Source organism: Pseudonocardia sp. DxW (assembly GCF_058448985.1).
This window is the reverse complement of sequence record NZ_JBZFLK010000015.1, coordinates 114,249-196,238: the sequence shown is the minus strand read 5'-3', so window position 1 is coordinate 196,238 and position 81,990 is coordinate 114,249. Positions and strand designations below refer to the sequence as shown.

73 protein-coding genes, 3 tRNA genes, 1 pseudogene and 1 riboswitch (1 of these 78 cut by a window edge) are annotated in these 81,990 nt (G+C 74.5%); of the genes and pseudogenes, 37 read left to right on the top strand and 40 right to left on the bottom strand.

Annotated elements, in window-relative coordinates; all coding sequences use genetic code 11:
- Nucleotides 1-237: 237 nt before the first annotated feature.
- From ACVJO7_RS23235 to ACVJO7_RS23225, 3 genes are read right to left on the bottom strand one after another with little or no spacing between them, the layout of a single operon-like run.
- Nucleotides 238-1,344, bottom strand: coding sequence for a quinone-dependent dihydroorotate dehydrogenase (locus ACVJO7_RS23235; protein WP_491674621.1), 1,107 nt, complete (start codon nucleotides 1,342-1,344; stop codon nucleotides 238-240).
- Nucleotides 1,345-1,378: 34 nt separating this feature from the next.
- A complete protein-coding gene (locus tag ACVJO7_RS23230; RefSeq protein ID WP_344023776.1) occupies nucleotides 1,379-1,753 on the bottom strand; it encodes an RNA-binding S4 domain-containing protein in 375 nt (124 codons plus the stop codon).
- 28 nt (nucleotides 1,754-1,781) lie between these two features.
- A complete protein-coding gene (locus ACVJO7_RS23225) occupies nucleotides 1,782-2,582 on the bottom strand; it encodes an SDR family NAD(P)-dependent oxidoreductase (RefSeq protein WP_491674620.1) in 801 nt (266 codons plus the stop codon).
- 54 nt (nucleotides 2,583-2,636) lie between these two features.
- On the opposite strand from ACVJO7_RS23225, the gene ACVJO7_RS23220 reads away from it, so the two are divergent.
- Complete coding sequence (locus ACVJO7_RS23220) at nucleotides 2,637-3,515, top strand: diacylglycerol/lipid kinase family protein (protein ID WP_344023780.1); 879 nt, start codon at nucleotides 2,637-2,639, stop codon at nucleotides 3,513-3,515.
- On the opposite strand, the gene ACVJO7_RS23215 is transcribed toward ACVJO7_RS23220, so the two are convergent.
- Complete coding sequence (locus ACVJO7_RS23215) at nucleotides 3,516-4,352, bottom strand: 2-keto-4-pentenoate hydratase (protein WP_491674619.1); 837 nt, start codon at nucleotides 4,350-4,352, stop codon at nucleotides 3,516-3,518.
- Between the two features lie 26 nt (nucleotides 4,353-4,378).
- Nucleotides 4,379-6,349: a 4-alpha-glucanotransferase gene (gene malQ / locus ACVJO7_RS23210; RefSeq protein WP_491674618.1), complete on the bottom strand. Its 1,971-nt coding sequence runs from the start codon at nucleotides 6,347-6,349 to the stop codon at nucleotides 4,379-4,381.
- Nucleotides 6,350-6,585: 236 nt separating this feature from the next.
- On the opposite strand from malQ, the gene ACVJO7_RS23205 reads away from it, so the two are divergent.
- From ACVJO7_RS23205 to ACVJO7_RS23185, 5 genes are all read left to right on the top strand, one after another.
- Nucleotides 6,586-9,591: a carboxypeptidase regulatory-like domain-containing protein gene (locus tag ACVJO7_RS23205; RefSeq protein ID WP_491674617.1), complete on the top strand. Its 3,006-nt coding sequence runs from the start codon at nucleotides 6,586-6,588 to the stop codon at nucleotides 9,589-9,591.
- Nucleotides 9,588-10,451, top strand: coding sequence for an alpha/beta hydrolase (locus tag ACVJO7_RS23200; protein WP_491674616.1), 864 nt, complete (start codon nucleotides 9,588-9,590; stop codon nucleotides 10,449-10,451). Before ACVJO7_RS23205 ends, ACVJO7_RS23200 begins: the two co-directional genes overlap by 4 nt.
- Nucleotides 10,452-10,527: 76 nt before the next feature.
- Nucleotides 10,528-16,080 carry a SpoIIE family protein phosphatase gene (locus ACVJO7_RS23195; protein WP_491674615.1) on the top strand — a complete coding sequence of 1,851 codons (5,553 nt, stop codon included), beginning with the start codon at nucleotides 10,528-10,530 and terminating at the stop codon, nucleotides 16,078-16,080.
- Nucleotides 16,081-16,387: 307 nt separating this feature from the next.
- The gene (locus ACVJO7_RS23190) at nucleotides 16,388-16,900 is read left to right on the top strand and encodes a cysteine dioxygenase (protein WP_491674614.1); all 513 of its coding nucleotides are present in this window, start codon (nucleotides 16,388-16,390) and stop codon (nucleotides 16,898-16,900) included.
- Complete coding sequence (locus tag ACVJO7_RS23185) at nucleotides 16,897-17,328, top strand: rhodanese-like domain-containing protein (protein ID WP_491674613.1); 432 nt, start codon at nucleotides 16,897-16,899, stop codon at nucleotides 17,326-17,328. The genes ACVJO7_RS23190 and ACVJO7_RS23185 overlap by 4 nt, the downstream gene beginning before the upstream one ends.
- Here the strand turns inward: ACVJO7_RS23185 and ACVJO7_RS23180 are convergent.
- Nucleotides 17,274-17,879, bottom strand: a complete 606-nt coding sequence (locus ACVJO7_RS23180) for a TetR/AcrR family transcriptional regulator (protein ID WP_491674612.1) — start codon at nucleotides 17,877-17,879, stop codon at nucleotides 17,274-17,276. The two genes, ACVJO7_RS23185 and ACVJO7_RS23180, sit on opposite strands and share 55 nt — an antisense overlap.
- Nucleotides 17,880-17,989: 110 nt before the next feature.
- Here ACVJO7_RS23180 and ACVJO7_RS23175 point away from each other — a divergent pair, with 110 nt between their 5' ends.
- Nucleotides 17,990-19,204 carry an oxygenase MpaB family protein gene (locus ACVJO7_RS23175; RefSeq protein ID WP_491674611.1) on the top strand — a complete coding sequence of 405 codons (1,215 nt, stop codon included), beginning with the start codon at nucleotides 17,990-17,992 and terminating at the stop codon, nucleotides 19,202-19,204.
- A gap of 547 nt (nucleotides 19,205-19,751) precedes the next feature.
- Here ACVJO7_RS23175 and ACVJO7_RS23170 read toward each other — a convergent pair.
- The 7 genes from ACVJO7_RS23170 to ACVJO7_RS23140 form a co-directional block, all read right to left on the bottom strand.
- Nucleotides 19,752-20,954 carry an acyl-CoA dehydrogenase family protein gene (locus ACVJO7_RS23170; protein ID WP_344024520.1) on the bottom strand — a complete coding sequence of 401 codons (1,203 nt, stop codon included), beginning with the start codon at nucleotides 20,952-20,954 and terminating at the stop codon, nucleotides 19,752-19,754.
- Nucleotides 20,955-21,045: 91 nt separating this feature from the next.
- Nucleotides 21,046-21,447: a VOC family protein gene (locus ACVJO7_RS23165; protein ID WP_491674610.1), complete on the bottom strand. Its 402-nt coding sequence runs from the start codon at nucleotides 21,445-21,447 to the stop codon at nucleotides 21,046-21,048.
- Between the two features lie 44 nt (nucleotides 21,448-21,491).
- The gene (hrpA, locus tag ACVJO7_RS23160; RefSeq protein WP_491674609.1) at nucleotides 21,492-25,274 is read right to left on the bottom strand and encodes an ATP-dependent RNA helicase HrpA; all 3,783 of its coding nucleotides are present in this window, start codon (nucleotides 25,272-25,274) and stop codon (nucleotides 21,492-21,494) included.
- 594 nt (nucleotides 25,275-25,868) lie between these two features.
- Nucleotides 25,869-27,479 carry a GAF domain-containing sensor histidine kinase gene (locus ACVJO7_RS23155; RefSeq protein WP_491674608.1) on the bottom strand — a complete coding sequence of 537 codons (1,611 nt, stop codon included), beginning with the start codon at nucleotides 27,477-27,479 and terminating at the stop codon, nucleotides 25,869-25,871.
- Nucleotides 27,479-28,201: a response regulator transcription factor gene (locus tag ACVJO7_RS23150; protein ID WP_358486907.1), complete on the bottom strand. Its 723-nt coding sequence runs from the start codon at nucleotides 28,199-28,201 to the stop codon at nucleotides 27,479-27,481. The genes ACVJO7_RS23155 and ACVJO7_RS23150 overlap by 1 nt, the downstream gene beginning before the upstream one ends.
- A 63-nt stretch (nucleotides 28,202-28,264) precedes the next feature.
- A complete protein-coding gene (locus ACVJO7_RS23145; protein ID WP_491674607.1) occupies nucleotides 28,265-29,092 on the bottom strand; it encodes a serine hydrolase domain-containing protein in 828 nt (275 codons plus the stop codon).
- Between the two features lie 97 nt (nucleotides 29,093-29,189).
- Nucleotides 29,190-29,870 (bottom strand): SDR family oxidoreductase, encoded by a 681-nt coding sequence (locus ACVJO7_RS23140; RefSeq protein WP_491674606.1) that lies wholly within the window; start codon nucleotides 29,868-29,870, stop codon nucleotides 29,190-29,192.
- A gap of 194 nt (nucleotides 29,871-30,064) precedes the next feature.
- On the opposite strand from ACVJO7_RS23140, the gene ACVJO7_RS23135 reads away from it, so the two are divergent.
- The gene (locus ACVJO7_RS23135) at nucleotides 30,065-31,168 is read left to right on the top strand and encodes a DUF4190 domain-containing protein (RefSeq protein WP_491674605.1); all 1,104 of its coding nucleotides are present in this window, start codon (nucleotides 30,065-30,067) and stop codon (nucleotides 31,166-31,168) included.
- A 375-nt stretch (nucleotides 31,169-31,543) separates the two neighbouring features.
- Nucleotides 31,544-32,188, top strand: a complete 645-nt coding sequence (locus ACVJO7_RS23130; RefSeq protein WP_491674604.1) for a VC0807 family protein — start codon at nucleotides 31,544-31,546, stop codon at nucleotides 32,186-32,188.
- Between the two features lie 33 nt (nucleotides 32,189-32,221).
- Here ACVJO7_RS23130 and ACVJO7_RS23125 read toward each other — a convergent pair whose 3' ends face one another.
- The 5 genes from ACVJO7_RS23125 to ACVJO7_RS23105 all read right to left on the bottom strand — a co-directional run bounded on the left by ACVJO7_RS23125 (nucleotide 32,222) and on the right by ACVJO7_RS23105 (nucleotide 37,809).
- Complete coding sequence (locus tag ACVJO7_RS23125) at nucleotides 32,222-33,421, bottom strand: MFS transporter (protein ID WP_491674603.1); 1,200 nt, start codon at nucleotides 33,419-33,421, stop codon at nucleotides 32,222-32,224.
- Nucleotides 33,422-33,468: 47 nt separating this feature from the next.
- Nucleotides 33,469-35,103 (bottom strand): acyl--CoA ligase family protein, encoded by a 1,635-nt coding sequence (locus tag ACVJO7_RS23120; protein ID WP_491674602.1) that lies wholly within the window; start codon nucleotides 35,101-35,103, stop codon nucleotides 33,469-33,471.
- Nucleotides 35,104-35,190: 87 nt separating this feature from the next.
- The gene (locus ACVJO7_RS23115; RefSeq protein WP_344024545.1) at nucleotides 35,191-35,382 is read right to left on the bottom strand and encodes a ferredoxin; all 192 of its coding nucleotides are present in this window, start codon (nucleotides 35,380-35,382) and stop codon (nucleotides 35,191-35,193) included.
- Between the two features lie 107 nt (nucleotides 35,383-35,489).
- On the bottom strand, nucleotides 35,490-35,774 hold the full coding sequence (locus ACVJO7_RS23110) for a hypothetical protein (RefSeq protein WP_344024547.1): 285 nt from the start codon (nucleotides 35,772-35,774) through the stop codon (nucleotides 35,490-35,492).
- A 145-nt stretch (nucleotides 35,775-35,919) separates the two neighbouring features.
- Nucleotides 35,920-37,809, bottom strand: a complete 1,890-nt coding sequence (locus tag ACVJO7_RS23105) for an AMP-binding protein (protein WP_491674601.1) — start codon at nucleotides 37,807-37,809, stop codon at nucleotides 35,920-35,922.
- 274 nt (nucleotides 37,810-38,083) lie between these two features.
- On the opposite strand from ACVJO7_RS23105, the gene ACVJO7_RS23100 reads away from it, so the two are divergent.
- From ACVJO7_RS23100 to ACVJO7_RS23080, 5 genes are all read left to right on the top strand, one after another.
- Nucleotides 38,084-39,352: a GDSL-type esterase/lipase family protein gene (locus ACVJO7_RS23100; protein WP_491674600.1), complete on the top strand. Its 1,269-nt coding sequence runs from the start codon at nucleotides 38,084-38,086 to the stop codon at nucleotides 39,350-39,352.
- 205 nt (nucleotides 39,353-39,557) lie between these two features.
- A complete protein-coding gene (locus tag ACVJO7_RS23095; protein ID WP_344024553.1) occupies nucleotides 39,558-39,776 on the top strand; it encodes a hypothetical protein in 219 nt (72 codons plus the stop codon).
- Nucleotides 39,777-39,979: 203 nt separating this feature from the next.
- Nucleotides 39,980-40,052, top strand: a tRNA-Glu gene (locus ACVJO7_RS23090).
- A gap of 15 nt (nucleotides 40,053-40,067) precedes the next feature.
- A tRNA-Asp gene (locus tag ACVJO7_RS23085) sits at nucleotides 40,068-40,141 on the top strand.
- A gap of 38 nt (nucleotides 40,142-40,179) precedes the next feature.
- Nucleotides 40,180-40,253: transfer RNA gene (locus tag ACVJO7_RS23080), tRNA-Phe, on the top strand.
- A 78-nt stretch (nucleotides 40,254-40,331) separates the two neighbouring features.
- Here ACVJO7_RS23080 and ACVJO7_RS23075 read toward each other — a convergent pair.
- Together ACVJO7_RS23075 and ACVJO7_RS23070 are read right to left on the bottom strand one after the other, a co-directional pair.
- Nucleotides 40,332-40,835: a type II toxin-antitoxin system VapC family toxin gene (locus ACVJO7_RS23075; protein ID WP_491674599.1), complete on the bottom strand. Its 504-nt coding sequence runs from the start codon at nucleotides 40,833-40,835 to the stop codon at nucleotides 40,332-40,334.
- On the bottom strand, nucleotides 40,748-40,996 hold the full coding sequence (locus ACVJO7_RS23070) for a hypothetical protein (protein ID WP_491674625.1): 249 nt from the start codon (nucleotides 40,994-40,996) through the stop codon (nucleotides 40,748-40,750). The genes ACVJO7_RS23075 and ACVJO7_RS23070 overlap by 88 nt, the downstream gene beginning before the upstream one ends.
- Nucleotides 40,997-41,532: 536 nt before the next feature.
- Between ACVJO7_RS23070 and ACVJO7_RS23065 the strand changes: the two genes are divergently transcribed.
- From ACVJO7_RS23065 to ACVJO7_RS23020, 10 genes are all read left to right on the top strand, one after another.
- Entirely contained in the window at nucleotides 41,533-42,309 is a 777-nt protein-coding gene (locus ACVJO7_RS23065; protein WP_491674598.1) for an IclR family transcriptional regulator, read from the top strand.
- 118 nt (nucleotides 42,310-42,427) lie between these two features.
- Nucleotides 42,428-43,369 carry an NAD(P)-dependent oxidoreductase gene (locus ACVJO7_RS23060; RefSeq protein WP_491674597.1) on the top strand — a complete coding sequence of 314 codons (942 nt, stop codon included), beginning with the start codon at nucleotides 42,428-42,430 and terminating at the stop codon, nucleotides 43,367-43,369.
- Nucleotides 43,370-43,418: 49 nt separating this feature from the next.
- On the top strand, nucleotides 43,419-44,975 hold the full coding sequence (locus ACVJO7_RS23055; RefSeq protein ID WP_491674596.1) for an ABC transporter substrate-binding protein: 1,557 nt from the start codon (nucleotides 43,419-43,421) through the stop codon (nucleotides 44,973-44,975).
- Nucleotides 44,972-45,910, top strand: a complete 939-nt coding sequence (locus ACVJO7_RS23050) for an ABC transporter permease (RefSeq protein WP_491674595.1) — start codon at nucleotides 44,972-44,974, stop codon at nucleotides 45,908-45,910. The genes ACVJO7_RS23055 and ACVJO7_RS23050 overlap by 4 nt, the downstream gene beginning before the upstream one ends.
- Nucleotides 45,907-47,934 (top strand): dipeptide/oligopeptide/nickel ABC transporter permease/ATP-binding protein, encoded by a 2,028-nt coding sequence (locus ACVJO7_RS23045; protein ID WP_491674594.1) that lies wholly within the window; start codon nucleotides 45,907-45,909, stop codon nucleotides 47,932-47,934. Before ACVJO7_RS23050 ends, ACVJO7_RS23045 begins: the two co-directional genes overlap by 4 nt.
- The gene (locus tag ACVJO7_RS23040; protein ID WP_491674593.1) at nucleotides 47,931-48,992 is read left to right on the top strand and encodes an oligopeptide/dipeptide ABC transporter ATP-binding protein; all 1,062 of its coding nucleotides are present in this window, start codon (nucleotides 47,931-47,933) and stop codon (nucleotides 48,990-48,992) included. Before ACVJO7_RS23045 ends, ACVJO7_RS23040 begins: the two co-directional genes overlap by 4 nt.
- A gap of 41 nt (nucleotides 48,993-49,033) precedes the next feature.
- Nucleotides 49,034-49,861: an RraA family protein gene (locus ACVJO7_RS23035; RefSeq protein ID WP_491674592.1), complete on the top strand. Its 828-nt coding sequence runs from the start codon at nucleotides 49,034-49,036 to the stop codon at nucleotides 49,859-49,861.
- A 56-nt stretch (nucleotides 49,862-49,917) separates the two neighbouring features.
- Complete coding sequence (locus ACVJO7_RS23030; protein ID WP_491674591.1) at nucleotides 49,918-51,204, top strand: mandelate racemase/muconate lactonizing enzyme family protein; 1,287 nt, start codon at nucleotides 49,918-49,920, stop codon at nucleotides 51,202-51,204.
- 32 nt (nucleotides 51,205-51,236) lie between these two features.
- The gene (locus ACVJO7_RS23025; protein ID WP_491674590.1) at nucleotides 51,237-52,064 is read left to right on the top strand and encodes a hydroxypyruvate isomerase family protein; all 828 of its coding nucleotides are present in this window, start codon (nucleotides 51,237-51,239) and stop codon (nucleotides 52,062-52,064) included.
- A complete protein-coding gene (locus tag ACVJO7_RS23020) occupies nucleotides 52,061-52,951 on the top strand; it encodes a 2-hydroxy-3-oxopropionate reductase (RefSeq protein WP_491674589.1) in 891 nt (296 codons plus the stop codon). The genes ACVJO7_RS23025 and ACVJO7_RS23020 overlap by 4 nt, the downstream gene beginning before the upstream one ends.
- Nucleotides 52,952-53,067: 116 nt before the next feature.
- Here the strand turns inward: ACVJO7_RS23020 and ACVJO7_RS23015 are convergent, their stop codons facing one another.
- Entirely contained in the window at nucleotides 53,068-53,682 is a 615-nt protein-coding gene (locus ACVJO7_RS23015) for a TetR/AcrR family transcriptional regulator (RefSeq protein ID WP_491674588.1), read from the bottom strand.
- Between the two features lie 94 nt (nucleotides 53,683-53,776).
- On the opposite strand from ACVJO7_RS23015, the pseudogene ACVJO7_RS23010 reads away from it, so the two are divergent.
- Nucleotides 53,777-54,370 (top strand): annotated as a pseudogene (locus ACVJO7_RS23010) (SDR family NAD(P)-dependent oxidoreductase); the annotation flags it as partial.
- A gap of 273 nt (nucleotides 54,371-54,643) precedes the next feature.
- Here the strand turns inward: ACVJO7_RS23010 and ACVJO7_RS23005 are convergent.
- The 3 genes from ACVJO7_RS23005 to ACVJO7_RS22995 all read right to left on the bottom strand — a co-directional run bounded on the left by ACVJO7_RS23005 (nucleotide 54,644) and on the right by ACVJO7_RS22995 (nucleotide 55,940).
- Entirely contained in the window at nucleotides 54,644-55,018 is a 375-nt protein-coding gene (locus tag ACVJO7_RS23005; protein WP_491674623.1) for a fluoride efflux transporter FluC, read from the bottom strand.
- Nucleotides 55,006-55,422 (bottom strand): fluoride efflux transporter CrcB, encoded by a 417-nt coding sequence (crcB, locus tag ACVJO7_RS23000; protein ID WP_491674587.1) that lies wholly within the window; start codon nucleotides 55,420-55,422, stop codon nucleotides 55,006-55,008. Before crcB ends, ACVJO7_RS23005 begins: the two co-directional genes overlap by 13 nt.
- Before the next feature lie 11 nt (nucleotides 55,423-55,433).
- Nucleotides 55,434-55,496: riboswitch (Fluoride riboswitch) on the bottom strand.
- Between the two features lie 24 nt (nucleotides 55,497-55,520).
- Nucleotides 55,521-55,940, bottom strand: coding sequence for a hypothetical protein (locus ACVJO7_RS22995; RefSeq protein WP_491674586.1), 420 nt, complete (start codon nucleotides 55,938-55,940; stop codon nucleotides 55,521-55,523).
- A 73-nt stretch (nucleotides 55,941-56,013) separates the two neighbouring features.
- Between ACVJO7_RS22995 and ACVJO7_RS22990 the strand changes: the two genes are divergently transcribed.
- Nucleotides 56,014-56,499, top strand: a complete 486-nt coding sequence (locus ACVJO7_RS22990) for a MarR family winged helix-turn-helix transcriptional regulator (RefSeq protein WP_491674585.1) — start codon at nucleotides 56,014-56,016, stop codon at nucleotides 56,497-56,499.
- On the opposite strand, the gene ACVJO7_RS22985 is transcribed toward ACVJO7_RS22990, so the two are convergent.
- The 4 genes from ACVJO7_RS22985 to ACVJO7_RS22970 all read right to left on the bottom strand — a co-directional run bounded on the left by ACVJO7_RS22985 (nucleotide 56,471) and on the right by ACVJO7_RS22970 (nucleotide 59,853).
- Nucleotides 56,471-57,427 carry a hypothetical protein gene (locus ACVJO7_RS22985; protein ID WP_491674584.1) on the bottom strand — a complete coding sequence of 319 codons (957 nt, stop codon included), beginning with the start codon at nucleotides 57,425-57,427 and terminating at the stop codon, nucleotides 56,471-56,473. The two genes, ACVJO7_RS22990 and ACVJO7_RS22985, sit on opposite strands and share 29 nt — an antisense overlap.
- Before the next feature lie 57 nt (nucleotides 57,428-57,484).
- Nucleotides 57,485-58,117, bottom strand: a complete 633-nt coding sequence (locus ACVJO7_RS22980) for a MerR family transcriptional regulator (RefSeq protein ID WP_344024594.1) — start codon at nucleotides 58,115-58,117, stop codon at nucleotides 57,485-57,487.
- A gap of 10 nt (nucleotides 58,118-58,127) precedes the next feature.
- Nucleotides 58,128-58,679, bottom strand: a complete 552-nt coding sequence (locus tag ACVJO7_RS22975; RefSeq protein WP_491674583.1) for an ATP-dependent Clp protease proteolytic subunit — start codon at nucleotides 58,677-58,679, stop codon at nucleotides 58,128-58,130.
- 82 nt (nucleotides 58,680-58,761) lie between these two features.
- Nucleotides 58,762-59,853 carry a sigma-70 family RNA polymerase sigma factor gene (locus ACVJO7_RS22970; RefSeq protein ID WP_491674582.1) on the bottom strand — a complete coding sequence of 364 codons (1,092 nt, stop codon included), beginning with the start codon at nucleotides 59,851-59,853 and terminating at the stop codon, nucleotides 58,762-58,764.
- Nucleotides 59,854-60,060: 207 nt separating this feature from the next.
- On the opposite strand from ACVJO7_RS22970, the gene mftR reads away from it, so the two are divergent.
- Complete coding sequence (mftR, locus tag ACVJO7_RS22965; RefSeq protein ID WP_491674581.1) at nucleotides 60,061-60,699, top strand: mycofactocin system transcriptional regulator MftR; 639 nt, start codon at nucleotides 60,061-60,063, stop codon at nucleotides 60,697-60,699.
- 73 nt (nucleotides 60,700-60,772) lie between these two features.
- Here mftR and ACVJO7_RS22960 read toward each other — a convergent pair whose 3' ends face one another.
- Entirely contained in the window at nucleotides 60,773-61,600 is an 828-nt protein-coding gene (locus tag ACVJO7_RS22960; RefSeq protein WP_491674580.1) for a hypothetical protein, read from the bottom strand.
- 657 nt (nucleotides 61,601-62,257) lie between these two features.
- On the opposite strand from ACVJO7_RS22960, the gene ACVJO7_RS22955 reads away from it, so the two are divergent.
- The 7 genes from ACVJO7_RS22955 to lon all read left to right on the top strand — a co-directional run bounded on the left by ACVJO7_RS22955 (nucleotide 62,258) and on the right by lon (nucleotide 69,295).
- Entirely contained in the window at nucleotides 62,258-62,461 is a 204-nt protein-coding gene (locus tag ACVJO7_RS22955; protein WP_068796724.1) for a cold-shock protein, read from the top strand.
- A 351-nt stretch (nucleotides 62,462-62,812) separates the two neighbouring features.
- Nucleotides 62,813-63,322 (top strand): bifunctional DNA primase/polymerase, encoded by a 510-nt coding sequence (locus ACVJO7_RS22950; RefSeq protein WP_491674579.1) that lies wholly within the window; start codon nucleotides 62,813-62,815, stop codon nucleotides 63,320-63,322.
- A 328-nt stretch (nucleotides 63,323-63,650) separates the two neighbouring features.
- Nucleotides 63,651-64,997, top strand: a complete 1,347-nt coding sequence (locus ACVJO7_RS22945; protein ID WP_491674578.1) for a DUF445 domain-containing protein — start codon at nucleotides 63,651-63,653, stop codon at nucleotides 64,995-64,997.
- 155 nt (nucleotides 64,998-65,152) lie between these two features.
- Nucleotides 65,153-65,689 carry a helix-turn-helix domain-containing protein gene (locus ACVJO7_RS22940; RefSeq protein ID WP_491674577.1) on the top strand — a complete coding sequence of 179 codons (537 nt, stop codon included), beginning with the start codon at nucleotides 65,153-65,155 and terminating at the stop codon, nucleotides 65,687-65,689.
- Between the two features lie 5 nt (nucleotides 65,690-65,694).
- The gene (locus ACVJO7_RS22935) at nucleotides 65,695-66,423 is read left to right on the top strand and encodes a hypothetical protein (protein ID WP_344024611.1); all 729 of its coding nucleotides are present in this window, start codon (nucleotides 65,695-65,697) and stop codon (nucleotides 66,421-66,423) included.
- Nucleotides 66,424-66,588: 165 nt separating this feature from the next.
- Nucleotides 66,589-66,897, top strand: a complete 309-nt coding sequence (locus tag ACVJO7_RS22930; protein WP_344024613.1) for a DUF2516 family protein — start codon at nucleotides 66,589-66,591, stop codon at nucleotides 66,895-66,897.
- 67 nt (nucleotides 66,898-66,964) lie between these two features.
- Nucleotides 66,965-69,295 carry an endopeptidase La gene (gene lon, locus ACVJO7_RS22925; RefSeq protein ID WP_491674576.1) on the top strand — a complete coding sequence of 777 codons (2,331 nt, stop codon included), beginning with the start codon at nucleotides 66,965-66,967 and terminating at the stop codon, nucleotides 69,293-69,295.
- Between the two features lie 333 nt (nucleotides 69,296-69,628).
- On the opposite strand, the gene purU is transcribed toward lon, so the two are convergent.
- Together purU and ACVJO7_RS22915 are read right to left on the bottom strand one after the other, a co-directional pair.
- Complete coding sequence (gene purU / locus ACVJO7_RS22920) at nucleotides 69,629-70,507, bottom strand: formyltetrahydrofolate deformylase (RefSeq protein ID WP_491674575.1); 879 nt, start codon at nucleotides 70,505-70,507, stop codon at nucleotides 69,629-69,631.
- Nucleotides 70,507-71,004 (bottom strand): DUF2505 domain-containing protein, encoded by a 498-nt coding sequence (locus ACVJO7_RS22915; protein WP_344018364.1) that lies wholly within the window; start codon nucleotides 71,002-71,004, stop codon nucleotides 70,507-70,509. Before ACVJO7_RS22915 ends, purU begins: the two co-directional genes overlap by 1 nt.
- A gap of 22 nt (nucleotides 71,005-71,026) precedes the next feature.
- On the opposite strand from ACVJO7_RS22915, the gene ACVJO7_RS22910 reads away from it, so the two are divergent.
- Nucleotides 71,027-72,076, top strand: coding sequence for a UDP-N-acetylmuramate dehydrogenase (locus ACVJO7_RS22910; RefSeq protein WP_491674574.1), 1,050 nt, complete (start codon nucleotides 71,027-71,029; stop codon nucleotides 72,074-72,076).
- A 60-nt stretch (nucleotides 72,077-72,136) separates the two neighbouring features.
- Complete coding sequence (locus tag ACVJO7_RS22905) at nucleotides 72,137-72,346, top strand: hypothetical protein (RefSeq protein ID WP_344018359.1); 210 nt, start codon at nucleotides 72,137-72,139, stop codon at nucleotides 72,344-72,346.
- A gap of 4 nt (nucleotides 72,347-72,350) precedes the next feature.
- On the opposite strand, the gene ACVJO7_RS22900 is transcribed toward ACVJO7_RS22905, so the two are convergent.
- A complete protein-coding gene (locus ACVJO7_RS22900; RefSeq protein WP_358486970.1) occupies nucleotides 72,351-73,091 on the bottom strand; it encodes an SDR family NAD(P)-dependent oxidoreductase in 741 nt (246 codons plus the stop codon).
- Nucleotides 73,092-73,114: 23 nt separating this feature from the next.
- Nucleotides 73,115-73,396, bottom strand: a complete 282-nt coding sequence (locus tag ACVJO7_RS22895) for a DUF2530 domain-containing protein (protein ID WP_344018355.1) — start codon at nucleotides 73,394-73,396, stop codon at nucleotides 73,115-73,117.
- A gap of 65 nt (nucleotides 73,397-73,461) precedes the next feature.
- Here ACVJO7_RS22895 and ACVJO7_RS22890 point away from each other — a divergent pair, with 65 nt between their 5' ends.
- Complete coding sequence (locus tag ACVJO7_RS22890) at nucleotides 73,462-74,895, top strand: NCS2 family permease (RefSeq protein ID WP_491674573.1); 1,434 nt, start codon at nucleotides 73,462-73,464, stop codon at nucleotides 74,893-74,895.
- Between the two features lie 173 nt (nucleotides 74,896-75,068).
- Here the strand turns inward: ACVJO7_RS22890 and ACVJO7_RS22885 are convergent, their stop codons facing one another.
- From ACVJO7_RS22885 to ACVJO7_RS22855, 7 genes are all read right to left on the bottom strand, one after another.
- Nucleotides 75,069-75,998: a glycoside hydrolase family 16 protein gene (locus ACVJO7_RS22885; protein ID WP_344018350.1), complete on the bottom strand. Its 930-nt coding sequence runs from the start codon at nucleotides 75,996-75,998 to the stop codon at nucleotides 75,069-75,071.
- Nucleotides 75,999-76,075: 77 nt separating this feature from the next.
- Nucleotides 76,076-76,990, bottom strand: a complete 915-nt coding sequence (locus ACVJO7_RS22880) for a glycoside hydrolase family 16 protein (RefSeq protein WP_491674572.1) — start codon at nucleotides 76,988-76,990, stop codon at nucleotides 76,076-76,078.
- Between the two features lie 15 nt (nucleotides 76,991-77,005).
- The gene (locus ACVJO7_RS22875) at nucleotides 77,006-77,548 is read right to left on the bottom strand and encodes a hypothetical protein (RefSeq protein ID WP_491674571.1); all 543 of its coding nucleotides are present in this window, start codon (nucleotides 77,546-77,548) and stop codon (nucleotides 77,006-77,008) included.
- A complete protein-coding gene (locus ACVJO7_RS22870) occupies nucleotides 77,545-78,651 on the bottom strand; it encodes a VldE C-terminal domain-containing protein (protein ID WP_491674570.1) in 1,107 nt (368 codons plus the stop codon). The genes ACVJO7_RS22875 and ACVJO7_RS22870 overlap by 4 nt, the downstream gene beginning before the upstream one ends.
- On the bottom strand, nucleotides 78,639-79,265 hold the full coding sequence (locus ACVJO7_RS22865) for a hypothetical protein (RefSeq protein ID WP_491674569.1): 627 nt from the start codon (nucleotides 79,263-79,265) through the stop codon (nucleotides 78,639-78,641). Before ACVJO7_RS22865 ends, ACVJO7_RS22870 begins: the two co-directional genes overlap by 13 nt.
- Nucleotides 79,262-80,383, bottom strand: a complete 1,122-nt coding sequence (locus tag ACVJO7_RS22860; protein ID WP_491674568.1) for a hypothetical protein — start codon at nucleotides 80,381-80,383, stop codon at nucleotides 79,262-79,264. Before ACVJO7_RS22860 ends, ACVJO7_RS22865 begins: the two co-directional genes overlap by 4 nt.
- A 191-nt stretch (nucleotides 80,384-80,574) precedes the next feature.
- On the bottom strand, nucleotides 80,575-81,990 hold the 3' portion of the coding sequence (locus tag ACVJO7_RS22855; protein WP_491674567.1) for a glutamate-cysteine ligase family protein. 72 nt of this gene lie beyond the right edge of the window; 1,416 of the gene's 1,488 nt are visible here — the last part of the coding sequence; the start codon falls outside the window, past its right edge — the gene reads right to left on this strand; its stop codon occupies nucleotides 80,575-80,577.

Here is an 81,990-nt window from a genome sequence, read left to right as displayed (position 1 = left end):
GACAGGGTGTGGGAGAGTAGGTCGCTGCCGACATTCAACCTTTTTTGTGGGGATGCCCCGGACTTCGGTCCGGGGCATTTCTGCGTTTCGGGGCGCGCGCGAGATGTCGTCCAGTGTCGTTGCCGGGGCGGGATGGGCGCGCTGAGGCGCATCTCGGCGGTGGCGCACCGCCGGCCGCGGTGCGGGCCGGGGAGCGCGGGAACCGCGGCGGGGCCCGTTGCGCTCCTCGGACCCGGGTCAGGGAGCGTCGACGCCGACCGCCTGAGCGACGTCGGTGAAGCCGTCCGCACGCAGCAGCGCCGCGAGCTCCCGGTGCAGCCGCGAGGGCCACAGCAGCCCGCCGTAGACGAACCCGGTGTAGGCCTGCACCAGCGCCGCACCGGCCCGGATCCGCCGGTAGGCGCCCTCGGCGTCCTCGATCCCGCCGACCGAGATGATGGTCTGGCCCTCCTCGAGCCGGGCCCGCAGCCGTCCGACCACCGCCTGCGCGCGCTCCGCCAGCGGGCGCCCGGAGAGCCCACCGGCACCGAGCGCGGCGACCGCGTCGGCCGGGGTGCGCAGCCCGTCCCGGGAGACGGTGGTGTTCGTGGCGACCACCCCGTCCAACCCCAGGCGGACGGCGAGCGCCGCGACCGCATCCACGTCGTCGTCGCTGAGGTCGACGGTGATCTTCACCAGCAGCGGCACCCGGCGGTCACCGGTGACCCGGTCGAGCTCCTCGCGGACCGCGGTCAACAGCGGCTCCAGCGCCTCGACCTGCTGGAGGTCACGCAAGCCCGGTGTGTTCGGCGAGCTGACGTTGACCACGACGTAGTCGGCGTAGCCGCCCAGCGCGGCCGCGCTCGCCCGGTAGTCGGCGGCGGCGTCGTCGGCGGGGACCGCCTTGCTCTTGCCGATGTTCACCCCGAGTACCGGCATCCCGGAGGCCGGGCGGGCCCGGAGCGCGGCCAGCCGGGGTGCGACGTCGGCGGCACCGGCGTTGTTGAAGCCCAGGCGGTTCACCAGGGCCCGGTCCTCGACGAGCCGGTACAGGCGCGGCTTCGGGTTGCCCGGCTGCGGGCGTCCGGTCACGGTGCCGATCTCGACCGCGCCGAAACCGAGCCGGCCCAGCGCCAGCACGCCCCGCGCGTCCTTGTCGAAGCCCGCGGCCAGACCGAGCGGGCCGGCGAAGTCGAGCCCGAGCGCGCGGGTGCGCAGCACCGGATCGGCGGGCGCGAGCCGCCCGGCGACCCGCGGCCCGACCGCAGGTGCCCCGCCGACGGCCCGGACGAGGGCGAACCCGGCACGGTGGGCGGGTTCGGACGGGACGTGCCGCAGGACGGTGCGCATCAGGGCGTCGTACATGGCCCCATCCTCACAGGACGGGTGCGGTGCGCCGCTACGGAGTCCGCCGTGCCACACCGAGCTGGTCGAGCATCCGGCGGTCCCGCTTCGTCGGCCGCCCCGCCCCGCGGTCGCGGCGCGCGAACACCGGGATCCCCGGGCCGGTCGGCTCAACCGGGGTGTGGTCGACGTAGCACTCCTGGGCGATCGGCGCGCCGACCCGCTTCTCGATCACCCGGGTGACCTCGACGATCCGGTTGCGGTCGTGCACGCGGGCCCGGACCCGGTCACCGACCCGCACCGGGGCGGCCGGTTTCGCCGGCCGATCGTTGATCCGCACGTGCCCGCCGCGGCAGGCCGTCGCGGCGTCGGCGCGGGTCTTCGCCAGGCGCACCGACCACAGCCAGCGGTCCACGCGGGTCGCGTCCATCCACCCATCGTGCCATCGCGCGCGCAGTTCAGTAGTGGGTGACGCCCGGGGTGCCGCCGCCCGCGGCGACCGCGTCGCCGTTGATCGCGACCGAACGCGGGGAGCACAGGAAGGTGATGACGTCGGCGACCTCGGCGGCGGTGGTGATGCGGCCGATGGTGGTCGTCGCGTCCAGGCCGGCGCGGGCGGTCGCCGGATCGGTGCCGAGAGCGGCCGCCCGGGCGTCGACCAGTGCCGGGGTCCGCTCGGTCTCGGTGAAGCCGGGATGCACCACGGTCACGTTCACCCCGTGCGGGCCGAGCTCCGCGGCGAGCGCCGCCGTCATCGAGGCGACGGCCACGTTGCGCACCGAGCCGATGAGCGAGCTCGACTTCCGGGCGTTCAGCCCGCTCACGTTCACGATCCGGCCCCAGCCCTGCGCCGTCATCAGCGGCGCCACGGCGCGGGCGAAACGCAGGTAGCCGAGCAGCTTCGTCTCCAGCTCGGCGCGCACCGCGTCGTCGGTGAGTGATCCCAGGTCCGGCGGGGGAGCCGAGCCCGCCGGCCGGGCGGCGGCGTTCACCAGCACGTCGATCCCGCCGAACCGGTCCACGACGGTGCCGACGGCGGCGCGGACCGCGGCGTCGTCGTCGCTGTCGGCGGACACGGTGATGATCTCGGGGGCGGCGGCGTCGCGCAGTGATGCGGCCGCCGCGGTGAGCCGGTCCGGGTCGCGGGCCACCAGCGCCACCCGCGCACCCTCGGCGGCCAGCGCCCGAGCCGTCGCCAGCCCGATGCCGCGGCTCCCGCCGGTCACGATCGCCCGCCGCCCGGCCAGTTGCAGATCCATACCGGCGAGCGTGCCGCAGCCGTCGCGGCGTTGCACCTGGCTACGGTGTGCGGTGTGGCCGAGCCCATCGATTCCGTCCTGCTCGTGTTCAACCCGGGCAGTACCGGCGACGCCGACGTGCTCGCCGAAGCCCTCCGCGACGAGCTCGCCGAGGCCCGGCCGGAGCTGCCCGTCCGGCTGCGCCCGACCGAGTACGCCGGGCACGCCCGGGAGATCGCCCGGGAGGCCGCGTCCGGGCCGGGGCGGCCGCTGATCGTGTCCGCCAGCGGCGACGGCGGCTACAACGAGGTCGTCAACGGGATCATGGACGTGCCGGGGACCGGGGCGGCCGCGGCCGTGCTGGCCGCCGGGAACGCCAACGACCACGACCGCGTCACCAGCCGCCGCCCGCTGGCCGAGGCCGTGCTGGACGGCCGCACCGAGCCGATGGACCTGCTGGAGCTGCACCGCGGCGACGATCCGCCGCACTACGCGCACTCCTACATCGGGTTCGGGCTGACGCCGGTGGTCGCGCTGCAGATCGAGAAGGGCGGCAAGGGCACGCTGCGGGAGATCGTCACGACGGTGCGCTCGTTCTGGGCGTTCACCCCGTTCGAGGTCGAGTTCGCCGCCGGTGACCGGCGGCGGATCGACAACCTGGTGTTCGCGAACATCGGCGAGATGGCGAAGGTCGCCGAGCTCAGCGAGACCAGCAGGCCCGACGACGGCCGGTTCGAGGTGATCCTGCTCGAGCACCGTCCGAAGTGGCGGCAGCTGGCGATCGCGGTGCGCGCGGCGGTGCGCGGCCTCGGCCGCCAGCCCGCCACCCGCGAGTTCGGCTTCACCACGTGCGGGCCGATGCCGGTGCAGATCGACGGCGAGCTGTCCGACGTCGCGGCGGGCACCGCGGTGCGGGTGCGCTGCGCGGCGGGCGCGCTGCACGTCGTGCGCTGATCAGGCCGGCTGTCCGGCCAGGGTGAACTCGACGGTTCCGAGCGCGCCCCCGGCGCCGAACGCGGCCCGGATCCGCGCCCCGGGCCTGGTGCGGACCGGCGTGGTCGTGGTGCCGGTGGTCACCAGGGCCCCGGCCGCCAGCCCCGGGCCGTACTGCGGGAGCGCGTCGGCGAGCCAGCCCAGCGCCGTCCACGGGTCGCCCAGTACGGCCGCGCCGGAGCCGGTGGCGATCTCGTCGTCCACCTGCAGCGAGGTCGGCGTCGCGGCCAGGTCGAGATCGAGCGCGCCGTCGATCTCCGGGCCGAGCACGAACCGGCCGGCACAGGCGGCGTCGGCCAGCAGCGACGGCGCGCCGGCGGCGACGAAGTCGTCGAACCGGGACTCCGGCAGCTCCACCGCGCAGTGCACGGCGGCGACCGCGGCCCGCAGCTGCGCCCGGGACGCGCCGGCGTCGACGTCGGCGCCCAGCCGGAACGCGAACTCGGCCTCGGCGACGGCCATGTGCAGGTCGTCCGACGGGACGACGTCGCCGGGGGCGTGCCGGAACCGTTCGAACAGGATGCCGGGCAGCGGCGCGTCGACCCCGATGTGGGCCTGACCGGCCGTCGCCGTGGCGGCCAGCTTCCAGCCGTACGACGGCCCGGCCCGCTCGGAGAGCCGGCGCTGCGCGGCGAACCCCTCGGCGAGGGTGCGCGGCCGCAGCAGCTCGGGCAGCGCCGCGAGCCGCTCGCCGGTGGTCCAGGCCTGCCACAGCGCACCGGCGGTACCGTCGGCGCGGACGAGATCGACGGCCGACGGCTCGACGTCGCCGCGGTCCGTGGGACTGTGTGCGGTCATCGGGGCGGCATCCTGCCAGGCCCGGCTCACCGCCCGCGGAGGACCTCGGCGACCCGGCGGACGCGGTCGTCGGCCAGCGCCTCCTCGAGCGTCACCGGCAGCGGGATCCGCCAGTTCGGGTACTCGTCGAGGGTGCCGGGCAGGTTCGGCTGCCGTGGCTCGCCGAGGACGTCGTAGAACGACGCCAGCACCAGCCTCGACGGGGCCGCGGCGAGCAGGCCGTGCAGCGCGACGACGATCTCGTCCTCGTCGGTCACGTCCGGCGACGGCAGCAACCCCTCCGCGGCGAGCAGGGCGAGCAGCTCGTCGCGTTCGGCGCCGGCCTTCGCCTCCTCGGCGCGCGGGTCGTCGAGCAGGTCCAGCTCCGCGCGCACCCGCACGTGCTCACCGCGCAGGAAACCGGGTGCGGTCGGCAGGTCGTGCGTGGAGATCGTTGCGACCGAGCGCTCCGGCCAGCGCGACGGGCGGCGCAGCGGGCCGTCGTCGCCGCCGGTCACCGGATCGGGATCGCGGGAGAACCACAGCACCGTCGAGCCGAGCAGGTTGCGCTCGGCCATGTCGTCGCGGATCCGCGGGATCACCGTGCCGAGGTCCTCGCCGACCACCAGCGCACCGGCCCGGTGCGCCTCCAGCAGCAGCACCGCCAGCATCGCGTCGGCGTCGTAGTGCACGTAGGTGCCGCGGTCGGCGGTCTCGCCCGCCGGTACCCACCACAGCCGCCACAGGCCCATCACGTGGTCGATCCGCAGCCCGTCGGCGTGCTGCAGCAGCGCCCGCACCATGTCGCCGAACGCGGCGAAACCGGTGTCGGACAGCCGGTCCGGCCGCCACGGGGGGAGACCCCAGCTCTGCCCGCGCTGGTTGAACGCGTCCGGCGGGGCGCCGACCGAGGCGTTCAGGGCCAGCACGTCCTGCCACATCCAGGCGTCGGCGCCCTCCGGGTCGCAGCCGACGGCCAGGTCGTGGATGACGCCGACCGGCATCCCGGCGTCCCGGGCCGCGGCGCGGACCGCGGAGAGCTGGGCCTGCGCCTGCCGCTGCACCCAGGTGTGGAACGCGATCCGCGGCGCCAGCGTGCGCTGCGCGGCGGCGATCCCGGGGGCGTCCGGGCGGCGCAGGTCCGCGGGCCAGCGGGACCAGCGGCCGCCGTGGCGTTCGGCCAGCGCACAGAAGGTGGCGAAGCTCGTGAGGTCCGGATCGGGTCCGCCGTCGGGATGCCCCGCGCCGCGCCACAGCGCCTCCAGCGCAGAACGCTTCGCCATCCACACCCGGTCGTGCTCGATCCGGTCGCCGGTGGTCTCCGGGCGCAGCGCGTCGACCTCGGCGCGGATGGCCGGATCGGCGGCCGCGTAGGCGGGCAGGTCGGTGATCCGCAACGTCAACGGGGTGGTGTAGCGGCGCGACGACGGCATGTACGGCGAGGGCTGCACCGGCGGCACCGGGGTGATCGCGTGCAGCGGGTTGAGCAGCACCGCCCCGGCGCCGTGCCCGCCGCGCACCAGGTCGGTCAGGTCGCCGAGGTCGCCGATGCCCCAGGAGTGCCGCGAGTGCAGGGCGTAGAGCTGCAGCATCCAGCCCCACGTCCGGGTCGGGTCGGGCAGCGACGGCGGTGCGACGACGACCGTCGACCGTCCGGCGTCGGTCTCCAGCAGGTAGCGGCCCGGCTCCAGCCCGGCCGGCAGCTCGCCGTCCACATCGGAGGTCCGCCCCGCCGCGTCACCGTCGACGGCGGTCAGCCCGCCCCGGCCGGGCAGCGGCCGGGACCGGTCGGTGCGGTGCCCGATCGTCGCCGGCAGCGGCGCCCGCTCGCGGGCCGCGGCCAGCGCGACCCGCTGCGCGTCCGGCCCGGAGACGTCCACCTCCAGCAGGCCCAGCACGTCCCGCACGACGGCCGCGTCGATCGGCCGCTCGGTGCGGGTGCCGTCGAGATACGAGGTCGCGACGCCGTGCGCGTCGGCGATCTCGGCGAGCTCGGGGTCCACCGGGTCGCGGGTCATGGGGAAGATCCTGACCGATGCAGCCGGTCCCGGCGCGGGCGGTGGTCCCACCAGCGCCGACACCGACACGCGGGCGGGGTTCAGCCGCACCGGACGTGCGGCCGACGGTGCTACGGTGCGTCGCCGGACATGCCGACCGGGTCACCGGAGCCGCAGGTACCCGACGCGGCGCCGGGCCTCCCCGGTTCGACCGTGTCGTGGGACCGGTGCATGGTGTCCGGCAGGAGGATCTCCAGATGTCGACGTGGGCCCTGCTGGGGCTGTTGGTGGTGGTGCTGGTGGCCGTCGGGATCGCAGCGTTCCTGCGGTGGGGGCGGGGCCGGGACGACGACCCGACGTCGCACGACGACGGGGCGCGGCCGCGCACCGTCGCGGACCTGGTCGATCGCCGGGCCCGCGGGCTCGACGACACCGTCGCTCCCGAGCCGGAGCCGGCCCCCGGGCCGGCGGTGGAGCCCGTGCCGTCGGAGCCGATCGCGGCCGACCCGGTCGCGGCCGATCCGGTCGCGGCCGATCCGGCCGCCGGGGATCCGCTGCCCGGCGACGACGGGCCGGTCGAACCGGAGCCGGTCCGCCGCGCGGCGCCGCGGCCCGCGCTCGGGCCGCTCGGGGTCACCGTGTCGTCCGCGCCGGACATCACCGACGCCGCGGGCGACCCGGCGGAGGACGCGGAGGACGCGGCCACCGACCGGATCCCCGAGGTCCGCGCCGCCGAGCCGCGGATCACCCCGGACGTGAGCGCCGGGCCGGTCGGCCCGCCGTGGTCCCGCGGGTTCAAGGACGGCAAGCCGGTGGAGCCGGTCGATCCGCCGACCGCGCCGACCCGGCGGGTGCCGGCCCCGACGCCGATCGTCCGCAGGCGCCCGGTGGAGCGGCCCCGGACCGGGACCGACGGGCCGGGACCGGACAGCTCGGCGCCGGACATCAGCATTCCGGGCAGCACTCCGGACAGCGCCCCGGACGGCACCTCTGTGGCTCCGACGCCGACCGCCGGGGGACTCGCTTCGATCGCGGCGTTCCGTGCGGCCCGCGGCGACCGGCCCGGGCCCGAGGACCTCGACCCGGCAGGCTCCGGGGAGGCCTGGGACCACGCCGTGGGGCAGGACCCGAACGCGTCGGTGCCGGAGGTGGAGGTCGACGCGGTCACCGCGAGGCGGGCGCCGGTCGACGACGACGGCGCGGAGCCGATCGACTTCGGGCGTGGGGTGGCGGGGCGGCATGCCGTCGCGGCTACGGATTCCCGCGCCGCTGCCGAGCCGGACACTGCTGCTGGGTCGGACGCTGCTGGTGTGTCGGGCGCTGCTGGTGCGTCGGGTGACGCTGCTGCGGTGGACGCCGGTGCTGCGCCGGATGACGCGGCCGGCTCGGGTGGTGCGGCTCCGGAGAGTGCTGCTGCGCCCGCGGACGAGGACGCCCCGGCCGAGGGCGCCGGCTCGGGTGACGGTGCCGGTCGTGGGGCCGCGTTCGCCGGTGGGGCGGTGGCTGCGGCCGCGGCCACCGCGGCGGTGACGGCGGCAGGTCCGGGGAACCGGACCGGGTCGTCCGGCAGGTCCGACGGGTCGGACGAGGCCGCTGCGTCCGCCGGGGTCGTCGGGTCCACTGGGTCCGCTGGGGCCGCCGAGTCCACTGAGTCCACTGAGTTCGCAGAGTCAACCGGGGGCTCCGGGTCCGGCGCGACCGGCGGGACCTCCGTCGGTGCAGCCGCGACCGGCGGGGCTGTCGAGGCCGCTACCGCCGACGGGAACGAGGTGGGCGCCGGTGCCGGAGAGATCGAGCAGGCCGAGCTGACCGGCCAGGCGGAGCAGACCGGCGGGGCTGCCGCGGCCGAGGCAGCCGATTCAGCCGAGCAGGTCGACCGGGCTGAGCGGGCCGACGGTGCTGAGCAGGCACTCGGGGTCGAGCAGTCCGACGCGGCCGAGGCGACCGAGCCGACCGATTCAGCCGAGCGGGCCGAGCCGGCCGAGCCGGCCGACACAGCCGAGCCGGCCGACCGGGGCGAGCCTGCCGACGACGCCGAGGCGGCCGAGCACTCCGACCGGGCCGAGCAGTCCGACCGGGCCGACCGGGCGGAGCAGGCCGAGCAGGCCGAGCGGGCCGGGCAGTCCGACCGCGCCGAGCTGGCCGGGGAGCCCGAGCGGCCCGCGAGCCCCGAGCGGTCCCTGCAGGCCGGCCCCACACCGACCGGCGCACCCGCCCCGATCCGCTCCGACCAGCGCTCCCCGGTGGATCCGGACCTGGTCAAGCGGGTCACCGCGGTGCCTGCGGAGCGCCCGGTCCTGCGCGGCGCGGCGAGCCCGGACACCGAGCGCGAGTTCCGCGAGGCCCGGGACCGGATCACCGGCCAGCCGAGCTGGAGCAGCCGGGTGCCCGAGCAGGCGGGCGCCGCCGAGCGGGCGCAGGTCTCCGAGGCCCGGATCGCCAGCATCGGGCTGGCCGCCACCGGCCACCGGGAGTCCGGCGACAATCCCGAACCGCCGCCCCGGCCGGCCCCGCGGCTGCTGCGCTCCACCCGCCCGGTCACCGACCGTCCGGAGCCGCCGCCCGCGGCCGATCCCGCGCCGCGGCCCGCGACGCCGGCACCCGAACCGGAGGTCTCCCCGACCGTGAGCACCGTCAGCGCCGTGAGCACGGCAGCCCCGTCGACTCCCTCGGCGCCGGTCGCCGACCGCACCGAGGAGCGGACCGAGGACGTGGCGCTCACCGTGCGCCGGCCCGGCCCCGCGCCGGAGGTGGTCGTCCCCGGGACCGCACCGCAGGACGTCGAGATCCGGGTCCTCGGACCGGACGACGCCGCACTCGCCGGTGCCGCCGTCGAACTCCGGGACCGGGCGGGTACCCCGGCCGGATCCGCCGCCACCGGCTCCGACGGCATCGCCCGGGTCCCGGCGCCGGGGGCGGGCGAGTTCGCCGTCGTCGCACGCCTGGACGGGCACCGCCCCGGCGTCGCCGCCGTCTCGGTGGCCGACACCGCCGTCGCGGTCACGGTGCGGCTGCGCCGCTCGGCCACCGTGCGCGGCACGGTGCTGACGGCCGGCGGACCGGCCGCCGGCGTCCCGGTCGTCCTGGAGCAGGACGGCGACCCGGTCGCCGAGGCCCGCACCGGCCCGGACGGCACCTTCCGGCTCACCGACCTGGACCCCGGCCGGTACCGGCTCGTCGCGGGCACCGGCGACGCCGTCTCCGGGACCGATGTCGAGGTCCCTGCGGGCGGTGACGTCGAGCAGGACGTGACGGCGTCGTGACCGGCGAGCCGGACGTGCAGGGCCGGTTGCCCGGCGTCGGCGGGATCGAGCTGTTCTGGCAGGGCTGGCTGCCCGACGGCGACCCGTCCGGCGTGCTGCTGATCAGCCACGGCATCGGCGAGCACTCCGGCCGCTACGGCACCGTCGTCGACACGCTGCTCCCGGACGGCTGGGCGGTGTACGGGCTCGACCACCGCGGGCACGGCCGCTCCGGCGGGACCCGGGTGCACGTCCGTCGCTACGACGACCTGCTGCAGGACTTCGAGACGTTCCGGCGGGAGATCGTCGCCCGGCACCCCGGGCTCCCGGTGTTCCTGCTGGGGCACAGCCTGGGCGGGCAGATCGCGCTGGCCTACGCGCTGCGGCACCAGAACCGGCTGGCCGGCCTCGCGCTCTCGGCGCCCGCGCTGGCCTCGGACGCCGTCCCGGCGGTGCTCGTCCCGGTGCTGTCCCTGGTGTCCCGGGTGCTGCCCACGGTGCGCCCGGTCGGGATCGACACCGTGGCGATCAGCTCCGATCCGGCGGTGGTCGCCGACTACCACGCCGATCCGCTGGTCCACCACGGCAAGCCGACACTGGCACTGGGTGCCGCCGTCTACGCGACGATGGACACCCTCCCGTCCCGGGCGGCCGAGCTGCGGCTGCCGCTGCTGGTGCAGCACGGCACCGCCGACCGGCTCACCGACCCGGCGGGCACCCGCACGCTCGACGAGTCGAGCGGCTCGCCGGACACCACGGTGCGCTGGTACGAGGACTTCTGGCACGAGATCTACCACGAGCCCGGCCGGGACCGGCCGCTGTCGGATCTGCGGCGGTGGCTGGGCGAGCACCGCGACGCGCACCGCGGCTCGCGGGCCTGACCGCTCCCGGGGGCGCCGCGGGCCGCCGGATGGTGGAATCGTGGGCGCAGCAACGGCGAACGAGGTGGCGCGCACGGTGACCAGGTCCGACGATCAGGCGGTCGACGCCGCCGTCCCGGTGCGCACCCTGCTGGAGACCACCGACTGGTCGGCGACCCCGCTCGGCCCGCGATCGGGCTGGGACCGCGAGCTGGAGGACTCGGTCCGGTTCATGCTGGAGAGCCGGCAGGCGCTCGTCGTGTGGTGGGGCCCGGAGCTGGTGCTGCTCTACAACGACGTGTTCATCGAGCACTCCGGGCTGCGGCATCCCTACGCCTTCGGCCGCCCGCTGCGGGAGGGTTGGCCGGAGATCACCGAGCATCTCGCCGGTGAGCTGTCGGAGCTGCTGGCCGGCGGCCGGGAGGGCATCTACCGGGCCGACGACAGGATCGTCCTGAACCGGTGGGGCCGTCCGGAGGCCACCTGGTGGAACTACTCGGCGACGCCGGTGCGCGGGCCCGACGGCGACGTCCGCGGGCTGATCACGCTGACCACCGAGGCCACCGGGAGCGTCGTGGCGTCGCGCCGGATGGCGGTGCTCGCCGCGCTCGGCGAGGTCGCCCGCGACTCCCCGACGATGGACCTCGCCGTCGAAAGGCTGCAGGCGGCGCTCGGCGACGCCGCCGAGGACGTGGCCTGCGCGGTCGTCGCCGTCCCCGGCCCGGAGCCGCGGACGCTCACCACGGTCCGGGTGGCCGCACCGCCGGACGACTGGCTGCCCGCCGACCGGGGCCCGGATGCCGGTCCGGCCGTCGAGTTCGTCACCGGCGCGCCGGTGTCCGCGGCCGACGGGACGGTGACCGAGCTCGCCCGCGCCGTCATGCACACCCCGGACGGGGCCACCGGGATCGCCGTGGTGGTCGGCGTCCCGCCGCTGCTGCCGCTCGACGAGCCGCAGCGCGCGTTCCTGCGGCTCGTCGTCGGGCACATCGGCACCGTCCTCACCGCGGCCCTCGCCCGGGACCGCGAACGCGACCGGCGCGAGGACATCAGCACCGAGCAGCACACCCGCGCCGACTACTACGCGGGCCTCGGCGACGAGTTCCGGGACCCGCTGACCCTGGTCCTCGGACCGCTGGAACGGCTGCGCGGCCATCCCGACCACGCCGTCCGCGCCCAGGTCGACATCGCCCAGCGCAACGCCCAGCGGATGCTCAAGCTCGTCGACGGCCTGCTGGACGCCTCGGCGCTGCACTCCGGCAGGCAGGAGGGCACCTTTGCGCCGACCGACCTCGGCTCGACCACGGCGGAGCTCGTCGCGGCGTTCGCCCCGGTCCTCGAGCGGGCCGGCCTGGAGCTGACCGTGGACTGCCCGCCCGCCGGCCGGCCGGTCTGGGTGGACCGGGACGCCTGGGAGAAGATCGTCCTCAACCTGCTCAGCAACGCCGTCAAGTACACCGTCGCGGGCGGGGTGCGGGTCGAGCTCGGCCAGGACGGCGAGCAGGTCGTGCTGCAGGTCGCCGACACCGGCGCCGGGATCCCGCCCGACGAGATCGAGACCGTGTTCGAGCGCCGCCGCCGCCCCGGCCGGGCCCGCGGGCGGACCAGCGAGGGCAGCGGGCTCGGGCTGCCGCTGATTCGGCAGCTGGTCCGGCTGCACGGCGGCAGCATCGGCGTCGACAGCTCGTCCGGTGCCGGCAGCACGTTCACCGTCCGGCTCCCGCTCGGGTTCGCGCACCTGGCCCAGGACCGGCTGGTCCGGTCCCGGACCGGTTCCCGCGCCACCCCGCGGCTGGCCGGCCCGTACGTGGCGGAGGCGCTGCGCTGGCTGCCCGATCCGCCGGACGGCGCCGACCCGGCGGACGGCCTCGCCCCGGCCCGCGGCCGGTCCGTGGACGGGACCGTCGTCGACGGGCTGGACCTGGAGCGCCGCGACCGGGTGCTGGTCGTCGACGACGACCGGGAGATGCGCGGCTACCTGCGGGACCTGCTCGCCGAACGATGGACCGTGCAGGTCGTCGCGGACGGCGCGGCCGCGCTGGACGCGGCCCGCACCGACCCGCCCGACCTGGTCGTCGCCGACGCGGCGCTGCCCGCGAGCGGCGGCATCGAACTGCTGCGGGCGCTGCGGTCCGATCCGCGGACGGTCGGCGTGCCGGTGGTGCTGCTGTCCTCGCGGGCCGGCGAGGAGGCCGCCGTCGAGGGCTTCGCGGCGGGCGCCGACGACTACCTCGTGCGGCCGTTCTCGGCCCGCGAGCTGCTGGCCCGGGTCACCAACCACCTGCAGCTCGGCCGGGTCCGCCGGGCCGCCGAGCTGCAGTTCCGCGCGATGGCCGACTCCACGCCCGCGCTGATCTGGGTCGACGACCCGGGCGGGCACCGGCTGTTCGTGAACCGCGGATGGCTCGACTTCACCGGCGTCGACGACCCGTCCAACGAGCTGGGGCTGGACTGGCGGCGCCGCATCCACCCGGACGACCGCGACCGGTACCGCTCGGTCACCGAGGCCGCCGCCCGCGCGCACGCCCCGTTCGAGGTCGAGTACCGGCTGCTGGACCGGACCGAGCGGTACCGCTGGGTGCTCGACCGCGGCGCCCCGGTCCGGGACGGCGAACGGTCGGCCGGGTACGTCGGCGGCTGCCTGGACATCGACGTCCAGCACCGGGAGCAGCGCAGGCACCGGATCTACTCCGAGGTCGCCGAGTCGCTGGAGCGGGAGATCACCCGGACCGGGCGCACCGACCAGCTGGTCCGCGCCGTCGTCGACGACCGGCTGGCCGAGGTCGCGCTGGTGCACGACGCCGAGGCCGCCGAGGACGGCCTGACGCTCGCGGTCGCCGCCGACCGGGCCGCGCTGGAACCGTCGCTGCGCCGGCTGGGCCCGCTGCTGCCGACCGGTCGTCCGGAGATCATCACCGCGGACCGGCTCGACGAGGTCCTGGCCGGGCTGCCCACCGCGCAGCGCCGCGCCTGGGGCAGGCTGCGGGTCCGCTCCGCGATGGTCGTCCCGCTGCCCGCGCGCGGCCGGACCAGCGCGGTGCTCACCGCGGTCCGTACCGAGCCCGACGCCGCCCCCTACACCGCCGACGACCTGGACCTGCTGTCCGAGATCGGGCGCCGGGCCGGGCTCGCGATCGACAACGCACGGCTGCTGGAGCAGGAACGGTCCTCGGCGCAGCGGCTCGGCCTGCTGCACCGGGCGACCGCGAAGATGTCCGCGGCGGCCACCGCCGGGGAGGTCGCGGCCATCGCCGCCGACCACATCGTCGACCTGCTCGACGCCGACTACGCCGGCCTGTGGGAGGTCCGCGGCGAGTGGCTGCAGGCGCTCACCGGGCACGGCTGGGACCGCGAGATGTGGCGCCGGGCCGGCCGGATCCGGGTGGACGCGCCGATGGCGTTCGCCGACGTGCTCGCCGACCGCGAACCGCTCTGGTTCTCCGCCGCCCGGGAGTGGGCGGCCCGCTATCCGGCGCAGATCGGCGTCGCCCCGGACAACTCGCAGACCCTCGGCTACCTGCCGCTGGTCGCCGGCGGCCGGACCCTCGGCGTCCTCGCCGTGTCGATGCTCGCCGAGCGCACCCTGTCCGAGGGGGACCGGGAGGCCGCCCTCGCGGTCGCCGAGCTGACCGCGCAGGCGCTCGACCGCGCGTCCATGCTGGACGCCGAGACCGAGGCCCGGCGGCTCGCCGAGCGGCTCGGTGCGGTCGCGACCGGCCTGGCCAGGGCGACCGATCTGGACTCGGTCGCGGCGGTCGTCGTCGAGCACGGGCGGAGCTCGATCGGCGCGGAGTCCGTCGCGCTGCTGGTGATCGACGACAACGGGGTGCTCGCGCTGCTCGGCGAGGCGGGCTGGCCGGACGACGGGCCGCCGATGCGCACCCCGGCGCGCAACCACCCGCTCAGCCGGGCGGTCAGCGGCGGCGAGCCGATCTGGAACGCCCAGGACATGTCCGAGGTGCGGCGCTACCCGGTGCACACGGCGGTGCCGCTGATGGTGGCGGCGCGGCCGATCGGCGTGCTCGGCATGCGGTTCGGGCAGGAGCCGACGTTCACGCCGGAGATGCAGAGCTTCGTGCGCACGATGGCGAACCAGTGCGCGCAGGCGATCGTGCGGGCCCAGCTGCACCAGGCCGAGCACGAGGTCGCGGTGACCCTGCAGCGCAGCCTGCTGCCGCAGAAGCTGCCCGACATCGACCGGCTGTCGCTGGCCACCCGTTACCGGCCCGGGACCCAGGGGACCGAGGCCGGCGGCGACTGGTTCGACGTGCTGGACCTCGACGACGGCATCGTCGCGCTGGTGGTCGGCGACGTCGTCGGCCGGGGACCGTCCGCGGCCGCCGTGATGGGGCAGCTGCGCAGCGCTGTCGCTGCGAACCTGGTCAACGGCCAGCCGCCGGCCGGTGCCCTCGAACAGCTCGACCAGTTCGCGCTGCGGGTGCGCGGGGCGACCGCCAGCACGGTGGCCGTCGCGCTCGTCGACATCGGCACCGGGGAGCTGCGCTACGCCAGCGCCGGGCATCCGCCGCCGCTGGTCGCCGGGCCGGGCGGGGTGCGCACGCTGTCCGAGGGACGCGGCGTGCCGCTGGGCATCTCGGGCCGGCCGCCGTTCGCCGAGGCGACCGACCGGATCGAGCCGGGGGAGACCATCCTGCTGTGCTCGGACGGGCTGTTCGAGCGCCGCGACGAGGTGATCGACGACGGGCTGGCCAGGCTGACCGAGGCGTTCGGCGAGCTCGCCGACGCGCAGCCCCGGGACATGGCCGATCCGCTGCTGAACCGGATGTCGGAGGGCTCGTCGGTGCCCGACGACACCGTCGTCGTGGTCGCCCGCCTGATGCCGGCACCGCTGCGCACGGTGATCGAGGCCGACCCGAAGCGGCTCGCCGCGCTGCGCCGCACGGTCGGCGGCTGGGCCGCGACCTGCGGGATGGGGCCGGACGCGGTCAGCGACCTGCAGCTGACCGTCGGCGAGGCCGTCACCAACGCGATCGAGCACGCCTACCTGCCCGACGACGTCGACGCCGCCGCCGGGGTCGACCTGGAGCTCGCCGTCGCCTCGGACGGCTCGGTCGCCGTCCGGGTCGCCGACGGCGGCCGGTGGCGCCCGGCGCCGGCCGATCCCGGCTACCGGGGCCGCGGGATCGCGCTGATCCGGGAGCTGGCCGAGGACGTCGTCATCGAGCCGTCCGACACCGGCACCACGGTGCGGTTCCGGTTGCCCGCCACCCCGGTCGACGTCGGGACGCCCGGTGCGGGGCCGCCGGTGGAGTTCGTGGCGGGTGAGCCCGAGCCGGACCGGGACGCCGGCACCGCCGACGACGGCCGCGCCGAACGGACCCGGCTGCGCGTCGCACCGGATGCGCACGGGGTGCGGCTCACCGTGATCGGCGATCTCGACCCGAGCGGGGTCGCCGCGATCCGCGGCCCGCTCGCCGAACACCTCGACCGCGGGCTGCCGGTGACCCTGAACCTGGCGTCGGACTCGTTCGTCAGCAGTGCGGGCATCGCGCTGCTGTCCGAGGTCGCCCGGCGGATGCGGACCGACGGGGTGCCGCTGACGCTGGTCGCGCCGGCCGGGAGCCAGGCGCGCCGGTCGCTGGTGCTCTCCGGGCTGGACACCGTCATCGGGATGTCCGACGAGAGCTGAGCCACCGCTTCTGTGACGGCGAACACGCAGGTCACGGGCATGGTGTCCGGACAGGGTGCGGTCGCGTCCCGCCCGCCGGACGGCTCCTTGAAGCGGATGTTGCGGTGTGGTGACATCGGTGTCGTGAGCCAGGCAGCGACCCTCGGACCCCTCTGGGGCACCCGTCGCGCCGACCACTTCGATCAGGGCTGTCGCCCGAGCTGAGGATCCGTTCCCCGCTCGTCCGATCCCCTGGAGCCCTGCCGTGTCCGCGTCCGTCCGTGCGTCCCGCCCTGCCCGTGTCCGACCCGCCTCCCGGCCCGCGCCGGTGCACGCGCGGCCGGTCACCGCGCCCACCCCGTACGACCTCGACGACCTGCTCGACCTGACCCGCCTGATCGCCACGGAGGTGCGGGCCGGGCAGCACGAGGTCGTCGTCGATCCGGACCGCCGCTGGTACCGGCTGCTGCGCAGCGACGGGTTCTGCGACGTCTGGCTGATCTCCTGGGCGACCGAGCAGATCGCCGAGCTGCACGACCACGCGGGATCGCTCGGTGCGCTGACCGTCGTGTCCGGGTCGCTGACCGAGCGCCGGTGGAGCGGCCCGTCCGGGTTGCGCACCCGCACCCTGCGGCACGGCCGCGGCGCCGGCTTCCCGCTCGGCCACGTGCACGACGTCGCGAACACCGCCGAGGAGCCCGCGATGAGCGTGCACGCCTACTCGCCGCCGCTGTCGGCGATGTCGTACTACGACGTCGAGGACGTCCCCGCCACGGCGGGACACCAGCGGCTGCGCCGCACCAGGACCGAGCTGGTCCGTCCCGGCCAGGGCGTCGGATGACGTCGGTCGGGGACCTCCTCGCGGCGGCCAGGGCCCGGCTGGCCCGGCCCGGCCCGCACCGGGCCGCGGAGCTCGCGCGGGACGGGGCGCTGCTCGTCGACACCCGGCCGGGCTGGCAGCGGGTCGAGGAGGGCGCGGTCCCGGGTGCGCTGGTGATCGAGCGCAACCATCTGGAGTGGCGGCTCGATCCGACGTCCGACGCGCGCATCCCGGAGGCCGTCGACCACGACGTCACCTGGGTGCTGTTCTGCTCCGAGGGGTACAGCTCCAGCCTGGCCGCGGCGTCGCTGCAGGATCTCGGCCTGCACCGGGCCACCGACATCGACGGCGGCTTCCGGGCGTGGGCCGCCGCCGGGCTGCCCACCGAGCCCGGTCAGGACGGCCCGTCGGACGCGACCCGGCCGCCGCTCCACCGCGCGTCCAGGTAGCCGGAGACGAGCGCGGTCAGCTCGTCGAGCAGGACGTCACGGTCGAGATCGGGGGACTCCAGCACGTAGCTGGTCGTCAGGTGCTCGACCGTGCGGACCACGGTCCAGGCGGCCGCCCGCACCGTGCCGGTGTCGGTGCCGCCGCGGCTGAGCAGGGCGGTGGCGACCAGGTCGTCGATCCGCCTGGCGAACGCGGCCCGCCGGCCGCCGGGGGCCCGGGGCAGCTGCTCGGCGATCACCCGGACCAGGTCGGGCTGCTCGGCGAACGCGTCGAGCAGCGCCTCCAGGGTGGCCCGGACGGCCGGTGCGGTGCCCGCCTCCGGTGCGTGCAACCCGCCCAGGGCGTCGAGGAACGCGCGCGAGACGCGAGCCTCCATCGCGTCGAGGTAGCGGTCGAGCACCTCGGCCAGCACGGCGTCCTTGCCCGGGAAGTACTGGTAGAGCGAGCCCGGCGAGATGCCGGCGGCGGCCGCGATCCGGTTGGTCGACGCGCCGTCGTACCCGCGGGTGACCAGCACCTCCCGGCCGGCCTCGACGATCCGTTCCACCATCCGCCGCGACCGCTCCTGGCGGGGCTCCCGCCGCCGCCCGCCGCGACCGGTCACGCCGGGCCCCGGTACGCGCGTTGAACGCGAGCACTTGCTCGTGTCAGCATGCGTCCATGGTGGCAGAGGCGTCGATCAGCCCGGTGTACCCCCGCCGTTTCCGCAGCTCACCGGAACGCAACGCGCGGATCGCCCGGCCGCTCGCGCTGGTCGCCGGGGTCCGCGAGCCCGATCCCGCGCTGCTCGACGAGCTCGGCCGCCGGATGCTGCTCCGCGACGAGACCGGCGCCGCGCTGGCCCGCGCGATGGGGCGGGACCGCGCCGATCCCGAGCGGGTGACCATGCGCGCGTTCCACCGGGCGCTGGAAGCCGGTGGACCGGACGACGACGCGCCGCCGGCGTTGCGGGAGTTCTTCGCCGCCGTCACCCCCGAGCCGGACTGGGTCGATCCCGACCTGGTCGAACGCGGCGGGCGCGCCTACCGGCGGCTCGGCCGCAGCCGGGACGACGTGCTGCTCGGGCTGTCGCTGATCGGCGGCTACCGCTACGGCGGCCCCACCGAGCTGCTCGTCCGCACCGGCGGCCTGACCGGCGCCGGAGCGATGCGCCGGCTCGGCGAGACCCAGGCGTGGGGATTCGCGGTGAGCCGGCCCGGCGGGATGGCCCGCGGCGGCGAGGGCTGGCGGGCGACACTGCACGTCCGGGCCATGCACGCGCTCGTGGCGGACCGCTTCGAGCGGGGCGACCGCTGGGACAGCGCCGAGCACGGGCTGCCGATCAACCGGTCCGACCTGGCGGCCACCCTCGGGCTGTTCAACAGCACCGCGATCCTCGGCTGCCGGCTGCTCGGCAGGCACGTCCCCCGGGCCGACGCCGCCGCGATCATGCACCTCTGGCGCTACATCGGGTGGCTGATGGGTGTCGACGACGACTGGTTGTTCGCCACCGAGCGGGACCAGAACGCGTTCAACCACCACGTGCTGCTGGCCCAGGGTGACGTGACGCCGAACGGCGCCCGGCTGACCGGTGCGCTGGTCGAGGGCCTCCGTGACGAGCGGCCCGGCCTGCGCGGACGCTGGGAGCGGCGCCGGTTGCTGTCCCTGCTGCGACTGTTCCTGGGCGCCGAGGGGATGCGGGACCTCGGGCTGCCGGTGTCGCTGCCCTGGATCGTGCCGGCGCAGGTGCTGCGCAACCTCGTCGAGTCGGTGGTCGTCACGCGGACCGGGCGTGGGCGGCGGTGGTTGGCGGAGCGGTCGGACCGGCGGGTCCGGGCGGACCTCGCGCTGCGTTTCGGGGGTGAGCGCCCGGGGCCGCGGGAGCTGCCGGGCTGAGCGCGGGGCGGTTCGGGCCGGTCGGGTCGCTGCGCTGCGCCGGGGCCGGGCCGCGTCTGGTCGGGCCGCACGAGCCGAGCCGCTCCGAGCCGCACCGTGTCGCGCCGCACCGTGTCGCGCCGCACCGAGCCGCGCCGCACCCGCACCGCGCGCCGACCCGCGCCGTGTCGGGGCCGGGCCGCGCCACCCTGCCCGTGTCGCCCTGCCGCGCGTCGCGCCGCCCGATGCCGCGCACCGCCTGGCGCGGCGGCGTGTCGCGCGACGCAGTTCGGAGTCCCGCGGCGCTCCACGTCGCGCACCTTGCTTCGCCGAGATGCAGATCAGCGGGCCGGGGAGATCAACAATTCCCGCTGAGCTGCATCTCGGCGGGGCACGGGGTGCGGAAGGGGCGCGGAAAGGCCGGGGTGGGACGGGGCAGGGCAGGGCGAGGGGCGGAGGGGCGAGGTGCGGAGGGGCGGGGCGCGGAGAGGCCGGGGTGGGACAGGGCAGGGGAGGGCGAGCTGCGGAGGGGCGGGGTGCGGAGGAGCGGGGCGGGGCGGGGCGGGCGTCAGGCGAAGGCGCCGATGCCGGTGATGTCCCGCCCGACGATCAGTGTCTGGATCGTCTCGGTGCCCTCGAAGGTGTGGATCGCCTCGATGTCCGCCCAGTGCCGGACGACGTGGTGCTCCAGCAGGATCCCGTTGCCGCCGAGCAGGTCGCGGGCCTCGGCGAGGATGGTGCGGGCGGTGCGGGTGTTGTGCATCTTGGCCAGCCCGGCGACGGTCGGGGAGAGTTTCCCGGCCTCGGCGAGCCGGGCCGTCTGCATGCAGTACAGCTGCATCCCGGTGAGGTCGGCGAGCATCCGGACGAGGCGCTGCTGCACGATCTGGAACCCGGCGAGCGGCTTGCCGAACTGCTCGCGTTCCTTCGCGTAGCGCAGCGCGGCGTCGTAGCCGGCGGTGGCGTGCCCGAGCGCCATCCAGGCGCAGGTGCTGCGGGTGGTGGCGAGCACGGCGGCGCAGTCGGCGAAGGTGCGGGCCCCGGCCAGCCGGTTCTCGTCGGGCACCCGGACGCCGTCGAGGGTGATGTCGGCCTGCCACAGCGCGCGCAGCGACACCTTGCCGGGGATGACGGTCGCCGAGTAGCCCTCGGCCGGGGTCTCGACGACGAAGCCGAGCACGTTGCCGGAGTCGGTGTCCCGGGCCCAGACGATCACCAGGTCGGCGACGGTGCCGTTGCCGATCCAGCGCTTGGTGCCGCGCAGCACCCAGCCGTCGCCGTCCCGGGTGGCGGTGGTCGCCAGGGCGACCGAGTCCGATCCGTGCTCCGGTTCGGTCAGCGCGAACGCGCCGAGCTTGTCCATCGTCGACATCGACGGCAGCCAGCGCTGTTGCTGCTCCTCGGAGCCGCACATCGCGATCGCCTTCATCGCCAGCCCGGCGTGCACGCCGAGGAAGGTGCCCAGTGAGCCGTCGCCGCGGTGCAGCTCCATGTGCACCAGGCCGAGCGCGAGCGGGCTCATCCCGGCGGCGCCGTAGCCGGTGATGTCCTCGCCGACGATCCCCAGCTCGGGCAGCCTGCGGAACAGGTGCCAGGGCAGCTCGGCGCGCTCCCAGTAGTCGTTGATGTCGTGCAGCACCTCGGTGTCGACGAACCTGCGGGTGTCGGCGAACCGCTGCCACTGCTCGTCGGTGAACTGGTCGCGCACCGAGAAGAAGTCGGTCCCCAGTGCCTCGCCGAGCTCGGTGTACGGGGTGGTCGGTGCGGACATGGTGCGCGGCCCCCTCGCCGTCGGAGTCGGCATCGATCCTCACACCGCCGCCGCGGGCCCGCTCGGTGACGCGCCGGGCCGCCCGCCCCGATCAGGCCTTCACGAGGCAGAACGGATGGCCGATCGGATCGAGGAAGACCCGGAAGCTGTCCGGTGCGGGCTGGACCTCGTGCCGGCGCGCCCCGATCGCGAGCACGGCCGCCTCGCCCGCGTCGAGATCGGGAACGTCGAAGTCGGCATGACCGCGCTGCGGGCGCTCCTGGCCCGGCCACTCCGGCGGGCTGAACCCGCCCTCGGCGATCTGCTGGAACGCCAGGGTGGGTCCGGCGCCGCCGGAGTCGAGCTCGATCCAGTCGGCGTCGGTCTGCTCGGCGATCGGCCAGCCCGTCAGTCGTGAGTAGAACTTGGCCAGCTCGAGCGGATCGGGGCAGTCGAGGGCGAACAGTGCGAACCTGGCGATCGGCGGGCCGGTGCCCGCGGGACTGGTGCTCATACCGGGCAGTGTGCCGCCGACCCCCGACAGAATCCGCCGGATTCTCAGGCCGGCGGGGGCAGCTCGTCGATCGCGCGCTCGACCCGCTGCACGGAGACCGGGTAGCGGGTCCGCATCGGGTGCGCGTACAGCGACACCCGCAGCTCCTCGATCATCCAGCCGATCTCGCGCAGCCGCGGCGAGGGCTCGGTGCCCGCGGGCAGGGCGGCGAGCAGACCCCGGTACTCGGCCTCGACCGGCGCCAGCTCCGCGGTCCACCGGGCGTCCCGGCCGGGATCGGCGCGCAGCTTCTCCAGCCGCAGCTCCAGGGCCTGCAGGTACCGCTTGACGTCACCGAGCCGGACGGCCCCGGCGTCGGTGACGAAGCCGGGCCGGACCAGCCGGTCCATGATCGCGGTCGCGTCGGCGACCCCGTCCCGGGTGGCCGGGCCGCGCAGGTCGGTGAGCGCCGCACCCACCCGGTGCCAGACCTCCAGGACGCCGCGGACGGCGTCGAGCACCTGCAGGGTCGTCGCGGGCAGCCGCATCCGCAGCAGCTCGGTGAGCCGGAGGTACTGCGCCTCGTCGAACGGGTCGCCGCCGCCCCGGCCGATCAGGTGATCGGCGGCGGCCGTGGTGCAGTCGTCGAGCAGCGCGTCGAGCGAGCCGTGCGGGTTGCGGGACAGCGCGAGCCGCGCCCGGTTGTCCAGCCCGCGCTGCACCTGGCGACCCGGGTTCGGGGTGGCGAGCAGCAGCAGCCGGCGCACCCCGCGGTGGTGCGCGGGATCGCGTTCGGCGGCGCTGGCGTAGACCCGGACCTCGGCGGTGGTGCCGCGGTCGCGCAGCCCCGGATAGCCGGTGACGACGTGCGCGCCGCGCCGGATCGGCAGCTCCCGGGGCAGCTCGCCGATCGTCCAGGAGGTCAGCCCGGTCGCCTCGATCCCGGTGCCCGCCGCCGCCAGCTCCGCGCGTACTTTCGGCGCCAGCTCGCGCCGCAGCCGGTCCAGGTCGGTGCCGCGGGCCAGCTCGACGTCGTTCTCGTCAAGAATCCGGAAAGTGACGGTGAGGTGGTCCGGGAGCCGTTCCAGCTCCCAGTCGTCCCGCCGGATCTCGACGTTGCGCATCCGGCCCAGCTCGCGCTCCAGGCCGTCGAGCAGCGGTTCGTCGGTGTGTCCGCGCAGCCGGCCGAGCACGGCGCGGGCATGGTCGGGTGCCGGGGAGAAGTTGCGGCGCAGGTTCCGCGGCAGGGTCCGGATGAGCGCGGTGACCAGCTCCTCCCGCAGCCCGGGGACCTGCCAGGTGAACGGCGTCGGGTCGACCTGGTGCAGCGCCGCCACCGGGACGTCGACGGTCACGCCGTCGGTGTGGTGACCCGGCTCGAACGCGTACGACAGCGGCAGCGACAGCCCGCCCGCGGTCACGTGGTCGGGGTACTGCCCGCGATCGACCTCGCGCGCGGCCTCGGTGGCGAGCAGGTCCTCGGAGTAGTCGAGCAGGCCGGGGCTGCGCTGCGACTCCTCGGACCACCAGCGGTCGAAGTGCTTGCCGGACACCACCGAGGCGGGCACTCGCTCGTCGTAGAACGCGAACAGGGTGTCCTCGTCGACCACCAGGTCGCGGCGGCGGGCGCGGTGCTCGAGCTCCTCGGCGTCGTCGAGCAGCTCGCGGTTGGCGTGGAAGAAGCCGTGCCGGGTCTCCCAGTCGCCCTCGACGAGGGCGTGCCGGAGGAACAGGTCGCGGCTCACCTCGGGATCCACCCGCCCGTAGGCGACGGTCCGGTCGGCGACCAGCGGCAGCCCGTGCAGCGTGACCCGCTCGGTCGCCACGGCGCTGCCCCGCTTGCGTGACCAGCGCGGTTCCGAATATGTCTTCTTGACGAGATGTCCGGCGAGCGGCTCGACCCACTCCGGCTTCACCGGTGCGACGGTGCGCGCCCACAGCCGGGTCGTCTCGACGAGCTCGGCGGCCATCACCCAGCGCGGCGGCTTCTTCGCGAGTCCGGAGCCGGGCCAGATCGCGAACTTCGTGCCGCGCGCGCCGAGGTAGTCCTTCGGGCCCTTGCGGTCCTTCTTGGCGGCGGCCCTGCCGGTCCCGGACTTCTCGGCGAGCGGGTCCTGCATGCCGACCTGGGACAGCAGCCCGGCCAGCAGCGACTGGTGGATGACGTCGGCGCGTCCGGTCCAGTCGGGATCGGAGTCGGCGCGGTCCATCCCGGCGCTGCGGGCGGCCCGGCGGAGCTGGTCGTGCAGGTCCCACCACTCGCGCACCCGCAGGTAGTGCAGGAAGTCCTCGCGCAGCTCGCGGCGGAACCGGCTGCCCGACAGCGCGTCGCGTCGTTCCCCGAGGTGGTCCCAGAGCCGCAGGAAGGCGAGGAAGTCCGAGCCGTCGACGGCGAACCGGCGGTGCTTGTCGTCGGCGGCCTGCCGCTGCTCGGTGGGCCGCTCCCGCGGGTCCTGCACGGACAGCGCCGCGGCGATGACGAGCACCTCGCGCAGGCAGCCGTTGCGGTGCGCCTCGACCAGCATCCGGCCCAGCCGCGGATCGACCGGCAGCCGGGTCAGCGAGTGTCCGACCGCGGTCAGCGAGCGCCGGTCGGGCCGCAGCGCGCCGAGCTCGTGCAGTAGGTCCAGGCCGTCGGCGACGGCGCGCCGGTCCGGCGGCTCGACGAACGGGAACTCGGAGATCTCGCCCAGGTCCAGCGCGATCATCTGCAGCACGACCGACGCCAGGTTGGTGCGCAGGATCTCCGGCTCGGTGAACTCGGGGCGGGCGTCGAAGTCGTCGGAGGAGTACAGCCGGATCGCGATGCCGTCGCTGGTCCGGCCGCAGCGGCCGGACCGCTGGTTCGCCGACGCCTGGGAGATCTTCTCGATCGGCAGCCGCTGCACCTTGAGCCGGCGCGAGTAGCGGGAGATGCGCGCGGTCCCGGTGTCGACGACGTAGCGGACACCCGGGACGGTCAGCGACGTCTCGGCGACGTTGGTGGCGAGCACCACCCGGTTGCCGGTGTGCGGCTGCCAGACCCGCTGCTGCTCGGCCGTCGACAGCCGGGCATAGAGCGGCAGGATCTCGGTGCCCGGCAGGTTGCGCCGTTCCAGGGCCTCGGCCGCATCGCGGATCTCGCGCTCACCGGAGAGGAAGACCAGCACGTCGCCCGGGCCCTCACGCTGCAGCTCGACGACCGCGTCGCCGATCGCGTCGTCCAGCTGCCGGTCGGGATCGGCGTCCGGGTCGTCCGGGTCGACGACGGGGCGGTAGCGCACCTCGACCGGGTAGGTGCGGCCGGAGACCTCGACGATCGGCGCGGGCTCCTGCTCACCGCCGAAGTGCCGGGCGAACCGCTCCGGGTCGATCGTCGCCGAGGTGATGATCACCTTGAGGTCCGGCCTGCGGGGCAGCAGCCGGGTCAGGTAACCGAGGATGAAGTCGATGTTGAGGCTGCGCTCGTGCGCCTCGTCGATGATCAGCGTGTCGTACCGGCGGAGGTCCTTGTCGCCGGCCAGCTCGGCCAGCAGGATGCCGTCGGTCATCAGCTTGACCATGGTGTCGTCGCCGACCTGGTCGGTGAACCGGACCTTCCAGCCGACCGTGCTGCCGAGCTCGACGCCCAGCTCCTCGGCGATCCGGGCGGCCACCGTGCGCGCGGCGAGCCGGCGCGGCTGGGTGTGGCCGATCATGCCGTGCACCCCGCGGCCGAGCTCCAGGCAGATCTTCGGGAGCTGTGTCGTCTTCCCGGAGCCGGTCTCGCCGGCCACGATCACGACCTGGTTGTCCCGGATGGCCTCGGCGATGTCCGCGCGCCGCGCGGACACCGGCAGCGTCGCGGGATAGCTGACGGGCGGCGCCACACGTGGGTGGTCGCCGCGGTCGGGACCGCCGCGACCACCCACGTGGGTGGGGCCGGGCGCCGTGACGGCAGCGCTCCGGCCCCGTGGCCCGCGGCGGCGCGGTCGGCGCTGCTGCTCACGGGCCGGACGGCCGCGCGCGGCGCCCTCCGTCCCGGGGGCGGCCTGCGCTGCGGCCTCGTCATCGATCGTCAGGTTGCTGATGTCGGTCTTCCGGTCCGCGGAGTCCCGGCGGGGACGGCGCGGACGCGGGGGCCTTCCGCTCCCGCGTGCGGGACGGTCGTCGGCGGACGGGGCGGGTTCGCTGGACATCGTTCACTCAGTGTGCCTGCTCGCCCGGGACCGGGCGGACGCCGACCATGGTGATCGGGCTCGCAGCGGGGAGCAATCGGATTTCGGAGGGATGGATGAGGTGTCCGAACCGGACGCCGGTCGCCTCGCGGCGAGTGGCGCACCGCGGCTCCTGCCGGACGGTATTCCGCGGCGGCTGTTATCCATTGCGGCCCGGGGACTCGTGTCGCCCGGCTCGGACGATCGTTCCAACGGGCGGGGCCGCCGGTTCATTCCCGGGGGTGCCGGCACTCCGGGCGGCAGCGCTCAGGGCCGATCGGCGGTCGGCCGCGCCGGGGCGGGCAGTGTGACCATCGCGGTCGTCCCGGTGCCGACCACCGAGTCGAGGGTGAGCGAGCCGCCCATCGCCTCGACCAGGCCGCGGGCCAGCGGCAGGCCGAGCCCGACCCCCTCGTCGCCGGGCTCGTCGCGGTCCAGCCGGTCGAACGCGACGAACAGCCGGTCGGCGGTGCCGTCCGGGATGCCGCGACCGGAGTCCGCGACGACGAGCCGGACCGTCGTCCCGGACGTCACCGTGACCGACACCTGGCCACCGGGCCGGTTGTAGCGGATGCCGTTCCCGACGAGGTTGATCAGCACCTGGCGCAGCCGCCGGGGATCGGCCCGGGCCGTCACCGGGCCGCGGCCGTCGTGCTGCAGGGTCACGCCGCGCTCGGCGGCCATCGGCCGCAGCAGGTCCAGCACCTCGTCGGCGAGCGGCCGCAGATCGAGATCGACCGGATGGGTGGGCAGCGCGCCCGCCTCGATCCGCGCGACGTCGAGGACGTCGTCGACCAGCGACAGGATGTGCGTGGTCGCCCCGGAGATGTGTTCGAGCGCCGCGGCGCGGCGCTCCACCGGCAGATCGAGGGTGCCGAGCAGCTCGGCGAACCCGGAGATCGCCTGCAGCGGGGTGCGCAGCTCGTGGCCGAGGGCGGCGACGAACCGGGACTTGGCGTGGCTCGCCGCCTCGGCGGCGGCGCGGGCCACCTCGGCCTCGTGCCGGGCCTGCCGCTCGCGCAGCGCCGCGCGCCGCTGGGTCAGGTCGAGCACGGCGACCGACAGCTGCACCGGCCGGCCGTCCGGGCCGCGGATCTCCGACGCCGTGACCGCCAGCTCCAGCTCCGTGCCGTCCGGCCGGTGCGCCCTGGCCTCACCGCCGGGTACCGGGACCAGGACGTCGTCGACGGTCTCGCCGCGCACGTCGCGGCCCAGCAGCTCGGTCAGCGCCCGGTTGGCCTCGGTGACGGTGCCGTCGGGTGCGGCCAGGGCCATCCCGGTGGCGTTGTCGGCGAACGCCCGCCGGAACCGCTCCTCGCTCTCGGTGAGCGCGCCGTACAGCCCGGCGTGCTCGATCGCGACCGACGCGAGATGGGTGAGCCGCCCGACCAGGCGTTCCTCGCGGGCGGACGGCCGGTGCGTCCGGTCGCGGTAGACGGCGAACGTGCCGAGCACCCCGCCCCGTCCGGTGATCGGGGACGACCAGCAGGACCGCAGGCCGTACGGGACGGCGAGCTCGCGGTACCCGCGCCAGCGCGGGTCGGTGCCGATGTCCTCGGCGACGACCGGGCTGCCCAGGTAGGCGGCGGCCCCGCAGGAGCCCGCGTCGGCGCCGATCGCCATCCCGTCGATCCGCGAGGAGTACTCGGGGGGCAGCGAGGGGGCGGCGCCGTGCCGCAGCCGGGTGCGGGCCTCGTCGAGCAGCAGCACCGAGCACCGGGCGCCGGGGACGAGCGATTCCAGCGCGGTCGTGATGCCGCCGAGCACCTCGGGCAGCGCGGTGCCCGCCGCGATCTGCTCCAGCAGCTCGGTCTGCCGCTGCAGCAGCGCGACCGTGTCGGCGTGGTCGAGATCGAAGGCGGCGTCGGTGACGGTCATCAGCTCTCCAGCCGGTAACCGACGCCGCGGACCGTACGCAGGATCCGGTCCCCGCCGGGGAGCTTGTGCCGCAACCGGTGCACGTGCTCGGTCACGGTGGCCTCGCTGCGCCAGTCGGGCGCCGCGTCCCACACCTGCTCCAGCAGCTGGGCACGGCTGAACACCTGCCGCGGGTGCCGGGCGAGGAACGCCAGGAGATCGAACTCGCGGGCGGTCAGCTCCACCGGGTCGCCGTCGACGGTGACCTCGCGGGTCGGCTCGTCGACCCGCAGCCCGCCCGCCCGGGCCGCCGCGCCGCCGGGCCGCACCGGCGCGGAGCGGCGCAGCACCGAGCGCACCCGCGCCGCGAGCTCGCCGGGGGAGAACGGCTTGACCAGGTAGTCGTCGGCGCCGAGATCGAGGCCGACGATCCGGTCGGTCTCGCCGCTGCGCCCGGACAGCACGATCACCGGGAGCGCGGCGCCGCCGGTGGTGGCGTCGTCGCGGCGGACCCGGCGCAGCACGTCCAGACCGCCGACGCCGGGCAGCGACAGGTCCAGGACGACGAGATCCGGCCGGGCGGAGGCGATCCGGTCGAGCGCGGCGGCGCCGTCCGGCGCGGTGACGACGGCGAACCCGTCCGCCTCCAGCTGCCAGCTGACCAGGGTGCGGACCCGCTCGTCGTCGTCGACGACGAGCACGGTCGACGAGGCCACCGCCGCACCCGCCGACCACGCCGTCATCCGGCGATCGTCCCGCGCGGGCTGTGACCTGCGCAACCGGCCCGGACGGCCGGTTGCGTGCGGTCAGGACCGGTGCGCGGCGAGGACGCCGTCGGTCCAGACCGGCCAGGCGTCCACGGCCCACTCGCCGAAGTCGCGATCGGTGAGGGCGACGGCGGCGAGGCCGGCGTCCGGGTCCACCCACAGGAAGGCGCCGGACTGTCCGAAGTGGCCGAACGTGCGGGGCGAGGACGTGGTGCCGGTCCAGTGCGGGGACTTCCCGTCCCGGATCTCGAAGCCGTGCCCCCAGTCGTTCGGCTTCTGCCTGCCGTAGCCGGGCAGCAGCCCGTCCAGACCCGGATACGCGACGGTCGTCGCCTCGGCGACGGTGCGCGGGTCCAGCAGCCGGGGCGCCTGCAGCTCCGCGGCGAACCGGGACAGGTCGCGCGCGGTGGAGACGGCCCCGGCCCCGGCCGCGCCCTCCAGCCGGGTCCCGCTCAGCTCGAGCGGCTCGCAGACGGCCTGGTGCAGGTAGTCGGCGAACCCGATGCCGGTCGCCCCGGCCACGGCGTCCGCGAGCACGGCGAACCCGGTGTTCGAGTAGATCCGGCGCTCGCCGGGGGCGGCCTGCACCCGGTCGGTGTCGAAGGCCAGTCCGGAGGTGTGCGCGATCAGGTGCCGGACGGTGGAGCCCTCGGGGCCCGCCGGGTCGTCCCAGTCGAGGGCGCCCTCCTCGACGGCGACCAGCACGGCGTAGGCGGACAGCGGCTTGGTCACCGAGGCGAGCGCGAACTCGCGGTCGGTGTCGCCCGCGTCGGCGAGCACGCTGCCGTCCGCGGCGACGACGGAGGCGGCGGCGTGGTCGACCGGCCAGTCGAGGATCCGGCGCACCGCCGGGCCGAGTCCGGTCACGACGGGGGGAGCGGTCGGGTGGCCATGCGCCCATCCTCGCAGCCGGATCCGGCGCGTGCCGTCGTGCCCGCCGGACACCGGCCGGTGCCGTGCCGGATCAGGAGTCGCCGTGGACCGGGATCAGGGCGCCGGAGACCGGGGCGGCGTCCGGGCCGGCGAGGAACGCGATCACCCGGGCGATCGCGGCCGGGGTGGCCGCGCGGGCGACCGCGTCGTCGCTCATCCACTGCCGGTTGGCCGGGGTGTCGATCACCGACGGCAGTACCGCGTTGACCCGGATCCGCTGCGACCGCAGCTCGTCGGCGAGCAGCTCGGTGAGCCGGTGCACGGCGGCCTTGCTGGTCCCGTGCACCAGCTGGGCCGGTCCGGTGGCGCCGGCCTTCGCGCCGACGGTGACGATCGCGCCGCCGCCCGCGTCGGCGATCCGCGGGGCCGCGGCCTGCGCCGCCCAGACCACCGAGGCGTAGTTGGTGTCGAACAGCCCGTGCAGGGTGTCCGGGTCGGCGTCGGCGAGGCCGCCCGCGGCGTAGCCGCCGGCCACCGCGACCAGCGTGCCGATGGTGCCGGGGAACTCGTCGATCCGGGCGAACGCCTCGCCGACGGCGCCGCGGTCGGTGAGATCGACGCCGATCGGATGGATGCCGTCGGCGGCGATCCGGTCCAGGGCGGCCCCCGGACGGCCCAGCGCGGCGACTCGGTGCCCGCGGGACCGGAACTCCTCGACGACGGCGCGGCCCAGTGCCCCGGCGGCGCCGGTGACGACAACGGTGTGGCTCATCCGGGAATCGTGGCACCCGGTGGCCGGACGGGCACGGTCCGGCGGCGATGCGACCGTCCGGCGTCCGTTGCACGCTGCCACCCAGCAGCGTGTGGTCGCCCGATCGGGTGATCAGAGCCCGAACTGGTCGTCAACTTTGTTGAGACGGACGGGTTCGGTGACACGGCCGCCGGAAGTCGCTCGACAGGCATGGCGTGACCACCTCGCAGAACCCCTCCGGCGCCCCGGGCCAGTCCGGCCCGCCGCAGCAGGACCCCCGCCACGCCGCCCAGGGCCGGTACCCGCAGCAGCAGTACGGTCCGGACCCGCGACAGACCGGACCGCAGCAGTGGGCCGGACACCAGCAGGGCCCGCAGTACGGCCCGCCCGGACAGCCCGGACAGCCCGGACAGCCCGGACAGCCCGGCCAGTACTACGACGGCCACCCGCAGGTCCCGTTCGGCGGCCCGCCGTTCGGCAGCACCCGCCCCGGCGCCCCGATCCCGCCGGCCGGGACCGAGGCGTGGCCGACGGCCGCCCAGCGCTCCGCCGTCCCCCAGCAGCGGGGCGGACCCGCCCCGCGGGTCCCGGTCGAGCCGCCGCGCAACGGCTTCGGCACCACCGCGCTGGTGCTCGGCATCCTCGGGCTGCTGTTCTCGCTGATCCCGTTCGTCGGGGTGATCGCCTGGCCGCTGGTGATCCTGGGCCTGGTCTTCGGCGTGCTGGGGATCGTGCGGGTGAGCCGCGGGAAGGCGAACAACCGGGGCGTCGCGATCAGCGGGACCGTGCTGTCGGCGCTGGGGCTGCTGGTGTGCATCCTCTACGCCTCGGCCTTCGCGTCGGTAGCGTCGGACATCTCGACGGCCGCCCCGGCCGCACCGGTGCCCGCGTCCGGCGAGCCGGCCACGGACAGCTCCGGGGCGTTCCCCGGCGCGACGGCGAACGACGTCGTCGGCAATGCCGGCGACACCCTGACGGTCGGTGACCTGCAGATCTCGGCGAGCGCGCTGCAGCCGGGTGATTCGACGCTCGGGCAGACGCTCTGCACGGACGTCACCTACACCAACGCCGGGACGACGCCCGGCAGCTTCAACGGCGGCTTCGACTGGAAGCTGCAGGACCCGAACGGCGCGGCCCTGATGACGTCGCTGCTGGGAGCCGACCGGGTGCTGTCCGCCGGTGACCTCGCCCCGGGCGGCACGACCAGCGGAACGGTCTGCTTCGACCACGCCAACGGGGACGCGGGACAGTTCGTGCTGCTCTTCGACCCGATGAACTTCTCCTCCGAGCGCGGCGCCTGGCTGAACCAGGTCGGCTGACCGCCCCCACGCGCGCCGATCCGCGCGCAGCGGTGCCGCCCGACCGGCGGCACCCGGTGGTCACGCACGAGCGCGGCCCGGTGCACGACGAGGCCCTCCCCGGACGTCCGGGGAGGGCCTCGGTCGTCCTCGACCGGCCCGGGGCAGCGCTGGACGGATGGGCACACGTGCGGGAGCGACACCCCACGATCAGACCTATCGAAAGTGACATGTCAATATTGACAGGTCATACGCGACAGGTGATGCTCGTCCGCATGGTGACCACCGACCGTCCGGCCGACCTTCGGGCCACCTCGCCCCGGACCTCGACGACATGACCGCCCACGATCAGTCGGTCACCGGAGCGGTGCCGCCCGACACGGGTGGACCGACGTGGTGAACGTCGCGGACGACCCGCCCACCACCGACCGCGCAGGCACGCCCGGGTCGCTGGTCATGCTGCGCGGGTTGCTGCTCGACGTCGGGCTCCCGGTGGCCGGCTACTACGTGCTGCACCTGCTCGGTGCCGGCGACTGGATCGCGCTGCTCGTCGCGTCCGGGCTCGCGGCCACGAGGGTGGCCTGGTCCGCGATGCGCAGTCGCACCCTCAACGCGTTCGCCCTGATCATGCTGCTGGTGTGCGGCGTCGGCTTCGTGCTGGCGCTGTCCACCGGGGACCCACGCACGCTGCTGCTGCGCACGTCGTTCATCACCGCCGTGGTGGGCCTGGTGTTCCTGGTGACCGCGGCCCGCGGGCGCCGCCCACTCACCCTGGCTGCGATGCAGAGCTTCGCCCCCGCACATGCCGCGCAGGCCGCCCACGAGTACGCGACCAGCCCGGCGGCCCGCCGCGGCCACCGGGTCCTGTCCACGGTCTGGGGCGTCGGCCTGCTGATCGAGGCACTCGCCCGGATACCGCTGGTCTATCTGCTCCCGATCCCGGTCGCGGTCGGGCTCACCGAGGCGCTCACCGTGACCGTGGTGGTGGGGATAGCGGGATGGAACGCCTGGTACGGCCGCCGCCTGTGCAGCGACGGGTGACCGCGGCCCGGGGGCGGCACACGAGGTCGGGGCTCACGCCCGGCCGGCGGCGCGGCGGGCGTGCGACAGCAGCATCTGCCGTCCGACGAGCATCAGCACTGCCGACACCAGCATCACGCCGGCGTTGACCGACCAGGCGACCGGGAAGCCCTCGTGGGTGGCGAGCCAGCCGAACAGGATCGGGCCGGCGAAGCCGCCGGCGTACACGCCGAGCTGCACGATCGACGTCGCGGCAGCGGGCGCGGAGGGGTTCAGCCGGACCACCGCGAACTGCAGCAGCCCCGGCCAGGCCCAGCCGAGCCCGAAGGCCAGCACGACCCCGACGACCAGTGCCGGGGTGCCGGGCACGGCCAGCAGCACGAACCCGATCGCGCCCGCGGCGAGGCTGCCCGCGACGACGGCGACGTGCCCGCCGGCGCGCCGGTCGGCCAGCCAGCCGTGCAGCATCCGGACGGTGAGCCCGACGATGCTGCCCATCGTCAGCATCAGGCCGGCCAGGCCGGGATCGATGCCCCGGTCCACGGCGGAGGCGACCAGGAAGATGCCCAGCGCGGTCGCGGTCCCGGCGGCCAGGCCGGCCGCCACGCCGATCACGGCGAGCGCCCCGGTCGCCCGGTCGCCCTTCACCGGGCGGGCGGCGGGGGTGGCGTCGACGCGGGGGCAGGCGGCGAGCGCGGCCAGCGCGAGCACCGCGCCGATCGCGTACGCCCAGCGCCAGCCGATGGTGAGCGCGACGACGGGCACGGCGAGGCCGGCGAGCAGCGTCGCGGCCGGGATCGCCGCCTGCTTGACGCCGAACGACAGGCCCATCCGGTGCGCGGGCACCGTCCGGGCCAGCGTCAGGTTCGACGACAGCTGGCCCATCACGTTGCACCACGCGCCGCACAGCAGCAGTGCGACCAGCGACCAGTACGAGCGGGCGCCGACCGCCATCGCGGCCATCAGCACCGCAGCGCCGGCCACCGCGATCCGGCTGGTCACCCGGGAGCCGACCCGCTCGACGACCATCCCGACCGGCAGCGAGAACAGCGCGCTCACGCCGAAGTAGAGCGCGACCACCAGGCCGAGGCCGGCCGGGTCGAACCCGAGATCGGCGGAGAGCTGGACGGCCAGCGCGCCTGTGAGGAACACCGGCAGCACCGACACGGTCGTCACGGTGACCGCCCCGGCGGCCACCCGGAACGCGGACGGCCCGGCGGGGGCGGCCACCGGCGGCCTGCTCGCGACACTCACTTGAGCAATGCTAACCGATTGACCGTTCCGCCTCGAACGAACGTGACCTAACCCTGGATGCGGGAGGCATCGCCGCGCGCGGCCCACTCCTTCTCACGCAGCTCGAACTTCTGCACCTTGCCGGTCGAGGTCTTGGGCAGCTCGTCGACGATGTCGACGAGCTTGGGGGCCTTGTACCGGGCGATCCGCGACTTCACGTGCTCGATCAGCTCGGCGGGCTCGGCGGTCCGGCCCGGCTTGAGCACCGCGAACGCCTTGCAGACCTCGCCCCACTTCTCGTCCGGGATGCCGACCACCGCCGCCTCCAGCACCGCGTCGTGCGAGACGATCGCCTGCTCCACCTCGACGGTGGAGATGTTCTCGCCGCCGGAGATCACCACGTCCTTGGCGCGGTCGCGCAGCTCCACGTAGCCGTCCGGGTGCACCACACCCAGGTCCCCGGAGTGGAACCAGCCGCCCGCGAACGCTTCGGCCGTCTTCTCCGGGTCCAGGTAGTAGCCCTTCATGACGTTGTTGCCGCGCATCACGATCTCGCCCATCGTGGCGCCGTCGCGCGGGACGTCGTTCATCTGCTCGTCGACCACCCGGACCCGGTCCGCACAGACCATCCCGACCCCCTGCCGGGCCTGCAGCCGGGCGCGCTCCTCGCCGTCGAGCGCGTCCCACTCCCGCTGGTACTGGTTCACCGTGTAGGGCCCGTAGGTCTCGGTGAGGCCGTAGACGTGCACGATCCGGAAGCCCATCCGCTCCATCTGCAGGATCGTCGTCGGCGACGGCGGCGCACCCGCCGTCGTCACCACCAGCTGGTAGTCGAGGGTGACCGCCTCCGGCGAGTTCATGATCGTCGTGACGACCGTGGGCGCCCCGTTGAGGTGGGTCACGCCGTGCTCGGTGATCAGCCGCCAGATTGTGTCGCCGCGGACCTCGCGCAGGCAGATATGGGTGCCGCCGATCGCCGTCACCGCCCACGGCGTGCACCAGCCGTTGCAGTGGAACATAGGCAGCGTCCACAGGTACACGGTGTCCGCGGAGTGCGACGAGTGCACGATCTCGCCGAACGAGTTCAGGTACGCGCCGCGGTGGTGGTACTCGACGCCCTTGGGGTTGCCGGTCGTCCCGGACGTGTAGTTGATCGTGATGGTCGACCGCTCGTCGTCGACCGCCCACGGCAGCGGATCGTCCGAGCCGCGCGCGAGCAGGTCGGCGTAGGACAGGCCGGACCCGACGCCGTCGCCCGGCGCCGCCGGATCGGTCACCGTGACGATCTCGCGGACCGTCCGCAGCTCGCCGGCGACCGGGCGCACCGTCTCGTACAGCACGTTGTCGACGACCAGCACCGTCGCGCCCGAGTGGTCGAGGATGTAGCGGACCTCCTCGGTGGAGAGCCGCGTGTTGATCGCGACCAGGATCGCGCCGGCCAGCGGCACCGCGAAGTGCGCGACCAGCATCTCCGGCACGTTCGGCAGCAGGTACGCCACCCGGTCGCCCGGTCCGACGCCGGACGCGCGCAGCCCCTGCGCCACCCGCGTCGCCTCCGCCGCGAACTCGGCGTAGCTGTGCCTGCGATCGCCGTAGACGATCGCCGTCCGGTCGGCGAACACGTCCGCCGACCGGGCGAGGAAGGCGAGCGGGGTCAGCGGCGTCGTCCAGACGTCGGCGGTGGCGTTCTCCGGGTGCGTCACGGGCGGCTCCTTCGCAGGCGGTGCTCTGCTGCGATCCTCGCCGCCGAGCCCGGGCGCGGCAACTGCCGGACGGCCGGGATGCGGCCGTCAGCCCTCGACGGTGATGGCCGCCTTCGGGCAGCTGCGCGCCGCCTCCTCGACCTGCGGCCGCAGGGCCTCGGCCGGGTTCTCGTCGAGAATGTAGAGGTAGTCGTCGTCCCGCACCTCGAACACCTCCGGGGCGACACCCATGCACACCGCGTTGCTCTCGCAGCGGTCGAAATCCACGATGACCTTCATGCCGCCCATGGTGCCCCCGGACGGCGTCGCGTGCACGACTGAGGATGCCCTGACCTGCGGTTATGCTGTCCTGACCTGAGCCGGCGGGACCGTGCCGCAGCGGTCGCTCAGTGCCCGGCGGCGGTGTGCGCCGGCACAGGCGCCGGGGCCGGCGCGGGGTTCGCCCGCGCCTCGCGCGCCGGTTCCGACGTCCGGGTGGCGGGCGGGAGGCCGAGCATCGCCGGCGCGCTCGCGGCGGTCGCCGCGGTCGTCGCGGGCAGGGTCCCGACCGGCTCCGGGGTGCCGGCGGGCGGCCGGTCCGCGGGGGACTCCAGCAGCGCGGCGACCCCGAGGACGAGGCCGACGGTGAGCGGGCCGGCCAGCGCGGCGAGCCGCATGCGGGTGCCGTCCATGACGAACCTCCACGTCGATCGACGACCGCGTGGGGGGCGGGGGAGCGGGTGCGGCCGTCGTCAGGTGATCGGCCTACGTGGCCGGGCCGTTACCGGCCCGGTCCGGTGAGGTCAAGGACGGCCCGCGTGGACCACCTGAACGGGGTCACTCCCGCCGGAGGATCGGGCGGAGCGTGTCCAGCACCGACGCGTCGTCGATGGTGGACGGGACCGCCTCGTCGGCGCCGTCGGCGATGCCGCGCATCGTCTTGCGGAGGATCTTCCCGGACCGGGTCTTGGGCAGGGCCGGGACGATCGCCACGTCCTTCAGCGAGGCCACCGCGCCGATCTGGTCGCGGACCAGCTGCACCAGCTCGGCGCGCAGCCGCTCCTCGTAGCCGTCGGCCGCGGCGTCGACACCGGATTTGAGCACCACGAACCCGCGCGGGATCTGGCCCTTCATGGTGTCCGCGACGCCGATCACCGCGCACTCGGCGACGTCGGCGTGCGAGGCGAGGACCTCCTCCATCCCGCCGGTGGACAGCCGGTGCCCGGCGACGTTGATCACGTCGTCGGTACGGCCCATCACGAAGATGTAGCCGTCGGCGTCGATGTGCCCGCCGTCGCCGGTGAGGTAGTAGCCGTCGAACGCCTTCATGTAGGAGTTCACGTAGCGCTCGTCGTCGTTCCACAGGGTCGGGAACGCGCCCGGCGGCAGCGGCAGCCGGGCCACGATCGCGCCGTCGGCGCCGGGCTCGGCCGGCGCGCCCTTCTCGTCGAGCACCCGGATGTCCCAGCCCGGCATCGGCCGGGTCGGCGAGCCGGGCTTGATCTCCAGCAGCTCGACGCCCGCCGGGTTCGCCGCGATCGGCCAGCCGGTCTCGGTCTGCCACCAGTGGTCGATCACCGGGATGCCGAGCAGCTCCGAGGCCCAGCGGTAGGTCTCCGGGTCGAGCCGCTCACCGGCCAGGAACAGGTACTTCAACGACGAGATGTCGTGCCGGGTGGTGAACGCGCCCTGCGGGTCCTCCTTCTTGATCGCCCGGAACGCAGTCGGCGCGGTGAACAGCGACGTCACCCGGTTCTCGGCGACCACTCGCCAGAACTGCCCGGCGTCCGGCGTGCCGACCGGCTTGCCCTCGTAGAGCACGGTCGTCGCGCCCGCGAGCAGCGGCCCGTAGACGATGTAGGAGTGGCCGACGACCCAGCCCACGTCGGACGCGGTGAAGATCGTCTCCCCGGCGCCGACGTCGTAGATGTTGGGCATCGACCAGGCCAGCGCGGTGGCGTAGCCGCCGGAGTCGCGCACCACACCCTTGGGTTTGCCGGTGGTGCCGGAGGTGTAGAGCACGTAGAGCGGGTCGGTGCTGCGCACCGGCACCGGATCGGCCGGCGTGGCCTTCGCGGCGGCCTCGGCCCAGTCGACGTCGATCGGCCCCAGCGCCGCGGTGGCCTGCTCGCGCTGCAGGATCACGGTCGCGTCCGGCTTGCGGTCGGACAGCTCGATCGCCTTGTCCAGCAGCGGCTTGTACTCGATGACCCGCTTGCCCTCGATCCCGCAGGACGCCGACACGACGACCTTCGGGCCGGCGTCGTCGATCCGGACCGCGAGCTCCTTGGCGGCGAACCCGCCGAACACGACCGAGTGCACCGCGCCGAGCCGGGCACAGGCCAGCATCGCGATCGCCGCCTCCGGGACCATCGGCATGTAGATGACCACCCGGTCGCCGCGGGTGACGCCCAGGTCGCGCAGCACGCCCGCGAACGTCGCGACCTCGTCGCGCAGCTCCGCGTAGCTGTAGCTGCGCCGGCTGCCGGTGACCGGCGAGTCGTACACCAGCGCGGTGCGGTCGCCGTGCCCGGCCTCCACGTGCCGGTCCAGCGCGTTGTGCGCGACGTTCAGCTCGCCGTCGGGGAACCAGCGGTAGAAGGGCGGGTTCGAGTCGTCGAGCGCGGTGCCGGGGGCGACGTGCCAGTCCAGCGCCTCCGCGGCACGGAGCCAGAAGCCCGCCGGGTCCTCGACGCTGGAACGGAAGATCTCCTCGTAGCCGGCCACGCGACCCGCCCTCCCTCTGCTGCCCCGGCGACCCGCACCGGCCACCGTCCGTGGGGCACGACACTAGAAGCTGCCCCTGACAATCCGCAGCCTCGCGCATCCGGGTGCCGTGCACGCCCACCCGAACGGAGAGTCCGCTCGGCGGTCCCGTTCGGCCGGTCGTCGCAGAGTGACCGGCAACCTACGTAACGTGATCGGGTGACGGGTCGACACAGCGCGTGCGGGACCCGGCCGGCTGCACCGGCGGGATCGGAACGGACGGAGGCGGACGCGCGTGCGGCGTGACGGTCGGTGGCACCTCCCGGCGGCGTTCGCGGTGCTGGCACTGCTCGTCGCGGGCCTCACGTTCGCCGGCTGCGGCCGGGTGCTGCCCGCCGCGGCGGGCGCGGCGGGCTGCGGCCCCGGCTGGGTGGCCGGCTGGCACGCGGCGCAGCAGGCGGTGCCGGGCGACCAGCTCGCCGGGCGGACGCTGCGGATGGTCGTGCGGCCGCAGACGTCCGGGGACGGGCTGCGGCTGCGGCTGTCCAACCGGCACGGCGACGGCCCGCTGCACATCGGCGCGGTCACCGTCGGCCGGGCGGGCGACGGCGCCGGCACGACGGGCCCGCGTCCGGTGTCGACCGCCGGGCGCCCCGACGTCCGGCTGGAGCCCGGCGCGGACGTGCTGACCGATCCGCTGCCGGTCCCGGTCGTGCGGGACGTGCCGCTGACGGTGAGCCTCTACCTGGCCGAGGTCCCGGCGACGATCAGCTCGCACCCGGTCGCGATGCGCACCGCGTGGCTGTCCGGGCCGGGGGACCGGTCGGGGCAGCCGCAGCCGGACGGCTTCGGCACCACGCTGCAGTCGTGGCCGGTGCTGGCCGGGATCGACGTCCTGGTGCCGCGCCCGGCCGGCGGGGTGCTGGTGATCGGCGACTCGCTGGTGGACGGCGTGGGCAGCACGCCCGACGCCGACGACCGCTTCTCCGACCGGCTGGCCGCCCGGCTGGCGTCCGAGCGGACGGCGACGCCGGTGCTCAACGCGGGCCTGTCCCGCAACCGGCTGCTGCAGGACGATCCGCCGGCCGGCGGGGACGCGCCGGGCACCCGGTTCGACGTCGACGTGGCGCCGCTGGCCGGGATCCGGGACGTGATCCTGCTCATCGGGACCAACGACCTCGCCGCCGGAGCCGGGGCCGACGAGCTCGCGGCGGGCCTGCGGGCGTTCGCCGACCGGGGCCGGGAGGCCGGGCTGCGGGTGTTCCTCACCACGATCCCGCCGTCGACGAGCGGCGGCCGGGACGCCGCCCCGGTCGTCGCGGCCCGGGACCGGATCAACGAACGCATCCGCACCGAGGGCCCGCACTGGGCCGACGGGGTGATCGACGCGGCCGCGACGCTCGCCGATCCGGGTGATCCGACGCGGCTGCGTCCGGAGTACGACTCCGGTGACGGCCTGCACCCGTCGCCGGCCGGATACCGGGCGCTGGCGGCAGCGGTGCCGGTCGGGGCCCTGTCCGCTGGGTCGGCCGCGGACCGGTGCCCGGCCTCGGCGTCCGGCTGAACGCCGGGCCCGGATCAGCGCGGGCGGTGACCGTCCCGTCACCCGGGAAGGGGCGTGCAGGGCACCCGCACGATCGGTAACGTCTTGGTCACGGCCACAGCACGTGGCGGTACCGGCGAGACCCGGCACCGCGGCGCGACCCACGGACGGAACCCGGGGGTGTGCCAGGGACACGGGACGCCCCGACTGCCTACGGGGAGGCGTCATGAGCATCGGTGCGAAACGCAGTACCGACGACGAGACCGGATCCATCCCGGCGCCGCGGAACGCGGCCGACGCGTTCAAGGTGTCCGACGACCAGGTCCAGAAGGCCCGGCTCGTCGTGGCGAAGAACTCCGCCGACTCGGGTGACCTGCGCGAGCTGCTCGACATGCTCGGCCTGATCTCCTCGAACCCCGACCAGCCGCCGCCCGTCGCGCGGTGACGGCGGCGCCGCACACCCGTTCGCGGCGCCGCACACCCGTTGCAGCGGGTGTGCCGCGGGGCGGAGGGGTGTGCGGGCTCCTGACCGGCCAGGACGCCGCGATCAGGGGGGTGGTTGCAGGCGGGGTCGGGGCGGTGTCGTATGGTTTCACCGCTCCCAACGGACAGCCGTTGAGGGAAGGTTGAGCCTCCACGGTCATCCAAGCCCCCATCGTCTAGCGGCCTAGGACTCCGCCCTTTCAAGGCGGCAGCGCGGGTTCGAATCCCGTTGGGGGTACGGTTACATCAGCAAGGCCCAGTGGCGCAGTTGGTTAGCGCGTCGCCCTGTCACGGCGAAGGTCGCGGGTTCGAGTCCCGTCTGGGTCGCTCCACTCTCTGGATCCCCGGGTTCATCCGGGGGCCGGGGCCAGGTAGCTCAGTTGGTACGAGCGTCCGCCTGAAAAGCGGAAGGTCGGCGGTTCGACCCCGCCCCTGGCCACACTCTCTCACCAGCGGGTTCCCCGATCGGCACCGTCCCGATCTCCCCGGTTGACGGTAACCGTGAGGCAGTGGACGGTCACGGCAGCAGCGTGAACGCCTCGATGTGGGCCGGGCGTACGGCGGCGAAGTGGCGCCGGTCTGTGGTCAAGATCGTGGTGATCGAGAGCCTCTCGGCGATGGCGATCACGCTGGCGTCGGAACCTCCGAGCGGAAAGTCCGCGTAGCGCTCCACCAGATCGGCCATCCGAGCGAAGTCGGAGACGGCGAGATCGGCGACGACGAGGCTGCCGTCGCTGAAGGAACGTAGGAACGCTGCTTCCGCCTCCGCGCCGAACCTGTGGCGGGCGATCATGTAGCAGACCTCGGCCACGATGGTGCTCGGGACGAGCAGCGGACCCGGCAGCGTGGTCAGTAGTTCCGAGCAGCGGTCGTGCCACTTGTCGCTGCGATCGAAGCCGGCGATCAGCGGGCCTGCGTCGACGACGATCTCGCTCAGGACTCGCGCCCCATGCCGTCGCGGATCTCGTCCTTCGCCCGCTCGCTGAGATCGCCGTGGCCAGTTGCGACGGTGCCCAGCCACCCAAGGTGGCGGCGGGGGGTGGACGGTGCGGCTCCGCCTTCGATCACCTCGAAGCGGACTCGGTCTCCCGTGTGCAGAGGGAGGCCCAAGCGCTCGGCAACCTCCGCCAGCTCCGGTGCGACCACGAACTCGTGCTGCTCGCCTGCGGCAGGCATGCTCATCGCGGACACCTCCTTGATCCTCCCAGTGTCGCATCTGCGGCCCAGAGCGTCCCGAACATCAATCCTGACGGCAATCCTGACGGCAACGCACCCGGCGCAGCCGGTCGCAGCGGGTCCGGTCCTGGCCGACACGGTGGCCGAGTGAGTGGAGCGCAGGGCTCGGGTGCCTGAAAAGTGGAAGGTCGGCGGTTCGACCCCGCCTCTGGCCACACTCTCACCAGCGGGTTCTCCGCAGATGTCCCTCCAGTTCGTGCCGCGTGACGTTGCCGCGGGCGTCGGTTGTCCCGCATCCGAGCCGGATCCCGACCGATGGTGATGTACCCCTTACCGGGATACCGGCCCCGCTCTGGGTGGTGGCTGCAGCCCGCGGAGCCCCTCGCGTGCGCGTCCCGCATCACCCACGGGCGTGTTGCGCAGAATGAAACAGTGATGCACTGGTAGACACAGCTGTAGTGTCGTTGCGCGGTGTGGCGAGTCGAGAGCGGGAGAGGCGGGTGCGAATGGGCCCGGATTCAGCGGCGGGACCGGGAGATCTTGTGGCGCAGGAGCGGCCCGATCCACCGGCGAACGTCCTGCAGCGCGGACTGCTCGTGCTGGAGGCGGTGGCCCGCTCGGTCAACCGCAAGGGCGTCGGTGTCACGGCGATCTCGGCCGAGACCGGTCTCGACAAGTCGACGGCCTCGCGGCTGCTGGCCCAGCTGCGCGACGCGGGGTACGTGCGCCAGGACGGATACCGCCGCTACCGGCTGACCGCCAAGCTCAGCGAGCTCGGTGCCGGCTTCTCCGAGGTCGAGGACCTGCGCATCGTCGCCCGCCCGCATCTCGAGGCGATGCACGAGCGGTTCGACGAGGAGATCCACCTCGCCGTGCTCGACGGCGGCCTGATGACCTTCATCGACTACATCGGGTCGTCCCAGCTGGTGCGCTCGCACCTGACCGGCCGGCAGCGCCCGGTGCACGAGACGGCGGCCGGCCTGGCGATCCTCGCGCACCTGCCGCACGAGACGAGGGTGGCGGTGCTTCGCCAGTCGGCCGAGGGCGTCGGGCAGGTCCTGTCCGACGAGGAGGTGCAGGCCACGATCGCCGTGCTCGACGACGCGCGCGAACGCGGCTGGGCCGGTTACGACCGGTCGGACGACGTCATCCGCTTCGCCAGCCCGGTGTTCACCGCCGACGGCGAGCCGGTCGCCGCCGCGTGCATCTCGGGGCCGAGTTTCCGGCTGCAGCCCCGGGCCGACGTCGTCGCCGCCGCGGTGATCGAGGCGGCCGCCGCCACCTCGCGGGACCTCGGCGCGGAAAGACTCACTCAGTAAGGCTCACTGAGTAAGACGCTGTTGCGTTCAATGAGATGAGTTTGTAGTGTCCTGATCGGCCGCCGACGACGGTGGTGATCCGGTCGGGTGCTGCACCCGCGCCTAGTGAGGAGCGCCGATGTCGCTCGGCAGCGCACGCGAAGTGGGTGTCGCACCACCGCTCCCGGTGGCGGTCGCGCCGACCGCCCCGGAGGTGCTGGTCCGTGCCATCGAGGACGGCGGGGGCCGCTACGAGCCGGACCCGGCCCGGGCCCGGGCGCTGCAGTGGCTCGGCAAGGACGCCCCCGCGCTGCGCCGGCTCCTCGCCGGATCGCCCGGGATCGAGTGGGTGCAGCTCGGCGGAGCCGGCGTGGACACCTGGGCGGCGGAGGGCGTGTTCGCCGACGACCGGACCTGGACCTGCGCCAAGGGCGCCTACTCGGAGCCCGTCGCCGAGCACGCACTCGCCCTCACGCTCGCCCTCCTGCGTTCGCTCCCCACCAGGGTGCGCGCCACCTCCTGGGGCGAGCAGCTCGCCCGCACCCTCTACGACTCGCACGTGGTCATCGTCGGTGGGTCCGGCGGGATCGGGCGTGAGCTGATCCGGGTGCTGGTCGCGTTCCGGGCGCGCGTCACGGTCGTGCGGCGAACCCCGGCCGGCGAGGGCGAGCACCGGTTCGAGGACCTGCCCGCCGTCCTCCCGGGCGCCGATGTCGTCGTCGTCGCCTGTGCGCTGACGCCGCAGACCCGCAACCTCATCGACGAGGCGGCGCTGCGGGCGATGCCGCCGCACGCAGTACTCGTGAACGTCGCCCGCGGGCCGGTCGTCGACACCGATGCCCTGGTTCGGGCACTGGATTCCGGAACGATTGCCGGCGCCGGTCTCGACGTCACCGAACCCGAGCCGCTTCCGCCCGGTCATCCGCTGTGGGGCCGGTCCGACTGCCTCATCACCCCGCACAGCGCCGACACCCCGGAGATGATCCGCCCGCTGCTGGCCGGTCGCCTGCGGGAGAACGTCGCCCGCAAGGTCCGCGGTGACCCGCTGGTCGGCGTCGTCGACGCCGATTCCGGTTACTGAGCAACGCATCCCCAGCCCACATCCCGGCCGCAACGAAGCGGAGGTCACCGTGAACAGTCCCGAACGTCCTGCACGTCGTCGCACCGGAGTGCGTCGGACCGCAGCCACCCTGGCAGCAACCCTCGTTCTCGCCGCATGCGGCGGTGGCGGTGGTGGTGCGGCCACCGAAACCCTGTCGATCGGCTACTCCTTCGCCACCGAGACCTTCGACCCGGTCTACGCCATCGCCGGCGCCCAGGGCAGCGCGCACATCGACGCGCTCTACGGCTCGCTGCTGGAGCGTGACGCCGACCAGGAGCTCACCGGCGGCCTGGCGGAGGCCTGGGAGTGGACCGATCCGACCACCCTCGTCCTGCAGATCCGCGAGGGCGTGACGTTCACCGACGGCGAGGCCTTCGACGCCGAGGCCGTGAAGACCTACTTCGACTACTTCCGCGAGGCACCCAACGCGCCCTACGGCCGGCTGGACGCCGTCGAGGAGGTCGTCGTCGAGGCCCCGCACACCGTGCGGCTCGACCTGAGCAGGCCGGACCCGACCCTGCTGCACTCACTCGTCGGGCACGCCGGCTCGGTCCCCAGCCCCCGGGCGATCGAGGCGGGCGACCTGGGGATCAACCCGGTCGGGGCCGGTCCGTACACCCTCGACGAGAGCCGGACCACGCTCGACAGCGTCTACACCTACACACGGAACCCGGACTACTGGAACGCGGACGCCTACGACTTCGAGACCCTCGAGCTGCGGATCTACACCGACGCCAACGCCATGTACAACGCGCTGGTCTCCGGCCAGGCCGACGTCGGCTACGGCGACGTGTCCAACGTGGCGGCCGCCGAGGAGACCGACCTCGCCGTCCACTCGCAGCCGCACAACGCGAACGGCATCCAGATCTTCGACCTCGCGGGCGAGGACTTCCCACAGCTGGCCGACGTCCGGGTGCGTCGCGCGATGCAGATGGCCGTCGACCGGCAGGCGATCATCGACACGACGTTCCAGGGCCGCGGGACCCCGAGCGTGCTGACCTTCACCCCGGGCACCGGCCCGGGCTACGACGAGTCCCTGTTGGACCACTGGCCCTACGACCCCGACGAGGCGCGCCGCCTGCTCGCCGAGGCGGGACAGGCCGACGGGTTCGCGTTCGAGGCGGTCACCCTGTCCAAGGACCAGCCGATGGCCGAGGCCGTGGCGGGCTACCTCTCCGAGGTCGGGATCACCATGAACCTCCTCGTGCGCCCGCCCGGCGAGACGGCGAACACCGACATCGGCGCCTACGCCGCGGCCGCCGCCGCCCGCGGGCTCTCCGACGGATACGCGACCCCGAACCTCCTGTACCTGGGCCCGGTGAAGGCCTCCAACCAGCGCGGCTACGAGGTCCCCGAGATCCGCGAGCTCTACGAGGCGATGCTGGTCGCCGAGGGCGAGGAGCAGGACCGGCTGATGCGCGACATCGCCAGGGCCGCCGTCGAGGGCGCCTACAGCATCCAGGTCGGCTACGTGGACTCGATGACCTACTACGACCCCGAGGTGGTCGGCGGCGTGCACGTGCTGCCCGGCCACGGCGGCCCGTACCTCCTGGGCGACGGTCTGCGGCGCGCGGAGGTCACGTGATCCGGTACGCCGCGCGGCGGATCCTCTACTCCGTCCCGATGCTGTTCGGGATCGCGTCGCTGGTGTTCGTCCTGCTCAACGCGCTCCCGAACGACATCGCGGAACGCCGCGCCGGCGACGAGGCCTCACCGGAGGCGATCGCGGCGATCCGGGCCGACCTCGGACTGGACCGGCCGCTGCTCGAGCGGTACCTCGAGTGGGTCGGCGGGGTCCTCACCGGCGATCTGGGCGTGTCGTGGCACAACGGCCAGTCGGTCCTCACCGGGATCGTCCAGACCGCGCCGATCACCCTGTCCATGGTGGTGCTGTCGCTGGTCGTCGCACTGGCGCTCGGCGTCCCGATCGGCGTGCTGGCCGCGACCCGTGGCGGGCTCCTGGACCGGGGCCTGGTCGGGCTCACGGTCGTGGCCATGGCGGTCCCCAACTTCTGGCTGGGGTTGCTGCTGGTCCTGCTCTTCGGGCTGTCGCTGGGCTGGTTCCCGGCGACCGGCTACGTCGACCTGGCCGCGTCGCCGGGGCAGTGGCTGAGCCACCTCGTGCTGCCGGTGGTAGCGGTCGCCACCGTGTCGATCTCGGTGATCGCCCGGCAGACCCGCTCGGCGATGCTGGAGAACCTGGACCGGGACTACGTCCGGACGCTGCGCGCTGCCGGGGTCGGCGAGCGGTCGGTGGTCTACCGGCACGCCCTGAAGAACGCGGCCACCCCGGTGCTGACGACGTTCGGCATCCAGTTCGTGGCGCTGTCCGGCGGCTCGATCATCGTCGAGCAGGTCTTCGCGGTGCCGGGCCTGGGACAGCACACGCTGACCGCGCTGGCCCGCGGCGACGTGCCGGTGGTGCTCGGGATCCTCGTCCTGACCGCCGCGGCCGTCGTCGTGATCAACCTGGCGGTCGATCTGATGAACGCCGCGGTGAACCCGAAGGTGAGGCTATGAGCACCGACGTCACCGCCGCCGCGCCCTCCGGTGGGGGGCCCGGCGGGGAACCAGCCGGTCGCCGGACCGGCCGCATCGCCTGGCTGTTGCGCCGCCCCGGGATCCTCGCCTGCCTGGCCTGGATCGGCCTGGTCTTCGTGGCCAGCAGCCTCGCCCGGCTCTTCTCGCTCGGCGACCCGCTGGCGCAGGACCTGGCGGACTCGCTGGCCGGTCCCAGCGCCGAACATCCACTGGGCACCGACCAGCTCGGCCGTGACGTGCTGGACCGCCTGCTGTTCGGCGGCTGGGAGACCCTGCTGAGCGCCTGGCTGGCGGTCGTGATCGCGGTCGCCGTCGGCACCGCGCTCGGCCTGCTCGCCGGCTACGTCGGCGGGCTGCTGGACACCGTCGTCAGCTGGGTCCAGGACATCCTCATCACGCTGCCCACGATCCTGGTGCTGCTGGCGGTGGCCACTGTGCTGGGCAACGACATCTGGGCCGCGATGACGGTGCTCGGCATCCTCATGTCGGCGACCTTCATCCGGTTGGTCCGGTCCCTGACCGTGTCCGTGCGCGAGGAGCTCTACGTCGACGCGGCGCGGGTGTCCGGGCTGACGAACGCGCGGATCCTGGGCCGCCACATCCTGCCCAACGCGGTCGGACCGGTGTTCATCCAGGGCTCGGCCGCCCTCGGCACGGCGGTCGTGGTCCAGGCCGGGCTCGGTTTCCTCGGGCTGGGCGCGCCGCCCCCGTACCCGAGCTGGGGCGGCATGATCTCCGAGGCGGCGACCTCGATCAGCCTGCAGCCGTGGCTGCTGGTCCCCTCGGGGATGATGATCGTGCTGACGGTGCTCGCGCTGAACCTGCTCGGGGACTACCTGCGCGACGAGATGTACGCCGCCCGGCGCGGCCGCGGCGACGCCGCGCAGCGCTCCCGGTCGCACCGGCGTGCCGCGCAGGCACTGGCCCGCCGGGAGGTCGCCGAGCCGCCCCAGGGCGCCCCCGACGACGCCGTGCTGCGGGTGCGGGACCTGCGGGTGTCGTTCCCCCGCGGCGACGGCTTCGTCGATGTCGTCTCGGGTGTGGACCTCGACATCGCAGTCGGTGAGACGGTCGGGCTCGTCGGCGAGTCCGGCTGCGGAAAGACCATGACCGGGCTGAGCCTGCTCGGCCTGGTGCCGTCCCCGGGAGTGATCAGCGGGCACGTCGAGATCGACGGGCGCCGGGTGGCCACCCACGACGGGTCCTTCGCCACCCTGCGGGGACGCGACGTCGCGCTGATCTCGCAGGAGCCGATGGCCTCCCTCGATCCGGTGTTCACCGTCGGTAGCGTTCTGGAGGAGGTCCTGCGCGGTCACGGCTTCGACCGCGCGGGCGCCCGTGCCCGGGCGGTGGAGCTGCTGGAACTGGTCGGCATCCCGCGGGTCGAGGCGGTCCTGCGGTCCTACCCGCACCAGCTCTCCGGCGGGATGGCGCAGCGGGTGTCCATCGCCGTTGCGCTCGCCGGGGAGCCCCGCCTGCTCGTCGCCGACGAGCCGACCACCGCCCTCGACGTCACCGTGCAGGCCGACATCCTCGAGCTGCTGCGCCGCCTGCAGACCGAGCTCGGGATGGCCCTGCTGTTCATCACCCACGATCTCGGCGTCGTCGCCGACATCTGCACCCGCACCGTCGTCATGTACGCGGGCGAGGTCGTCGAGTCCGGACCCGTCGAGGACCTGTTCGACGCACCGGGCCACCCCTACACGGCCGCGCTGCTCGCCGCGACCCCGCAGGTGGACGACGACCACGATCCCGTCGGCATCCCCGGTGTCGTCCCGCCGCCCGGCCGGTGGCCCGAGCACTGCCGCTTCGCCGAGCGCTGCTCCTTCGCGACCGCACACTGCCGATCCGGGCCCGTGCCGCTGACCCCGGGCGGAGCGGGGCGCCTGCACCGCTGCGTGCGCTCGGAGGAGCTGCTCGCCGAACGGAGCGGCGTGGCGCCGCAGCGGTCGCTGATCCCGTCCGAGCCGGGCCGCGCCCCGGTGGAGGTGAACCACCCGTGACCACCGAACCGCTCCTGGACATCCGTGATCTCGACGTCGACTACCGCATCTCCCGACGCGAGACGCTGCGCGCCGTACGGGGAGTCCACCTCGACGTGCAGGCCGGCGAGACCGTCGGGCTGGTCGGCGAGTCCGGCTCCGGCAAATCGACGATCGGTCGCGCGGTACTCGGCCTGACCCCGCCGAGCTCCGGATCGATCCGGTTCGAGGGCCAGGAGATCGCCGGGCTCCGCGGCCGGCGGCGGGCCCGGCTGGCCCGGGACCTGCAGGTCGTGTTCCAGGACCCGTTGAGCTCGCTGAACCCGTCGCTGAAGGTCGGGGACCTGCTCCAGGAACCGATCCGCGTCGTCCGGAAGGTCTCGCGCAGCGAGGCGGCGGGCACCGTCGGCGACCTGCTCGAGCGGGTGTCGCTGCCCCGCGACGCGGCCGACCGCTATCCCGGGGCGTTCTCGGGCGGGCAGCGGCAACGGATCGCGATCGCCAGGGCGCTGTCGGTCGACGCCCGGCTCGTGGTCTGCGACGAGTCGGTCAGCGCCCTGGACGTCTCCACCCAGGCCTCCATCCTGGCACTGCTGCGGCGGCTGCAGCGCGAGCTCGGCGTCGCCTACCTGTTCGTCTCCCACGACATCGCCGTGGTGCGCAACATCTCGCAGCGGGTCGTGGTGCTCTACAAGGGCGCGGTGATGGAACGCGGCGACACCGGCGAGGTCGTCGACCGGCCGTACCACCCCTACACGCGGACCCTGATCGACGCGATCCCGATCCCCGATCCGCGGGGGCAGCGGGAGCGGCGGGCCCGACGGCTGGCCGCCCGCGCGAATGCACCCGGCAGGTCCCCGGCGTCCCCGGCCCCGGCCGGGGTGGGGTGCCCGTTCGCACACCGCTGCGCCTTCGTCGACGACGCATGCCGGACCCGCACCCCGGTCCCCGTCACCATCGGGTCGCGGGAGGTCGCCTGCCACCTCTACGACCCTACGTCGGGCCACCCCCGGGCCACCGCGAAAGCCGGGGGGACGACCGACCCCCTCGCCCGGCTCTCGGCGCCGCCCACCGGGTGACCCCACGACAAACGTCCCGGGACGATGAGAAGAGGACAAGCATGCAGATCCAGCTCGACCACGGTGGCCTGGTGGCGCTGACACCCGAGTGGACCGGTGACCGCGACGCCAACGGCCGTCCGCTCGTCGGCGACGACGTGATCGACCGGCTCCGCGGCATCTCGACCGAGCAGGTGTGGAAGCCGATGAAGCAGGCCGGCTACGAGCGGCAGTTCGTCGGGCACTGGTTCCAGACGAGGCCCGGACAGCAGCTGATCGGACGCGCGGTCACCGCCCAGTACGTGCCGCACCGGCCGGACTTCGACGCCGTCGTCCTGGAGCTGGCGCGGGCCCGCGGCTGGGCGGCCGACGGGATCGTCAAGCAGAACTGGTGGGCCGTGGAGGCCGTCGTCGCCGGTGACGTCATGGTCGTGGACATGTTCGGCAAGATCGAACACGGCACCTTCATCGGCGACAACCTGGCGACCGCGCTGGCCAGCCGGACCGCGGGCGGCGGCGCCGTCATCGACGGCGGCATCCGGGACGAGGCAGGCATCGCCGAGCTCGAGTCGACCAACGTCTTCCACCGGGGTGCGCACCCGAGCGGCATCGCCGACGTGACGATGGCCGGTCTGAACATCCCGGTGCGGGTCGGCGGGGTGACGGTGCTGCCGGGCGACGTCGTCATCGGCACGCCGACCGGCGTCATCTTCATCCCGCCGCACCTGGCCGAGCAGGTCGCCCGGCACAGCGAGGACACCCGGCTGCGCGACGCGTTCGGCAAGTCCCGCCTGGCCGAGCGGGTGTACACGAGCGCGCAGATCGACATCGGCACCTGGGACGACGAGATCCAGGCCGACTTCGACACCTGGCGGCTGACCCGCCGGTGAGCGGGCCGTCACGGCTCCCGACATCCCCCACACCGCGAACACACGAGAGGACCCCCATGACCGAGGTCGGCCTCGAAGACCGGATCAACACCCGGACCCGTTCCAGCGAGCTGCGGATCACCGACCTGCGCGTCGCCAAGCTGGACGGCGTGCCGATGAAGCACACGATCATCCGCCTGGACACGAACCAGGGGATCACCGGCTGGGGCGAGGTGCGGGACCAGGCGAGCGCGACCTACGCGCTCATGCTGAAGTCCCGGCTGGTCGGGGAGAACCCCTGCAACATCGAGAAGGTCTTCCGCAAGATCCGCCAGTTCGGCGGGCACGGCAGGCAGGGCGGCGGCGTCTCCGGCATCGAGATGGCGCTGATGGACCTGGCGGGCAAGGCCTACGACGTCCCCGCCTACATGCTGGCCGGCGGCAAGTACCGCGACGAGATCCTCGTCTACGCCGACACCCCGTCCCGCCGGAGCGCCGAGGAGATGGGGCAGGTCCTGCTCGAGCGCATGGACCGCGGGTTCACGATGCTCAAGATGGACGTGGGCCTGTCGCTGCTCATGGACATCCCGGGGGCGGTCGTGGCCAGCGACGCGCAGCGTGCCCGCCGGCCGAAGGACCGGCCCTTCACCATGCACCCGTTCACCGGGGTGCACATCACGAAGTCGGGTGTCGACCATCTCGTCGACTACGTCGCGCAGGTGCGCGAGATGATCGGCTACGAGATGCCGGTCGCGGTCGACCACTTCGGCTACATGGACGTCGAGTCGGCGATCCGGCTCGGCCGCGGCCTGGAGCCGTTCGGGCTGGAGTGGCTCGAGGACCTGATCCCGTGGCAGTACACCGAGCAGTGGCGCCAGATCACCGACGCCATCGCCGTCCCGACCTGTACCGGCGAGGACATCTACCTCGCCGAGAACTTCAAGCCGCTGCTGGACCGCCAGGCGATCCGGGTCGCCCACCCGGACCCGGCGAGCGCCGGCGGGATCCTGGAGACCAAGCGGATCGCCGACCTCGCCCAGACCTACGGCGTGCCGACGGCGCTGCACCTGGCGGCCACCCCGATCGCGACGATGGCGTGTGTCGCGATCGGCGCGGCGTCGGAGACGTTCTACGCCCTGGAACACCACGCGGCGGACGTCCCCGAGTGGAACCACCTCGTGACCGGCCTGCCCGACCCGATCATCCAGAACGGGCACATCAAGGTCCCGGAGACCCCCGGGCTCGGGTTCGGCGACATCGACGAGGAGGCGTTCAAGGCGGCGCTGGATCCTCGGGATCCCGCATTCTTCGAGGAGACGACGATCTGGGACGACGAAGCGAGCTACGACCGCCAGTGGGGCTGACGCAGGCGCCCCGGCCAGCACAAGGAGCAGCAGTGCCCATCACCCTCCCCCTCCCGGCCACCGTCAACTGCTCGATCGTCCTCGGCGGCCTGCCGCTGCTGGACCGTCCGGCGGCGGCCGCCGCGGCCGGGTTCGACGCGGTCGAGTTCTGGTGGCCGTTCGACCGGCCGGTCCCCGCCGACCGCGAGATCGACGCGCTCGTGACCGCCGTGTCCGACGCCGGTGTCGCGCTGACCGGGCTCAACTTCGCCGCGGGTGACATGGCGGCGGGCGAGCGCGGCATACTGTCCGACCCGCGGCGGACGGGCGAGTTCGCCGACAACGTCGAGGTCGCGGTCGGAATCGGCGAGCGGCTCGGCACGACCGGGTTCAACGCGCTGTACGGCAACCGGATCGACGGCGTCGCGGTGCAGGAGCAGGACGAGCTGGCGGCCGTGAACCTGGCGCTGGCCGGGCGGGCGGCCGGCCGGATCGGCGCGGTGGCGCTGGTGGAGCCGGTCAGCGGGATCGACGCCTACCCGCTGCGGACCGCCGCGGACGCCGTCGCCGTCCTGGACCGGGTGGGCTCGGACGACGTGCGGCTGCTGCTCGACGTGTTCCATCTGGCGGTGAACGGCGACGACCCGGCCGCCGCGATCTCCGCGTACGGCGACCGGATCGGTCACGTTCAGGTCGCCGACGCGCCCGGCCGCGGCGAGCCCGGCACCGGTGACCTCCCGGTCGCCGCGCTGCTGGAGCAGGTCGCGGCCACCGGGTACCGCGGCCGGATCGGTCTGGAGTACAAGTCGACCACCGACGACCCGTTCGGCTGGCTCACCAGGCCCGCCGGCACGACCACCCCGACCGGAGGCACCGCATGACCACGATCGGCTTCATCGGACTCGGCATCATGGGCGGCCCGATGGCCCGCCACCTGGTGGCGGCCGGTCACGAGGTGACCGGCTTCAACCGCAGCCCGGAGAAGACCCGCCCGCTGGTCGACGCCGGTGGCCGCGCCGCCGGATCGGTCGCCGAGGCGGTCGACGGCGCCGACGTCGTCGCGCTGATGCTGCCCGACTCGCCCGACGTGGAGGCCGTGCTCGACGGTGCGGACGGCGTGTTCGCCACCGCGAAGCCGGGCACGCTGGTGATCGACTTCTCGACGATCCGGCCGGACGTCGCCCGGGACCTCGCGGAGCGGGCCGCGGCGCGCGGTCTGCGGATGATCGACGCCCCGGTCTCGGGCGGGCAGGCCGGCGCCGAGAACGCCACCCTGTCGATCATGGTCGGCGGGGCGACCGACGACGTCGGGGCGGCCCGGCCGCTGCTCGACGCGGTCGGGCGGACCGTCGTGCACGTCGGGCCGATCGGTTCGGGGCAGACCGTGAAGGCCGCCAACCAGCTGATCGTCGCGGGCAACATCGCGCTGCTGGCCGAGGCGCTGGTGTTCCTGCAGGCGCACGGCGCGGACCTGTCCGCCGCGGTCGAGGTGCTCGGCGGCGGCCTCGCCGGCTCGGCGGTGCTGACCCAGAAGGCGCAGAAGATGCTCGACGCCGACTACGCGCCGGGCTTCAGGATCGACCTGCACCACAAGGACATGGGCATCGTCGCCGACGCGGCCCGGGCGGCCGGTGTGGTGACCCCGGTCGGTGCACTGGTGGCCCAGCTGGTCGCCGCGACCCGGGCGGCCGGGGACGGCGGATCGGACCACTCGGCCCTGCACCGCACCATCGCCGGCTTGAGCGGGGAGCCGACCGGCCGGCCGTGACCGCCGGCCCGGACGTGACCGCCGGCCGGACGTGCCCGGCCCGGCTCGGCCGGTGTGGCCCGGGACTGCCCGGTGCGCGGTCGGCGGCGCGCCGCGATCCGGGGCGCGGGCCGGCGTCAGGCGGGCGGGCCGGCGTCGCCCGCCCGTACGGCCCGCACGCACTGGTCGTAGAGGGCGAGCCAGTCGTCGGCCGGTGAACCGGTCACCCAGATCCGGCCGGCCGCGTCGCAGCAGCTGAACGACGCGGCGATCACCGCCCGCGCCACCAGCTCGGCGTCGTCGTGGCCGGCCCGCCCGATCCGGTCGGTGACCCGCGGGACGAGCGCGTCCTGCCAGCGCTGCCGTTTCACCAGGTAGCTGGCCAGCAGCGCCGGCGTGCCGAGGATGAGCCTGCTCAGCACGAACGCCTCGTCCGGCGTGTGGTTCGCGGTTGTGACGGCGATCCAGCCGGCGCGCAGCGCGTCCCACGGCCCGGTGCGCGGCAGCTCCTCGGCGACGACCCGGGCGAACATCTCCCCGAGCTCGTCCTGCGCGCCGCAGACCAGGTCCTCCTTCGCGCCGAAGTAGCGGAACAGGGACCGCTGCGAGATCCCGGCCTGCTCGGCGATCTGCGCCATCGTCGTCGCCTCGTAGCCCTGCTCGACGAACAGCGGGATCGCGGTGTCGAGGATGCTGCGCACCGCCAGCTCGCGGGACCGGTCCCGCAGCGTCGGTCGGGCGGGCGTCTGCATGGGGCCGAATCTACTTCCCGGTGCCGGGCCGAGGCGATCTCCTCTCGCAGCACGAGAGATGGCAGTCACTGCCAAATAGACATAGAATGCCGATATGGCTGTTGATGTCAGTACGCACACCGTCCTCGTCACCGGTGCCAGCTCCGGGATCGGCCGTGCCTTCGCGACGGCGCTGGCCGGGCGCGGGGCCGATCTGGTCCTCGTCGCCCGGCGGGCCGACCGGCTGGAGGCGCTCGCCGCCGAGCTGCGCGCCCGCACCGGTGTCGCGGTCACCGTCGTGCCGTTCGACCTGTCCGCGCCCGGGCTCGGCCCCGGATTGCGGGACGCCGTCGCGGCCCGCGGCGCCGGCGTCACGGCGGTGATCAACAACGCCGGCTTCGGGACCTTCGGCATGTTCGGCGGGGAGGACCAGGACCGGCTCGACCGGGAGATCGCGGTCGACGTCGCCGCACCCGTCGCGATCGCGCGGGCGTTCCTGCCGCAGGTGCGGGCCGCACGCGGGTTCCTGATCAACGTCGCGAGCATGGCGGCGTACAACCCCACCCCGCGGATGGCCGTCTACGGCGCGGCGAAGGCGTTCGTGCTCAGCTTCACCGAGTCGCTGTGGGCGGAGCTGCGCGGCACCGGCGTGACCGTCTTCGCGCTCTCCCCGGGCGCCACCGCCACCGAGTTCAACGACGTCGTCGGCACCGAGGACGCCACCTCGGGGTCACGCAAGCGCACCGCCGAGGACGTCGTCGGGACCGCGCTTCGCCATCTCGCCCGGCGCGACCCCGGGCCCAGCGTGATCGACGGCCGGGTCAACCGGCTCAGCTCGCTCGCCGCCCGCTTCCTCCCCCGACGGGCGATGGTGTCGGTGGTGGCCCGGATCACCGACCCGGGGCGGCGGGGATCCGCACCGCAGCCGGTCCCGGCCGGACGGCCGGCCCGATCCTGCGGCCGACCGCCGGCCGGGACCGGGTCACAGCACCAGCCCGGTCAGCGCCCAGCCGGCCGCCGCGCCGAGGATCCCGGACGCGACGCTGCCCGTCAGGTAGGCCACCGCGGTCGGCGTGGCCCGCCGCTCGGCGAGCGCGACCAGCTCGTACCCGAAGGTGCTGTAGGTTGTCAGCGCCCCGCAGAAGCCGGTCCCGAGCAGCGCGCCGAGCTCCGGCGGGAGCGCACCCGCGGCACCGATCAGCGCGCCGAGCAGCAGCGAACCGGCGACGTTCACCGCGAACGTCGCCCACGGGAACACCGGATCGAGCCGGGCCCGCACCACCGCGTCGGCCAGGTGGCGCAGCGGCGCACCGACCGCGGCACCCACGCCGACCAGCAGGACGGTCAACGCGTCCATCGGGCACCGCCGATCCGGCGGGTCAGCACCACGGCGAGCGCGCAGGCCGTCACCGCGACGACCGGTGACGCCAGCGCGTAGCCCAGCGCGAGTCCGTAGTGGCCGTGCCCGGCGAGCTGCACCGTCTCGACCGACCAGGCGGAGAACGTCGTGAACCCGCCCAGGACGCCGACCCCGAGCAGCGGGCGCAGCAGCGGGTTCGGCCGGTCCGCCCCGGCGAGCACGGTGTAGAGGACGCCGATCAGCAGGCAGCCGCTGACGTTGATCCAGAACGTGGTCCACGGCCAGCCGCCGGGTGCGGCCGGGAACGCGACGCCCAGCAGGTAGCGGATCTCGGCGCCGACGACGCCACCCACCGCGACCGCCATCGGGACCCGGGAACCGGTCGTCCGCACACGCCTCACCCATCCACGATCGTCGGGTAGGAGCCATCAGCGCGCGGGCGCGGTTGTCGGCGAGCCCCATCGCCGTCCGGTCCACGATAGCCCCGCCGGGCGTTCGGTCAGCCGGCGGCGAGCGCGGCCCGGGCCCGGGACAGCACGGTGTGCAGCACGTCGCCGGCCACCGTCAGGTCGGCGGGCGGCAGGTCACCCCACAGCTGCGCGGTGATCCGGCCGGTGGCCGCGACGATCCGCTCGCGCAGCGCGATCCCCTCCGCGGTCGCGGCGGGCCCGCCGTCTCCGCTGCTGCCGGTCCGGACCAGGCCGGCCGCGGCCAGCTCGGCGAGCCGGGCCTCGGCGGTCGCCCGGTCCACCTGCAGCGCGCCCGCGATGCGGCCGGTGAGATCGGGCCCGCCGGCGACGGTCAGCGTCAGCGCGATCCAGCGGTGCTCGTCGAGCCCGGTGCCGGCCAGCTCGCGGAGCAGCAGCGCGTTGAGCGCCTTCTCGGTGCGGCCGAGCAGCTGGGTGCCGAAGGCGGTCATCAGTGCCTCCCAAATCGTTTGTCGAACTAACGGTAATTCGTGAGTCTGACCAACGCAACGGTAGGGTCGCGGGATGGCGGACGACGGACGGCTGGACGGTCTCGCGAGCCGGCTGCTGGGGCTCGCCGCCCGGCACGCGGAACGGGTGGTCGGTGCGGAGCTGGCCGGGGCCGGCGCACACCGGTGGCACTACGCGGTGCTGGCGACGCTCGCCGACCACGGCCCGGCCAGCCAGGCCGGGCTCGGCGCGCGGACCGGGATCCACGCCAGCGACCTGGTCGGGCTGATCGGGGAGCTGGCCGGGCGCGGGGAGGTCACCCGCGCCCCCGATCCGGCCGACCGGCGGCGCAACGTCGTCGAGCTGACCGACGCCGGCCGGGAGCGGCTGCACCGGCTCGACGCCGTCCTGGCCGGCGCCCAGGACGAGCTGCTCGCCCCGCTCTCCCCGGGCCGGCGGGCCGAGCTGGTGCGGCTGCTGCGGACGCTGGTCGAGCACCACGGCCATCCCGAGCCGGCCGACCGGGACCGGATCAGCGGCCGTCCCTCCCGGATCGGCTGACCGGCACCGCCTGCCGCCGCAGCGCGAGCACCGCCCCGGCGACCACGCCGATGACCAGCACCCCGAACGCGGCGGCCGTCCACGCGTCGGGGGCGAGCAGCGGTTGCCCGCGCAGTGCCTGCCAGGTGAGCAGAGCAAGGAGTGCGGCGTAGCCCGCCGTCACCGTCGCGACGAGATCGCGCCGGACCCGGGGATCGGCCAGCACCGCGACCCGGGCGGCGGCGAGCTCCAGGCCGATCAGCAGCAGCGGCAGGAGCTGCAGCGCGTGCATCCCGACGAAGTGCGGGATCCGCAGGTCCCCGCCGACGGTGCTCCAGCCGACGACGGCCAGGCCGGGCCCGCCGTCGGGCGGGCCGACGGTGTGCGCGCCGACGATCCCCTGGAAGTCGCTGAGCTGGTCCGGCGTCGGGCCGGTCATCAGGAACCCGAGCGCCATCCCGACCAGCGCGATCGCCGCCCCGGCCCGGATGGCCAGCGACCGCGCCGGATCGAGGCCGCGGAGCCCGAACAGCGCGGCGGTCAGCCAGAGCGTGACCAGCCAGGCCACCACGATCGAGCCGCCCATGACCGCCCACAGCGTGGAGTCCAGCGGCGTCGTCATGTTGAAGTGGCTGGTCGTCCCGCGCCCGGCCTGCACGACGAGCACCACCATCTCGATCGCCAGTGCGAGCGCGGCGACGGTGCCCGCCACGAACGCCGTCCGGGCCCGGCCGCGCCGCTCCCGCAGCTGCGCGTACAGCCAGGCCCAGGTCACGCAGAAGATGGCGATGGAGACCGCGAACTTGGTCGGCTTCAGCCAGATCGGCGCGCCGAGCAGGACCCGGGGATCGAGCAGGACCCCGAGGAGGCCGAGCGGGACCAGCGCGGCGCAGCCCAGTCCGACGATCATCAGCGGGCGGTGCCAGGCGAGTGCGGTGCGCAGCGACATCGTGACCTCCGGAGCGACAGTACGGATACTGTAACTATCGGATAGTCACACTGTCCATCAGATGCCGGCGGCGGGGTAGCGGCTCGACGAGTGACTCTCCTGCGCGATCCGGCGCAGCGCGGCGATCAGCGCGTCGCCCAGCACCGTCGCCACCAGTGCGGTCTCCGCGACGCCCTCCCGGTCGGCGACCCGCCCGACGGCGTCCAGGTCCGCCTCGCCGATCCGGTCGGCCGCCTCCGCCCATCGCTGCAGGGTGTCCGCGTCCGGCGGGTGGCCGAGCTCGTGCATCCGGGCGAGCACGCTGCGGGCCCCGGCGAGCGCGGGCGCCCGGTCCGAGACCCGCCAGCCGAGGTGCGCGGTGAGGGCGCGCACGTCGGCCTCCGCGCGCTCGGCGAACGCGCCGCCGCCGTCGCCGGTCCCGGTGACCGCGTACACGGTGCGCCCGAGCATCCGGTGCAGCCCGGTGTCCGGGTCGTCGACGGCGGCCAGCACGTCCCGGACGACGGCGATGGGCAACCCGCCGACCTCGACGAGCGCGCGGATCAGCCGGAGCCGTCGCAGGTGCGACTCGTCGTAGCGGGCCTGGTTGGGCGAGGTCGTCTCGCCGCGGTGCAGCAGGCCCTCGCGGAGGTAGTACTTGATGGTCGCGACCGGGACCTCGGACGACCGGGACAGCTCTGACACGCGCACCTGCGGAAGCTTAGCTATCCGATCCCCGGACGTGATCGGCGAGCCCGAACGTCACCGCCTCGGTCGCGCTCAGCCAGCGCGACCGGGCGTCGTCGGGCAGCGGCGCGCCGCAGTACCGCTCGGTGAGCGCGTCGATCTCCTCCCGCCGGTGGGTCAGATGATCCGCGCGGACCCGGACGTCGCCCGGATGCGCGCCCCGGACCTGCCCCGCCGCGTCCCAGGCCGAGGGCAGCAGCGCGGCGTGCGGCAGCGCGTACCGCTTGCCCGGGGTGCCGGCCGCGACCAGGAACGGCACCGGCCCGGCGATCGAGCCCACCGCGACGGTGACCACGTCGACGCCGAGGGTCCGGATCGTGTCGTGCACGGCCATCGCGGCCACCGGGGAGCCGCCGGGGGAGAGTAGGTGCAGGGTGACGTCGCGCCGCGGGTCCTCCGCGGCGAGCAGCAGCAGCCGGGCGCACGTCTCCGCGGCGACCTCGTCGTCGAGCTCGCGGGACAGCAGCACGATCCGGGCGCCGAGGAGCCGCTCGGCGGGATCGGACGGGGCGGACAGGAACGGCATCGGGACCTCCGGACTCGGGCCCGTCGCCGATCGGCGGGCCCGTCCGCGACGCTAGGCCCGCCCGGTGCGCCCCGGCCGCCGATTACGCCGTCGGCGGAACGGTTCCTCCCCCCGCGATCCCGGCCGTCTTCGGCTCCCACAGCTCCGGCCGGTCCGCCAGCGCGAGCGGCAACCCGAAGTAGGCGAACAGTTCGGTGTTGAGGAAGATGCTCAGCCCGGTGACGGCGCCGCCCTCGATCCGCAGCGCGGTGATGCCCCACGCCTGGAACTCGCCGTTCGGCCCGGAGGGCTTCCACTGGGCGAACCCGACCGTGCCGTTGATCTCCACCGGGGCGACCCGCGATCCGCGGCAGGCCTGGCCGGGGCCGGTCGCCATCCAGGCGACCACGTCGTCCCGGCCACGGAACCACAGCTCCAGCGGCGGCATGTTCTGCTCGACGTCGGCGTGCAGCAGCGCGGTCAGCGCCTCCATGTCGAACGCCTCGAACGCCGCCATGTAGCGCATCAGCAGCTCGGTCTGCGCCGGATCGACGACCGGGGTGGTGCCCGGTGCGGCCTCGGAGACGCCCTGGTCGGCCAGCGTCGCGCGGGCCCGCTGCAGGGCGCTGTTCACCGACGCGACCGAGGTGTCGAGCAGCTCGGCGACCTCGGCGGCGCGCCAGCAGAGCACCTCGCGCAGGATCAGGACGGCCCGCTGGCGGGCGGGCAGGTGCTGCAGCGCCGCGACGAAGGCGAGCCGGATCGTCTCCTTCGCGATCGCCCTGTCGGCCGGGTCGCCCGCCGGGGTGGAGACCCGCGCGTCCGGCATCGGCTCCAGCCACTCGGAGTCCGGGAGCGGCTCGCGCAGCGACCCGGCCACCGGCGCCCCCGGGCCGCCGAGGTCCATCGGCACGGCCCGCCGCTTGCGGCCGTTCAGCGCGTCGATGCAGACGTTCGTGGCGATCCGGTACAGCCAGGACCGCAGCGAGGACCGCCCGTCGAACCTGGCCAGGCCCTTCCAGGCGCGGACCATGGTGTCCTGCACCGCGTCCTCCGCCTCGAAGGCGGACCCGAGCATCCGGTAGCAGTAGCCGGTCAGCTCGCGCCGGTAGTCCTCGATCTGCTGATCGAGCGGTCTCGGATCGGTCTCCTCGGCGCTTCCCGCGTTGCTGCCTGCCCTGGCGGGTGCGGTCATCGGTTCCCCCTCGCGACGTCCCCGGACGGGGTGGGCCGGGGCGGTCCCGGTCCGTGTCGAGGCGAGTGTGCTCCTGCCCACCGACAGTGTGGAGGCCCTTTCCGGCGAACGGCGCCCCCGAGCGGTGTCCGAACGGGCGGTGCGGGAGCCGTGGGATGATCGGTGCAGCGTTGGTGTGGACGGGCGGGAGGCGCGGGGATGTCGGCGTTGACCGGGAACAGCCGGGACGACACGGACGGTTCCGGCGGGGTGTCGCCGCTGCGCAGGGCCGGTCGGCGGCCGGTCACCTCCCGGTACGAGATCGAGCACATCGCACTCGAGATGTTCAGCGACCACGGCTTCGAGCACACCACGGTCGACGACGTCGCGATCGCGGCCGGGATCGGCCGGCGCACCTTCTTCCGCTACTACGCCTCGAAGAACGACGTCGCCTGGGGAGCGTTCGACGAGCAGCTGGTCCGGATGCGCGCGGTCCTCGCCGCCCAGCCGGCCGATCTGCCGGTGCTCGAGGGCATCCGGCGGGCGGTGCTGGAGTTCAACCACGTCGAGCCGGCCGAGCAGCCGTGGCACCGCAGGCGGCTGCGGTTGATCCTCGGCACGCCCGCGCTGCAGGCCCACTCCACGCTGCGCTACGCCGCGTGGCGTGAGGTGGTGGCCGATCACGTCGCCCAGCGCCGGGGCGAGCCGGCGTCGGCCCTCGTCCCGCAGAGCGTCGGGCACGCCTGCCTGGGGGTCTGCCTCGCCGCCTACGAGCGCTGGCTCGCCGACGACGGCACCGAGCTGTCCGAGCTGCTCGACAGCGTCTTCCGGTCGCTGATCGGGGGCTGGTCCGCCGAGCTGGGGTGACCGCACGCCCCGACGGCGTCCCCCGGGGCCCGGGGGACGCCGTCGAACGGCAGTGGATCGCCGGCGGATCGACTCAGCGGGCGCTGCCGAACAGCCGCTCCCACAGGCTCGGGGTGGCGGTGGCCCCCGGTGCGGCCTCGGGACCGGCGTCGGCCTCCTCCGGCGCGCCCGGGACCGCCGGGACGGCGGGATCGGCGGGCAGGGCCGGGGCCGCCGGTGCACCCGGCACCGCCGGGACGGCCGGGGCCGCCGGGGCCCCCGGAACGGCCGGGTCGGCCGGCACCCCCGGGACGGCGGGGTCGGCCGGCACCCCCGGGTCGGCCGGCACTGCCGGGACGGCGGGCGCAGCCGGGACGCCCGGGACGGCCGGCGCGGCCGGGACCCCCGGAACGGCCGGGGCCGCCGGGACCGCGGGGGCGGCGGGCACAGCGGGCACGGCAGGCGCAGCGGGCACGGCGGGCACAGCGGGCTCGACCGGCGGCTCCGGGACCTCCTGGGCCGGGACCTCCCCGGCCACGGCGTCCTCCGCCGGGGCGGCAGGGACCGCGGGGACCGCCGGTGCGGCAGGAACGGCCGGGGCGGCCGGCAGCGCGGGGGCGGCGGGAACCGCCGGTGCGGCGGGCACCGCCGGGACCGCGGGTGCGGCCGGGACCGGTGCCTCGGCCGGCACCTGGACGTCGGCCGGCACCGCCGGCACCGCGGGGGTGACCGGGGCCGGATCGACCGGGACCGGCGCGGTGGTCCCACCACCGAACAGGGTGTTGAACAACCGGTCCAGCGGGCCGTCGCCGGCGGACTGTTCCGGCGCGGCGGCCGTGAGGGCGACCGGCTGGGCGGAGGCACGCGTGGGCTCGGCCGCGCCGGCCGCGCCGGCGCCGTACACACCCAGGGTGCCGATCATGAGGGTCAGGGCGACGGAAGCGGTGACTCGGGATCGCACGTTCTCTCCAGTTCGCGGGCTGTTGCTGTGCTGAGGGACGGCGCAGAGCTTGTAGTCACCGGCCGTCGTCCACCAGTGACCCGTTCGTGGCCACACCCGCCACGGGAGTCCCAGCGGTCACACAGCGAGCGGATCGGACTGCAATGCGCCCGGAACGGGCGACCCCGAACGGGGTGCCGGAGCGCCCGCGGCCGGGCCGGACCCCGTCCGGTCACCCGGTCCGGGGGGTCGACGGCCCGGCTGCTCACCCGTCGGCGTGGAATGGCGTTCGTGCTCACCCGTTCGGGACGCAGGTGACCGGGTGTGCCCGGAAATCCGGGACACCGTCACGCATCGTGTCGCCCGGTGCGACAGGTGGGACGTCGGAGACGTGCGGGGAGCGTGTGGTGTGCGGCTGGTGTCCCGCGGGGCCCGCCCGGCGGATCGGCACCGGGTGGTCCGGGCCGTGATAGCCTCCGCGCGGTTGCAGTCGTTCTTCCCCGATCGCCGTGAAGCGTCCGTGTGAAGTTGTGACGGTGGGCTTCGCCGGTGATGCGGATGTGTCTCCGACGTGGCCCGCGCGACCTCCGGCCCTCGCAGTGAGGGACCGGAACCGCTCCATCTGAGAAGGACACAGCTATGCCGCAGGGCACCGTCAAGTGGTTCAACGCCGAGAAGGGCTTCGGCTTCATCGCCACCGACGACGAGGGACCGGACGTTTTCGTCCACTACTCCGCGATCGAGGCCAACGGCTTCCGGAGCCTGGAGGAGAACCAGCGGGTCGACTTCCAGGCCAGCCAGGGCAAGAAGGGCCCGCAGGCCGACTCGGTCCGTGTGATCTGATCTTCCTTGCGGGGCACGTCCCCGCTCGTGCGTGAACCGGCGGCGCCGGCACCCCTCGGGTGCCGGCGCCGCCGCACGTTCCGGGTGCCGCTCCGGCGGACGGCACGGCGACCGGTGTGGCGGCGGGCGTCGCCCGGGTTGCCACCGCCCGTCCGATCGCTCGGGCCGGTCACCTGCCGTTCACCGGCGCCCTCGCCGCCGTGCGGTCGGGGTGAACCCGCTCGTCTCGCCGTCGCGCGTGCTCGCCGCGGACCACTCGCGAGCACGTCACTCTTACCCGCATCCTGGTGTTGCACTTCACAGATGCGGCACCACGGTGGTGCCGCGGCAAGCGGAAGGAAGTGGATCCCGATGTCCTGGTGGGACAGCTACCGAGCCGTCTACGGCGCGGAGCTGCGGGCTGCCGCACGCGAGTACGTCGACCACGGCTGGTCCCTCGTGCCGGGGCCGGGAGCCGAGGTGCTGCTCGCCACCGGCGAGTCGATCGACGTCATCGAGGTGCCCGCCGAGGTCGGCCGCAGGGTCTGCCGCACGCTGCGGGAGGCCGGTGAGGTCGTGCCCGTCGCGGCGACCCCGCAGGGCACCTGGTGGTTCCCGATGACGCCGCGGCACGCGCTGCCCGCAGAGCTCAGCCTGCACACCGACGTCGTGCTGCACACCGACGGCATCGGCGTGGTCGCCCCGCCGACCGAGCGGCCGGACGGCTGGGTCCAGTGGCGCGTCGCGCCGGCGCGGGTCGGGTACCGGGTGCCCGACGCGTCCGTCGTCGTCGAGGCGGTCGTCGATGCCATCCGTTCGCACGGCACGGCCGGCGCCGATGCGGAGCAGACCCCCGCGACCGGGGTCGCCCTGCGGCGCTGACCGCACCCGGTACGGACCGGCCTGAACACCTGCCGGCCCGTACCTCCGGCGCACCGTCCGCCCGAACCCGTCCCGTTGCCGCCCGGTGTCATGCCGGGTGCCGGGGCCGGCCGGACGCTGCGCACCGGTAGTGGCGTCCGGGGGAGCACTTCTCCCCCGCGCGCGGAGCCCGCACCGCGGGCGCCGCCGAGCAGCCGCTCCACCGGCCTCGGCCGGGTCCGGCGGGGACAGCCCCCGGACCCGGCCGGCCCCACCCCCGGGTATTCCCCGAGATCGCCCCCGGTGTACCCCGAGTCCGGCTGTCGGTGCCGCGGGGCACTATGGGGACGTGCAGACCTCGAGCGCGCCGGAGCGCCCCGCCCCGGCTCCGACCTCGCCGCAGGACCGGAACGTCGGGTCGGTGCCCTCGGCGCCGCTCGGCGGCTTCGGGCCCGGCGACGAGCAGAAGCGGCGTGACCTGCGCCGGATGAAGGCCGTCGCGACCGGGTTCCTGGTCGGGGCCACGATCGTCTTCTTCATCGCCAAGTACCTGGAGTCCGTCCAGGGGCTGCCCTGGGCGGCGTACGTGCGGGCCAGCGCCGAGGCGGGCATGGTCGGCGCACTGGCCGACTGGTTCGCCGTCACCGCGCTGTTCCGGCATCCGCTGCGGATCCCGATCCCGCACACCGCGATCATCCCGCGCAAGAAGGACATGATCGGTGACAGCCTCGGCGACTTCGTCGGCGAGAACTTCCTGTCCGAGGCGGTCGTCCGGGACAAGCTGGAGCGGGTCGGCGTCGCCGAGCAGGTGGGGCTCTGGATCGGCGAGCAGCGCAACGCCGACCGGGTCACCACCGAGCTGGTGACCGCCGCCCGCGCCGTGGTCACCGTGCTGCGCGACGAGGACGTGCAGAACGTCATCGAGACGGTCGCCGTCCGCAAGCTGATGGAGATCCCGGTCGGCCCGCCGCTGGGCAAGGCCCTGGAGGGCGTGCTGACCGACGGCGCGCACCGCCGACTGGTCGATCTCGTCTGCGACCGGGCCTACGACTGGGTCGCCGACAACCAGGAGATGGTGCTGCGGGTCGTGCACGAGCGGGCGCCGTCGTGGACCCCCCGGTTCGTCGACGACATGGTGGCCGACAAGCTCTTCGCCGAGATCCGCGGCTACGCCTGGGGCGTCAAGACCGACCCGGAGCACCCGCTGCGGCACGCCGTGGACCGCTATCTGGCCGAGTTCGCGCGCGACCTGCAGAGCGACCCGGCCACGATGGACCGGGCCGAGCAGGTCAAGCGCCAGGTCGTCGAGCACCCCGAGGTGCAGCACTTCATCGGGCGGGCCTGGACGGTCGTCAAGGGCATGGTGCTCGACGCCGCCGACGACCCGTCCAACGAGCTGCGGCTGCGGGTCCGGGACGGGCTGATGGCGTTCGGCAGGCGGCTCGGCCGCGATGCCGAGCTGAGCGGCAAGCTCGACGGCTGGATGGCCGACGCCGCCTGCTACGTCGTCCGGCACTACCGGTCCCAGATCACCACGCTGATCACCGAGACGGTCGCGAAGTGGGACGCCGAGGAGACCTCCCGCAAGATCGAGCTCCAGGTGGGCCGGGACCTGCAGTGGATCCGGATCAACGGCACCGTCGTCGGTGCGCTGGCCGGGCTGGTCATCCACACCGTCGGCGAGCTCGTGTTCTGAGCCCGCTCGGCGTCATTCCGGCGTCATCCCGTTGCCATCGGGTAGTCACGAACGTGTCGCACGCCACGTGACCAGCGCTAGCACTCCGCTTGCAGGAGCTAGCACCGGCGCGTAGCGTCGGTGACGGCAACGAGGAGAGATCGGAGGTGGCGCCGATGGGCACCAGACCGGACCCCGCACCGGGACCGGCCGGTGGGCCCAGGCCCTCCACCGAACCGTCCGAGCGCGTCGGCCAGGCCGTCGAACAGGTCGGCCAGGTCGTCGGCCAGGCACAGCAGGTGGTCGGGCACGCGGTGGAGGACATCGGGTCCTACATCCGCGCCCAGCGCGAGGCCGCACAGGTCTCGATGCGCCAGCTGGCCCGCACGGCGGGGGTGAGCAACCCCTACCTGAGCCAGGTCGAGCGCGGACTGCGCAAGCCGTCCGCGGAGATCCTGCAGCAGCTCGCCAAGGGCCTGCGGATCTCGGCCGAGGCGCTGTACGTGCGCGCCGGGATCCTCGAGGAGAGGTCCGCCGGCAAGGTCACCGACGCCGTGCTCACCGATCCGACCCTCACCGAGCGGCAGAAGCGCGTGCTGCTCGATGTCTACGAGTCGTTCCGCAGGGAGAACGGTCTCACCGGCAGCGCCGCCGGCAGCACTACCGACGGCGCCGCCAGCGCTGCCGACACACCGACAGAGACGAGGAAGTGATCACCATGGCCGTGAACCTCCCGACCAGTGCCGACGTGAAGAAGCTGCGCGAGCAGACCGCCGAGCAGGCCGAGGTCGTCCGCACCCCGCTGCTCGCCGTGCTGGGCGCCGGCGACTACGCCTACACCACCGTGACCAAGGCCGTCGCCGACGTCCGGTCCACCGCGACCAAGCGGGCCGAGGAGGTCCAGGGTCGCGTGCAGGAGCTGCCGGAGGACCTCAAGGAGCTGCGCGGCAAGCTCAGCTCCGAGAACCTGCGCAAGCAGGTCGAGGAGTTCCGCGCCCAGGCCGAGGACGTCTACGTCGGCTTCGCCCAGCGCGGCGAGAAGGCCTGGGGCAAGATCCGCAAGCAGCCGCAGGTCAAGCAGGCCTTCGCGACCGTCGAGGACCTCACCGAGAAGTTCGACGCGCGGGTCGACGAGTTCGTCGACGAGACCCACGACGCCGCCGAGAAGGCCCTGGAGACGGTGACCACGCAGACCCGCTCGGTCGGCGAGAAGGTCGCGCGTCGCACCCAGGCCGTGGCCGGCCAGGCCGCCGAGGCCGTCACCGAGGTCTCCAAGGACGCCGCCGAGGCGATCGAGGAGGCCGGGGACGAGGTCGCCGGCACCACCCGGTCCACCACCCGCAAGGCCGCGGCGAAGACCGACCCGAAGACCAACACCGGTGCGCGCACCGCGGCGGCCCGCAAGCCGGCCACCCGGCGTAGCACCACCGGCACCACCAAGAAGTGACACCCGCCGGGCGTCCCGCCCGGTGCGCAGTACCGACCGCCCCCGCCGCCCTCCCGCCGGCGGGGGCGGTCCGCCGTCCGGCCCCGGTGCGGCCGAGGGGTGCGCGACGCATCGCCGATGCGGAGCCCGCGTGACCGGCGACCGGACTGCCCGTACTCTGGCCGCGTGGAACTGCTGTACGTCCTCGACCAGTGGATCGTCTTCGCCCTGAAGATCGTCGCGCTCCCGGTGGGTGGCTACGCGTTCCTGCACGCCCTGCGTCAGCGCGCCGACGCCTTCACCGCGGCCGGGAAGCTCACCAAGAACGCCTGGCTGGGCATCACCGGCGTCGGCCTGCTGCTGCTGATCATCACCGGCGGCCCGATGTACGGCGGCGCGATGTTCTGGCTGGCGGCGATGGTGGCCGTGCTGGTCTACATCGTCGACGTCAAGCCCGCGGTGGTCGAGGTGCAGGGCGGCGGCCCACGCTGGTGAGGCGTCCCGCGCGTTCGCCGTGAGCGGACAGCGGATGGGGTGCAACGGTGTAAGCGTTGGCAGGGTCATGAGTGATGTGCTGATCCTCCCCGTCCTGCCCCTTGACGACGCGGTCGTGCTGCCCGGCATGGTCGTCCCGGTCCGCCTCGACGCTCCCGACACGCGCGCCGCCGTGGACGCGGCCGGCGCAGGCGGGCGGGAGAACGACGACGGGAGACGGGTGCTCGTCGTCCCCCGGATCGACGGCCGCTACGGCTCCGTCGGCGTCGTCGCCGTGCTCGAGCAGATCGGCAGGCTCCCCAACGGCGACCAGGCCGCCGTCGTGCGCGGCGAGCGCCGCGCCCGGATCGGCAGCGGCGTCGGCGGGCCCGGTGCCGCGCTGTGGGTGGAGGCCGAGCCGCTGACCGAGGCCGAGCCGACCGGGCGCACCCACGAGCTCGCCAAGGAGTACAAGGCGCTGGTCGTCGGCATCCTGCAGCAGCGGGGCGCCTGGCAGGTCATCGACTCGGTGCAGCAGACCTCCGATCCCGGCCTGCTCGCCGACCTCGCCGGATGGGCGTCCTGGCTGGACGTCGCGCACAAGGCCGAGCTGCTCGCCGAGACCGACGTGACCGTGCGGCTGGAGAAGCTCCTGGAGTGGACGAAGGAGCACGTCGCCGAGCAGGAGGTCTCCGAGAAGATCTCGAACGACGTCCGCGAGGGCATGGAGCGCCAGCAGCGCGAGTTCCTGCTGCGCCAGCAGCTCGCCGCGATCCGCAAGGAGCTCGGCGAGGGTGACCCGGACGCCGCCGACGACGACTACCGCGCCAAGGTCGAGGCCGCCGACCTGCCGGAGAACGTCCGCAAGGCCGCGCTGACCGAGGTCGGCAAGCTGGAGCGGGCCTCCGACCAGAGCCCCGAGTCCGGATGGATCCGGACCTGGCTCGACACCGTCCTCGACATCCCGTGGACCACCACCACGACCGACTCCGACGACCTCGTCGAGGCGCGCCGGATCCTGGACGCCGACCACGCCGGCCTCGACGACGTCAAGGAGCGGCTGATCGAGTTCCTGGCCGTCCGGTCCCGGCGTACCCGCAAGGGCCTGGACACCGTGGGCGGGCGCGGCTCCGGCGCCGTGCTGTCCCTGGTCGGCCCGCCCGGCGTCGGCAAGACGTCGCTGGGGGAGTCGGTGGCCCGCTCGCTCGGCCGGAAGTTCGTCCGGGTCGCGCTCGGCGGCGTCCGGGACGAGGCGGAGATCCGCGGGCACCGGCGCACCTACGTCGGCGCGCTGCCGGGCCGCATCGTCCGGGCCATCCGGGAGGCCGGGTCGATGAACCCGGTCGTGCTGCTCGACGAGATCGACAAGGTCGGCAGCGACTTCCGGGGTGACCCGACCGCGGCCCTGCTGGAGGTGCTGGACCCGGCGCAGAACCACACGTTCCGGGACCACTACCTGGAGGTCGATCTCGACCTGTCGAACGTGCTGTTCCTGGCCACCGCGAACGACGGCTCGGCGATCCCCGGGCCGCTCGCCGACCGGATGGAGGTCGTGACGCTCGACGGCTACACCGAGCCGGAGAAGGTCGCGATCGCCCGTGACCACCTGCTCCCGCGGCAGATCACCTCGGCCGGTCTGGAGCCGGACGACGTCGAGTTCACCGACGTCGCGCTGTCCATGATCGCCGCCGAGTACACCCGGGAGGCCGGGGTCCGCCAGCTGGAGCGCGGTCTGGCGAAGGTGCTCCGGAAGGTCGCCGTCGAGCTGGACGGCGGCGCCGAGGGCCCGGTCACGGTCGACGCCAACTCGCTCGTCGGCTACCTCGGCCGGCCGAGGTTCACGCCGGAGACCGCGGAGCGCACCTCGGTCCCCGGGGTCGCGACCGGACTGGCCGTCACCGGTGCCGGTGGGGACGTGCTGTTCATCGAGGCGACCGCGATGGACGGCGAGCCCGGCCTGCAGATCACCGGGCAGCTCGGTGAGGTGATGACCGAGTCCGTCTCGATCGCGCTGTCCTACCTGCGGTCGAAGGGGCTCGCCGGGGACCTGGCGCAGCGCAAGCTGCACGTGCACGTCCCGGCCGGCGCCGTCCCGAAGGACGGCCCGTCCGCGGGCGTCACGATGACCACGGCGCTCGCCTCGCTCGCCTCCGGGCGGCCGGTCCGCAGCTCGGTCGGGATGACCGGCGAGGTCACCCTGCAGGGCAAGGTCCTGCCGATCGGCGGGGTGAAGCAGAAGCTGCTCGCCGCGCACCGGGCCGGGCTGACCGACGTGATCATCCCGAAGCGCAACGAGCCCGACCTGGATGACGTGCCGGAGTCGGTGCGCGGTGAGCTGCGGGTGCACCCGGTCGCCGACGTCGCCGAGGTCCTGGAGATCGCCCTGGAGCCGGTGGTCGCGGAGCAGCGCGCCGCCTGACCCGCGCCCGAGCGCCCGTCCCGCACCCGCGGGCGGGCGCTCTGCGTCTCGCGGCCCCGCCGCGCCCCGCGCCCCGCGCCCCGCGCCTCGCGCCCCGCGCCTCGCCCCGCGCCCCGCGCCTCGCCCCGCGCCCCGCGCTCCGCATCGCGCCCCGTGCCTCGCGCCTCGCGCCGCCCCGTGCCTCGCGCCTCGCCTCGCCCCGCACCCCGTCGCTCACCGAGATGCAGCACAGCGGGAATTCTGGATCTTTCCGGCCCGCTCATCTGCATCTCGGCGGGTGACGGGGTGCGGGCGGGGCGCGTGGCGTGGCGTGGGTGGGGCGTGGCGGCCGGATCAGTGGAAGACGACGGTGCGGTTGCCCTGGATCAGCACCCGGTCCTCCAGGTGCCAGCGCAGTCCCCGCGCCAGCACGAGCCGCTCGATGTCGCGGCCGCGGCGCACCATGTCGGCGGCCGTGTCGCCGTGGTCGACCCGGGTGACGTCCTGCTCGATGATCGGGCCGGCGTCGAGATCGGCGGTGGCGTAGTGGCAGGTCGCCCCGATCAGCTTGACCCCGCGCCGGTGCGCCTGGTGGTAGGGCCGTGCCCCGGCGAACGACGGCAGGAAGCTGTGGTGGATGTTGATCGCCCGCCCGGCCCACGCCTCGCACAGGTGCGCGGGCAGGATCTGCATGAAGCGGGCCAGCACGACGGCGTCCGGGTCGTCGGCGTCGACCAGCTTGCGGATCTCCTCGAACGCGGTGACCTTGCCCTGCTCGCGGAACCGGTCGCCGGCGGCCGGGAAGGGCACGTGATGGAACGGCACCCCGTGCGCGGTCACGATCGGCTCCAGCGACGCGTGGTTGCCGATCACCCGGGTGATCTCCACCGGCAGCTCGCCGGTCCACACGCGTCCGAGCAAGTCGTGCAGGCAGTGCTGGTCGCGCGTCACCAGGAGCACGGCGCGCTTGCGGGTCCCGGTGTCGGAGATCCGGTGCTCCCCGCCGAGCTCGGCGGCGACCGGGGCGAACAGCTCGCGGAGCTCCTCGACGTCGCACGGGACGGACGCGGCGTCGACGACCTGGCGGGTGGCGAACACCCCGGCCTCGACGTCGGCGTGGTAGGCCGCCTCGGTGATGGACGCGCCGAGGCCGGCGAGGAACGACGCGATCCGCGCGACGATCCCGGTCCGGTCCGGGCAGGACAGCGTGATGACGTACCGGCGGCCGGTCATCAGGAGATCTGCTTCAGGGTGAACTCGGTCTCGGCGGCCAGCAGTTTCTCGATCTGCCCGGCCACCGCCTCCTCGATCCGCGATCCGATCAGCGGCACCCGCACGGTCACCTCGGCCCGGATCATGACCTCGGAGCCCCCGTCGACGTCGACGATCCGCATCACCGACCGGGCGGTCGCCGGCGTCCCGACGACCTCGACCGAGCCGGTGCCGTCGTAGCGCCCGGCGCCGCCGGACCGCCAGTGCTCGGTGCGGTCGATCTTCAGGTCGCCGCCGGGGATGAACGAGGTGACCACCGACGGCAGGTCGGTGGCGGAGATGCCGTGCCGCAGCGTGTACCGGACGCCGCCCGGCTCGGTCTCGTAGGCGGTGATCGCGGCCCCCGGACCCCCGAGGTGCTTCAGCTGCTGCTCCAGCAGGTCACGGTCCACCATCGCGGCGTAGACCTTCTCCGCCGGGTGCACGGAGGTGGCGCGGTAGTCGAGCGAGCGCGGCATGCGCGCAGGTTACCGTTGACGGGTGAGCTCCCCCGCCTCGACGACCACCGATCCCCGGCTGAGCGCGCACACCACGCTGCGGCTGGGCGGGCCGGCCGCCCGGATCGTGCGCGCCGAGGGGGCCGCCGAGGTGGTGGACGCGGTCGGGTCGGCGGACGCCGCCGGGGAGCGGGTGCTGCTGGTCGGCGGCGGTTCCAACCTGGTGGTGGCCGACGACGGGTTCGACGGCACCGCGGTGCTGCTGGCCGGCCGCGGGATCGCCCACGAGCGGCGCGACGGGGCGGTGCTGCTGACCGTCGAGGCCGGTGAGGACTGGGACGACGTCGTCGCGGCCACCGTCGCGGACGGGCTCGGCGGGCTCGAGTGCCTGTCCGGCATCCCCGGCCGCACCGGCGCCACCCCGGTGCAGAACGTCGGCGCCTACGGCGTCGAGATCGCCGATCTGCTGGTCGACGTCGATCTCTACGACCGCCGGACCCGCACCGTCCGCGAGCACGTGCCGGCCGCCGCGCTCGGGCTCGCGTACCGCACGAGCGTGCTGAAGGGCAACGACGACGCGATCGTGCTGCGGGCCCGGTTCGCGCTGCACGCCGACGGCCGCTCCGCCCCGATCCGCTACGCCGAGCTGGCCCGCACCCTCGGCGTCGAGCCGGAGACCCGGGTCGATCCGGCGGCGGCCCGCGAGGCGGTGCTGGCGCTGCGCCGCGGCAAGGGCATGGTGCTCGACGCCGCTGACCACGACACCTGGTCGGCCGGGTCGTTCTTCACCAACCCGATCCTGGACGTCGCCGACGCACCGGCCGCCGACGGGATCGCCGCCTGGCCGGCCGGCGAGGGCCGGGTGAAGCTGTCCGCGGCCGGGCTGATCCAGCAGTCCGGGTTCGCCCGCGGCCACGCCGGGCCGGGCGGCCGGGTGTCGCTGTCGACCCGGCACGTGCTGGCGCTCACCCATCGCGGCGGCGGGACGACGGCGGACCTGCTCGCGCTGGCCCGCGAGGTCCGCGACGGGGTGGCGGCCCGGTTCGGCGTCGCCCTGCACCCGGAGCCGGTGCTGGTCGGCTGCGCGCTCTGAGCGGCCGGGTGCGCGCCGGGCGCCCGTGAGAAACCGGTCCGGAACGGGTACGCACCCGGCATGAGCGCCCCGCAGAATCCGGACGTCCCCACCGACCGCGCCGAGGCCCGGGCCACCCCGCTCCCGGAGGAGCAGGGCACCGGCGCGCCGGACCGGGACGGCGCGGAGGAGATCCTGCGCGAGTCCGAGGAGCGGATCGCGGGCGCGGCCGCCGGTGACGAACCGGCCGACGACGCCGAGCAGCGCCGCCGGTCCGAGGAGACCCTGTAGCGCCTCAGCCGCGCCGGTGCCGCCGGGTGCCGGACGCCTGGTCGCGCGGCTTGAGCACGATCTGGTCCAGGTTGACGTGCGACGGCCGGGTCGCGGCGAAGACGATGGTGTCGGCCACGTCGTCGGCGGTCAGCGGGGTCAGCCCCTGGTAGACCTTCGCGGCCTTCTCGGCGTCGCCGTCGAAGCGCACCTCGGAGAACTCGGTCTCGACCATGCCGGGGGCGATCTCGGTGACCCGGATCGGCTCGCCGAGCAGCTCGCCGCGCAGCGTCCGGTGCAGCATCGCCTGGGCGTGCTTGGCCCCGGTGTAGCCGGCGCCGTTGTCGTACCAGTCGAGCGCGGCGATCGAGGTCACGGTGATCACGTGCCCGTCGCCGGAGGCGCGCAGCTTCGGCAGGAACGCCTTGGTCAGCCGCAGCGTGCCGAGCACGTTGGTCTCCCACATCCAGCGCCACTGCTCCTCGTCGGCCTGCTCGACCGGGTCGAGGCCCTTGGCGCCGCCCGCGTTGTTGACCAGGACGGCGGCCTCCGGCACGGCCTCGTCGAAGGCGCGGACCGAGTCGGCGTCGGTGACGTCCAGCGGCAGCGCGGTGCCGCCGATCTCGTCGGCGATCTCCTGGCAGCGCTCCACCCGGCGGGCACCGAGGACGACGTGGAACCCGGCCTTCCCGAGTGCGCGGGCGGTGGCGGCGCCGATCCCGGAGGAGGCGCCGGTGACGACAGCGGTCTTGTGCTCGGCGGTCATGCCCCGAGCCTAGGTGGCCGGTGTCAGCCGGGCTCGACCCCGCGCTGCGCGGAGCGGTCGCCCCGGCGGGCGGCCGCCCGCTGCACGGAGAACACGAGCGCACCGAACAGGCCGACCCCGAGGCCGGCGATGCACGTCCAGAACACCTCGCCGGGGCCGGTTCCGGCGACGAACCCGGTGCACAGCGCGATCCCGGCGGCGATCGCCCACACGGCCATCCCGCCGACGATCACCGGCGGTGACTCGTAGAACCGGGACGGCAACGCGGGCGGGGGCGGCGGGTCGCCGTCGTGGGATGCCGTCACATCCTGCACTGTAACGACGCGTACCGCCGGACGGCGCAGCGTTGCGCCGCGTCTAGGGTGTCGCCGTGATCGAGCGCTACTTCCGCGTGTCCGAGCGCGGGTCCACGATCCCCCGGGAGCTGCGCGGGGGACTCGTCACCTTCATGGCGATGGCCTACATCATCGTGCTGAACCCACTGATCCTCGGCAGCGTCACCGCGACCGACCCGTCGGCGAAGACCGACGCGCTCGGCGGCATCCTGCCGCTGGCCCAGGTCGCCGCGGTGACCGCCCTGGTCGCGGGCGTCATGACGATCCTGTTCGGGGTGCTCGCGAACTACCCGTTCGCGATCGCCACCGGGCTGGGGATCAACACCCTGCTGGCCGTGACAATCGCGCCGCTGATGAGCTGGCCGGAGGCAATGGGCCTGGTCGTCATCAACGGCCTGATCATCGTGATCCTCGCCGTCACCGGCTTCCGCACCGCGGTCTTCAACGCCGTGCCGACCGAGCTGAAGACGGCGATCGCGGTCGGCATCGGCGCGTTCATCGCGATGATCGGGCTGGTCGACTCGGGCTTCGTGCGCCGGCTGCCGGACGAGGCCAACACCACCGTGCCGGTCGGGCTGGGCATCGACGGGTCGATCGCGTCCTGGCCGACCTTCGTGTTCGTGCTCGGCCTGCTGATCGTCGGGGTGCTCGTCGCGCGCGGGGTGCGGGCCGGGATCCTGATCGGTGTCGTGCTCAACACGGTCATCGCGATCGTCGTCGAGGCGCTGGCGCAGGTCGGGCCGGGCGGGCCGGACAACCCGGGCGGCTGGTCGCTGGCGGTGCCCGAGCTGCCGTCGCAGATCGTCGGGATGCCGGACCTGTCGCTGGTCGGCCAGGTGTCCTTCGGCGCCTTCGCCCGGCTGGACATCATCACCGTCGCCCTGCTGATCTTCACCCTGGTGCTGGCGAACTTCTTCGACGCGATGGGGACGCTCACCGGGCTCGGCAGGCAGGCCGGGCTCAACGACGAGCAGGGCAAGCTGCCGAACGTCGGCCGGGCGCTGGTCGTCGAGGGGGCCGGCGCGGTCGCCGGAGGTGCGGCCTCGTCGTCGTCGAACACGCTGTTCGTGGAGTCGGCGGCCGGGATCGCCGAGGGCGCCCGGACCGGCCTGGCGAACGTGCTGACCGGTCTGCTGTTCCTGCTGGCGATGTTCTTCACGCCGCTGTACGCGATCGTGCCGGTCGAGGCCGCCGCACCGGCGCTGGTCGTGGTGGGTGCGCTGATGTTCCGGCAGATCACCGGGATCGAGCTGGACGATCTGCGCACGGCGATCCCGGTGTTCCTCACCGTCGTCGTCATGCCGTTCACGTACTCGATCGCGAACGGGATCGGCGCCGGCTTCATCTCCTACGTGGTGCTGGCCGCGCTGACCGGCCGGGCCCGGCAGGTGCACCCGCTGATGTGGGTGGTCGCGGTGCTGTTCGCCGGGTACTTCGGCGTGGGACCGTTGCGCGAGCTGCTCGGCTAGGAATCCGCTTGCCAAGTAAGGCTAGCCTGAGCTAACTTACATCTCGTCGCTTCGTGGTGGGAGCGGCGCGTCAGTTCGGGACAGGAGAAGGCCCCGGCTCCCACAGGAGCCGGGGCCTCCTTCTTTCCCCAGTCACACCGTCCCGCCGCCGAGCGAGGACGGTGCTCCGCCGGTCAGGGCGCGTAGATGCGCACCCAGTCCACCTCGAAGTCGAGCTCGTCGGGGGAGGTCTCGTCGAGCGGGGGGATCCAGTCCTTGCCGTACGGGCCGATGTCCTGCTGCATGGCCAGGTGCATCGGGCGCGGCGGGATGTGGTCGGGATCCATCGTCCGGAAGACCTCGACGCCGTCGATGTAGAACACCACCCGGTCCGGCAGCCACTCGACGGCGTAGTTGTGCCACTCGGTGAAGTCGCCGGTGATCGTCTTGCCGACCTGGCTGTTGTCCTCGCCGTAGTGGACGATCGTGTGCGTCTCGGAGCGGTCGCCCTTCGGGATCTCCATGAAGTTCAGCTCGCCGCCGACCGGCCAGTCCTCGGCGACCGGCCAGAGCAGCGCGACGTCGCCGTAGCCGGTGCCCGGGTTGGTCTTGGCCCGGATCTCCCAGCGGCCGTACTGCATGCCGCCCTTCCAGTGCAGGCCGGCCGAGGTGAGGCCGCGGCTGGTGAGCAGCAGCCGCCCGTCGCGCACCGACAGGTTCTCGGCCATGTGCCTGCCGACGCCGCCGGTGGTCTCGCCGGTGTAGGGGGCCCAGCGGTCCAGGTCGAGCTCGGTGCCGTCGAACTCGTCGCCGGCGATCATCCGCCAGCCGTGCCGGACGCCGGCCTCGGCCTCGGACCGCGACGCCGGGTCCAGCGCGGCGACCTGGTCCGGCCGCTCCTGGTCGTGCATGCCGCCGGGGGACTCCTCGGGCGCCGGTGCGGCGGCCGGCGGGGTGTCCCGGCCGGAGCCGCCGGTCAGGTCGACCGACGCGGCGACGCCGACGACGCCGGCCAGCGCACCGACCGCGAGCAGCGCACCGAGGACGGTCGGCCACCGGCGGCGGCCGGGCGCCTCGGGATCCGGCGTGCGGTGCCGTGCCCGCTCGGGTGCCTCCTGCTGCACGCCGTCCTCCTTCTCGTGGCGACGCGCAACACGCTAGGGAGGCCGGCCTGTGGCGACGCTGAGAGCCGGTGCGGGCGTCACCCGAGCGGGTACTGCCGGACCCAGTCGACCTCCATCCGCGACTCGCGCACCTGGCCGCCCTTCGGGAACCAGTCCAGCTGGATGCACAGGTGCATCGGGCCGGGCGGCTGGACGGTCGGATCGGTCGTCTCGAACCACTGCTCGCCATCGACGTAGGCGGTGATCCGGTCCGGGGTCCACTCGACCGCCCAGTTGTGCCAGCCGGTGCCGTCGATCTCGACCGCGCCGTCGATCTGGGAGTTGTCCGGTCCGTAGTGCACGAAGATGTTCGTCTTCTGCCGGGTCGGGTCCATCATCTCCATGAAGTCGATCTCGCCGCCGACCGGGAAGTTCTCCGCGGTCGGCCAGAGCAGGAGGAGGGCGTTGTACGACGGGTCGGACGCGGGCGCCCGCACCCGGCCCTCCCAGCGGCCGTACTGCTGGCTGCCGTCGGTCCAGGCCATCCCGGCGGTGTTGCCGTCGGCGTCGCCGGTGATCGTGAGGACGCCGTCGGCGACGCTCACCGCGTCCGGGGTGCGGCGGCCGTTGCCCGCGTGGCCGGGGCCGTCGTAGATGTTCCAGCCGGAGAGGCCGTCGTCGAAGTCGTCGGAGCGGACGGGCTCGCCCCAGCCGTGCCGTTCGGCGGCGGTGCTGCCGCTGCCCTCTGCTCTGCTCACCTGTTCGTCCGCCCCGCCGTCCGCGATGTCATCCCGCGATGGTGCCGGGTCGTCGCCGGAGCCGCCCGGATCGTCCGGCCCGGAGGTCCGGTCCGGTGCGGCGACCTGCTCGGAGATGCCCGGAGCGGGCACCGGGCCGTCGTCGCCGGGTGTCACCCCGATCAGCTCGCCGCCGGGGCCGAGCACCAGCAGCAGCACCGTCACCCCCTTCGCGACCAGGGTCTTGATCATTTCTTCCAGCTCGCCGGCGGTCATCGCCCGCTCCTCGGGTCAGTCGCCCACGTCGGGCGTGTCGGGGGTGATCGGGTTGTCGGCGGCGACCAGCCAGCGGCCCGCGGGACCGCGGTGCAGCACGACGCGGGTCCGCCACCGTTCGGTGCGCGGCGGGGCGCCGACGGCCGCGGTCGTCGTCCGGATCCCGGCGACGAACGCGACCCGCCCGCGCACCGGGTCGCTCCCCGCCGGTTCGAGCGCCTCGACGACCGCGATCCGCCGCTCGCCCGGGCCGGGCGGGTCGAGGACCGGGAAACCCGCGCCACCCGGGATCGCGTACCCCGCGGCGTCCCGGCGGGTCGTTCCGGCGCTGCCCGGGGCACCGCCGTGGGCGGCCGCCAGGTAGGCGCGGGCGACCGCCTCCGGGGACGCCGGCAGCACGGCCGGGACCGGCGGATCCGGTCCGCGGTCCGGGCCGGGATCGCCGAGTGCGGTCCGGTCGTCCACGGTCAGCACGCCGCCGTCCGGCGGTGCGGCACCGGGTGCGATGACGAGCAGCAGCACCGTCACCGGGGCGAGCAGCACGAGCGCGATCGTCACTCCGCGAAGCTGATGTGGATGTGGTCGTAGTGACCGCCGGTCGGGTCGGACGTGTCGTAGATCCCGCCACCGGTGTAGCGGCGGCCCCAGCCGGTCCCGTCGTCGCGCACCGACGGGTCCCAGTAGCGGCCCTGCCAGATCAGGTAGCGGATCCGCAGCGGTTCCGCGTTGGCCGCGAGCCAGTGCGTGATCCGCCAGCCCTCCGCCAGGTCCGGCTCCTCCGGGAAGCGGCCCGCCGGGCCGGTGAACAGGTCGCATGCGCGTCCCTTCGGGTGGTCGGAGCGGGGGTTGTGCCGGTGCTCGTCCCAGCAGCCGACGGTGTCGATCACCGGTCCGAACGCGGCCCGGACCGCGGCGAGGCCGTGTGCGGTGGCGCCGGTGAGGCAGCCGTCCGGGCGGACCGGATCGGGTTCCCGGCAGGGCGTCGGCCCGCCGGTCCAGGCCGGTGCCGGGGCCGACGCCGGATCGGCGGGCGGCACGGCCGCCGGGGGAGCCGGCGGGGGAGCGGCCGGGGTGCCGGACGAGTAGTCGGCGACCAGGTCGTGCACCGCGTCGAGGTAGCGGCGGACCGCCGACGCGCACGCCTGCGAGCAGCCGGCCTCGCCGGCGACCGGCACGCCGGACGCCGAACCGGTGACCCGGCGGCAGCCCGCGATGTGGCAGACCAGCATCGCGTCGAGCACGGCGACGTCCTTCGGCGTGGTCGCCAGGTGCCCCACGGCGGCCCGCAGCGTGGCGCAGAGCCACGGCACGACGGTGCGCAGGTGCGCCGCGGGATCGGTGAGCGCCGGATCCGGCCAGGGGGCGCCGCCCGCCGCGGTCCAGGTCCGCTCGGACACCTGCAGCAGGCCCGTCGCGGAGCCGGTCCGCAGCTCCGGGTCCCAGCCGGACTCGGCCTGCACCTGCGCGACGACCCAGGCGGGCGGCAGCTCCGGGCAACCCTCGGTGGTGAGCTCGGTGACCAGCGACAGGTGCGGCCGGGCGGCCTCCGGGACGCGGTCGACGTCGATCCCGGACGATCCGGGCGGCTCCGCGGCGGCGGCCGGGGCGGGCACGGTCAGCAGGGCGGCGAGCAGGGCGGGCACCAGCATCAGCGGTCGCACGGGTCACCGGGCCCGGTCCGGGGGAGCGGGACGGCGCCGCGCAGCGGGCGCAGTCCGCCGCCGGTGCCGGCGACCAGCGGGTGCGCGAGCCGGTCCCCGGCGGTCAGTGCGGCGACGATCCGGCCGAGCGCCTCGGCGTACCGGCGGACCGCGGTGGACGGCGCGGAACGGATGAGCACCGTCCCGGCGTCCGACCAGGGATCGGGCGATCGGGTCCAGCCGGGCACCGCGGGCAGCGCGACGACGGCCGCCCAGCCGGGGCCCGCGGCGGCGGCGTCGAACCCGTCCGGCTCCGTCCAGCCGGGGTGCAGTGCGAGCACCGGTGCGCCGGGGCCCGGCCGCGGTGCGACCCGGGCGGCGGCGGCGAGCCCGGCCACGGTGTCCCGGCACAGCAGCACGTCCGGCAGGAGATCGGTGCCCCCGACGACGCCGAGATCGCGGGCCCGCAGTGCGCGCGCGACGGTCGTGGTGCCGACGCCGCCGGCGAGCCCGCCGACCGCGGGGACGCGGCGCGCCCCGGCCGCCCCGGTCAGCCCGGCCGACCCGGTCAGCCCGGCCGCCCCGGTCGCTGCGGCCGCCCCGGTCGCTCCGGCCGACCCGGTTCCGCCGCTCACCGGGGCCGTCCGGCGAGATCGTGCGGACTCGGCGTGCGCTGCCCGGGCTCCGGGCCCGCGTCGACGACGAGCCGGTCACCGTCCCGGGCGACGGTCACCTCGATCCGCACCCAGCGGGCGGCCAGCCCGCGCCAGCCGCGGGCCGACGGGGCGGGTGCGGCAGCCGGTTCGCCGAGCGGACGCTCCGGCTCCGGCTCGGGTGCGCCGGGCGTGCGGGCGTCCACCCGGCGGTACGGGACGACCCGGACCCGGACCTCGACCAGCACCCGTTCGCCCTCGCGCCGGACGCGGCCGGGCAGCACCAGATCGGCGCGCTGGCGGCCGGTCCCGGTCCAGCCGAGCAGGGCCGCTCCCACCGGTGACGACAGGTGGGCGCCGAGCGCGCGGCCGCGCCGGTCGGGATCGTTCTCGTCCCAGGAGAGCAGGTCGGCGGCGAACGCCCCGGCCAGGGCGGCGGCCGCGGCGGGGTCGACCGGGTCCGTGTGGTCCGCGTCGTCCGGGGTGGTCGCCGGGGGAGGGACGGGGTTCGCCCCGTCGGACGGCGAGGTGGTCGGCTGGGGCCCGGGTGTGGAGTCGGGTCCGGTGGATGTGGTCTCGGGTGGGGCGAGTGCCCCGGTGCCGGGCGTGAGCGTGTCGGCGGGTGCGGTGGTCGGTGGGCGCCGGGTCCCGGGGCCGGTCCCGGCTCCGACGGGGGGTGCGGCCGTCGGCGCCCGCCGCGTCTCGATATCGGGCCCGGTGGCCGGCCCGGCGTCCGGGTCCGGCGGCGCCGTCCCCGGCGCGGGCGCCGGGCCGTCGGCGGTGGAGCGGGCGGGTGCGGTGAACACCGGCGGCGGATCGGCTGCGGGGCTGACCGGCGGCCCCCATCCGGCACCCTCGGTGCCGGTCTCGGCGGCGCCCCGGGCCCGGAGCGCCGGGAACCCGAACGGGTCCGTCACCGGCTCCGGATCGGCGGGCGGATCCTGCGCCGGGCGCCTGGGTGTCCAGAGCGCGGGCCGGGCCGCGGCCGTCGCGGGACGGGTCGACGGCGGCGGGCCGGGGACCGGCGGCGGATCGTCCAGCCAGGGATCAGGGCCGTCGTCGACCGGCTCGGAGCGGCCGAAGAGGCGGAACCGGGACATCGGCTGCGTCACCGGTGGGCGGGACCGCACCGCGGTCCCGGCGGCTGCTGCACGGACATGGCGCTCCGACCTCCTCACGCGCCCGGGGCGGTCGCGCGGTGGAGGACGGTAGGAAGCAGCGGCCCGTGCCGGGTCGCTTCGGCAGGAGACCCTTCGCGATGGCGAAGCGGGGCCGGCGGTTCAGCCCGGGATCAGGCGGGGATCTCCCAGGTGTGCACCGGCTCGTTGGCGGCGGATCGGGGCAGGTAGCGCTCGAGCATCCCGTGCAGTGCGGTGATCCGGTCCGCGCCGCGGGCCTCCAGCGCCGCGACGGTGTCGAGCTGCCAGGACGCCCCCGTCTGCCGGGTCACGCACCGTCGCTCCAGCACCGTCAGGTAGCGGTCGCAGACGGCCTCGCTGACGCCCCAGCGGGCCAGACCCTCGTGCGCCAGCGGGATCAGCTTGCGCAGCGCCAGCTCGTCCGGATTGATCCAGCCGGTACCCGGCCAGTAGAGCGGCGCCTGCATGCCGTGCCGGGCGGCGGTCTGGAAGTTCTCCCGGGCGGCCTCGAACGACACCGACCGCCACAGCTCCTGGTCGGACTCGACGAGCGTGCGCAGCAGCCCGTAGAAGAACAGCGCGTTCGCGACCATGTCGACGGTGGTCGGTCCGGCCGGGAGCACCCGGTTTTCCAGCCGGACGTGCGGGGTGGGCCCCGTACAGTCGTAGATCGGCCGGTTCCAGCGCCAGATCGTGCCGTTGTGCAGGGTCAGCTCGGGCAGCTCGGGGAAGCCGTGGTCACGCATCTGGGCGACCGGGTCGATGTCGGTGGTCAGCGGCATCAGGGCCGGGAAGTAGCGGGCGTTCTCGGAGAACAGGTCCAGTACCGAGTCGATCCAGCGCTCGCCGAACCAGACCCGGGGCCGTACGCCCTGGTTGTGGAACTCGGGGGTGCGGACGTCGCAGGACTGCTCGAACAGCGGGATCCGGGTCTCCGCCCACAGCTGGGAACCCAGCAGGAACGGTGAGTTCGCGCCGAGCCCGAGCTGGACGCCGGCCAGGCACTGCGCGGCGTTCCAGTAGCGGGCGAACTCCGACGGCGCCACCTGCAGGTGCAGCTGGAGTGAGGTGCAGGCGGCCTCCGGGATGATCGTGTCGAAATCGGCGTTGACCCGCTCATCGGGATCGCAGCCCGCGATGTCGATCCGGATCGGCTCGCCCCGGGCGTTGAGCATCTGGTCGTTCAACGCCTGGTAGCGGTCGTCCGCGGTGATCGACTCCCCGACCATGTGGCCCGGGTCGAGGGTCGGCAGGATCCCGATCATGACGAGCTGGGTGCGCAGGTCGCCCGCCTTGGCGCCGGCGCCGGCGAGCAGATCGAGCAGCTCGTGCTCGAGCTGGCGCCACTGGTCGCCGGGCAGCGGCCGCGGCGGCAGGTTCAGCTCGAGGTTCCAGCGGCCGAGCTCGGTCTGCCACTCACCTCTGTTGATCGTCTCCAGGACGTCGTGACCGTTCAGCGACGGCGCCAGCTCCGGATCGACGAGATTGAACTCGACCTCCACCCCGGTCATCGGCTCGGTCTCGGGGAAGGGGTAGGTGCGGAGCATGTCCGCCAGGGAGTCCAGGCA

What these genes read in the sequence shown, in the direction of transcription:
- ACVJO7_RS23235 (WP_491674621.1), bottom strand. Translation starts at nt 1,344, where the DNA reads ATGTACGACGCCCTGATGCGCACCGTCCTGCGGCACGTCCCGTCCGAA.
- ACVJO7_RS23230 (WP_344023776.1), bottom strand. Translation starts at nt 1,753, where the DNA reads ATGGACGCGACCCGCGTGGACCGCTGGCTGTGGTCGGTGCGCCTGGCG.
- ACVJO7_RS23225 (WP_491674620.1), bottom strand. Translation starts at nt 2,582, where the DNA reads ATGGATCTGCAACTGGCCGGGCGGCGGGCGATCGTGACCGGCGGGAGC.
- ACVJO7_RS23215 (WP_491674619.1), bottom strand. Translation starts at nt 4,352, where the DNA reads ATGACCGCACACAGTCCCACGGACCGCGGCGACGTCGAGCCGTCGGCC.
- malQ (WP_491674618.1), bottom strand. Translation starts at nt 6,349, where the DNA reads ATGACCCGCGACCCGGTGGACCCCGAGCTCGCCGAGATCGCCGACGCG.
- ACVJO7_RS23205 (WP_491674617.1), top strand. Translation starts at nt 6,586, where the DNA reads ATGTCGACGTGGGCCCTGCTGGGGCTGTTGGTGGTGGTGCTGGTGGCC.
- ACVJO7_RS23185 (WP_491674613.1), top strand. Translation starts at nt 16,897, where the DNA reads ATGACGTCGGTCGGGGACCTCCTCGCGGCGGCCAGGGCCCGGCTGGCC.
- ACVJO7_RS23180 (WP_491674612.1), bottom strand. Translation starts at nt 17,879, where the DNA reads ATGGTGGAACGGATCGTCGAGGCCGGCCGGGAGGTGCTGGTCACCCGC.
- ACVJO7_RS23175 (WP_491674611.1), top strand. Translation starts at nt 17,990, where the DNA reads ATGGTGGCAGAGGCGTCGATCAGCCCGGTGTACCCCCGCCGTTTCCGC.
- ACVJO7_RS23170 (WP_344024520.1), bottom strand. Translation starts at nt 20,954, where the DNA reads ATGTCCGCACCGACCACCCCGTACACCGAGCTCGGCGAGGCACTGGGG.
- ACVJO7_RS23165 (WP_491674610.1), bottom strand. Translation starts at nt 21,447, where the DNA reads ATGAGCACCAGTCCCGCGGGCACCGGCCCGCCGATCGCCAGGTTCGCA.
- ACVJO7_RS23155 (WP_491674608.1), bottom strand. Translation starts at nt 27,479, where the DNA reads ATGACCGTCACCGACGCCGCCTTCGATCTCGACCACGCCGACACGGTC.
- ACVJO7_RS23150 (WP_358486907.1), bottom strand. Translation starts at nt 28,201, where the DNA reads ATGACGGCGTGGTCGGCGGGTGCGGCGGTGGCCTCGTCGACCGTGCTC.
- ACVJO7_RS23140 (WP_491674606.1), bottom strand. Translation starts at nt 29,870, where the DNA reads ATGAGCCACACCGTTGTCGTCACCGGCGCCGCCGGGGCACTGGGCCGC.
- ACVJO7_RS23115 (WP_344024545.1), bottom strand. Translation starts at nt 35,382, where the DNA reads ATGAAGGTCATCGTGGATTTCGACCGCTGCGAGAGCAACGCGGTGTGC.
- ACVJO7_RS23110 (WP_344024547.1), bottom strand. Translation starts at nt 35,774, where the DNA reads ATGGACGGCACCCGCATGCGGCTCGCCGCGCTGGCCGGCCCGCTCACC.
- ACVJO7_RS23095 (WP_344024553.1), top strand. Translation starts at nt 39,558, where the DNA reads ATGAGCATCGGTGCGAAACGCAGTACCGACGACGAGACCGGATCCATC.
- ACVJO7_RS23070 (WP_491674625.1), bottom strand. Translation starts at nt 40,996, where the DNA reads ATGAGCATGCCTGCCGCAGGCGAGCAGCACGAGTTCGTGGTCGCACCG.
- ACVJO7_RS23060 (WP_491674597.1), top strand. Translation starts at nt 42,428, where the DNA reads ATGTCGCTCGGCAGCGCACGCGAAGTGGGTGTCGCACCACCGCTCCCG.
- ACVJO7_RS23045 (WP_491674594.1), top strand. Translation starts at nt 45,907, where the DNA reads ATGAGCACCGACGTCACCGCCGCCGCGCCCTCCGGTGGGGGGCCCGGC.
- ACVJO7_RS23035 (WP_491674592.1), top strand. Translation starts at nt 49,034, where the DNA reads ATGCAGATCCAGCTCGACCACGGTGGCCTGGTGGCGCTGACACCCGAG.
- ACVJO7_RS23030 (WP_491674591.1), top strand. Translation starts at nt 49,918, where the DNA reads ATGACCGAGGTCGGCCTCGAAGACCGGATCAACACCCGGACCCGTTCC.
- ACVJO7_RS23020 (WP_491674589.1), top strand. Translation starts at nt 52,061, where the DNA reads ATGACCACGATCGGCTTCATCGGACTCGGCATCATGGGCGGCCCGATG.
- ACVJO7_RS23015 (WP_491674588.1), bottom strand. Translation starts at nt 53,682, where the DNA reads ATGCAGACGCCCGCCCGACCGACGCTGCGGGACCGGTCCCGCGAGCTG.
- ACVJO7_RS23005 (WP_491674623.1), bottom strand. Translation starts at nt 55,018, where the DNA reads ATGGACGCGTTGACCGTCCTGCTGGTCGGCGTGGGTGCCGCGGTCGGT.
- ACVJO7_RS22995 (WP_491674586.1), bottom strand. Translation starts at nt 55,940, where the DNA reads ATGACCGCCTTCGGCACCCAGCTGCTCGGCCGCACCGAGAAGGCGCTC.
- ACVJO7_RS22990 (WP_491674585.1), top strand. Translation starts at nt 56,014, where the DNA reads ATGGCGGACGACGGACGGCTGGACGGTCTCGCGAGCCGGCTGCTGGGG.
- ACVJO7_RS22985 (WP_491674584.1), bottom strand. Translation starts at nt 57,427, where the DNA reads ATGTCGCTGCGCACCGCACTCGCCTGGCACCGCCCGCTGATGATCGTC.
- ACVJO7_RS22975 (WP_491674583.1), bottom strand. Translation starts at nt 58,679, where the DNA reads ATGCCGTTCCTGTCCGCCCCGTCCGATCCCGCCGAGCGGCTCCTCGGC.
- ACVJO7_RS22970 (WP_491674582.1), bottom strand. Translation starts at nt 59,853, where the DNA reads ATGACCGCACCCGCCAGGGCAGGCAGCAACGCGGGAAGCGCCGAGGAG.
- ACVJO7_RS22960 (WP_491674580.1), bottom strand. Translation starts at nt 61,600, where the DNA reads ATGATCGGCACCCTGGGTGTGTACGGCGCCGGCGCGGCCGGCGCGGCC.
- ACVJO7_RS22955 (WP_068796724.1), top strand. Translation starts at nt 62,258, where the DNA reads ATGCCGCAGGGCACCGTCAAGTGGTTCAACGCCGAGAAGGGCTTCGGC.
- ACVJO7_RS22950 (WP_491674579.1), top strand. Translation starts at nt 62,813, where the DNA reads ATGTCCTGGTGGGACAGCTACCGAGCCGTCTACGGCGCGGAGCTGCGG.
- ACVJO7_RS22940 (WP_491674577.1), top strand. Translation starts at nt 65,153, where the DNA reads ATGGGCACCAGACCGGACCCCGCACCGGGACCGGCCGGTGGGCCCAGG.
- ACVJO7_RS22935 (WP_344024611.1), top strand. Translation starts at nt 65,695, where the DNA reads ATGGCCGTGAACCTCCCGACCAGTGCCGACGTGAAGAAGCTGCGCGAG.
- lon (WP_491674576.1), top strand. Translation starts at nt 66,965, where the DNA reads ATGAGTGATGTGCTGATCCTCCCCGTCCTGCCCCTTGACGACGCGGTC.
- purU (WP_491674575.1), bottom strand. Translation starts at nt 70,507, where the DNA reads ATGACCGGCCGCCGGTACGTCATCACGCTGTCCTGCCCGGACCGGACC.
- ACVJO7_RS22915 (WP_344018364.1), bottom strand. Translation starts at nt 71,004, where the DNA reads ATGCCGCGCTCGCTCGACTACCGCGCCACCTCCGTGCACCCGGCGGAG.
- ACVJO7_RS22905 (WP_344018359.1), top strand. Translation starts at nt 72,137, where the DNA reads ATGAGCGCCCCGCAGAATCCGGACGTCCCCACCGACCGCGCCGAGGCC.
- ACVJO7_RS22900 (WP_358486970.1), bottom strand. Translation starts at nt 73,091, where the DNA reads ATGACCGCCGAGCACAAGACCGCTGTCGTCACCGGCGCCTCCTCCGGG.
- ACVJO7_RS22880 (WP_491674572.1), bottom strand. Translation starts at nt 76,990, where the DNA reads ATGACCGCCGGCGAGCTGGAAGAAATGATCAAGACCCTGGTCGCGAAG.
- ACVJO7_RS22860 (WP_491674568.1), bottom strand. Translation starts at nt 80,383, where the DNA reads ATGTCCCGGTTCCGCCTCTTCGGCCGCTCCGAGCCGGTCGACGACGGC.